The sequence below is a fragment of the Pseudomonas sp. 14A genome, from assembly GCF_018132745.1.
Lineage (GTDB): Bacteria > Pseudomonadota > Gammaproteobacteria > Pseudomonadales > Pseudomonadaceae > Aquipseudomonas > Aquipseudomonas mercuritolerans.
On the sequence record NZ_JAGRQJ010000018.1, the window covers coordinates 230,174 to 341,913 of the forward strand.

Here is a 111,740-nt window from a genome sequence, read left to right on the forward strand (position 1 = left end):
GCCCTCTCCCCCAAGGGGGCGAGGGGGAAGGGAGCAGATCGGGGAATGTTCAAAACTTGAGTTCGACTCGATATCTCAGGTCGGCGTATCTCGAACATCCAACGCGGTCAGTCCCCTCTCCCTCCGGGAGAGGGCTAGGGTGAGGGGCTTTTGGGGGTGACTAGCTAGCCCATCAACCCGCGCATCGCCAGAAACAACAGCGAAGGCCCCAGCAGACACCCAAGCGCGGTGTAGAACGCCGCCGTCAGGCAACCATATGGCACCAGCTTCGGATCGGTGGCCGCCAGGCCTCCGGCAACGCCGCTGGAGGTGCCCATCAAACCACCGAAAATCACCGCGCTGCGCGGGTTGTTCAGGCCGATCATCGGTGCCACGAACGGTGTCATCACCATCACCAGAATCGCCTTGATCAGCCCCGCCGCAATCGACAGCGCCATCACCTCGGAACTGGCACCAATCGCCGCGCCGGTCACCGGGCCGACAATGTAAGTCACGGCACCGGCGCCAATGGTGGTCAGGCTCACCGCATCGGTGTAGCCGAACGCCATCGCCACGCCGACTCCGGCGACGAACGAGGTGCCAACGCCGACAAACAGCGCCAACACACCGACGAATCCGGCGCGTTTGAGCTCATCGACACTCACGCCAAACGCCGTCGCCACAATCGCGAAATCCCGCAGCATCGCACCGCCGAGCAGGCCGATGCCGGACAGCAGGGGAATATCCACCACGCCTTTTTGCCCACCGGTGAGTGCGCCGCCGATATACGACAGCACCAGCCCGAGCAGAATCGCAATCGCCGAACCGTGCAGACGGCCCTTGGTGAAGGTGTTGGACATCCAGTAGGACACCCACATGGTCAGGCCGACAATCAAAAAGCCGCTGATCAGACCGTAGCCGGTGATCACTTTCATCATCGATTCGTACATGGCGATTACCCCGCAGTCTTGGCAGGAGCGATCGGTGTCTCTTGCTTGTTGCCCATGCGTGTCAGCACCGGCACCAAGGCAAAAGCGATCACTACGGCGAGGGTGCCGGCAAGAATCGCCATCGGCCCGCCTTTCAGCGCACCGTAGACATTCTGCTGCGCGGCCATGGCGACCACGATGGGAATGTAGATCGCGCTCCAGAACTCCACGCCCTGCTCGGTCTTGCCCTTGAGCCAGCCGCTCTTGTAGAGATAGCTGCCCAGGCCGATCAACAGCAGCATCGCAATGCCGACACCGCCGACGTTGGCCGGCACGCCGATCAGCTTGCCGAGCAGTTCACCGACCCAGATACCGACCAGCGTGCAAAAGGCGAGAAACGCCACACCGTAAATAATCATTGTTGTAGTCCTCAAAGTGCATCGTCGAATGTTGTTTTTGTTGTTCGAAGCTTGAGTCGCGGCGGTTTTAGAGTTGGCGGCCACCCTCCTCGCGCAACAGCGCTTGCAGGGTATCGAGGCGGGCACTGTCGAAGGCAGTGACGGTGCCCTGCTCGAACACCCGGCGCGCCAGCCCGGTCAGCACCGCACCGGGCGGCAGTTCGATCTGTAGACGCACGCCGCGCTCGTAGGCGCTTTGCACGGTGCCGCGCCAATCCACCACGCGGCACATGTTGAAAGCGAGGTCATCGCGCAGCGCTTCGACTTTGCTCACAGGCCGCGCGCGACTGCCGCTCAGATAAGCGATTTTCGGGTTCTTCAGTTCAACCTTGGCGAAGGCCTCGGCAAGCGCCTGCGCCGGTTTTTCCAGCAATGGGCAATGCGACGGCACGCTCACCGCCAGCCGCTTCGCCACTCCGGCGCCGCGACTGCGCGCCAGTTCGGCCACCGCGTGCATGGCCTTGTCGCTGCCGGCGATGACCACTTGGTTATCCGCGTTGATATTGGCCAGGTACACCGGCGCATCTTCGCTGTGCACTTGCGCCAGCAGGGTTTCGACGGTGGACAACTGCAAGCCGATGATCGCGGTCATGCCGTAGCCCTGTGGATAAGCCTGCTGCATCAGCTCACCGCGCAGGCTGACCAGATGCAGCGCATCGCTGAAACTCAAGGCTCCCGCCACCACTGCTGCCGGGTATGCGCCGATGGACAGGCCGGCGACGTAATCCGCGCTCAGTTCATCCTGCAATAACTGCCGCGAAGCAGCGACACCGGCGATCAGCAGGCACAGCTGCACCGCTCGTGTCGTGCGCAATGCCTCGGCTGAATCAAGCTGCAAAACATCCTCGCCGAGTACATCACTGGCCTCGGCCAGCGTTTCCCTTGGCAAACGCTGGAGCATGCCCGCTTGCTGCGCGCCCTGGCCGGGAAACACCAACAGGCTGCTCACGCTGCCTGCTCCTGCGGGTGCCACGGATTCGTCACCAGTGCAGCCTGATGCGCATTTTTCAGCAGCACTCGGGCCGAACCGCTGGCCCATTCCCGCAAGGCCACAGCGCCGAATGGGGTCTGCAATTGCATGTCGACCCGGCACACAGCCTGATCGAAAAGCTCCACGAGTTTGCAGGCCTGATTGCGCGTGATCATCTGCGGCGCACGCAGAATCAGATCGAGATCACTGCCCGCGTGCATCGCTGCAAAACCACTGGCCAATTCAAACCCGACACTGCCGCTGACACCCCAGACCCAACCGCAGTCATCGAGCATCGGCCGCAGTTGTTGGAGCCCCTGCATCACCGGCAGATCTCGCTCACACTCAACATGACAGAGGGCCTCCGGACTGACCCGACAAGCAATCGAATCGAGCGGCATAAACGCCGCCAGCCGCTGCTCGCGCAACACACCACGAACGCCGACCGCGACCAGACCTTCCTCGCTCAAGGCCCGGCGCACCACCACCGGTTGCCCGGCCGCCAGCGCGGCGATCGCCCACGCCGGCGCATACGCCGGCAACTGCGCTGGGGTCATGCCCCAGAGCAGATCGTGGGCCATGGGCAGGTTCACCACTGCGCCCTCAGCAATTCGCGTACTTTGCTGGAGGCGGCACGATTGCTCGCACCAAGGCGCCCTTTCAAATCAGTGCTGCTCACATCGTTGATCGCCTGCTTCAGGCACTCGCTCACCCGCGCCAGATCTTCCTGTGTCGGCTGCTCAATCTGCTGCACCGAGAGGGTTTCCCAGAGCAGGCCGAGGCTGGCGTAGCTGTCGATGTCGTAGGCCATCGGCGGCACGCTCGACGCCAGCGCCTCCAGCTCCTCGACACTGCGCAGGGTGACCCGCGCCGCCGAGGCTTTGCCCATTGCGTGTACCATCACGCCGGGATCGCGCAGCGCGATCAGGCGATTGGCCTGATAACCGTGGGCGAGAAATGCACCCGACATGGCCTTGCCCACCAGCAGCGCAATCACCGGATGCCCGGCCAGACGCGCACGGGCATAACTGTCCGCCGCGCCGGCCAGGGCCTGATGAATGCCGAGGGCTTCTTCGCGGCGGCCATACGCCTGGCTCGGCACATCGACGATGGCGATGATCGGGCGCTTCTGGGCGCTGTCGCGGTCGGCACTGATCGCGTCATCCACAGCCTTGGCCAGCCCCCAGCCTTCGAGCAGACCGACTTCGCCGTTTCTGGCGCGAGGGAAACGATTGTCCGGGTCGGCGACCACAGCAATGAATCGCCCCAGTTCACCGTCAGCAACTTTCAACGACGGCGGCAGGCCTTCGACGCTTTTAGCGCCAGCACTCAAGGCGTTGAACCAGTGCAAACCGCGCAGAGAATAGCCACTCATGAGCGCTCTCCTTGATACAGACCGCGAACCACTGAGGGTTCGATTTGCTGGTCATTGTTCAGACTGCCCAGACGCTGCAGGAACCATTCGGCGCTTTGGCTGCGCGGCTGAGCCGGCAGGCCTTGCTGGAGCAATTCACCAACCTGCTGACGAATCTGCGCTACATCATCGGCGACATAACGATCCACCAGACCACTGTGGAAACGCTGTTCGCCGCCGGTCAGGCTCCAGATGAAGGGCCGGTCGCGGGAGTCGTATTCCTCAATCCCGGCTTCCTGCTCGATTACCTGCGGGCCGTTCAGACCAAGACGTGCTTCCTGGGTCACCAGCAAATAACTGCACAGCGCAGCGGCGATCGACATGCCGCCGAAGCAACCGACGCTGCCGGCGACCACGCCGACCACCGGTTGGTATTGCTGCAAATCGACAATCGCCGCGTGAATATCGGCAATCGCCGCCAGACCGAGATTGGCTTCCTGCAAGCGCACGCCACCGGTTTCCAGCAGCAACACGGCGCGGGTGGGGATGCCGTTGCGGTTGTCTTCGGCGGCCAGTTCCAGCGCACCGGCAATCTTCGCCCCGCCGACTTCACCGAGGCTGCCGCCCTGAAACGCGCCTTCAATCGCCGCGATGACCACCGGCAAACCGTCGAGGCGGCCCTTGGCGATGATCACGCCGTCGTCGGCTTGCGGCACTACGCCCTGGCGCTCAAGCCATGGCGACATGACCCGTTGAAACGGATCGAGCAGTTCGCGGAAGGTCCCGGCGTCGAGCAAGGCTTTCGCCCGCTGCCGTGCGCCAAGTTCGACGAAGCTGTGTTTGTTGAGCAACGCTGCGCTGTCAGTCATGGCCGATCTCCTCGAAACCCTGTTCCAGACGCAAGCGCACCACCCCCGGCGTCGCGCCGAAATCGTGGATATCGATGGCCATCGCCGGTGGCGTGGTGCCGTCGAACATCCGCGCGAACAGGTGCTGCCAGCGCTGCTGCGCGCCGTTGACCGAGGTCTGCACGTTGATCGTCAGTTTGCCGGCCAGACCCGGTTCGATCAGCACTTCCAGATCACCCGAACCGACACAACCGACCAGCGCACGCCCGCGTGGCGGCTGCCCGGCGGGGAATTCAAACGATAGGTTTTCCATCAAAACGCTCCCTGAGAGATGCCGTCGCGCTCGATACGATCGAGCAGCAATGTGGCGGCGAGCAGGTCGGCGGCGCCACCGGGCGAGGCATTCAATGCGATGAGTTGTTGATCCAGTTCGTGCAGGCGGCGACGACCGCTGAGGCTGGCGCTGCCACCGGCATCGAGCACCGCTTGTGCGCCAGCCTGCATGGCCTGCAGACCGGGCTCGCCGGCGCGGTAAAGCACGCAGGTGTCGGCCAGCTCGGTCATGATCGCCAGCAACGCATCGAGCCGGGCGTTCTGTTCGCCGTGGCCGTTGGCGCGACTTTTGTGCAGTTGCGGCAAGCCGCGTTGCAGCACGGACGGGAAGCCGAGTTGCGCTTCTTCCCGAGCGCCACGTGCGCCGTAACGCTGGGCGACCTGTGCGCCATGGCTGAGCGGCGTCGGTGCGTAGCGGTCGTCGAGCAGTGCCAGGCGGGCTGCGCACAGGGCGATGGATTTCGGTTGCAGCGCGGCGGCTGTCACCAACAGTCCCAACGCCCAGATCGCGCCGCGATGGGTGTTGACGCCGTTGGTGGTCACGAGCATCGCTTGCTCGCCCTCGCGGCCGATGCGGCCGATCGCTTCGCGCAACGGCACACCGACTTCACCGATCTCCAGTGCGGCCTCGGCCATTTCCTTGAATGCCGGCCACAATGCCAGCGCCGACGCGTGCATCAGGCCCAGGTGCAGATCGGTGTGCGCGCCATTGCCACGACGGTCGACCAGCGCCGGTTTCGGCGACAGATCGGCTTCGTCGATCAACGCGTCCACTGCCAGATCGGCCAAGCGGTCAGCCAGGGACAGCGGTTTCGCTTGCAGGTTGAATGCGTGCATTACCAGCTCCTGAATTTGGCGGGCGGGTTGTACAGGCCGCCGGACCACTCGACCAGATCGGCGACGCTTTTCGCCGCGAGCAATTCGCGCGTGGCGTCGGTGCGGCGGATGCCGAGGTCTTCGGGCAAGGCGATCAGGCCTTCGCGGCGCATGCGTTCGGTGTCTTTCGGGTTGTGCCGCAGGCCGATGGCGGTAACCCCGGCGACTGCGGCGATCATCGCCTGGCGCTCTTCCAGCGAGCGCGCCTTGTACAGGTAGGCGATGCCTTCTTCGGTGAGCAGGTGGGTAACGTCGTCGCCGTAGATCATGATCGGCGCCAGCGGCATGCCGCTTTTCTTCGCCACCTCCACCGCGTCGAGGGTTTCGACGAAGGTCGGTTTGCCGCCCTCCTGGAAGGTCTCGACCATTTGCACCACGAGTTTCTTGCCGCGTTCGAGCATCGGTTGCGGCCCATCGGCGTGGCGCATGTCCAGCCACGCCGGGGTGCCGTGACGCCGGCCGCGCGGATCGTGACCCATGTTTGGCGCACCACCGAAACCGGCCAGACGGCCTCGGGTGACGGTCGAGGAATGGCCGTCGCCATCAACTTGCAGCGTCGCGCCGATGAACAGGTCCACCGCGTATTGCCCGGCGAGTTGGCAGACCATGCGGTTGGAGCGCAGCGAGCCGTCGCGGCCAGTGAAGAACACATCCGGCCGAGCGGCGATGTAGTTTTCCATGCCCAGTTCGGTACCGAAGCAATGCACGCTCTCGACCCAGCCGCTTTCAATCGCCGGGATCAGCGTCGGGTGCGGGTTGAGCGTCCAGTTGCGGCAGATCTTGCCTTTCAGGCCAAGGGATTCGCCGTAGGTCGGCAGGATCAGTTCGATGGCGGCAGTGTTGAAACCAATGCCGTGGTTGAGCGACTGCACGTTGTGTTTTTCGTAGATGCCGCGAATCGCCATCATCGCCATCAACACGTGCACAGGCTTGATGTGGCGTGGGTCGCGGGTGAACAGCGGTTCGATGTAGAACGGCTTGTCGGCGACCACGACGAAATCGACCCATGAAGCGGGAATGTCCACGCGGGGCAGTTCGCTGACGTCATCGACCAATTGGTTGACCTGAACGATAACGATGCCATCGCTGAACGCCGCCGGTTCGATCAGTGCGGGAGTGTCTTCGGTGCTCGGGCCGGTGTAGATATTGCCGGCGCGGTCGGCCATGAAACCGGCCGAGAGCACAACGTTGGGGATCAGGTCCACGACGAGGCGGGCGTAGAGTTCGATGTAGGTATGAATGGCGCCGACTTCGAGCAAGCCATCTTCGAGCAACTGGCTGATGCGCAGGCTCTGGGTGCCGGCGAAGGAGAAATCGAGCTTGCGGGCGATGCCGCGTTCGAACAGATCAAGGTGCTCGGAGCGGCCGACGCTGGGCATGATCATGTGCAGATCGTGGAGCTTGCCCGGGTCAGCCTTGGCCAGTGAACGCGAGAGGAAATCCGCCTGCTTCTGGTTGTTGCCCTCCAGCACCACACGGTCGCCGGGATGGATCAGCGCTTCGAGCGCGGCGACGATTTTGTCGCTGGGCAACACCACGCCATCGGCCAGCCCGCGCACCTTGTCGAGCCGGCGCTGCTTCTCGTCACGCCGCCGCGTCCAGCGCGAGTCGGGGGAAATTGTTGTTGTCATGCTCACTCCACGGGTTCGCTGTCGTGGAGCCAAGTTAGGCTTGTGTGATGAGGGCATCAATCAAGCTGGGTGGTGAATCATTACGCTGAGCGTAACGTTCAAAAGCTACCCTCACCCTAGCCCTCTCCCGGAGGGAGAGGGGACTGATTGGGGGATGCTTGGGAATGACTCTGACCTGAACCCGTTGTAGTGAATCCATAATCGACTCGGTCATTCAGGTCGATGTAGGACGCGAGACACCTCGGTCGGCTCCCTCTCCCTCTGGGAGAGGGCTGGGGTGAGGGGCTTTCAGTCGGTTGGCACCATTTTGTCCAGCACGCGGTTCACCGCCATCTCCGCCACCATGACAATCTGCGCGATGCCCTGCAGGGTCTTGCGCTGCGAACCTTCCACGGAAGCGGCGTGGTTGTGCAGCATCACCGTCGCCGAACCCAGGGTTTCACAGGCGTCGGCCAGCAAGGACTCGGTGTCGGCTTCGGGGTTGGCCATGTATAGCGTGTTGGGGGTGTACGGCGGGGCCATGAAGTCGGCGGCGGGCGGGCCGAGGTAATGGTCGAGGGCACGCTCGGCGGCTTCGTGGAATTTCCTGGAGTCGGGGGATTCGTAGGGGGATGCCGGGTCTTTGGTCGGCGGATTGGGCGTTACTTTGAACATGAGCTGTGTTCCCGTTGTTGAGCGCCAACCCCTTGGCTACTAAACGAAAGGGAGGCGACTGTACGCAGGTTAGTAGACCGGGGAACTCAGCTTAAGCCGGCGCGCCGAAGCGCCCTACGTACAGCCACCATCAAGCTCAGATGCGGAACACCTGTGATGAATGCACGACCAGCTGAATTACCACGGGCTACTAAACCCGATCACTGGAAATCAGTGACCCGATCCAAGTTACGCAGCATGCCCTGGGCGCACAAGCCGGCGGATTCTGGTGCATGCGTAGGCAGGGGCGCAAGGATTTGTAGGCTAGGAAGCCGTAACACCGGGTGTCTTTAAACAACGCGACTAGAAGTCATTTATTGCGCACAGAGATTGATGATTTGTCTGTCGGATTAAGGTGTGGCGACTGGCGCTTTCGCGAGCAGGCTCGCTCCCACAGGGGATCTGTGTCGTGTTCAAAATTTGTGTTCACTGAAGATCAACTGTGGGAGCGAGCCTGCTCGCGAAGAGGCCATCCAAAACAGCGAAAGCCTTGGATCAGCGGGCCAGGCCAGCCTCCACCAACAACCTCTCCAACCCCAAAAGATCCGGCACCTTCGCCACCTGCTCGCCCACCTGCACCGCCGCCTGCTCCAGCGCGCACAACGGCACATCCACGTAACTCAACTGACTGTCGAGCTTGTACGACCGAGGAATCCCCTGCACCAACAGGGCGATAAATCTCAGCTCGGGCAAGCCGCCCAGCGCATTCAGAATGACGATCCGCGCCCGTTCGCCGATGACGATTTTCTGCCCGCAGGCCGATTCGAAACTGATCAGCGGAATCTGCCGCTCACGCCACGTTACCCGGCCCAGGTACCACGGCGGCGTGTCGAGATCGAAGGCGCTGGCCTGGTAGTCGATCAGCTCGGCGATGGCGACATTGGGCAGGATCAGGTTGCGATCGGCCAGCGGCAGCAGCAGCCCGGTGAGCTGGCTGGTGCGCGGGTTGTGCCGGTGCTCATGCATGTTTCTTGCTCCACTGGGCGATGCTCTCCAGCAACACCGATTCCTGATACGGCTTGCCGAGGTAGTCGTTGACACCGATGGCCATGGCGCGGTCGCGGTGTTTCTGCCCGGTGCGCGAGGTGATCATGATGATCGGCAAGTGGCGCAGGCGTTCGTCGGCGCGCACCTGGGTGGCGACTTCGAAGCCGTCCATGCGCGGCATTTCGATGTCGAGCAGCATCAGGTCGGGCATGTGTTCTTCGAGGAGCAGCATCGCATCGACACCGTCCTTGGCGGTCAGCACGTTCATGCCGTGACGTTCGAGCAAACGGCTGGTGACCTTACGCACCGTCACCGAGTCATCGACGACCATAATCAGCAACGGCTTGTGCGGTTCGCTGTCGATCTCCGTGGCCTTCGGTTCCTGCGCCAGGCGCGCCTGCATCGCCCGGATCGGTGCGAGCAGATCCAGAATGAGCACCACCCGGCCATCGCCGAGAATCGTCGCCCCCGACACGCCCTGCACCGCCGCGAATTGCGGGCCGAGGCTCTTGACCACGATCTCGCGAGTGCCGGCCATGGCGTCGACCAGCACCGCAACATGGCGGTCGTTGCAATGCACCAGCAGCACCGGCAACGGCAGGTTCTGCCCGAGCAGTTTTGGCCGTGGCGCAGTCTTCAACAGCTCGCCCAGGTAGCACAGTTCATAACGCTGGCCGGCGTATTGATAACTCGGCGGATCCTGACGGAAGTGCCCTTCCAGATCATTCGGTAACACGCGCACGATGCCTTCGATGGTGTTCAGCGGGATCGCGTACTGATCCTCAGCGCACTGCACCATCAGCGCGCGGTTGACCGACACGGTGAACGGCAGGCGAATGCGGAAATGCACGCCCTGCCCCGGCACCGAATCGATGCTCATGCTGCCGCCGAGTTGGCGCACTTCTTCGTGGACCACGTCCATGCCGACGCCGCGCCCGGAAATCTGGGTGATCTTTTCCGCCGTGGAGAAACCCGGCTGAAGGATGAACTGCAACACGTCGCGGTCGCTGATCTCGGCGTCGGGGGCGAGCAAGCCGCGCTTGATCGCTTTGCGCCGCACGGCTTCCAGCGGCACCCCGGCGCCGTCATCGCGGATGTCGAAAACCATGTCGCCGCCCTCGCGCGACAGATCGAGGGTGATCTGCCCTTGCGCCGGTTTGCCCGCCGCCAACCGCACCTCGGCGGATTCGAGGCCATGGTCGACGGCGTTGCGCAGCATGTGTTCCAGCGGCGCGGCCATGCGCTCCAGCACGTTGCGATCCATCTCGCCATCGGCATTGCCGACGACGAACGCGACATCCTTGCCCAGCTCCTCGGCGACCTGACGCACGATGCGTTTGAGACGCGGCACCATGCGTTCGAACGGCACCATGCGCGTGCGCATCAGGCCTTCCTGCAATTCGGTGTTGATCCGCCCCTGTTGCTGCAACAGGTTTTCCGCGTCGTGGTTGCGGCGGTCGAGGGTTTCCTTGAGGTCGAGCAGGTCCGAGGCGGATTCGAACAGCGCCCGCGACAGTTGCTGGAGCTGTGAATGGCGATCCATTTCCAGCGGATCGAAATCTTCGTAACCGAGGCGTTCGCCATCGACTTGCTGACGGCTGAGAATGCGCCCCTGGGTTTCCGTGTCGAGGCGGCGCAACTGATCGCGCATACGCTCGATGGTGGTTTCCATCTCGTTGAGAGCAATCTGCGCATCGTTGACCTGCTGCTCGATCCGCCCGCGAAAGATCGAGGTTTCCCCGGCCAGGTTGACCAGTTCATCAAGCAGCTCGGACGAGACCTTGACCATGTCCGCGCCAGCATCGGCGCTCGGCGGCGCGGCCTCAGGCTTGATCACCGGAGCTGGCGCCAGCGGCGCTTCAACCTGCACCGGGTGACTGAAGTTCTGGATCGCGCTGATCAGCCGATCGGCCGGCGGGCACGGTTGCCCGGCGCGCACGCCATCGAGCATTTGCGCCAGTCGGTCATGCCCGCGTTGCACCAGCGCGAACAGTTCGGCGGACGGTTGCAGCGCACCGGTGGAAAGGCTTTCGTAGAGAAATTCCAGCTCATGGGCGAGGTCGCCGATCGGGCCGATTTCGACCATCCGCGCGCCACCCTTGAGGGTGTGCAGATCGCGCAGCAGGGTTTCAATTTCCTGACGGTTGCCCGGCTCGGCCTGCCAGCGCAACAACGCGGCGCCGGAGCTTTCGATGATGTCGAAACCTTCTTCGAGGAAGATCTCCAGCAACTCCGGATCATGCCCGGCGTTGTCGTGTTCGAGCGCTGCGGGGGCAGATTCGCTGGCGGCCTGGCCCTGACGCAACTGACGGATCGCGTCGATCAGATCTTGCGCCGGGGTCAGCGCTTGATGCGCTTGCAGTTGCTCCAGCATCAGCGCCAACCGCTCATGACTGCGCTGCAACAAACCTTCGAGCGCGGCGCTGTGGTTGTAGCGCCGATCGACCAGTCCTTCGTAGAGGTTTTCCAGTTCCTGGGCAAGGTCGCCGACGGCCTCGACCTCGGCCATGCGCGCGCCGCCCTTCAGCGTGTGCAAGTCGCGCTGCAATGACGACAGTGGCGCAGCGTTGTCCGGGTCCTTGAGCCAGCGCTGCAAGGCTTGCCCGGCGCTGTCGAGAATGTCCACCGCCTCTTCGAGGAAGATTTCGACAATTTCGTCGTCCGGCTCAAGGGCGGCAACCGATTGCTGCAATTGCGCGGTGGCGCTGCCCAGCTCGCGAATGTCCAGGGTGCGGCTGCCATCGCTGCGGATCAGGCCCATCGCCGCCGGGTCGAGGCCTTCGTCGAGCAGTTCCTGCAAGGCCCGAATCCGCTCCGGTTGCGCGGTGATTTCCTGGCCGGCAGCGAGTTCGTCGAGCATGTTGATCAGCGCTTCGTGGGCCAGTTGCGCTTCGTGGAAAAACCGCTCGCTGACCGCCAGGCTGCTTTCTTCCACCGCGCCATACAGGTCGAGCAAGGCTTCGCAGAGGCCATCGACCGCCTGCAGATCGGCCAGATGCGCGCCTTCGCCCAGAGTGGTCAGCTCATCGAGCAAGGCGCTGAGTTCCTGGCGCTCGCCGGGGTGCTGCTGCCAGCGCTGCAAAAGGTTTTCGGCGTCGAGGAGGATGTCCATGCCCTGGGCGAGGAAGTTGTTGATCAGTTGCGGATCGCGCTTGAGGCGCAGGCCGCTGTCAGCCCCATCGGAGCTGGCTTGCAGGCGCTCGGCGAGCAGCGCCTCGGTGCGTTTGATCAGCGACTGCGCACCTACAATCGGCGCCAGCGGATCGTGTTTGAGCTGGCGCAGGCCGACGCGGAACAGGCCCTCGGCTTCGAGCAGCAGTTCGACCTCGTCCAGATCCAGCGGCAACTGGTGCGCCTTGAACTCGCGAGCCAGTTGATCCAGTGAAGCCGCCAGTTCGGCCATCGGCAAGACACCGGCCATGGATGCACTGCCCTTGAGCGTGTGCAGCGCCCGTTGCAGTTCGTCGCTGGCCGGCAACGGCACCTGTTCGGCGGCCTGATCGAGGAAACGGTTGAGGCTGGCGAGGTGGGTCTCGGCTTCTTTGCGGAAGATTTCCAGCAGCAGCGGATCGAGCGCGGCGACGTCGTCGGTGTCTTCGGCAGCCAGCGGCTCATCGCCTTTGGCCAACGCGTGGGCGCGTGCGGCGAGTTGGTCGACATCGTTGCGCTGGCGCTGACGCTGGGTGGCGAATTCGTTGATCAGCTCGGGCAGCAGCAACACGGTGTCGCCGAGCAATTGGCGCAGCACTGCGCCGGGTTCGACGCTTTGTTCGAGCACGCGGTTGAGCAGGTTTTCCACCGCCCAGGCCAGTTCGCCGAGAACCAACGCGCGGACCATGCGCCCGCTGCCCTTCAAGGTGTGAAAGGCCCGGCGCAGTTCGGTCAGCGCGGCGCGGTCCTGGGGATTGGCGGTCCAGCGCGGCAGGTATTCGTGGAGGACCGCGAGGACTTCGTCGGTCTCTTCGAGGAACACTTCGCGCAGCTCATCGTCTACCGGTTCTTCATCGGCCGGCGGCGGCATCAGGCTGTCGGGGCTGTTGCGCGCCGGCGGGTTGAGCGCCGACACCGGGCTGGCGAGCACTTCGGCCAGCGACTGCACGACGTCAGGGTCGTCGAGCGCTTGCAGATCCTGCATCACCTGCGCTTCGCTGGGGCTGAGCACCTCATCGAGCACCGGCACCTGCGGTTCACCGGGCTGCTCGTTGGGGAAGAAGCCGAGGCTGGCGAGGCTGTTCTGCGCTACATCCAGCAAATGCTCGGCCGGTGCCTGCGGATCATCGCCCAGGCGTTCGAGGTAATACTCCAGGCTGCTGATCACGTCGGCCAGATGATCGAGTTGCTCCCATCCCGGTTCGTGGGCATCGAGCATCAAATGCTCGCGAATGAAACCGTTGCAGGCCTCGACCAGACTCGCTGCGCGGGCCAGCGGAATCATCGCCAGCGCGCCGCGCACCTGTGTCAGCAGCTCGGGCAGCGATTGCAGATGCTGGCGGTCCCAATCGGCGTCGATGTAATCGACGATCATGTCCTTGGCCTGTTGCAGGCAGATGCGCGCTTCCTTGATCACGATCTGATGGATCTGCGTCAGGTCGGTGGTCGGCAGGCGCGTGTCGTCGGCGCTTTGCGTCTCCACCGTGCCGACCATGCCGGCCAGCGTCGCTTCGACGTAGAGCAAGGCCCCGGCGACGTCCATGAGAATGGCGTCGTTCGGTTCGCGCTGGCCCTGAGCGAGGCTGAGCACCACCGCCAGTTGGTCGATGATGACCTTGCGCGGCTGGCCGAAACCCAGCACCGCGAGGGTGTCGGCAATCTGTCGCAGCGGCGCGAGCAGGCTGTCCAGATCCGAGGCGTGCTGGCGGTCGCTGCGCACGAACAGATCGAGGCGCTCCTTGACCCGCACCAGCTCTTCGCACAGCGCTGCCAGCACCGAGCGCATGGCATCGCGGTCGGGGCCGGCGAGGCGCGCGCGTTCTTCATCGACCATCGCGCTGTCGGGCAACGCGTCGTCCAGGGAGTAGCGATCTTTCATGGTCAGCATCTGCCCGGTGGGATGTTCGGCTTTGGCAATATAGAACAACAGACTTTTCAGCAGCTCGGCCGGCGCCGGCTGGTTGAGCCCGACGATGCCCTGCTCGAGCAGGCGCTTGAGCTCTTGGTCGGCGTCCTTGAACAGGCTGCGCAGCGCCGGACTGTTGGCGATGACGCCCTCGCGCATGCCCTCGACCAATGCTGAGGCGATTTGCCACAAAGGGCTCAACGGCGCATCGCCGCTCAGCGCTTCGAGACGGCTGAAGACTTTGGCCAGATAGCCAAGGTGCGTCTGGTCGTCCTGTTCGCGCAGCAGCCCGACCAGAGCCATTTGCAGCATCTGCCGCAGTTTGCGCAGCACGTTCGGCAGATCGGGCGGTTCCAGGGCGGCGAGTGCCGCGTCGCCGAGCGGCGCCAGCTCGGGCAGTGGCGGGCTGAACAGGCTGGTTTCCGCCAGCAGGCTTTCACCACGGGCGCTGCGCAGGTCGTTGATCAGTGGCAACACCACCAACGGCAAGTCACGGCGGGCGCTCTGCACGCGATCGAGGTAAAGCGGCAGTTGCCCCAGGGCTTGCAGCATCAGGTGCAGGGCTTCGTCGCGGTGCGGTACACGATCATGTTGCAGGGCTTCGACCAAGTGCTCCATTTCTTCGGCCAGTAACGCTGCGCCGTAGAACTCGACCATTTGCAGACTGCCGTGGACCTGATGAATGTAGGCGAGGCATTCGTCCAGCCCGGGGAAGGCCTGCGGATCGTCGAGCACGGCTTCGATCGCCTGATGCGCCAGCTTCAGCGTTTCGGCAATTTCGCCCTTGACCCATTCCAGGGCCACGTAGTCGTGCCGATCACCCATAACCACTCCACTCACGCTTTATCTGTCGCCGCCGGCAAGGTGAAACCGGACACCGAACGACGCAACTGACTGGCCATTTTCGCCAGGTTGCCGATGCTCTCGGCGGTGGCCGTGGACCCCGACGAGGTCTGCGAGGTGATCTGCTGGATCACATTCATCGTCAGCGAGATTTGCCCGGCCGAAGAGGTCTGCTGCTGCGCCGCGTTGGAAATGCTCTGGATCAGCGCCGCAAGGGTCTTGGAAACGCCTTCGATTTCTTCCAGGGCCACACCGGCATCCTGCGCCAGTCGCGCGCCGCGCACCACTTCGGTGGTGGTCTGCTCCATGGAAATCACCGCTTCGTTGGTGTCGGCCTGAATCGCCCGCACCAGGGTTTCGATCTGCCGGGTCGCGGCGGATGAACGTTCGGCCAGCCGCTGCACTTCGTCGGCGACCACGGCAAAACCGCGCCCGGCATCCCCGGCCATCGATGCCTGGATCGCTGCGTTGAGGGCGAGAATGTTGGTCTGGTCGGCGATGTCGTCGATCAGGCTGACGATGTCGCCGATTTCCTGGGACGACTCGCCGAGGCGCTTGATGCGCTTGGCGGTGTCCTGAATCTGTTCGCGGATGTTGTCCATGCCGTGGATGGTGTTGTGCACCACCTCGTTGCCCTTGTTGGCGATTTCCACGGAACGCTCGGCCACCGCCGACGATTCGGCAGCGTTGGCCGAGACCTGATCGATGGACTCGGCCATGTCGCTGATGGCTGTCGAGGCTTCGGAAATCTGCTGCGCCTGTTGCTCCGAGGCCTGGGCCAGGTGCATGGCGGTGGCCTGGGTTTCCTGCACCGCAGCGGCAACCTGGCCGGCGGTGAGGTTGATGGTGGCGACCAGATCGCGCAATTGGTCGACGGAATAGTTGATCGAGTCGGCGATGGTGCCGGTGAAGTCTTCGGTCACCGAGGCGGTCACGGTGAGGTCGCCATCGGCGAGGTCTTCGATTTCGTCGAGCAGGCGCATGATCGCGTTCTGGTTGCGCTCGTTCTTCTCGGCGGTCTCGCGCAATTGGCGATTGGTTTCGCGGACCATGACCAGACCGATGAGGATGATCGAGGCCAGCGCCAGCAAGCCCAGCACATAGCCGCCGATGGTGTCGGTGTTGCGCCCGCCGGCCAGATGCTCGAAACCTGTAGCAAGGTGCGAAGCTTCGTCGAGCAGGGTTTGCGACAGGGTGAAGATGTTGCTCGCCGATTCGCGGACCTTGAACAGCTCTGGCGAGGTTTCGAGGATTTCGTCCACCGAGCCGGAAACGAACTGGAACAGCTCGGAGATTTCGCTCAAACGCGCACGGGCGTCGCGGTCTTCGACCTGGCTGATTTTCAGCGCCGGGTTGCCCTGCAACATGCCGTTGAGCACCAGACCGAAACGCGCGGCATCACGCCCAAACGCGTCGGCGGCCTGCTGCGAGTTTTCGTCACCGGCGAGCACGGTGTTGACTGCGCCAAGAATGCGTTCAGCCAGTAGCGATTGCCGTTGCGCCATCGCTACCTGCGCCGCTGGGGCGCCGCGCTGGAGGAGGATTTCCACGACTTTTTCGTATTCGATCTGCAACTGCGGCACGGTTTCGGCCAGCGTCGCGGCGACCTGATGCAGCGACAGCACGGTCTGTTCACTGGTGAGGATCGCGTCGGTGTTTTTCAGCAGGCGTTCCCAGTCCATCTGCACCGCGCGCATTTCCGGGCGCACGGCGACGGGTGCCGGTGGCAGGCCGGTGTTCGGGTCACCCTTTTTCAGGTAACCCCAGCGCTGGGCAAAATCGTTGCGCGCATCACTGAGCAGTTTGAACGCGGCCGCCTTGCCCGCCGCCGCTTCGGTGGCGTTCTTGGCAATGCGTTGCGAAAGCACCCGCAGTTCACCGGCGTGGCCGATGTACTGCTTGTCGTAGTTCGCCTGGGTGTTGAGGTACGCGAAGTTGGCGAACAGCAGCATGATGAACACGATCAGTGCGATAAACAGCACGATGATCTGTGCGCGACTGCGCGATGCTTCCGCCGACTTGCCTGTTTTTGCTTTTGTCATCGGTCCTCGCCTATGAAACCTGCCATGGCCTCTTGTGGGAGCGAGCCTGCTCGCGAAGGCGGTGGGTCAGCCAGCATCAATGTAAAGGGCAGACCGCATTCGCGAGCAGGCTCGCTCCCACAGGGGACGGTGTTGAATCTGTTATATCGCCACACCCATGAACATCGGAGATTTGGCCAGTGCGAACAGGCTGAACACCCGCCAGTTCTGTTCGCGGCGGAAATAGCCTTTGACGAATTCGGCCTTGGAGCCCTGGCGCTTGCTGATCGACAGCGGCTCGAAACTGCCCTGTTCGAAATGCTGCAAGCCGATGACTTCATCGACCATCACCCCGGCGAACACGTCTTCATGTTCCACCACCAATACCCGCCGCTGTTTGCGCAACGGCGACAGCTCATGGCCGAAGAACCCGCACAGATCCATGATCGGCAGCAGCCGCCCGCGCAGATTGGCCACACCCTTGACCCACGGCTTGACCCCGGGCAACTGGGTGAAGCGCGGTTCATGCAAAACTTCGCTGACTTCGCCCATCGGCGCCACATACCAATGCTCGCCGAGGCGAAAGCCGATGCCGCTCCAGCGATCCGGGCGCGCCGCTTGCGACGGCAGGTCCGCTGCCAGCAGGCGGCAGCGCTGGTCGATCTGCCAGAGCAGTTCGAACGCGGTCAGCGATTCGTTCATGATCGCGCGATCAGCCTTTGAGGACGTTGTTCAGGGTCTTGATCAGGGTGTCTTCGTCGACCGGTTTGGTCAGGTAATCCTTGGCGCCCTGGCGGGTGCCCCAGACTTTGTCGGTCTCCTGATCCTTGGTGGTGATGATGATCACCGGGATGTGCGCGGTATCGGCATCCTTGGTCAACTGGCGGGTCGCCTGAAAACCGTTGAGGCCGGGCATGACGATGTCCATCAGCACCGCGTCGGGTTTTTCCTGACGGGCCAGGGCCACGCCGTCGGCGCCGTTCTCGGCCTTGAGCACTTCATGGCCGTGCTTTTCGAGCATGCCGGTGAGTTTGTACATTTCAGTCGGCGAATCATCGACGATCAGGATACGTGCCATGGTCTTCCCCATTTTTCTGGTCGACTGCCGGCCCGCTGGCCGAGCGTCACTGTGCGTGTCTTACTGCGGCAAAACGGCGGCGAAGCCCGGAACATGGGCCTGGATCGCGTTGAGCAGTTCTTCTTTGCTGAACGGTTTGGTCAGAAATTGATCAGAACCGACAATCCGCCCCTTGGCCTTGTCGAACAGACCGTCCCTGGACGACAGCATGATCACCGGCGTCGCCTTGAAGGCGCTGTTGTTCTTGATCAGGGCGCAGGTCTGATAACCGTCCAGACGCGGCATCATGATGTCGACAAAGATGATCCCGGGATGGTGGTCGGCAATCTTGGCCAGCGCATCGAAACCGTCGATGGCGGTGATCACTTCGCAACCGACATTCTTCAACAATGTTTCGGCGGTGCGGCGAATCGTTTTCGAGTCGTCGATCACCATGACCTTCAAGGCGCTGGACTGCTGTTCCATAAGAGGGTTCTACCGTCGCCTTTGCGAATCAAATTGTCCGTTTTGCTGTGAATAATGGCCTGAAACCCTTGAAACCCATGGGGCGGCGCGATCTGCCAGCCTTTTTAGCACAGTCTCCAGATGCAATCTATCGACGGGTTTTTCCTTGACCCGAAACCCGCCCGGCGCCACTCTGGCGGCACTTTTTCAATACCGATCCGGTAGCCAAATTTCGAGGAAAACCCAATGAGCGTTCGCGTCGGGATTGTCATGGACCCTATCGCCAGCATCTCCTATAAAAAGGATAGCTCGCTGGCCATGCTGCTGGCCGCGCAGAAGCGTGGCTGGGAACTGTTCTACATGGAACAGAAAGACCTGTATCAGGCCGAAGGCCAGGCGCGGGCGCGGATGAGCCCGCTGAAAGTCTTCGCCAACCCGGACAAATGGTTCGAACTGGACGCCGAGCAGGACAAGCTGCTGAGCGACCTGGACGTGATCCTGATGCGCAAGGATCCGCCGTTCGACATGGAATTCGTCTATTCCACTTATCTGCTGGAACAGGCCGAAGCCGCTGGCGTGCTGGTGGTGAACAAGCCGCAGAGCCTGCGCGACTGCAATGAAAAGCTGTTCGCTACGCTGTTTCCGCAGTGCACGCCGCCGACCATCGTCAGCCGCCGCCCGGACGTATTGCGTCAGTTCGCCGACCATCACGGTGACGTGATCCTCAAGCCGCTGGACGGCATGGGCGGTTCGTCGATCTTCCGCCATACCGCCGGCCACCCGAACCTCTCGGTGATCCTCGAGACCCTGACCCTGCACGGCAAGCAGCAGATCATGATTCAGGGCTACCTGCCGGCGATCGTCGACGGCGACAAGCGCATCCTGATGATCGATGGCGAGCCGGTGGATTACTGCCTGGCGCGGATCCCGGCCATGGGCGAAACCCGTGGCAACCTCGCCGCCGGTGGCCGTGGCGAAGCGCGTCCGCTGACCGAGAAGGATCGCTGGATCGCCGCCCAGGTCGGCCCGACCCTGCGCGAGAAAGGCCTGTTGTTCGTCGGCCTCGACGTGATCGGCGAGCACCTGACCGAAATCAATGTCACCAGCCCGACCTGCATCCGTGAAATCGACAATGCGTTCGGCACCGACATCGGCGGGATGCTCATGGATGCGATCGAAAAGCAGCTGCAAGCTTCGAGCCGCAAGCCTCAAGCTTGAAGCCGCCCGCGTCAGCTTGAAGCTTGAAGCTGCCCCTATGCAGCTTGTCGCTTGAAGCTCGTCGCTTGCAGCTAAAAACCAACATTGCGTTATCATGCCGAGCCCAAAAAATGCGATGTTGGTTTTTCTACGATGACTCTGCCGTCCGATCTGCCCGCTGAACTCGCCCATCGTGGCGTGCGCCCGGCCGATCGCCTCGGTTTTACCCTGTTTCTGGCGGCGCTGATTCATTTGGCGCTGCTGCTGGGCGTCGGCTTCACCATGGTCGAGCCGCAGCAGATCAGTAAAACCCTGGAAATAACCCTGGCCACCTTCAAGGCCGAGAAGAAGCCGGAAAAGGCGGATTTTCTCGCCCAGGAAAACCAGGAAGGCAGCGGCACGCTGGACAAGAAGGCCCTGCCCAAGACCACCGAAGTCGCGCCGTTCCAGGACAATCAGGTCAAAAAGGTCACCCCGCCGCCCGCAGCCAAGCCAGAGGTGCAGGAAGCCGCACCGAAGGCAGCGGTGACCACTGTCGCGCCGAAGCCGAAAAAGGCGCCGACCAAGAAAGAAGAAAGCAAAACCGAAGTCAAACCGACCGTCGACGCGCCGGTGTTCGACAGCTCGCAGTTGTCCAGCGACATCGCCAGCCTCGAAGCAGAGCTGGCCAAGGAACAACAGCTGTACGCCAAGCGCCCGCGCATCCACCGCTTGAGCGCGGCCTCGACCATGCGCGACAAGGGCGCCTGGTACAAGGACGACTGGCGCAAGAAGGTCGAACGCATCGGCAACCTCAACTACCCCGAAGAAGCACGGCGCAAGCAGATCTACGGCAATTTGCGCCTGATGGTCTCGATCAACCGCGACGGCTCGCTGTATGAAGTGCTGGTGCTCGAATCCTCCGGCCAGCCGCTGCTCGATCAGGCGGCGCAGCGCATCGTCCGCCTGGCCGCGCCGTTTGCACCGTTTACCGGCGATCTGTCGGACATCGACCGCCTGGAAATCATCCGCACTTGGAAATTTGCCCGGGGCGACAAGCTCTCCAGCAATTAAAGACCCTGCAAACCCTGTGGGAGCGAGCCTGCTCGCGAATGCGGTGTGTCATTCAATATTAATGTGACTGGTCCATCGCATTCGCGAGCAGGCTCGCTCCCACCTTGGATCGGTGTGTTGCTTACATCTCCAGCTTGTCAGTTCGCCCCTCGAACGCCACACTAGCGCTCATGAAAAACGTCAGCCCCAGCTACCTCAAGCATCACTTCCTGATCGCCATGCCACACATGGCCGACCCGAACTTTGCCCACACCTTGACCTACATCGTCGAGCACACGGCCAATGGCGCGATGGGGCTGGTGGTCAACAGGCCGCAAGATTTGAACCTGGCCGACATCCTCGAACAGCTGCGCCCGGACATCGAGCCGCCGGCGCGTTGCCAGGATGTGCCGATCTTCATCGGCGGGCCGGTGCAGACCGATCGCGGTTTCGTCCTGCACCCGGCGGGCCAGACGTTCCAGGCCACGGCGCAGCTGGACGGCGACCTGGCCCTGTCGACTTCGCAGGACGTGCTGTTCGCCATCGCTGACGGCGTCGGCCCCGCGCAGAGCCTGATCACCCTCGGTTACGCCGGTTGGGAAGCCGGGCAACTGGAAGCCGAACTGGCCGACAACGCGTGGCTGACCTGCCCGTTCAATGCCGACATCCTCTTCAACACTCGCAGCGAATTGCGTCTGGAAGCGGCAGCGCGGCACTTGGGCATCGACCTGAATCTGCTCACCAGCCAGGCGGGTCACGCCTGATGGCCCTGCGCCTGATTCTCGGCTTCGACTACGGCACCAAACAGATCGGCGTCGCGGTCGGCCAGGTCATCACCGGCCAGGCCCGCGAGCTGTGCACCCTCAAAGCGCAGAACGGCGTGCCGAACTGGGATCAGGTCGAAGCGCTGATAAAAGAATGGAAACCCGACGCCGTGGTGGTCGGCCTGCCGCTGAACATGGACGGCACGCCCAGTGAGATGTGCGTACGCGCGGAGAAATTCGCCCGCCGCCTCAACGGCCGCTACAACCTGCCCTTCTATACCCATGACGAACGCCTGACCACTTTCGAAGCCAAGGGCGAGCGACTGGTGCGTGGCGGGCAGAAAGGCAGTTACCGCGACAACCCGGTGGACGCCATCGCCGCTGCCCTGCTGCTGCAGGGCTGGCTCGATGAAAACACTGCATTGTTTGAATCCTGACAAGCGCTTCGGCGCTTTTCTTTTGGTTATAAACCGAGCTTCGTCCGGCAGGACGCAGCGCGGAATCACGAAGGAGCAACCATGAGCCTGCCCAATCCCGCCGATCTGATCAGCCAGATGGCGACCCGCCTCAAGGCGCACCTTGCCCAGCGTGACATCAGCGAACCGCGTTACATCGGTATCCGCACCGGCGGCATCTGGGTCGCGCAGGCGCTGCTCAAGGAGCTGGCCAGCGATGCGCCACTGGGTACGCTGGATGTGTCCTTCTACCGCGACGACTTCAGCCAGAACGGCCTGCACCCGCAAGTGCGCCCGTCCGCCCTGCCCTTCGAGATCGAAGGCCAGCATCTGGTGCTGATCGACGACGTGCTGATGAGCGGTCGGACCATCCGCGCCGCCATGAATGAACTGTTCGATTACGGCCGCCCGGCCAGCGTCACCCTGGTCTGCCTGCTGGACCTGGACGCCGGCGAGTTGCCGATCCGCCCGAACGTGGTCGGCGCCACCCTGACCCTGGCCGGCAACCAGCGGGTCAAGTTGTCCGGCCCCGAGCCGCTGACGCTCGAACTGCAAGACGTCACCCTTTAATCCGCCCTATTGAGAGTCCCCCTCGCGATGACGCCTCTAGATACCAAGCGCCCGCTGCAGCTCAATGATCAGGGCCAGCTGCGCCACTTCCTCTCGCTCGACGGTTTGCGCCGCGAGTTGCTTACGGAAATTCTCGACACTGCCGACTCGTTCCTTGAAGTCGGCGCCCGGGCGGTGAAGAAAGTCCCGTTGCTGCGCGGCAAGACCGTGTGCAATGTGTTCTTCGAGAACTCCACGCGCACCCGCACCACGTTTGAACTGGCGGCCCAACGGTTGTCGGCAGACGTGATCACCCTGAACGTGTCGACATCGTCGGCGAGCAAGGGCGAAACGCTGCTCGATACCCTGCGCAACCTTGAAGCGATGGCCGCCGACATGTTCGTCGTGCGCCACGGCGACTCGGGCGCGGCGCACTTCATCGCCGAGCATGTCTGCCCGCAGGTGGCGATCATCAACGGCGGCGACGGCCGGCATGCGCACCCGACCCAGGGCATGCTCGACATGCTCACCATCCGTCGGCACAAGGGCGGTTTCGAAAACCTTTCGGTCGCCATCGTCGGCGACATCCTGCATTCGCGGGTGGCGCGCTCGAACATGCTCGCGCTGAAAACCCTCGGCTGCCCGGACATCCGCGTGATCGCGCCGAAAACCCTGCTGCCGATCGGCATCGAGCAATACGGCGTCAAGGTCTACACCGACATGGCCGAAGGCCTGAAAGACGTCGACGTGGTGATCATGCTGCGTCTGCAACGTGAGCGCATGACCGGCGGCCTGCTGCCCAGCGAAGGCGAGTTCTATCGCCTGTTCGGCCTGACCACCGCACGTCTGGCCGGAGCCAAACCCGATTGCATCGTCATGCACCCGGGGCCGATCAACCGTGGCGTGGAGATCGAATCGGCGGTGGCCGACGGCCCGCACTCGGTGATCCTCAATCAAGTGACCTACGGCATCGCGATTCGTATGGCTGTGCTGTCCATGGCCATGAGCGGGCAGACTGCGCAACGTCAATTCGAGCAGGAGAACGCCCAGTGAAGCTCAGCATTCTCGGCGCACGCGTCATCGATCCCAGCAGCGGTCTGGATCAAATCACCGACATCCACGTTGAAGCCTGCAAGATCGTCGCCCTCGGCGCCGCACCGGCCGGTTTCAGCGCAGTAGAAACCATCGATGCCCAAGGTCTGGTCGCCGCGCCTGGCCTGGTCGACCTCAACGTTGCCCTGCGCGAGCCGGGCTACAGCCGCAAAGGCTCGATCGTCAGCGAAACCCGCGCCGCCGCTGCCGGTGGCGTGACCAGCCTGTGCTGCCCGCCGAAGACCAAACCGGTGCTCGACACATCCGCCGTGGCCGAACTGATCCTCGACCGCGCCCGCGAGGCGGGCAACACCAAAGTGTTCCCGATTGGCGCGCTGAGCAAAGGCCTCGACGGCGAACAACTGGCCGAACTGGTCGCGCTGCGCGACGCCGGTTGCGTGGCGTTCGGCAACGGTCTGGAGAGCTTCCGCAACAGCCGCACCCTGTGCCGGGCGCTGGAATACGCGGCGACTTTCGACCTGACGGTGATCTTCAACTCGCAGGATCACGATCTGGCCGAGGGCGGTCTCGCCCACGAAGGCGCGGTCGCCAGTTTCCTCGGCCTGCCGGGCATCCCGGAAACCGCCGAAACCGTGGCGCTGGCTCGCGATCTGCTGCTGGTCGAGCAGACCGGCGTGCGTGCGCATTTCAGCCAGCTGACCAGTGCACGGGGTGTGGCGCTGATTGCTCAGGCGCAGGCCCGTGGCTTGAAGGTAACGGCGGATGTTGCGTTGTATCAGCTGATCCTGACTGACGAAGCGCTGATCGACTTCAACAGCCTTTATCACGTGCAACCACCGCTGCGCACCCGTGCCGACCGCGATGGCCTGCGTGAAGCGGTGAAGTCCGGGGTGGTTTCGGCCATTTCCAGCCATCACCAGCCCCACGAGCGCGACGCCAAACTGGCACCGTTCGGCGCGACCGAGCCGGGCATCAGCAGTGTTGAACTGCTGCTGCCACTGGCGATGACGCTGGTCGAGGATGGTTTGCTCGACTTGCCGACGCTGCTGGCACGTCTGAGCGCAGGCCCGGCTGGAGCGCTGCGCCTGCCGGCGGGCAAACTGGCGGTGGGCGGTGCGGCGGATATCGTGCTGTTCGATCCGAAGTCTTCGACGGTGGCCGGTGAACACTGGCTGTCGAAGGGCGAGAACTGCCCGTTCATCGGGCACAGTCTGCCGGGTGTGGTGCGCTACACGCTGGTGGATGGGCGGATCACCCACCAGGCATGACTTGCTGCTGAGGGAGATTGTGGCGAGGGGATTTATCCCCGTTCGGCTGCGTAGCAGTCGCGAAGCCATTGCACGCGGTGGAACAAATCCACCGCGTTCTCGGATTCAGGACCGCTTCGCGGCCCAACGGGGATAAATCCCCTCGCCACTACTTACTGGAAGGCGCCGCGATTCTGCGCGTTGCGCACCGACACCTGATCGTTCAGGGTCCAGAAGTCATACAGCACGCCAATAAAGAACAACCCGCCGGTCAGCAGATACAGCAGGCCGCTGATCCATTTGCCCTGATACATCCGGTGCACGCCGAACACACCGAGGAAAGTCAGCAGAATCCACGCGACGTTGTACTCGATCGGCCCGGCGGCAAAGCGCAGGTCGGCCTCGCGATCCATCGCCGGGATCAGAAACAGGTCGATCAGCCAGCCAATCCCCAGCAAACCGAAGGTGAAGAACCAGATCGTCCCGGTCACCGGCTTGCCGTAATAAAAGCGGTGCGCGCCGGTGAATCCGAAAATCCACAGCAGGTAGCCGATGACTTTACTGTGAGTGTCTTTTTCTTTCACGCGGGGGAGCTGATAGCTGTTCATTAAGACCTCATTGCACTCGATAGATAAATATTCTTCATTTCTTTGTGACTTTTTTACAGGTGGCCGACGTATGGCAAATGTTACCGTTGCTAGCGCGAAACCCTTGTAAAACCTGACTTCTGTCGGACAATTGCGTACTTTTTGAGCGTTTTTGGTTCCATAGCCAGCCGAATGAATCGATGAACGGCCTCGGAACGGTAAAAAAAGCTGTTATAAAGTTGCGCGCTATCACTTATGAGCCACGCCTAATGCGACCATTTTTCAAGACATGGCTGACTATTTGCCTATTAATGCCACTGGCCGCCCACGCCACCAATCGTGAGCAACGTCTTCCCAACGTCAACGGCTTCACCCCTAAATCCCATGCTTCGGCTCCATCGAGCAAAAGCAGCAAGAGCAAGACCACCACGCTGAGCAGCAAGAGCCGCAGCAAGCTGGTGCCACCGATGGCGAGCAAGGAAAGCAGCAATGTGCTGAGCCGTGCGGTAAACGTCCTCGGTACACCTTATCGTTGGGGCGGCAGCAGCCCAAGTAAAGGCTTCGATTGCAGCGGTCTGGTGAAATATGCGTTCAACGACGCTACGTTCGACCTGCCACGCACCTCCAACGCCATGGCCAGCGGTCACGGCGAGAAAGTCGAGCGCAAGGATCTGAAGCCGGGCGATCTGATTTTCTTCAACATCAAGAGCCGTCGGGTCAACCACGTTGCCATCTACCTGGGCAACGACCGCTTCATCCACGCCCCGCGCCGTGGCAAAGCGGTGAGCATCGACACGCTGAACAAGCCGTACTGGGAAAAGCATTACGTCGTGGCCAAGCGCGTATTGCCGAAAGAGCAACAGCAGCTGCGTGTAGTGCAGCGTTAAATATCAAAAGATCGCAGCCTTCGGCAGCTCCTACATTGGGATCAGCGTTTCCCTGTAGGAGCTGCCGAAGGCTGCGATCTTTTGCTTTTGGTGGTTAAAAATTATCCGGCGTACGCGCTTTCTCGCGAGCATGCTCCCGGCTGATCAAGCCCTTGGTCACCAGATCCTTCAGGCACATATCGAGTGTCTGCATCCCCAACGACCCACCGGTCTGAATCGCTGAATACATCTGCGCCACCTTGTCCTCGCGAATGAGGTTACGAATCGCCGACGTCCCGAGCATGATTTCATGCGCCGCCACCCGCCCGCCGCCGATCTTCTTGATCAACGTCTGCGACACCACCGCCAGCAACGACTCCGACAGCATCGAACGGACCATCGACTTCTCGTCGCCGGGAAACACGTCGACCACGCGGTCGATGGTCTTCGCCGCCGAGGTCGTGTGCAGGGTGCCGAATACCAGATGCCCGGTCTCGGCGGCGGTCAGCGCCAGGCGAATGGTTTCCAGATCACGCATCTCGCCAACCAGAATCACGTCCGGGTCTTCACGCAGGGCCGAGCGCAGTGCGGTGGCGAAGCTGCGGGTATCGCGATGAACTTCGCGCTGATTGATCAGGCATTTGCGCGATTCATGGACGAACTCGATGGGGTCTTCGATGGTGAGAATGTGGTGATGGCGATGGGTGTTGAGGTAATCGATCATCGCCGCCAGCGTGGTCGACTTGCCGGAGCCGGTCGGCCCGGTGACCAGGACCAGCCCGCGCGGCGCATCGGTGATCTTGCGGAAAACATCGCCCATGGCGAGGTCTTCCATGCTCAGCACTTTCGACGGAATGGTGCGGAACACCGCGCCGGCACCACGATTCTGGTTAAAGGCGTTGACCCGAAAGCGCGCCACGCCGGGTACATCGAAGGAAAAATCCGTTTCCAGATTTTTCTCGAATTCGATGCGCTGGGTGTCGTTCATGATGTCGTAGATCAGATCGTGCACTTGCTTGTGATCCAGCGCCGGCAGATTGATCCGTCGCACGTCGCCATCGACGCGAATCATCGGCGGCAGGCCGGCCGACAGGTGCAGGTCGGAAGCGCCCTGTTTGGCGCTGAAGGCCAGCAGTTCAGTGATATCCATAGCGTCCCTCAATTCCAGTAGAATGCCGCGAACCTACAGACCGCCGGCGCCTCTTGATGTCCACGATAGCAGACAACATCGCCCTCGTTAGTTCACGCATTCAGGCCGCGACAGCCGCTGCCGGACGAACTGAAAACAGCGTCCAGCTACTCGCCGTGAGCAAAACCAAACCCGCCCAGGCCCTGCGGGAAGCCTATGCGGCGGGCCTGCGCGACTTCGGCGAAAACTACTTGCAGGAAGCCTTGGGCAAACAGCTGGAGCTGGCCGACCTGCCCTTGATCTGGCACTTCATCGGCCCCATTCAATCGAACAAGACTCGCGCGATTGCCGAGCATTTCGACTGGGTGCACTCCGTGGATCGCCTGAAAATTGCCCAACGCCTGTCCGAGCAGCGCCCGGCCGAACTGCCACCACTGAACATCTGCATCCAGGTCAATGTCAGCGGCGAAGCGAGCAAATCCGGTTGCACGCCAACCGATCTGCCAGCGCTGGCCAAGGCTATCAGCGCTTTGCCCCGGCTGAAATTGCGTGGCCTGATGGCGATTCCCGAGCCGACCGAGGAGCGCGCCGAACAGGACGCTGCCTTCGCCGCCGTACAGGCACTGCAGGCGAGCCTCGCTCTGCCGCTCGACACACTGTCCATGGGCATGAGCCACGACCTCGAGTCGGCCATCGCCCAAGGTGCCACCTGGGTGCGGATCGGTACCGCGCTGTTTGGCGCCAGAGATTATTCCCAGTCTTGAACGTTTCCAGATAAGGACCACACATGAGCAACACACGTATTGCGTTTATCGGTGCGGGCAACATGGCGGCCAGTCTGATTGGCGGCTTGCGCGCCAAAGGTCTGGAAGCGGCGCAGATCCGCGCCAGCGATCCGGGCGAAGACACCCGTGCCAAGGTCAGCGCCGAACACGGCATCGAAACATTCGCTGACAACGCCCAGGCCATCGACGGCGTCGATGTCATCGTCCTGGCGGTCAAGCCACAGGCGATGAAAGCCGTGTGCGAGGCAATCCGCCCGAGCCTCAAGCCTAATCAACTGGTGGTGTCGATCGCCGCTGGCATCACCTGCGCGAGCATGACCGCGTGGCTCGGCGAACAGCCGATCGTGCGCTGCATGCCCAATACTCCAGCGCTGCTGCGTCAGGGTGTCAGCGGTCTGTACGCGACCAGCGAAGTGAGCGCCGAGCAGCGCCAGCAAGCCGAAGAGCTGCTGTCCGCCGTCGGCATCGCCCTGTGGCTGGAAGAAGAACAGCAACTGGACGCAGTCACCGCAGTGTCCGGCTCCGGCCCGGCGTATTTTTTCCTGCTGATCGAAGCGATGACCGCCGCCGGCGTCAAACTGGGCCTGCCGAAAGCAATCGCGGAGCAACTGACCGTGCAGACCGCCTTGGGCGCCGCGCACATGGCAGTGTCTAGCGATGTCGACGCCGCCGAACTGCGTCGCCGCGTGACCTCGCCAAATGGCACCACGGAAGCGGCGATCAAATCATTCCAGGCTGGCGGCTTCGAAGCGCTGGTTGAAACCGCACTCGGCGCCGCCGCGCACCGCTCGGCCGAAATGGCCGAACAACTGGGCAAATAAGGAGCCTTACATGATCGGATTGAACACCGCAGCGGTTTACGTGCTGCAAACCCTCGGCAGCCTGTACCTGCTGATCGTGCTGCTGCGCTTCGTCCTGCAACTGGTGCGGGCGAACTTCTACAACCCGCTGTGCCAGTTCGTAGTCAAGGCCACCCAGCCGCTGCTCAAGCCTTTGCGCCGGATCATCCCGAGCCTGTTCGGCCTCGACATGTCGTCGCTGGTGCTGGCGATTCTGGTGCAACTGCTGCTGATGGCGCTGACCCTGCTGCTGACCTACGGCACCACCGGAAACCCGCTGCAACTGGTGATCTGGTCGCTGATCGGCGTCACCGCGCTGTTCCTGAAGATCTTCTTCTTCGCCCTGATCATCAGCGTGATCCTGTCGTGGGTTGCACCGGGTAGCCACAATCCGGGCGCCGAATTGGTCAACCAGATCTGTGAGCCGGCGCTGGCACCGTTCCGTCGTTTCCTGCCGAACCTCGGCGGCTTGGACCTGTCGCCGATCTTCGCCTTCCTTGCACTGAAATTGATCGACATGCTGGTGATCAACAATCTGGCGGCGATGACGATGATGCCGGAGATTCTGCGTTTGCTGATGTAACCGAGTGCGTTCGGTCTGACTGACCGAGTCGCCTTTTTCGCGAGCAGGCTCGCTCCCACATTGGAATGCATTTCAACTGTGGGAGCGAGCCTGCTCGCGAATGGCTGCACCTCGATTCGAAGCGAAAACGCCGGACCTGATCGTTGCTTGCCGCTAACCCCCCCGGTCTTTAGACTTACGCCTCATTTCAACGAGAGCAGGGTCGATGCCAACTGCCTTTCCCGCCGATTCTGTTGGTCTGGTAACGCCGCAAACCGCGCATTTCAGCGAACCGCTGGCGCTGGCCTGTGGGCGTTCGCTGGCCGCCTATGACCTCATCTACGAAACCTACGGCACGCTGAACGCCCAGGCGAGCAACGCCGTGCTGATCTGCCACGCCTTGTCCGGCCACCACCATGCTGCCGGCTATCACAGCGTCGACGACCGCAAGCCCGGTTGGTGGGACAGCTGCATCGGTCCCGGCAAGCCGATCGACACCAACAAGTTCTTCGTGGTCAGCCTGAACAACCTCGGCGGCTGCAACGGCTCCACCGGCCCGAGCAGTATCAACCCGGAGACCGGCAAGCCGTTCGGCGCCGACTTCCCGGTGCTCACCGTGGAAGACTGGGTGCACAGCCAGGCGCGTCTGGCTGACCTGCTCGGCATCCGCCAGTGGGCAGCGGTGATCGGCGGCAGCCTCGGCGGCATGCAGGCCCTGCAATGGACCATCACCTACCCGGATCGCGTACGTCACTGCCTGGCGATCGCCTCGGCGCCTAAATTGTCGGCGCAGAACATCGCCTTCAACGAAGTCGCGCGCCAGGCGATCCTCACCGATCCGGAATTCCACGGTGGTTCGTTCCAGGAAGCGGGCGTGATCCCCAAGCGCGGGCTGATGCTCGCGCGCATGGTCGGGCACATCACCTATCTGTCCGATGATTCAATGGGTGAGAAATTCGGCCGTGGCCTGAAGAGCGAAAAGCTCAACTACGACTTCCACAGTGTCGAGTTCCAGGTCGAAAGCTACCTGCGTTATCAGGGCGAAGAGTTCTCCGGGCGCTTCGATGCCAACACTTATCTGTTGATGACCAAAGCGCTGGACTACTTCGATCCGGCGGCGAACTTCGACGATGATCTGGCGAAAACCTTCGAAAACGCCACGGCCAAGTTCTGCGTGATGTCGTTCACCACCGACTGGCGCTTTTCTCCTGCGCGTTCGCGAGAACTGGTGGATGCGCTGATGGCCGCGCGCAAGGACGTCAGTTATCTGGAAATTGACGCACCGCAGGGCCACGACGCCTTTCTGATTCCGATCCCGCGTTACTTGCAGGCGTTCGGCAATTACATGAACCGCATTTCGTTGTGAGAAAGCCATGAGAGCTGATCTGGAAATCATCCAGGAATGGATCCCCGCCGGCAGCCGCGTCCTCGACCTCGGTTGCGGTGACGGCGAGCTGCTGACCTGGCTGCGCGACAACAAGAATGTCACCGGTTATGGCCTGGAAAACGACGCCGACAACATCGCCGAGTGCGTGGCCAAGGGCATCAACGTCATCGAGCAGGATCTGGACAAAGGCCTGGGCAATTTTGCCAGCAACAGTTTCGACATCGTCGTCATGACCCAGGCCCTGCAAGCGGTGCATTACCCGGACAAGATCCTCGACGAAATGCTCCGGGTCGGCCGGCAGTGCATCATCACCTTCCCCAACTTCGGCCACTGGCGCTGCCGCTGGTATCTGGCGAGCAAGGGCCGCATGCCGGTCTCGGAATTCCTGCCCTACACCTGGTACAACACGCCGAACATCCACTTCTGCACCTTCGAGGATTTCGAAGAACTGTGCCGCGAACGTTATGCGAAGGTCATTGATCGGCTTGCCGTGGATCAACAGCACCGGCACGGGTGGGCCAGTAAGCTATGGCCTAATCTGTTAGGTGAAATCGGTATCTACCGCGTCAGCAGTCCGCAGTTGGCGGACCACCGAGTCGCGGTCTGAGCCTGGGCATTCGAAGGAGCACGAACATGAGTCGTCTAGCGTTGCTGTTACTCACCGCCTGCCTGAGCGCCAGCGCCATGGCGGCGGACGTCATCAAAGGTGAACGCAAGGAAACCTTCGGCGACATCACGGTGCACTACAACACTTTCAACTCGACGTTCCTGCAACCGGACATCGCCAAGGCTGCCGAGCTGATCCGCAGCAAGAACCAGGGCGTGATCAACGTCTCGGTGGTCAAGGACGGCAAACCGGTGATCGCCAGCGTCACCGGCACGATCAAGGACCTGACCAGCAACAGCGTGGCGCTGAAATTCCGCCAGGTCACCGAACAGGGCGCGATCTACTACATCGCCCAGTACCCGGTGCCGCAGCAGGAAACCCGCACCTTTGAAATCAAGGTGCAGAACGGCGACAAGATCAACACCATCAATTTCAACCAAGAACTCTTTCCCGGCGAATGATGAACATCAAGCAGCTCGTACTGGCCAGCCATAACGCCGGCAAACTCAAAGAACTCCAGGCCATGCTCGGCGACTCGGTGCAACTGCGCTCGATTGGCGAATGGAGCAAGGTCGAGCCGGAAGAAACCGGCCTGTCGTTCGTCGAGAACGCGATCCTCAAGGCCCGCAATGCCGCGCGCATTTCCGGGCTGCCGGCACTGGCCGACGATTCCGGGCTGGCAGTGGACTTCCTCGGCGGCGCACCGGGCATCTATTCGGCGCGTTACGCCGACGGCCAGGGCGATGCGGCGAACAACGCCAAACTGCTCGATGCGCTGAAGGACGTGCCGCAAGCAGAGCGCGGCGCGCAGTTCGTCTGCGTGCTGGCACTGGTGCGCCACGCCGATGATCCGCTGCCGATCCTCTGCGAAGGCCTGTGGCACGGGCGCATCCTCACCGCTGCCAGCGGCGAGCACGGCTTCGGTTATGACCCACTGTTCTGGGTGCCGGAGCGCGACTGCTCCAGCGCCGAGCTGAGCCCGGCCGACAAGAACCAGATCAGCCACCGCGCCCGTGCAATGGATCTGCTGCGCCAGCGTCTGGGCTTGAAATGACCACTGATTCTTCCGCGTCGTCGCTGATCATCGGCGGCGCCGCGTCCTCGCCTCGGGCACCGCTGCCAACCCTGCCGCCCCTGGCGCTGTACATCCACATCCCGTGGTGTGTGCGCAAATGCCCCTATTGCGATTTCAACTCGCACACCGCCAGCCCGGTGCTGCCGGAGCAGGAATACGTCGACGCGCTGCTGGCCGATCTCGATCAGGATCTGCATGCGGTGTATGGCCGTGAGCTGACTTCGATTTTCTTCGGTGGCGGGACGCCGAGCCTGTTCAGCGCCGAAGCCCTCGGCCGTTTGTTGCAGGGCGTCGAACAACGCATCCCGTTCGCCGCCGACATCGAAATCACCCTTGAGGCCAATCCTGGCACTTTCGAGCAAGAGAAGTTTGTTGCTTATCGCAAGCTGGGGATCAATCGCCTGTCGATCGGTATCCAGAGTTTCCAGCAGGAAAAACTCGAAGCCCTCGGCCGCATTCACAACGGTGACGAAGCCGTGCGTGCCGCAGGCATGGCGCGGCAGGCCGGGTTCGATAACTTCAACCTCGACTTGATGCACGGTTTGCCCGATCAATCGCTGGACGATGCCCTGAGCGATCTGCGCCAGGCCATCGCGTTGAAGCCGACGCACATTTCCTGGTATCAACTGACGCTGGAGCCGAACACGGTGTTCTGGAATCAGCCGCCAGTGCTGCCGGAAGACGACACGCTGTGGGACATTCAGGAAGCCGGCCAGGCGCTGCTGGCCGAGCACGGTTACGCGCAATACGAAGTGTCGGCGTACGCCCAGGCCGGGCGACCAGCGCGGCACAACCTCAATTACTGGAGTTTTGGCGACTTCATCGGCATCGGCGCCGGCGCCCATGGCAAGCTGAGTCACCCGGACGGGCGCATCGTGCGCACATGGAAAACCCGCCTGCCGAAGGACTATTTGAACCCGGCGAAGAGCTTTCAGGCTGGCGAGAAATCGCTGAGCAATGACGAGATGCCCTTCGAGTTCCTGATGAACGCCCTGCGCCTGACTGCCGGGGTCGAATCGCGCCTATATCCGGAACGCACCGGCCTGTCGCTGGAGACCCTCGCCGAAGGCCGCCGCGAGGCCGAACAAAGCGGCCTGTTGCAGGTCGAACCGTCACGCCTGGCGGCGACCGAACGCGGCCAGCTGTTCCTCAACGACTTGCTGCAACAATTTCTGAACTGACTTCAGCTCAAAGGGAAAACGCATGGATTTGATACTCGACCTGCTGGCCACCGTCTCCCGCTGGAGCCGCAGCAATCTCTCGGAAATCGCCCTGGCGCTGGTCGGTTGCCTGCTGGTGCTGTTCGGCGCTGACTTCAAAGGCTGGGTCGAACAACGGCTGGGCAGCATCGCCGGCGCCCTGCGCGTGCCTTTGATGGCCCTGCTCTGCCTGATAGGCAGCGGCGCCGCGCTGATCTACGCCACGCCATGGGTGATCAAAGGCCTGAGCCAGTTCAACAACTACAGCCTGGCGCCGGTGCTGCTGGTGGTACTGGTGCTGATCGGCGTCGTCGCCGACCGCCGCTGACACCGCAAACACCCCGAAACGAAATGTGGGAGCGAGCCTGCTCGCGAAGGCGTCATGACATCCAACATCATCGTTGATTGTCAGACCGCTTTCGCGAGCAGGCTCGCTCCCACAGTTGATCGCAATGAAAGGGAAGTTCATGAGTAAAAAACTACTGGATGAGACGAGCAAATTTCTCAGCTTCGTGTTGCGTCACGAGCCTCAAGCGATCGGACTGAATCTGAATTCGGAAGGCTGGGCAAATATCGATGCACTGATCAGCGGCGCGGCGCGTGATGGCAGACATTTAAGTCGTGAGCTGATTGAAAACGTCGTGACCAGCAGTGACAAGAAGCGTTTTACGATTTCCGCTGATGGCCACTGTATACGCGCTGTTCAAGGCCACTCGGCGAAAAGCGTTGATCTGCAATTCGAGCAGAAACAGCCACCGCAAACGCTCTACCACGGAACAGCGACGCGTTTTCTCGACTCGATCCACGAACAAGGCTTGATTCCAGGACAACGCCATCAGGTGCATCTGTCCGATGAGATCGCCACCGCGTCGGCCGTGGGTCAACGCTACGGAACGCCAGTCGTTCTGAAGGTTGCCGCGAAGCAGATGGAAGAACAGGGCTTCAAGTTCTATCAGGCCGAAAATGGCGTCTGGTTGACAGAGCAGGTGCCCGCTCGATTTCTTGCCCCCCTGTAATCTCCTCATACACAAAACAATTGTGGGAGCGAGCCTGCTCGCGAAGGCGTCTTAACATCCAACATCATCGTTGATAGTCAGACCGCTTTCGCGAGTAGGCTCGCTCCCACAGTTTTTGTTGCGTGTTACTTAAGCGATCTTTTCGAACTTCAGATCCCACACGCCATGGCCAAGGCGTTCGCCGCGGCGTTCGAACTTGGTGATCGGGCGTTCGGCCGGGCGCGGGACGCATTTGCCGTCTTCGGCGAGGTTGCGGTAGCCCGGGGCGACGTTCATCACTTCCAGCATGTACTCGGCGTACGGTTCCCAGTCGGTGGCCATGTGCAGAATGCCGCCGACCTTCAACTTGCTGCGCACCAGTTCAGCGAACGAGGCCTGGACGATGCGGCGCTTGTGGTGGCGGCTCTTGTGCCACGGATCCGGGAAGAACAGCATCAGGCGATCGAGGCTGTTGTCGGCGATGCAGCGGTTGAGCACTTCGATCGCGTCGCAATCGTAGACCCGCAGGTTGGTCAGCCCTTGGGTCAGCACGCCATTGAGCAGCGCGCCGACACCCGGACGGTGCACTTCAACACCGATGAAATCCTGCTCTGGAGCAGCAGCGGCCATTTCCAGCAGCGAGTGGCCCATGCCGAAACCGATTTCCAGCGAGCGCGGTGCCGAGCGGCCGAACACCTGGTCGTAATCGACCGGCGCATCGGCCAGCGGCAGCACGTACAGCGGCGCGCCCTGGTCCAGTCCGCGTTGCTGGCCTTCGGTCATGCGCCCGGCGCGCATCACGAAACTCTTGATGCGGCGGTGTTGGCGCTCGTCGCCTTCGTCCGGCTGGACAGGCGTGTCGTTCGATTCAGTCATCAATGGCTCTTACTTGATCAGACCATCCAGCGGCGAAGAGGCGCTGGCATAGAGTTTTTTCGGCATGCGGCCGGCGAGGTACGCCAGGCGACCGGCGACGATGGCGTGCTGCATGGCTTGCGCCATCATGACCGGTTGCTGGGCGTGGGCGATGGCCGAGTTCATCAGTACGGCGTCGCAACCCAGCTCCATCGCGATGGTCGCGTCGGAAGCGGTACCGACACCGGCATCCACCAGCACCGGGATCTTGGCTTCTTCGAGGATGATCTGCAGGTTGTACGGATTGCAGATGCCCAGACCGGAGCCGATCAGACCGGCCAGCGGCATGACGGCGATGCAGCCGATTTCGGCCAACTGGCGAGCAATGATCGGGTCATCGCTGGTGTAAACCATCACGTCGAAGCCTTCCTTGACCAGCGTTTCGGCGGCCTTGAGGGTTTCGATCACGTTGGGGAACAGGGTTTTCTGGTCGGCCAGCACTTCCAGCTTCACCAAGTTGTGGCCGTCGAGCAGCTCACGCGCCAGGCGGCAGGTGCGCACGGCTTCGATGGCATCGTAGCAACCGGCAGTGTTCGGCAGGAAAGTGTAGCGATCCGGCGACAGCACTTCGAGCAGGTTCGGCTCGCCTTCGATCTGGCCCAGGTTGGTGCGGCGAACGGCGAAGGTGACGATCTCGGCACCCGAGGCTTCGATGGCCTGGCGGGTTTCTTCCATGTCACGGTACTTGCCGGTACCGACCAGCAAACGCGACTGGTAAGTACGACCGGCCAGCACAAAAGGCTTGTCGCTACGAACGATGCTCATGGGATATCCTCTTTAGGGGTGAGGGTCTTGCAGAATTCTGTGCCCTCGCGGGCCGGGCGATCAGCCGCCACCGATGGCGTGCACCACTTCGACGTTGTCGCCGTCGTTTAATGTGGTATCGGCATGCTGGCTGCGCGGGACGATGTCCAGATTGAGCTCTACCGCCACACGGCGCCCGGTCAGCTCCAGACGAGTGATCAGGCCCGCAACGGTTTCACCGTCGGGCAATTCAAAGGACTCACCGTTCAACTGAATGCGCATGCACAACGCCGCCATCATTTTTAGGGGCTGGCATTCTAGCCCGATCATGACCTAAAGGTCAGTACCAAGCGTCAAGCGGTTAGCTGCAAGCGCCAGGCAGCGAGGCCGAGGCAAACCCAACCGATGAGAAACGCGAGGCCACCAAACGGGGTAATGATGCCGAGCTTGCTGATGTCGGTCATGGTCAGCAGATACAGGCTGCCGGAGAACAACACAATGCCGACGGTGAAGGACAGGCCGGCGCAAGTAATCAGGCGCCCCTGAATCTGCGTGGCCAGCAGCGCAACGCCGAACAGCGCGAGTGTGTGCACCAGTTGGTAGGTGACGCCGGTGTGGAAAATCGTCAGGTATTCCGGCGTCAGACGGTTTTTCAGGCCGTGGGCGGCAAACGCACCGAGCGCAACACCGGTGAATCCGAAAAAAGCGGCCAGCATCAAAAAGCCACGCAGCATGGGGAACTCCAGTCAGACGCCATCGGCAGGGTCTGTATAATGGCCCGCTCCACGGGTTCGGCCAAGCCATCTCTATGCTGCGTTCAATTTTCCGTCGTCTCACGAAGGCTCTGCTCTGGTTCGCCGGCGGCAGCGTCTTGCTGGTGCTGGTGTTCCGCTTCGTGCCACCGCCGGGTACGGCGTTGATGGTCGAGCGCAAGGTCGAATCCTGGGTCGACGGCGAGCCGATTGATCTGCAGCGCACCTGGAAACCGTGGGACCAGATCTCCGATGACCTGAAAGTGGCGGTAATTGCTGGCGAAGACCAGAAATTCCCCGAGCACTGGGGCTTCGATCTGCGCGCGATTCAGGCCGCTCTGGCCCACAACGAACTGGGCGGTTCGATTCGCGGCGCCAGCACCTTGAGCCAGCAGGTGTCGAAAAACCTCTTTCTCTGGTCGGGCCGCAGTTATCTGCGCAAAGGTCTGGAAGCGTGGTTTACCGCACTGATCGAGGTGTTCTGGCCCAAGCAGCGGATTCTTGAGGTGTACCTGAACAGCGTCGAGTGGGATGACGGCGTGTTTGGCGCTGAAGCCGCGGCCCGCCACCACTTTGGCGTGAGTGCGAAGTCATTGTCGCGTCAGCAGGCGAGTTATCTGGCGGCGGTACTGCCCAATCCACGGGTGTGGAGCGCGAGTCATCCGACCGGTTATGTATCGCGCCGGGCTGGGTGGATTCGGCAGCAGATGAGTCAGTTGGGCGGGGACAGTTACTTGCTCGGGCTGAATGATTCGCGGCGGGCGCCTTGGGCTGAATAACACCGAAATACCAATGTGGGAGCGAGCCTGCTCGCGAAAGCGGTGTGTCAGCCTGTGTTGATGTCACTGATAAACCGCATTCGCGAGCAGGCTCGCTCCCACAGGGATTTGTGTTGAAACAGAAATGAAAACGCCCCGATCATCGCTGATCGGGGCTTTTTTTATTGCTGATGCGCCGGTTACGCGGCGATCGACAACTTGAGCTTGTTCATCGCGCTCTTTTCGAGCTGACGGATTCGCTCGGCCGACACGTTGTACTTCTGCGCCAGGTCGTGCAGCGTGGCTTTTTCTTCCGCCAGCCAGCGCTGGTAGAGGATGTCACGGCTGCGTTCGTCCAGCACTTCCAGTGCTTCGTGCAGGTTGGTGTTGGAGTTGTCGCTCCAGTCGGCATCTTCCAGTTGACGCGCCGGGTCGTACCGGTGGTCTTCCAGGTAGTTGGCCGGCGACTGGAAAGCACTGTCGTCGTCGGCTTCGGCAGCCGGGTCGAAGGCCATGTCATGGCCGGTCAGGCGACTTTCCATCTCGCGCACTTCACGTGGTTCGACGCCAAGGCTTTCCGCCACACGGTGGACTTCCTCGTTGTTCAGCCACGCCAGGCGCTTCTTCTGACTGCGCAGGTTGAAGAACAGCTTGCGCTGGGCCTTGGTGGTCGCGACTTTCACAATGCGCCAGTTGCGCAGGATGAACTCGTGAATTTCCGCCTTGATCCAGTGCACAGCGAACGACACCAGACGCACACCCATTTCCGGGTTGAAGCGCTTGACGGCCTTCATCAGGCCGACGTTGCCTTCCTGGATCAGGTCAGCCTGGGCCAGACCGTAGCCGGAATAGCTACGGGCAATGTGTACGACAAAACGCAGGTGGGCGAGCACCATCTGCCGAGCCGCCCCCAAATCCTGCTCATAGTAGAGACTCTCGGCCAGTTCACGCTCCTGCTCCGGCGTCAGCAATGGAATGCTGTTGACGGTGTGCACATAGGCTTCCAGGTTCGCACCCGGAACCAGCGCATACGCAGGTTGCAAAGAATTGGTCATACGAAAAAACCTCCCACTTACATACTCGTGCCTCTCGGCACTGCGAAAAATTGACCGGGAACTCAGGTACAAGTTCCCATAAAAACCGCAAGGTCAATCACGCGCAAAAAAAGATTCTACTTCGGCGCCAGCTCCCTGAGATGACGTGCGACTGCAATCCATGCACCGATATAACCCAACAGCACCGCGCCAAGCAAGAGCGACAGACCGTCGGCCACTGGCACACCGGCCAGGGCGAAATCACTGCCGTACAAGCCGGCCAATCCAACCACCGCATCGTTCAGCCAGTTCAGGCCGAACGCCAATACACCCCACGACAACAGCCCTGCACCGAAGCCATACAACGCGCCCATATAAAGGAAAGGACGACGCACATAACTGTCAGTGCCGCCGACGAGTTTAATCACTTCTATCTCGGTGCGGCGGTTTTCAATATGAAGACGAATGGTATTGCCTATCACCAAAAGTAATGCAGACACCAACAACACCGTCAGACCGAAGACAAAGCGATCGCCAAGCTTGAGGATGGCGGCCAGACGCTCGACCCAGACTAGATCAAGTTGCGCCTGTTGTACCTTGGGCAGCTCGGAAAGTTTTTGTCTTAATGCTTCGAGTGTCGGCTTGTCGACTTCGTTCGGTGTGACCAGCACCACACCCGGCAACGGGTTCTCGGGCAGCTCACGCAGGGCTTCGCCCAGGCCGGACTGCTGCTGGAACTCCTCCAGCGCCTGATCGCGGCCGACATATTCGGCATCAGCGACGCCGGGCATGCCTTTGATCTGCTCGCGCAGCGACTCGCCCTGTTCCGGGCTGGCATCGAGTTGCAGGTACAGGGAAATCTGCGCCGCGCGCTGCCAGGAACCGCCAAGACGCTCGACGTTGTTGAGCAACAGCGACAGCCCCATCGGCAGACTCAGCGCAACGGCCATGACCATGCAGGTGAAGAAGCTGCCGATCGGCTGTTTGCCGAGACGGCGCAGGCTGTCGAGCAGACTGGCGCGATGGCTTTCGATCCAGGCGCGAAACAGCGTGGCGAAGTCCGGGCCGTCGTCATCGTCGTGCTTTTTCTTTTTCTGCGGTTGCGGATCGGCGGCCTTCGGGGCCACGCGCTCGGATACCTTCGGACTGCGTGTCGCACTCATACCCCGGCCTCCCCGTCGCCGATCAAGCGGCCGCGTTGCAGGGTCAGCATGCGGTGACGCATGCGCGCGATCAGCGCCAGGTCGTGACTGGCAATCAGCACACTGGTGCCCAAACGGTTGATGTCTTCAAACACACCCATGATTTCAGCGGCCAGACGCGGGTCGAGGTTACCGGTCGGCTCGTCCGCCAGCAGCAAGGCCGGGCGATGGACGATGGCGCGGGCAATGCCGACGCGCTGTTGCTGACCGGTGGACAGGTCGCCCGGGTACAGATCGGATTTGTCCGACAGTGCCACGCGTTCCAGCGCCGAATCGACGCGCTTGGCGATCTCGACCTTGGACAGGCCGAGGATCTGCAGCGGCAAGGCGACGTTGTTGAACACCGTGCGATCGAACAGCAACTGGTGATTCTGGAACACCACGCCGATCTGTCGGCGCAGGAACGGAATCTGCGCATTGCTGATGGTGCTCAGGTCTTGCCCGGCAAGCAGCAGTTTGCCGCTGGTCGGCCGTTCCATCGCCAGCAACAGGCGCAACAGCGTGGATTTACCGGCACCGGAGTGTCCGGTGACAAACAAGAACTCGCCACGACGGACTCGAAAGCTCAGCTCATGCAAGCCGACGTGACCGTTCGGGTAGCGTTTACCGACCTGTTCGAAACGAATCATGAACGCTCCCGCTCGGCAAACAGTGCCTGGACAAAGGGTTCGGCTTCAAAGGTACGCAAATCGTCGATGCCTTCACCGACGCCGATGTAGCGGATCGGCAAGCCGAACTGCTTGGCCAGGGCGAAAATCACCCCGCCCTTGGCGGTGCCGTCGAGCTTGGTCAGGGCCAGGCCGGTCAGTTCGACGGTCTGGTTGAACTGTTTGGCCTGGTTGATGGCGTTCTGGCCAGTACCGGCGTCGAGCACCAGCAGCACTTCGTGCGGCGCGTCAGCGTCGAGCTTGCCGATCACCCGGCGAACCTTTTTCAGCTCTTCCATCAGGTTGTCTTTGGTGTGCAGGCGACCGGCGGTGTCAGCGATCAGCACGTCGATGCCACGGGCCTTGGCCGCTTGCACCGCGTCGAAGATCACCGAAGCCGAATCAGCGCCGGTGTGCTGAGCGATCACCGGAATCTTGTTGCGCTCGCCCCAGACCTGCAATTGTTCTACCGCCGCAGCACGGAAGGTATCGCCGGCGGCGAGCATGACTTTCTTGCCTTCCAGTTGCAGTTTCTTCGCCAGTTTGCCGATGGTGGTGGTTTTGCCGGCGCCGTTGACGCCGACCACCAGAATCACGAACGGCTTGTTCTGCGAGGCTATTTTCAGTGGCTGCTCAACCGGCTTGAGCATCGCAGCCAATTCGGCCTGCAGCGACTTGTACAGCGCATCGGCGTCAGCCAGCTCTTTGCGCGCGACCTTTTGGGTCAGGCGCTGGATGATCTGCGTGGTGGCTTCAACGCCGACGTCGGCGGTCAGCAGACGGGTTTCGAGGTCGTCGAGCAACTCATCGTCGATGGTCTTGCGCCCGAGGAACAGGCTGGCCATGCCTTCGCCGATGCTGGCGCTGGTCTTCGACAGGCCTTGCTTGAGGCGGGCGAAGAAACCGGCTTTGGCTTCCTCAGTGCGCGGGGTTTCGACGGGCGTTTCTACAGGCGCTTCGACCGGCACGATCGGAGCGATAACCGGCGCAGCGGCAAGCGGTGCGGGCTCAGGCTCGGACGGTGGAACAACCGGAGCGGCGGGTTCAGAAATGATCGGCGCTGGCTCGACAACCGGCTCAGGCACAGGCTGCGCAGCCACTTCGGCAACCGGCGCAGGAATCACTGGCGTCACATGCGGCGCCGCTTCTTCAACCAGCGCGACCGGCTCTTCTGCCACCGGCAAGGTCAGCCACGGCTCGGCGGCGGGCGTCAGCGGCAACTCGGGAGCGGCGGGCGCTTCCGGCTCGGCCTCAGCCTCCGGTTGCAGCACCGGCTCGGCGATCGGCAGCACAATCGGCGCCGGCTCTTCTTCTATTACAGGTGCTGGCGCGGGGGCCGGCTCAGGAATCGCGGGCGGCTGTTCGACGACGGGTTCCTGCGGTTTCTTCCGCAGCCATCCGAACAGGCTTTTCTTCTCGCCAGCCGCAGCTGGGCTCTTCTTGTCGTCGTTGGAACCAAACATGGAGGACGGCTATCTCACGGTAGCGACGCGCCAACAGGGCGCCTCGGCAAATAAATATTCGATGCAGAACAGACTGTGTTTCACCCAGCTTGTTCACGCGCAACATTTTGTCGAGGCACCGAAGGCACCTCAAACTTCAATTAACACGAAGGACTGGAGCGGCATCGTCGGCGAAAACGCGCAGTTCAGATGGAAAACTGCTGCTATCCGCGACAAACCCATACAGCCTGACCGGGTATCGAAACCTGATAGGCGTGGCCGCCAGTAAAACGGATCAGTATCCTAGCACCCTCTCGCCCGCCGACGCTAAGACCAAGCGGGCAGCCCAACAGGTTGAAAAACGAATGAATGCTCTAGCCCGCCGCGCTGCTGGCCTGCTGCTCAGCGCAGTCTGCCTGCCCCTTTCGGCCTTGGCGGCCGACCCGCAACCGACCCATGAATTCACCCTCGACAACGGCCTCAAGGTCGTCGTGCGCGAAGACCATCGTGCGCCGGTGGTCGTTTCGCAGATCTGGTACAAGGTCGGCTCCAGCTACGAGACTCCGGGCCAGACCGGTCTGTCCCACGCGCTCGAACACATGATGTTCAAGGGCAGCGAAAAGGTCGGCCCCGGCGAAGCTTCGCTGATCCTGCGCGACCTCGGCGCCGAAGAAAACGCCTTTACCAGCGACGACTTCACGGCTTATTACCAGGTGCTGGCCCGTGATCGTCTCGGCGTGGCCTTCGAGCTGGAAGCCGACCGCATGGCCAACCTGCGCCTGCCGGCCGACGAGTTCGCCAAGGAAATCGAAGTCATCAAGGAAGAGCGCCGCCTGCGCACCGATGACAAGCCGATGTCCAAGGCCTATGAGCGCTACAAGGCCATGGCCTACCCGGCCAGCGGTTATCACACGCCGACCATCGGCTGGATGGCTGACCTCGACCGCATGAAAGTCGAGGAACTGCGCCACTGGTACCAATCCTGGTACGCGCCGAACAACGCCACGCTGGTGGTGGTCGGTGACGTCACTCCAGACGAAGTGAAAACCCTCGCCCAGCGCTATTTCGGCCCGGTCGCCAAACGCGACGTGCCACCGGCGAAAAAACCGCTGGAACTGGCCGAGCCCGGCGAACGCCAGATCACCCTGCGCGTGCAGACCCAACTGCCGAGCCTGATGCTTGGCTTCAACGTGCCGAGCATTGCTACCGCTGAAGACAAACGCTCGGTCAACGCCTTGCGCTTGATCTCGGCGCTGCTCGACGGCGGCTATAGCGGACGCATCCCGACGCAACTGGAGCGCGGCGAAGAGCTGGTCTCCGGCGGCTCGTCGGACTACGACGCCTATACCCGTGGCGACAGCCTGTTCACCCTGTCGGCGACGCCGAACACACAGAAGAAAAAGACCATCGCCCAGGCCGAAGCCGGTTTGTGGAAACTGCTCGAGCAGCTGAAAACCACCGCGCCGTCTGCCGAAGAGCTGGAACGCGTCCGCGCTCAAGTCATCGCCGGCCTGGTCTACGAGCGCGACTCGATCACCAGCCAGGCCACCGCGATCGGTCAACTGGAAACGGTCGGCCTGTCGTGGAAGCTGATGGACACCGAACTGGCCGATCTGGAAAGCGTGACTCCGCAAGACATCCAGAACGCCGCGAAAAAGTATTTCACCCGCGAACGTCTCAGCGTCGCCCACGTCCTGCCAATGGAGACGACTCATGAGTGAGCGCAAAACCCCACGCCTGATGCTGCTTGGCCTGATTGCTGTCGCGGTGATCGGCTCGGCAGCGGTTTATCTGTCTCCAAGCGCTGACAGCCATGCCAGCGAAGCCCTGGATAACGCCAAAACCAGCCAAAAGTTGCAATCGCTGGCAGAACTCGACGGCAAGGCCCCGGCCAGCCGCAAGCTCGATGTGCAGACCTGGAACACCGCTGAAGGCGCGAAAGTGCTGTTCGTCGAAGCCCATGAACTGCCGATGTTCGACATGCGCCTGATCTTCGCCGCTGGCAGCAGCCAGGATGGCAACGCGCCCGGCCTCGCGGTGCTGACCAACGCCATGCTCAACGAAGGCATCGCCGGTAAAGACGTCGGTGCGATCGCGCAGGGGTTTGAAGGCCTCGGCGCCGACTTCGGCAACGGTGCGTTCAAGGACATGGCGCTGGCTTCGCTGCGCAGCCTCAGCGCACCTGAGCAGCGTGAACCGGCGTTGAAGCTGTTCGCCGATGTGGTCGGCAAACCGACCTTCCCCGCCGATTCCTTCGCGCGCATCAAGAACCAGCTGCTCGCCGGTTTCGAATACCAGAAACAGAACCCCGGCAAACTCGCCAGTCTGGAGCTGATGAAGCGCCTGTATGGTGATCATCCGTACGCGCATTCCAGCGACGGCAATCCGCAAAGCGTGCCGAAGATTACCGTCGCGCAATTGCGCGAGTTCCACGCTAAGGCCTACGCCGCCGGCAATGCGGTGATTGCACTGGTCGGTGATCTGTCGCGAGCCGAAGCCGAGGCGATCGCCAATCAGGTTTCCTCTGCCCTGCCGAAAGGTCCGGCACTGGCGAAAATCGCCGCACCTCAGGAACCGAAGGCCAGCGTCAACCACATCGAGTTTCCGTCGAAACAGACCAACCTGATGCTCGCGCAGCTGGGCATTGATCGCGACGATCCGGATTACGCCGCGCTGTCGCTGGGCAACCAGATCCTCGGCGGCGGTGGTTTCGGTACGCGCCTGATGAGCGAAGTGCGCGAGAAGCGCGGCCTGACCTACGGCGTGTATTCGGCGTTCAGCCCGATGCAGGCCCGTGGGCCGTTCATGATCAATCTGCAGACCCGCGCCGAGATGAGCGAAGGCACGCTGAAACTGGTGCAGGACGTGCTCGCCGACTTCTTGAAAAGCGGGCCGACACAGAAAGAACTCGACGATGCCAAGCGCGAACTGGCCGGCAGCTTCCCGCTGTCCACCGCGAGCAACGCCGACATCGTTGGCCAGCTCGGCGCGATGGGCTTCTATAATCTGCCGCTGAGCTATCTCGACGATTTCATGCGTCAGTCACAGAGCCTGACCGTAGAGCAAGTGCGCGATGCGCTGAACAAACACCTGAGCACGGAGAAAATGGTCATCGTCACCGCTGGCCCGACCGTGCCGCAAAAGCCGTTACCGGCCCCATCTGATAAACCTGCCGAGCAACCGCTCGGGGTTCCGGAGCATTAATGGCGACTCGAGCACCGAAAAAACCTGTGCAAAACGTGCACAACGGCGTCAATCAGCTGCGCATCATTGGCGGCCAGTGGCGCAGCCGCAAGCTGAGCTTTCCCGACGCACCGGGCCTGCGCCCGACCCCGGATCGCGTGCGCGAAACCCTGTTCAACTGGCTCGCGCCGTATGTCGAAGGGGCGAAAGTGCTCGACCCGTTCGCCGGCAGCGGCGCGCTGTTTCTCGAAGCGCTGTCCCGTGGCGCGGCCACGGCCCAGGCGCTGGACGCCAGCAACGTTGCGGTTTCCAGCCTGAAAGAACACCTCGGCACCCTGCGTTGCAGCAACGGCCAGGTGCAAACCGCCGATGCGCTGCGCTACCTGGAAACCCAGACCGCGACGCCGTTCGATCTGGTGTTTCTCGACCCACCGTTCAACCAGAACCTGTTGCCAGCGGTTTGTACTTTGCTGGAAGAGCGCCAATGGCTGGCGGCCGATTCGTGGATCTACACGGAAAGCGAAACAGCGCCATCGACGCTGGGCCTGCCGGGCAACTGGCGCCTGCACCGCGAACAGAAATCCGGTCGCGTGTATTACGCGTTGTGGCAACGCAGCGCCTGACCCTGCCTGCACTGGGTTGAGAGTGCGGTAAATAGTTACCGCACCCTGCCCCTCGCAAATCGCCACAGTGGTTGCCGCAATCTGCGTTAACCACTGAGGACATTTCGCGTATGGATACGCTCTGCAGCCGGATGCTGCTTTTTCTTGGCCTGGCGCCGTTCATGACGCTGGCCGCCACGCCCCCGCCGACTCATCAATTCACCCTGGAAAACGGTTTGCAGGTGTTGGTCCGTGAGGACCACCGCGCGCCGCTGGTTACTTCGCAGCTGTGGTTCAAGGTTGGCCCGGCTGACGAAGCGCCAGGGCAGACCGGGCTCTCCCACGTTCTGGAACATATGCTGTTCAAAGGCAGCAGCAAGACCTGCGCCGATGAAGCATCGCGGATTCTGGAATCCATTGGTGCCGAAGAAAGTGCTTTTACCTACGCGGATGCCACGAGCTACCAACAGACCCTGGCGCCGCGCTATCTGGGCGTCGTCTTCGAACTGATGGCCGACCTGATGTCGACCGCTCATCTGCATGCCGATGACCTGAACACCGAAATGGCGGTGATCCGCGAAGAGCGCCATCTGCGTACTGACGACAATGTCAATGCTGCCGTTCTTGAGCACTTCTCTGCCCTGGCCCACTTCGCCAACAGCTACCGCACTCCAGTTATTGGCTGGATGCATGACTTGCAGCAGGTAGACGCCGGCGAACTTCGTCACTGGTATGAAAGCCGTTATGCACCAGGCAATGCCGTACTGGTGATCGTCGGCGACGTCACCCTCGCACAGGTGCAGCCGCTGGCCGAGCGCTATTTTGGCGTCCTTGCAAAACGCTCCGTGCCTCGCCTGCCAAGTCCCGTGGAACTGAAAGTGCCGGGCGAGCGCCAATTGACCTTGCACCGCGAAGTCCCCGCCGCGCAGTTGCTGATGGCGTTCAATGTTCCCGGACTGGCCACTGCGAAAGATCCGCGCACCGTGCACGCCTTGCGTCTGATCAACGCGATACTGGGCGGCGCCAACGGCGCGCGGCTGCAACAGAAGCTGATGTTTACCGATCGCGTGTTCAATCGCATCGACACCGTTTACAACCAAATGACGCGCGGCGACAGCCTGTTGCTGTTGACCGCCGAATTGGCCGATCCACCGCTGACCGATCTGGCAGGTGCGCAAGCGCGGGTGTGGGCGCAGATCGATGCATTGCGCACCACGCCGCCGTCGCTGGAGGAGCTGGAGCGGGCACGTACGCAACTGATCGCGCAGCAGGTGTATGCCAGCGATTCGATACAGCAACAGGCCCGTCAGCTCGCCTCGTACCCGACCATCGGCTTGCCCTGGCGCCTGCTGGATGATGATGCCGAAACGTTGGCGAAAGTGACGCCGGAGCAGATTCGCGACGCGGCCGCCCTCTGGCTGACCCGCGAGCGTCTGGGTGTTGCCCACGTGCACAAGGCGGCCGCCAATGAATAGTCTTTCACTGCTCACAGGATTCGTGCTGATCTGCCTGACCGCAGCGGCTTGCGCTGATGGCCAGCCTGCGCAGAAGCGGACCTCACGCCTGCAATCGCTCGGTGAAGTCAAAGCGCTGGAAATCAAACCGCGTGCATTGAAGATCAGAGGCTGGAAAACCCGCAACGATACCAAGATGCTGTTCGTACGCACGACCGACCTGCCGATGTTCGATATTCACGTCAGCTTCGCGGCGGGCAGTGCTCGGGACGGTGATCGGTCGGGCCTGGCAGCCACGACATTTTCCCTGCTCAACGAGGGGGTACCGGGCAAGGACCTGTCCGCCGTCATGGCAACCTTCGACGGGCTGGGCGCGCAATGGGATATGGAAATCGATCATGACCGCGCCATGTTCTCCTTGCGCAGCCTCAGTGATCCGGCAAAACGCCTGCCGGCCATCAGCCTGCTGACACAAATTCTCAGCGAGCCACTGTTGAGCGAGGAGCGCCTGGCGCCGGTCAAGCACGAACTGCGCGCCGCGCTCTCCGCGGAGCAAGCCGAAGCCGGTTATCAGGCTTTGCAACGAGTCAAGACATTGCTGGCGCCGGACAGCCCTTACAGTCTCCCGGTCTACGGCACCGAGTCGGGGCTCAGTGCCGTGACGCGTGCTCACGTGGAGGATTTCCACCGCCGCTATTACGCTGCCCGCCATGCGCAAATCACTCTGGTCGGCGATCTCACTGTGGCGCAGGCGCAGGCGATCAGCCTGCAAATCAGCGATGCCCTGCCCACGCCACCCGACGCGTTTTTGGCTTCAGCGACTGCCAGCCCGAGCGCCTTACAGACCGGCCACCTCGAATTGGCGCAGCAGCAGCAGACACACATCGTTTTCGCCCAGACCAGCGTACCGCGTCGCCATGCCGATCATGCCGCCCTGTACGCCGCCGGTCAGATTCTCGGTGGTGGCAGCAACAACCGTCTGATGAACGAATTGCGGCACAAGCGCGGAAGGGTCTATGACGTCTACGGCGCCAACATCAATTGGGCCGGCGGCGCTGGATTAGTGACCTTCACCTTGCAGACCGGCAATTCAGTCAGCGCTGGCACCGCTGCGCTGGTGCGCGACATGCTCAATGAGTTTCTCCGGGATGGGCCGACCACGCTGGAGCTGGAGCATCTCAAGCGCAGGCTGGCCAACAGGAACGTGCTGGACAGCGCCAGTAATCGGCAGATTCTCGCCAGACTAGTGGAAATCAACCGCTACGACCTGCCGCTCGATCTCGATTACACAGTGCAGCAGGTGCTCAGACTGACAGTGGCCGATGTTAAAAACGCGATGGACCGGCATCTTTCGGCAGATCGCTGGGTGTCGGTCACCGCAGGTGCCACTGTCGAACAGCAGCCATTACCTGAGCCAGAGGCTGCACCGGTCAGCGAGGCTGATGAGAGCATGTGTCGCGCCGACACCGGCTTTGTGGCAAGTTAGGCGCTTCATTGAGAAGCGGCTGGCGCACCGGGCGCCTGCCGCTTTACGCAAGACCTGTCGAGATTTGCCGTGCAACCACCGTCCGCGCTTCCTGCCTCCCGCTTCGTTCCGGCTTTCGGCCTCGGCAATCCGCACCTGCAGACCTTGTGGGGGCCACTGTGGCGCAAGACCCTGCACATCGAGCGCGAGCGCGAACGCCTGTGGCTCGAGGACGGCGACTTCCTCGACCTCGACTGGCATGGCCCGCACAGTGCCGAGGCGCCGTTGGTGCTGGTACTGCACGGTTTGACCGGCTCATCCAATTCGCCCTATGTGGCGGGCATTCAGAAGACGTTGGCCGAGCAGGGCTGGGCCAGCGTCGCGCTGAACTGGCGCGGTTGTTCCGGCGAGCCGAATCTGTTGCCGCGCAGCTACCACTCCGGCGCCAGCGAAGACCTTGCCGAAGCCATCCAGCACCTGCGCGCGAAACGCCCGTTGGCACCTTTGTTTGCGGTCGGCTATTCACTGGGCGGCAACGTGCTGCTCAAACATCTGGGTGAAACTGGTAGCAATAGCGGCTTGCTCGGCGCGGTGGCAGTCTCGGTGCCGTTTCGCCTCGATCAATGCGCCGATCGCATCGGCCAGGGATTTTCGCGGGTTTATCAGGCGCATTTCATGCGTGAGATGGTTGCCTACATCAAGAACAAGCAGCGCCAGTTCCAGCATGACGGGCGCGAAGACGGCCTGGCGAAACTGGCCGCGCTGGGTTCGCTGGAGAACATGCGCACATTCTGGGATTTCGATGGCCGGGTCACCGCGCCGCTGCATGGCTTCAATGATGCCGAGGATTACTACCGCCGCGCCTCGAGCCGCTACTACCTCGGCGAAATCCGCACGCCGACGCTGATCATTCAGGCGGCGGACGATCCTTTCGTATTTCCCCACAGCTTGCCGCAGGCCGATGAGTTGTCAGCCTGCACCCAATTCGAATTGCAAACGCGTGGTGGTCATGTCGGTTTCGTCGACGGCTCGGTGCGCAGGCCCGGGTATTACCTGGAGCGGCGTATCCCGCAATGGCTGGCCGCCACCAGTGTGTGAACAGCGCATATCCCATGTAGGAGTGAGCCTGCTCGCGAATGCGTCCTGTCAGCTAATCAATTGTTAACTGACACACCGCTTTCGCGAGCAGGCTCGCTCCCACAAGGAATCTGCGCTTTGATCAAATTTTGCGCTGCGACAAAAGACTTTGTGGGAGCGAGCCTGCTCGCGAATGCGTCCTGTCAGCTAATGAACTGTTTAACTGACATACCGCTATCGCGAGCGGGCTCGCTCCCACATGGGATCAGCGATGTTATTCGCCGGTGGCAATGCCGCGCGACGGTTCGTTGATCCACTCGCTCCACGATCCGGCATACAGCGCCCCCAGCGGATAACCGGCCAGGCACAGTGCGAACAGGTTATGACACGCCGTCACTCCGGAGCCGCAGTAGGCGACCAGTTCCGACGGTGAGCGATCGCCCAGTTTCGCCGCAAAGCGCTGGTTGAGCTGCTCTGCCGGCAAAAACCGTCCATCACTGCCGAGGTTGTCGGTGAACGCCGCACACTGCGCGCCGGGAATATGCCCGGCCACCGGATCGATCGGTTCCACTTCGCCCTTGAAGCGCGGCAAGGCGCGGGCGTCGAGCAGGGTCAGGGTTGGCTGGCCGAGGCGCTGCTGCAATTGCTCGGCGCTGAGCAACAGGTTCATGTCCGGCTGACCACTGAAGTTACCCGGCGTCACGCTAGGCGGATCCAGACTCAGCGGCAGGCCAGCCGCGTGCCAGGCCTTGAGCCCGCCGTCGAGAATGAACACGCCGTCGCGCTTGCCCAGCCATGCCAGCAACCACCAAGCCCGCGCCGCATATGCACCCGGGCCGTCGTCATACAAAACCACATCGCTGTCGTTGCTGATGCCCCAGGCTTGCAGGCGTTCGATCAGCGCCGCCGGCTCGGGCAACGGATGACGCCCGGTCACGCCCTTCTCGACTTTACCGCTCAGATCCCGTTCCAGATCGGCGAAACTCGCCCCGGCAATGTGCCCTTCGGCATAGCTGCGCTGGCCGTAATCCGGATCTTCTAGGGCGAAACGACAATCGAGAATCACCAGCCCCGGCTGCTCTTTGCGAGCGTCCAAAGTTTGTGGGCTGATCAACTGCGCAATCGACATAACGGGCTCCTGTGGAATTCGGCTGAACGGTTTATTTCACGTCTTCAAGGGCCTGCGCCAGCGGCACGTAGAACTCGTCGAACAATGCGTTGACTTCATCCCGCGCCTGATCGGTAACAAACCCTGCTTCCAGCACCAGCACCTGATACACGCCACGCTTCACGGCCTGTTCGCTGAGGTGGTTGGAGTTTTCCCGCGTGGTGCACAGAAAACGCACCCACGAGGTCAGGATGATCCACGCATTGAGGGTCAGCGATTCGATCTGCACGCGATCCATTTTCAGAATGCCGGCGGCGACAAAACCTTCGTAGATTGCGGCCCCCTGGATCACGCAGCGCTGGGAAAAACGCCGATAACGCGCGGCCAGTTCCGCATCGCTGTCGAGCAGATGCTCGAGGTCGCGATGCAGAAAGCGGTAGCGCCACATGGCCGAAAGCAGTTCCTTGAGATAGAAACGCTTGTCCTCGACGGTCGCCGGGCGGCCCTGAGGCGGACGCAGAAAGCTGTCCACCAGGGCTTCGTACTCACTGAACAACACGGCGATGATCGCCTGCTTGTTGGGGAAGTGGTAGTACAGGTTGCCCGGAGAAATCTCCATGTGCGCGGCGATGTGATTGGTGCTGACGCTGCGCTCGCCCTGCTGATTGAACAGCTCCAGGCTGTTCTGAACGATGCGCTCGCTGGTTTTTATTCGTGGGGCCATGGCTTGAGCTTTAATTCAGAGTGCGTTGACGGCGCATCTTACGACCTAACCGGAAGTGGATAAAACACTGACGTGCGCGGAAGTCGTTTGACTTTCTAGAGCATAGACTCTAAAAAGTGCCCACTACAATAAAATCCGGAGCCTGCGATGACTGCCGACATTGCCTACCTGCAAACGCTGCAACAGCCTCTTGAAACCCTTGATCGGCAGTTCCAGGCACAACGGGCCGCGTACGCCGCCAACCCGATGCCACCGGCCGCGCAACGTCAGCAGTGGCTCAAGGCGCTGCGCGATCTGCTCAGCGCTGAGCGGCAGGCATTGATCGACGCGATCGGCGCCGATTTCAGTCACCGCAGCGCCGACGAAACCCTGCTCGCCGAGCTGATGCCGAGCCTGCACGGCATTCATTACGCCAGCCGTCACCTGAAAAACTGGATGAAGCCCTCGCGGCGCAAGGTCGGCGTGGCGTTCCAGCCGGCTTCGGCGAAGGTGGTTTATCAGCCATTGGGCGTGGTCGGTGTGATCGTGCCGTGGAACTACCCGTTGTATCTGGCCGTAGGGCCGATGGTCGGCGCCCTGGCTGCCGGCAATCGGGTGATGCTCAAGCTCAGCGAATCGACCCCGGCCACCGGGCTGCTGCTCAAAGAACTGCTGGCGCGGATCTTTCCCGAAGACCTGGTCTGTGTGGTGCTGGGTGAGGCGGATGTCGGCGTGGCCTTCTCGCGCCTGCCTTTCGATCATCTGCTGTTCACCGGCTCCACCAGCGTCGGCAAACACGTCATGCGCGCTGCCGCGGAAAACCTGACGCCAGTAACGCTGGAGCTGGGCGGCAAGTCCCCAGCCATTGTCTCCAGCGACGTGCCGCTCAAGGACGCCGCCGAACGCATCGCCTTCGGCAAAACCCTCAACGCCGGGCAGACCTGCGTCGCGCCCGACTATGTGCTGGTGCCGGAAGACCGCGTCGGCGCTTTCGTCGAGGCCTATCGTCAGGCTGTGAAAGGCTTCTACCCGACCCTGACCGACAACGCCGACTACACCGCGATTATCAATGAGCGCCAACTGGCCCGGCTCAACAGTTATGTCAGCGACGCGACCAGCAAGGGCGCGCTGCTGATCCCGCTGTTCGAGCAAGGCCAGGGCCGACGCATGCCACACAGCGTGCTGCTCAATGTCAGCGATGAGATGACCGTGATGCAGGACGAAATCTTCGGCCCGTTGCTGCCAATCGTGCCTTACCGCGATCTGGAGCAGGCATTCGCTTACATCAATCAGCGGCCTCGTCCTCTGGCTCTTTACTACTTTGGCTACGACAAACGCGAACAGCATCGCGTACTGCACGAGACCCATTCCGGCGGCGTATGCCTGAACGACACTTTGTTGCATGTCGCTCAGGACGACATGCCCTTCGGTGGCATCGGTCCCTCGGGCATGGGCCATTACCACGGCCACGAAGGTTTCCTGACGTTCAGCAAGGCCAAGGGCGTGCTGATCAAACAGCGCTTCAACGCGGCCCGGCTGATCTACCCGCCCTACGGCAGATCGATTCAGAAACTGATTCAGAAGCTGTTCATTCGCTAAACGTTCGTCGACGCCGGGTTATAAAAACAATGCACCCAAGCCTGACCGAAACACCTGCCCTGTCGCGCCGTGGCCTGCTGAAATTCAGCCTCGGCGCCAGCGCGTTTCTCGCCACCGCCGGCCTTGGCGCCAGCCTCACTGGCTGCTCGTCGGGCGTCAGCGCCAACGGCTTTGTCGTTTTGCGCGACGGCGATCTGCTGTTCCTGCGCGCGCTGATCCCGGTGATGCTCGACGGCGCCGTTGCCGCCGGGGAAATGCCCGCGGCGGTCGACGGCACGCTGAAGTCGCTGGACTACAGCCTTGATCACGTGTCGCCGGAAATGCTCAAGCTCACTCGGCAACTGTTCGACGTGCTGGGCATGGCCGTGACCCGTGGCCCGCTCACCGGCATCTGGGGCAGTTGGGAAAACGCCAGCCCTGAAGCGATGCGGCATTTCCTTGAACGCTGGGAGAACAGTTCATTGAGCTTGCTGCGCATGGGCCATAGCTCATTGCAGCAGATGGTGATGATGGCCTGGTACACCCGCGCCGAATCCTGGGCGCATTGCGGTTATCCCGGGCCGCCGAAGGTCTGAAACCGGGGCGCGGCCTTCGCGAGAAGGCTCGCTCGCACATTTGAAATGCATGTCCCTGTGGGAGCGAGCCTGCTCGCGAAGGGGCCTGCTGCATCACCTCAGCATCCAGAATAATAAAGAGAACCTGACCGATGCCCGTACCCGATCCCTTCCGCGAAGGCCTCGCCCGAGGCTGGAAAACCTACAACGGCGCGCAACTGAGCGACGACCTCACCCTCGAAGCCGACGTGGCGATCATCGGCAGTGGCGCCGGCGGCGGCACCACGGCGGAGATCCTCAGCGCGGCCGGCTATAAAGTCCTGCTGATCGAAGAAGGCCCGTTGAAGACCAGCTCGGATTTCAAACTGCTCGAAGACGAGGCCTACAGCAGCCTCTATCAGGAAGGCATCGGGCGCATGAGCAAGGACGGCGCGATCACGATCCTGCAGGGCCGTGCGGTCGGCGGCACGACACTGATCAACTGGACCTCGAGCTTCCGCACACCCGAGCCGACCCTCGAACACTGGGCCAGCGAGCACAACGTCACAGGCCATAGTCCGGCAGAGATGGCGCCGTGGTTCGAAAAAATGGAGCAGCGCCTCGGGGTCGCGCCGTGGATGGTGCCGCCCAATGCCAACAACGATGTGATCCGCAAAGGCTGCGAGCAACTCGGCTACAGCTGGCACGTGATCCCGCGCAACGTTCGCGGTTGCTGGAATCTCGGCTATTGCGGCATGGGCTGCCCGAGCAATGCCAAGCAATCGATGATGGTCACGACCATCCCGGCGACGCTGGAAAAGGGCGGCGAGCTGCTGTATCTGGCGCGGGTGGAGAAACTGCTGATCAGTGGCGACAAGGTGACCGGCCTGCATTGCGTGGCGATGGACCAACGCTGCGTCGAGCCGACCGGGCGCAGCATCACCGTCAAGGCGCGGCATTACGTGCTGGCCGGCGGCGGCATCAACAGCCCGGCGCTGTTGCTGCGCTCCGACGCGCCGGATCCGCATGAGCGCGTGGGCAAGCGCACCTTTCTGCACCCGGTGAACATGTCCGCCGCGCGTTTCGCCGAGGTGGTCAATCCGTTTTACGGCGCGCCGCAGTCGATTTATTCCGACCATTTTCAATGGAAGGACGGCACCACCGGGCCGATGGCGTTCAAGCTCGAAGTGCCACCGCTGCACCCGGCGCTGGCTGCCACACTGCTCGGTGGTTTCGGCAAGGAAAACGCCCAGCATATGGCCGACCTGCCGCACACCCACGCGATGCTGGCGCTGCTGCGCGATGGCTTTCACCCGGACAGCAGCGGTGGCTCGGTGGAGCTGCGCGGTGATGGCTCGCCCGTGCTCGACTATCAGGTTTCGCAGTACGCCTGGGACGGTTTGCGCCGGGCCTTTCACGTCATGGCCGAAATTCAGTTCGCCGGCGGCGCGCAATCGGTGATGCCGATGCACGCCGACGGCCGCTATGTGAAGACACTGGCCGAGGCGCGCTCAATGATCGATGGACTGAGCCTGGAGCTGTACCGCACGCGACTGGGCAGCGCTCACGTGATGGGTGGTTGTGCGATGGGTGAAGATCCGCAAAGCGCGGTTGCCGACAGTCTCGGTCGCCATCATCAACTGCGCAATCTGTCGATTCACGACGGCTCGCTGTTCCCCACCAGCATCGGCGCCAACCCGCAGTTGTCGGTGTATGGCCTGACCGCGCAACTGGCGACAGCCTTGGCTGATCGGCTGAAAAACCCATGAAAAAGCAGAATATTCCTATCGTCTATAGTGCTTTCTTATCCAACAGGCGACTTGGCCGACCGGGAAGGCTGCGATACCATCCGACTCCCCAACGGACTCCCGCCAGGACGACGCGATGAACCGAGTGTTGTACCCAGGTACCTTCGACCCTATTACCAAGGGCCATGGCGATCTGGTCGAACGCGCCTCGCGCCTGTTCGATCACGTGATCATTGCCGTCGCCGCCAGCCCGAAAAAGAACCCGCTGTTCCCGCTGGAACAACGGGTGGAACTGGCTCGCGAGGTCACCAAACACCTGCCGAACGTGGAAGTGGTCGGTTTCTCCACATTGCTTGCGCATTTCGCCAAAGAGCAGAACGCCAACGTGTTCCTGCGTGGTCTGCGCGCGGTGTCGGACTTCGAATACGAATTCCAGCTGGCCAACATGAACCGCCAACTGGCGCCGGATGTGGAGAGCCTGTTTCTCACGCCGTCGGAGCGTTATTCGTTCATTTCCTCGACGCTGGTGCGGGAGATTGCCGCGCTGGGCGGCGACATCAGCAAGTTCGTCCACCCGGCCGTGGCCGACGCGCTGACCCTGCGCTTCAAGAAGTAGGAGCTGCCGCAGGCTGCGATCTCTGTTTGTAGGAGCTGCCGAAGGCTGCGATCTCTGTTTTGCAGCCCTTGATCGCCCCCGCGTGCACTGCGCTCGCCAATGCGGCACAATTGCGCGCATTGATTTATAGCGCCCGGGCCTGCCGCCCCGGCTGGAGTTAGCATGTCCCTGATCATCACCGACGATTGCATCAACTGCGACGTCTGCGAACCCGAGTGCCCGAACGCCGCCATTTCCCAAGGCGAAGAGATCTACGTGATCGACCCGAACCTGTGCACCCAGTGCGTCGGCCACTACGACGAGCCGCAGTGCCAGCAGGTCTGCCCGGTGGATTGCATTCCACTGGACGAAGCCCATCCGGAGACTGAAGAACAGTTGATGGAGAAGTACCGCAAGATCACCGGCAAGGCCTGATCTCTTCAGCCCTGTACCGCCCTCTTCGCGAGCAAGCTCGCTCCCACATTTGCAATGCATTCCCCTGTGGGAGCGAGCCTGCTCGCGAATGGGCCATCAGCCACACCACTGAAACCCGATCAGCTCACTCGCGCTGCTCAAACCCCTCCCCTGTACACCCCAGACACCGCACAAACGCCGCTTTCGCCGGGTCGACCACCAGCGCCTGACCGGCATCGCCAACACCGCCGCCCAGTGCGGTAAACGGCAACGACACCACGAACGCCCCCGCACCGATCACCGTGGCCACCACCAGCAAGGGCCGGGCAATCAGCAGGTCGCCAAGCATGGCGTAGGCCGGGGGATTCTGGATGGTGTAACGCGGATCACCGCTGCCGGTTTCCGAGGCCTGAACGGCCAGGCTGGAACACAACAGCAGCGTGACGAAGAAGACTTGCAGGACTTTCATGGCACGATCCTTCGGGCTGAGCAGTGAGACTTCTCACTATAGACCGAAGGATTTCTTCAGGTCTGGCAGCGCGGGCAAAACACGCTGGCGCGCTGACCGAGCTTCACTTCGCGCAGGCCGGTGCCGCAGACCTTGCAATGCTGACCACCGCGGCCGTAGACAAACAGTTCCTGCTGGAAATAGCCCGGCTGTCCATCTCCGCCAATGAAATCGCGCAACGTCGTGCCGCCACGCTCGATGGCGGCAGCAAGGATGCGTTTGATCTCGATCGCCAGTTTCAAGTAACGCCCGCGGGAGATGCCCCCGGCTTCGCGGCGCGGATCGATGCCGGCGGCGAACAGCGCTTCGGTCGCGTAGATATTGCCGACCCCGACCACCACCGCGTTGTCCATGATGAACGGCTTGACCGCCATCGAGCGCCCACGTGACAGCTGGAACAGGCGCTCGCCATCGAACAGATCGGTCAGCGGCTCCGGCCCGAGGCGAATCAACAGTTCGTGATTGAGCGGGTCGTTGCTCCACAGCATCGCACCGAAGCGTCGCGGGTCGGTGTAGCGCAGGGCCAGTCCCGATTCCAGTTCAATGTCGACGTGTTCGTGCTTCAACGCCGGCAACCCGGCCTCGACCAGGCGCAGATTGCCGGACATGCCCAGATGGCTGATCAGCGTGCCGATCTCGGCGTTGATCAAAAGGTACTTGGCGCGGCGCTCGACCAGCACGATGCGCTGCCCGGACAAACGCACATCGAGGTCTTCGGGGATCGGCCAGCGCAGGCGCCGGTCGCGGACGATGACCCGGCTGACCCGCTGGCCTTCCAGGTGCGGGGCAATTCCGCGACGGGTGGTTTCGACTTCCGGCAGTTCAGGCATGGTGTCCTCGGATCAATGCGCGCCGAGGTCGCGAATCGTTTGTTTGAGTGTTTCGAAGTCGTAGTCCGACAGACCGACGTAATCGAGCACCAGCGGGCCAACCGCATTCCACTCGAAATCCTCGCTCTGGTTGCCCAGCACCCGGTAGGAGGCGCAGATGTGCTCGGCCATTTTCAGAATCGCCAGCAAGTTTTTCAGCTGGCTGTTTTTCGACGATTCGTCGCTGAAAATCGCCAGCGCGTTGTGGTGATTGGCGATGGCGGCGCTGACATGCTCCGGCAGGCGCCAGGACTTGGCGGTGTAGTAACCGACCACGGCGTGGTTGGTGTTGAACACACGGTTTTCCGTATCGACCACGCGGCATTCCGGGCTGGCGCTGGCGTAGGCCTCTTCCAGCACGGTCATGTAATTGGGGAAACGCTGCAGCATCAATGGCACGCCGCAATCGTGGAACAGGCCCAACGCATAGGCTTCGTCACCGGCCTGGGTGCCGATGCGCTTGGCCAGGGTCAGGCAGGTCATCGCCACATCCTGCGCGGTGTCCCAGAAACGGTTGAGGGTGACGATGGTGTCATCGTTCATCTCGCCCTTGATCGACTGCGCGTTGATCAGGTTGATGATCGAACGGCTGCCCAACAGGTTCACCGCACGCTGGATCGAGGTGATCTTGTTGCTCAGGCCGTAATACGGCGAGTTGACGATCTTCAAAAGCGCGCCGGACAGACCGGGATCCTGGGAGATCAGTTTGGCGATCACCTCCAGGTCCGGGTCGGGCATGTACTGCTCCATTTGCAGATCCACCATGATCTGCGGTTGCGCCGGCACACTGATGCCTTGCAGCGATTGTTGAATCTGTTCGGTGGTCAGCTCTTGGGACATAAGTACACACTCTGGGACAGGCGGCGATTCTAACCGCTGAAACGGCAGGGCGACACACCGATGGGCACATCGCCGGAACTTTCATCTGTGCACAGGCTTCGGACTCTGTAGGGCGCATCGGACCTCAACGGTTCGCTGCGAAGGCAAAATCTCCACAGACTCAGGAGCTTACCGATGGCAACTTCCCTCAATGGCAAACGCGTCGCTATTTTGGTTACCGATGGTTTCGAACAGGTCGAAATGACCGGCCCCAAGGATGCCCTCGAGCAGGCCGGCGTGCAGGTCGATATCCTCTCGGCCGAGGCCGGCACCGTCAAAGGCTGGAACCATGACAAACCGGCCGACGACTTCCCCGTCACCAACACCTTCCAGGCTGTGAGCGTCGATCAATACGATGCCGTGCTGCTGCCCGGCGGTGTGCAGAATTCCGACACCATCCGTATCGATCAGGATGCTCAGCATCTGGTCAAGACTGCCGCTTCGGCGGGCAAGCCGATTGCCGTGATCTGCCACGGCAGCTGGTTGCTGATCTCGGCGGGACTGGTCAACGGCAAGACCATGACCAGCTACAAGACGGTCAAAGACGATCTGGTCAATGCCGGGGTCAACTGGGTCGACCAGGAAGTGGTCAAGGACGGTAACCTGATCAGCAGCCGCCAGCCGGATGATGTGCCGGCGTTCAGTCAGGCCCTGATTGACGCACTGGCTGCGTAACCGCCGAAATCCTTTCGCGAGCAGGCTCGCTCCCACAGGTGAATGCATTCCAAGTGTGGGAGCGAGCCTGCTCGCGAAGGGGCCATCCGCTTTTCATCGCAGGCCAGACCGGAGCACGCCTCAACACGCTATACTCCCGCTCTTTTTTCCGGAGCGACGTCATGTCCCTGCCTAGCCTGCGCCTCAAAGCCAACGCCGACCGTCGCCTGCGCAACGGCCACTTGTGGGTCTACAGCAACGAAATCGACGTGGCCGCCACGCCTCTGCACGGCTTCAAGGCCGGCGATCAGGCGGTGCTCGAAGCCGCTGGCGGCAAGCCGTTGGGCATCGTCGCCATGAGCCCGAACAACCTGATCTGCGCGCGCCTGCTGTCGCGCGACATCAAACTGGCACTGGACAAGTCGCTGCTGGTGCATCGCCTGAATGTCGCACTTTCGTTGCGCGAGCGTCTGTTCGACAAGCCGTTCTATCGTCTGGTCTACGGCGACTCCGACCTGCTGCCGGGTCTGGTGGTCGATCGTTTCGGCGACATCATCGTGGTGCAGATCGCCTCGGCGACCATGGAAGCGCATAAAGACGACGTGATCGCCGCGTTGACCCAGGTGCTCAAGCCAAGCGGCATTCTGTTCAAGAACGACTCCGCCGCCCGCGACGCCGAAGGCCTCAACCGTTACGTCGAAACCGTGTTCGGTCTGGTGCCGGAATGGGTCGCGCTGGAAGAGAACGGCGTCAAGTTCGAAGCGCCGGTCATTCAAGGCCAGAAAACCGGCTGGTTCTACGACCACCGCATGAACCGCGCGCGCCTGGCACCTTACGCCAAAGGCAAACGCGTGCTCGACCTCTATAGCTACATCGGTGGCTGGGGCGTGCAGGCCGCTGCGTTCGGCGCCAGCGAAGTGTTCTGCGTCGACGCCTCTGCGTTCGCCCTTGACGGTGTCGAGCGCAACGCTGCACTGAACGGCTTCGCGGACAAGATGACCTGCATCGAAGGCGATGTCTTCGAAGCCTTGAAGGAACTCAAAGCCAGCGAAGAACGTTTCGACGTAATCGTTGCCGATCCGCCGGCCTTCATCAAACGCAAGAAAGACATGAAGAACGGCGAAGGCGCCTACCGTCGTCTGAACGAGCAAGCCATGCGCCTGCTGACCAAGGACGGCATTCTGGTCAGCGCTTCGTGCTCCATGCACCTGCCTGAAGACGATCTGCAGAACATCCTGCTGACCAGCGCCCGTCATCTGGACCGCAACATCCAGATGCTCGAACGTGGCGGCCAGGGTCCGGATCATCCGGTGCATCCGGCCATTGCTGAAACCCGCTATATCAAAAGCATCACCTGCCGTCTGCTGCCCAATAGCTGATTGCGGTTGAACACGGGGAGCCACAGGCTCCCCGTTTCATTTGCGACGCCCTTCCCTCGCTTATTCACACTCACCATGAGTGCTAGAAACTTTTCCTACAATAATTTCCGTCGGCTTTGCAGGACGTTTCTTTGTGTCCGCTATTTATGGAAAATTAACCTACACAATAAGTCATTAGCACAAGATCACTCCGACAAAATTACTGGAATATTCCTACTTAATATCCTCTTGCCAATATTCGATTACAAACTATTATGAAGTTGTCGCCATGAAGCGACTTCAACTTTCTATGAACAAGGAGTTCACATCATGAAAACCATTTATCTGGAAACAAATAAAATCGCCAACCTCGCCTTTCTGGTTGCAGCCAACGTACGTTAAGTAAGTCTGGACGCCGCAGAATGCCGGCACTGCGGCGTCCTTCAGACTACTCCTGAGTGACCTGAACAAATGTATATCAATCCTTTTCTATTTATATTGCCGCGCCCACCTGGCCAAGTTGTGTGGAATTACAAAAACCACACTCAACACGAGCTTGGCCTTGAATACTCCAATCGCCTCGCGAAACTTATAGACAACCCTGACCTTTTTGACCCAGGCAACATAATAGACAAACAACTTCTGGACGCAGACATTCTAACCATTGCAAAAATAGACAGCCCGGAATGGGGTTGGGATGAACTATCCAGGATCTATCACATCGGCACACAAAATATTCCTTGTGAGTATATTCCACAGAACATTCACGAGTGGTCGAGGCAATATCTGGCGCATTGCAGCGAAGTGCTGGCAAAGCCGGAACCTGCACACTCCAGGTCGCCGCAGCCTGTGGAGGCGCTCATCTCCCTGCCTGCGCCGGGCGCCGTCAACGATGACAGCCTGACTGGGGCATTGCTCAAGCGCAAAACCTGCCGTTCCTACACCGGTGCGGCGGTGACACTGGACGAGGTGGGCAAGCTGCTGTATTTCACCCTCGGCTATCTGCCACCGCGCGAAAATGCCCACGATGATCCTGTCGCGCCAGGACTCGAGGCCCGCCGAAGCTGCCCGTCCGGTGGCGGACTGAATGCCTGTGAGGGCTTTCTTCTGGCGCAGAATGTCAGCGGGCTGGAACCCGGCGTCTACGCTTACCACCCTGCCGAACACGCTCTGAGTCGGATCAATGCGCTGCCCGATCCGCAACTGGGTCAATTGCTCGGTGGCCAGCATTTCGTCAATAACCTGCCGCTGGGCGTCTTCATTACTGCAAGGTTTGATCGTCTCTGGTGGAAGTACGAGCACTCACGCGCCTACCGCATGGCATTCATCGAGGCCGGCCATCTCTCGCAGACATTTCAACTGGTCGCAACAACGCTGGGGCTCAATACCTGGCTGACCGGCGCGTTCGCCGACGCGCAGGTTGAAACCCTGCTCGGCATCGCGGGCAGCGCCGAGCAACCGTTGTTCTTCGTCGGCTGCGGAGAAAGCGATGGCCAGGCCATGTGCCAGGAAATGCGTGATCTGCTCAGCGGGGTAGCGTCATGATTTCCCCGACGATGGATGAGAGCGAAGCGCCGGTTTCATGGTCGCTCAAATTTACCCTTCCAGACTGGGACAACCGTGCATCGGTGCGCTGCAGTACCCATGACTATCGACTACCAGGCGATGTCGAGCAGCAACTGCAGACACGCTACTGGTTCCCCCCGGCGTTTCTGCCCTATCTGACGCACCCGGCCATTCAGGCCAAGGGTCGGGACACCCTGCATCGCCTGACGGCCAATCATCTGGTGTACTTCCTCGACTACACCACCCTGCTTGAACACCGCATCGTCAACCGCGCAGTGGAAGTCATCGTGCATCGCGAACTGCCCATCTACATTCCGCTGCCGATGAAACATGCAGCGCTGCAGCTGTATACCGACGAGGGCTATCACGCGTTGTTTTCCAACCAGATTGCCGAGCAGATCGCCGCGTTCTACAGCATCACCCGGCGCCCCGTCATTCCGAGGCGGATCACCCGCATGAACGCCTTGATCGCGCGCACGCCGGAGAAGAACCGCGCACTGGCCTGGTTCCTGCTTGGGTTCGTTTCGGAAACGATCATTGCCCGTGAGTTGCTGGAGGCCTGCCGCGATACTTTGGTCAGCAGCGTGAACGACATGTTGCGCGATCACCTGGCCGACGAAGCCAGGCACAGCCGCTATTTCGCCGAAGCTTTCCATTATTTCTGGATCGCGATGAACAGTCGCCAGCGGTTGTTCGCCAGCAAGACGCTGGTGGAGATCATTTCGATTTTCTTTGAAGCCGATGAAAGCTGGCTGCAACAAAGCCTGCGCTCGGCCGGTATTGCCGATAGCGACGCGCTCGAGATTGTCGCCGGCATGACCACGATGCAGGCCAGGCGCGCCCGCGCCCGTGCTGGCTCCAGGCCCACGCTTGAAGCCCTGCACAAAGCAGGTTTTTTTGCACTGCCTCATAACCGGACACTTTTCGCCAAGGCAGGATTGATCGATGGATAAACACAACCCTGTAGTTACCCGTCGACAACAGCGCGCAGCCGTCAGCCTGCTGCTGGCGATGACCCTGCTTGGCGTGTTTCCACTGGATGTGCTGCTGCCTTCCTTTCCGGCATTGGCAGCACATTTTGGCCGATCGCCAAACGACATCGCCCTGTCGATCAGTCTGTTTGCCGTGGGCATCGCATTTGCCCAGCTATTGATCGGCCCGTTGTCCGATGTGATCGGGCGCAAAGGTCTGCTGCTTGCCGGCATGAGCGTGTCGCTGCTCGGCGCGCTTGGCTGCGCGCTGAGCAATGACTACACGCTGTTCCTGATTTTCCGGGTGATGCAGGCACTGGGATGCGGTTGCTTCGTGCTGTCCCAGGCTCTGGTGCAGGATCTGTTCGAAGGCAACGAGCGCGATCGCCTGCGAATCCTGATGGTCACCGCAACAGGCATCTTCATTTCGGTATCGCCACTGGCGGGTACGTTTCTGCAAGCCACGCTCGGCTGGCGCGGCAGCTTCTGGGTCTTCATCGCCCTGGCCGCAGCAGTTCTGATCAAGACCTGGCGATTGCTCGATAACAGCCGTCCTCCTCATGATCCTAGCCGCCTTGGCTTCCTCCAGTCCTATCAGCGCGTCCTGAGCAATTTCGAATTTGTCGGCTGTTGGCTGATTTCCGCCTTCGCTTTCGCCTGCCACTTTTCCTTCATTGTCATTTCGCCGCTGATCTTCATGGAGCAGCTGCAGATGGCACCTTACGATTTCGCCTTGATCCTGCTGATCTACGGCGCCGCCTATGTGTTTGGCGGCCTGTTCGCCAGCGTGCTGAATCGGCATATCAATGCGCAACAGCAGATTCTCACCGGGCTGAGTCTGATCCTGCTCTCGGGGCTGGTGATGCTCTATCTGGCGGCCAATCATGATCTGTCAGCGGCGACGGTGCTGATTCCAATGCTGATCTGCACGGTAGGCACGACCATTTCAAGACCACCGGCCACCTCCCGCGCCATGAGCCTGTTCGCCGAAAATGCCGGCGCATCGGCGTCCGCCGGCAGCACCATCATCTTTATCTGTGGCGGGCTGGTCAGCGCCTTGATCAGCCTCGGCCCGGCCAACCTGCAGGCGACATTGGGTTACGGCTTCGTGGTGTTGAGCGGCGTATCGCTGTTGCTCAACAGCGTGATAGGCCGTCGCGTCAGCAACCTGCGCAGCAATCCGGTGATGCCGGGAGGCGACCACTGATCCTGCCAGTCGTCATCCCGCGTGCCTCTTCAGCGGGGGAACAACGCTTTGCGCCATTCCCTCGCGGCGTCAGCGGTGTAGAATCGCCTCATTCATCGCCATTCATCCCCGGCGGGTTTATGAGCTCAGGCTGAGACCAGCGGCGATCCCGCAACGTCATCGGCAGCTTCCGGACACACGGCCATTTTTCGGGTGTTTCAGAGGTCAACAGAAGCTCACTCCCCTTTAGTACGTGATTAGCCGCCCGGAGTGCTCCATGCCAGATTACCGCTCGAAAACATCCACCCACGGCCGCAACATGGCCGGCGCCCGCGCACTGTGGCGTGCCACCGGCATGAAAGATGACGACTTCAAGAAGCCGATCATCGCCATCGCCAACTCGTTCACCCAGTTCGTCCCGGGGCATGTGCACCTGAAGGACCTGGGTCAACTGGTCGCCCGCGAAATCGAACGCGCCGGTGGCGTGGCCAAGGAATTCAACACCATCGCCGTCGATGACGGCATCGCCATGGGCCACGACGGCATGCTGTATTCGCTGCCGAGCCGCGAGATCATCGCCGACTCCGTCGAATACATGGTCAATGCCCACTGCGCCGACGCCATCGTGTGCATTTCCAACTGCGACAAGATCACCCCGGGCATGCTGATGGCCGCGCTGCGCCTGAACATCCCGGTGATCTTCGTTTCCGGTGGCCCGATGGAAGCCGGCAAGACCAAACTCGCTTCCCACGGTCTCGACCTCGTCGACGCCATGGTCATCGCCGCCGACTCCAGCGCTTCTGACGAGAAAGTCGCCGAGTACGAGCGTAGCGCCTGTCCGACCTGCGGTTCGTGCTCCGGCATGTTCACCGCCAACTCGATGAACTGCCTGACCGAAGCACTGGGTCTGGCCTTGCCGGGCAACGGTTCGACTCTGGCCACCCACAGCGACCGCGAACAGCTGTTCCTCCAGGCCGGGCGCACCATCGTCGAGCTGTGCAAGCGTTACTACGGCGAGGACGATGACTCCGTTCTGCCGCGCAACATCGCCAACTTCAAGGCGTTCGAGAACGCGATGATGCTCGACATCGCCATGGGCGGTTCGACCAACACCATCCTGCACTTGCTCGCAGCCGCCCAGGAAGCCGAGATCGATTTCGACCTGCGCGACATCGACCGTCTCTCGCGCAGCGTGCCGCAGCTGTGCAAAGTCGCACCGAACATCCAGAAGTACCACATGGAAGACGTGCACCGCGCCGGCGGCATTTTCAGCATCCTCGGTTCGCTGGCCCGCGGCGGCCTGCTGCACACCGACTTGCCGACCGTGCACAGCCGCAGCATGGAAGAAGCCATCGCCAAGTGGGACATCACCCAGACCAGCGATGAAGCGGTGCATCACTTCTTCAAGGCAGGTCCTGCGGGCATTCCGACCCAGACCGCATTCAGCCAGTCGACCCGTTGGGAAACCCTCGACGACGACCGTGAAAACGGCTGCATCCGCAGCTTCGAGCACGCCTATTCGCAAGAAGGCGGCCTCGCCGTGCTGTACGGCAACATCGCGTTGGACGGTTGCGTGGTGAAAACCGCCGGGGTTGATGAGTCGATCCACGTCTTCGAAGGCAACGCGAAAATCTTCGAAAGCCAGGACAGCGCCGTGCGCGGCATCCTCGCCGACGAAGTGAAGGAAGGCGACATCGTCATCATTCGCTACGAAGGCCCGAAAGGCGGCCCGGGCATGCAGGAAATGCTCTACCCGACGTCCTACCTGAAATCCAAAGGTCTGGGCAAAGCCTGTGCGCTGCTCACCGACGGGCGTTTCTCCGGCGGTACTTCCGGCCTGTCGATCGGCCACGCTTCGCCAGAGGCTGCGGCCGGTGGCGCGATCGGTCTGGTGCAGGATGGCGACAAGGTGCTGATCGACATTCCGAACCGCTCGATCAACCTGTTGGTCAGCGACGAAGAACTGGCGGCACGCCGCGCCGAGCAGGACAAGAAAGGCTGGAAACCGGTCGAGGTGCGCCCACGCAAAGTGACCACCGCCCTCAAGGCCTACGCCCTGCTGGCGACCAGTGCCGACAAGGGTGCTGTGCGCAACAAGGCGATGCTCGACGGGCTGTAAGGCTTAACCGTCGTACAAAAAAATGCCCCGCCATGTGCGGGGCATTCTTTTGTCTGGCCAAAATCCGAAACTCACCGAAAATCAAACTGTGGGAGCGAGCCTGCTCGCGAATGCGGTATGTCAGAAACGGAGAGGGTGGCTGACATTACGCTTTCGCGAGCAGGCTCGCTCCCACCTTGAATCGGGGTGGCTTACTGGATTTCCTCAGGCTTGACGATCACCCAGTTCTTGTCCGCCGTCACCGGCAAGCCTTCCTTGGCCTGCGCCGCCGCGTGCTTGGCCATCATGCCGTTGATTTGCGTCAGGTACTTGACCTTGCGGTTGATCCACAAGTGAATGCCGCCCTTGGCCACGTCGACATCGTGGAACAGCATGTAGCCGTCGCTGGTCGGGGTATCGCCACCGACCAGTACCGGTTTTTTCCATTCATCGATATAGGTCAGGATCGCCGCGTGCTTGCCGGCCATCCACGTTGCCGGGGTCCACAGGTAAGGCGTCAGCTCCAGGCCGAGGTTGGCCTTCTCGTCATATTTGCCGGCAGTGATCTGTTTGCGCGCGGTGGTCAGCTCGCCGGTCTTCTGATCCTTGAGCAGCAGTGAAACGCCGATGACGTTCTGCGGTTTGACGTTGTAGCCGTACTTGGGATCCGCCGCGACCATGCGCACCAGTTCCTCTGAGGCGGCGGTCATTACGTAGACCTCGATGCCGTTCTCCATCAGCTTGTTATACAGCTCCTGCTGGCCGGTGAAGATCTTCGGCGGATTGACGTCGAGTTTCTTCACCACATCGCCTTCGTAATACGTCGCCGGCACCGGTTTGCCCGAAGCCATCAACTCGTCGACGTAGCCCTTGAGCTCCTTGAGGGTGAAGCCGGAGAACACCTGCGCCACCCATGGGTAGCAAACCATGTCGTCGACTTCGCAGAGCCGGTAGTAATAACTGAACAGGCTTTCCTTGTGCTCGGCGGTATCCTTGAAGGGCATCAGTTTCAGCGACGGATCGAGCTTGTCACGGGTGATCAGGCCCTTGTTTTCCATGAACGGCAGCAAGGATTCTTCGAGGTCGTAGCGGTAACTGGTGTTGTCCATGTCGAACACCGCGTAATTACCCTTGTTGGCGTTGGCGGCAATCATTGCGTCCAGCGCCTTGGCCTGATCTGCCGGCCAATGCTTGAGGTCCGTGGCAAATGCCTGGCCGGCGAGGCCAGCCGCCAGTGCAACAGCCAACAACGTGCGTGCAATTCTCATAGCGCTACTCCCCGATGCAAAGAGTTCGACGCTAACAAATCAGTGTGACAACCCTCACCTGTCAGCGACCGCCTGCGTCCCCTGCGCGCCAGTTGCATTGCCGACAACGACACGCTCTTATTCCAAAAACGACGGACGCCCTGCCATTTCGTTATTAAATCATTGCAAATCAAGCTGTTAGGCTTGCCTGTTCGCAGCAGCCCCGGATGGCTGTTGGCACAGTCTTTTCTGGAGTCCTCATGAATCTACCGCTGATTCTCAACCTGCTGGTGTTCCTCGCCCTGCTCTTCGGCCTGGCGCAAACCCGCCACACGACCTGGAGCCTGGCGAAAAAAGTCCTGCTTGCACTGATCCTCGGCGTGGCGTTCGGCGTAGCGCTGCACACGATTTACGGCGCCGGCAACCCGGTGCTGAAAGCCTCGATCGGCTGGTTCGATCTGGTCGGCAACGGTTACGTGCAGTTGCTGCAAATGATCGTGATCCCGCTGGTGTTTGCTTCGATCCTCAGCGCCGTGGCACGCCTGCACAACGCTTCGTCGCTGGGCAAAATCAGTTTCCTGACCATCGGCACGCTGCTGTTCACCACCGCCATCGCGGCGTTGATCGGCATCGGCCTGACCAACCTGTTCGGCCTCAGCGCTGAAGGTCTGGTCGCCGGCACTCAGGAAATGGCGCGCCTGCAAACCATTCAGAACGACTACGCCGGCAAGGTCGCAGACCTCAATGTGCCGCAACTGCTGCTGTCGTTCATTCCGCAGAACCCGTTCGCCGACCTGGCCCGGGCCAAGCCGACCTCGATCATCAGTGTGGTGATCTTCGCCGCGTTCCTCGGGGTCGCCGCACTGCAACTGCTCAAGGACGACGTCGAGAAAGGTCAGAAAGTGATCAACGCCATCGACACCCTGCAAGCCTGGGTGATGCGTCTGGTGCGTCTGGTGATGAAGCTGACCCCGTACGGTGTGCTGGCGCTGATGACCAAAGTGGTCGCCGGCTCCAACCTGCAAGACATCATCAAGCTCGGCAGTTTCGTCGTGGTGTCGTATATCGGCCTGGGGCTGATGTTCGTGGTGCACGGCGTGCTGGTTTCGGCCGCCGGGATCAACCCGCTGCGTTTCTTCCGCAAGATCTGGCCGGTGCTGACGTTTGCTTTCACCAGCCGCTCCAGCGCAGCGACCATTCCGTTGAGCATCGAAGCGCAGACCCGTCGTCTGGGCATTCCGTCGTCGGTCGCCAGTTTCGCTGCCTCGTTCGGCGCAACGATTGGCCAGAACGGTTGCGCCGGTCTCTATCCGGCAATGTTGGCAGTGATGGTGGCACCAACGGTCGGCATCAACCCGCTGGATCCGCTGTGGATCGCGACACTGGTAGCGATTGTCACGTTGAGCTCGGCCGGTGTCGCCGGAGTTGGCGGCGGCGCAACGTTCGCCGCCCTGATCGTGCTGCCGGCGATGGGCTTGCCGGTGTCACTGGTGGCACTGCTGATTTCGGTCGAGCCGCTGATCGATATGGGTCGCACCGCGTTGAACGTGAGTGGCTCGATTACCGCTGGGGCGATAACCAGTCAGGTCATGCAGCAGACGGATAAAGCGCTGCTGGATGCCGATGAACACGCGCAGCTAGTCAGCTGAAGCTGCAAGCTGCAAGCTGCAAGCTGCAAGCTGCAAGCTGCAAGCTGCAAGCCAAGAGCCAAGAGCCAATCAGCTTTTACTTGCAGCTTGCAGCTTGAGGCTTAAAGCTGCTTTTTCTCCCAGACTTCGAAGTTGTACGCGGGTTTATCTTCAACCGCCGGATTTTCAACATTCGACACCAGTTTCCACTGGTGCACATCAAACTCCGGAAACCACGCATCCCCTTGCGGGCTCAGCGCCACGCGGGTCAGGTACAGCCGATCGGCCTGCGCCAGCCCTTGCGCATACAACTGCGCGCCGCCAATCAGCATCAGTTCATCAACGTCCTGGGCTTCCGCCCACTCCTCGGCGCGGGCCACGGCGGCTTCCAGCGACGGATAGACCTCGGCGCCTTCGAGTTGCAGATCAGGCTGGCGGCTGACCACGATGTTCAAGCGCCCCGGCAGCGGCCGGCCGAGCGAATCCCAGGTCTTGCGGCCCATGATGATCGGCTTGCCGAGCGTGGTCGCCTTGAAGTATTTGAAGTCCCCCGGCAGGTGCCAGGGCATGCTGTTGTCGACGCCGATCACGCGGTTTTCACCGAGGGCTGCGATCAGGCTGAGGGGCAGTGATTTAGTCATGCCGGCGAGGATACCAGAGCCGCGCTTACCCCGATAAGCGCCACAGCGGTTATGCTCAGCGCTCGATTTAGCGACGGGACGCCGCGTGACTGAACTGACTCCACTGCAAAACCTCTGGCTCACCGAAACCATCCGCCTGCGCGAAGAACACGCGGGGCCGCTGGATGATCTGGAAGCCAATCGTCTGGCCCGCACCGCTGGCGGCGATCTGCCGAGCCGCATTGCGCGCCGGGCGCTATGGCTGGCCGAGCGCGACGGACTGACCGCCGCGCTCAGGCACTGGCTGCAAGGCGCGCGCCTGGCGCTGGTGCTGTTGATGATTTTCGCCGTGCTCAGCGGCGCCGGCCTGGCCTTCGCCGCGCTCGGGCAGACGCCGGTGAATGTGTTCTGGGCCTTGGGCAGTCTGCTCGGGATCAATTTGATTTTGCTACTGAGCTGGGCGCTGGGCTTGGTCTTCGCTGGCGAGCACGGCGCCAGCCTTGGGCGCTTGTGGCTGTGGCTCAGCGAAAAATTCGCCCGCGACGCCAAAGCCGCGCAACTGGCGCCGGCCCTGCTGTTGTTGCTGCAACGCAAGAAACTCAACCGCTGGGCACTCGGCGCGTTGGTCAATGGCTTGTGGCTGCTGGCAATGCTCAGCGCGCTGATCCTGCTGCTGACGCTGATGGCCACGCGGCGCTACGGCTTTGTCTGGGAAACCACGATCCTCGGCGCCGACACTTTCATCCACGTCACCCAGGCCCTTGGCTATCTGCCGTCGCTGCTCGGCTTCAACGTGCCGACCGAGGAAATGATCCGCGCCAGCGGCGACGGTGCCCTCGACATCGAAAGCGCACGACAGGCCTGGGCGACCTGGCTGGTCGGTGTGCTGGTGGTCTACGGCGTGCTGCCGCGCCTGCTGCTCGCGCTGTTGTGCCTGTGGCGCTGGAACAGCGGCAAAGCCGCGCTGCGCCTGGATCTGAATCTGCCCGGCTACGCGCAACTGCGCGAACGGTTGATGCCAACCAGCGAACGCCTCGGCGTCAACGACCCGGAGCCGGCGCAACTGCATCGCGTCGAAAGCAACGTCGGCGAACTCGCCAGTGAAGGCGCGCTGCTGGTGGCGATCGAGTTGGACGAACAGCGCCCATGGCCACCCGCGCTGCCGAAAAACGTCAGCAACGCAGGCATCCTCGACAGTCGCGAATCGCGGCACAAACTGCTCGAACAACTCAGTCGCTTCCCGCCGGCGCGGCTGGCCATCGCTTGCGATCCACGACGTTCGCCGGATCGCGGCAGCCTCGCATTGATCGCCGAACTCGCGCGCAACGCCGGCGCCACTCGGATCTGGCTGCTGCAAGCGCCGCCTGGCCAAGCGCTGGACGGGCAACGTCTGGGTGACTGGCACGCGGCGCTGCAACAGTTGGACTTGCCGTTTGCCGATTGCGCGCCGATGAACTGGCTGGAGAGCGGACATGACTGATGCACGCAAAGCCCCGCTGAAACTTGCGGTGGTAGGCCACACCAACGTCGGCAAGACCTCGCTGCTGCGCACGCTGACCCGCGATGTCGGCTTCGGCGAAGTCTCGCATCGGCCGAGTACCACCCGGCATGTCGAAGGCGCGCGGTTGTCGGTGGATGGCGAGCCGTTGCTCGATCTGTACGACACGCCGGGGCTGGAAGATGCGATCGCCCTGCTGGATTTTCTCGAGCGTCTGGAACGCCCCGGCGAACGTCTCGACGGCCCGGCGCGGCTGGCGCGGTTTCTCGACGGCAGCGAGGCGCGCCAGCGTTTCGAACAGGAAGCCAAGGTACTGCGGCAGTTGCTCGCCTCCGACGCCGGTCTGTATGTGATCGACGCCCGTGAACCGGTGCTGGCCAAGTACCGCGACGAACTGGAAGTGCTCGCCAGTTGCGGCAAGCCGCTGCTGCCGGTGCTGAATTTCGTCAGCAGCGCCAACCATCGCGAACCCGATTGGCGCGAGGCGCTGGCGCGGCTGGGGCTACATGCGCTGGTACGTTTCGACAGCGTCGCACCGCCCGAGGATGGCGAGCGGCGCTTGTACGAAAGCCTCGCCCTGCTATTGGAAAACGCCCGGCCGCAGCTGGAGCGGTTGATCGCCGACCAGCAGGCGCAGCGCCTCGCGCGCCAGCAAAGTGCCGCGCGCCTGATTGCCGAATTGCTGATCGATTGCGCCGCGTGCCGGCGCAGTGTGGTCAGCGAAGCCGAGCAGGAACAGCAGGCGATCAGCGAACTGCGCAAAGCTGTACGCCAGCGTGAGCAGAAGTGCGTTGAGGCGCTGCTCAAGCTCTACGCGTTTCGCCCGCAGGACGCGGCGGCCAGTGACTTGCCGTTGCTCGACGGGCGCTGGGGCGATGACCTGTTCAATCCGGAAACCCTGAAACAACTCGGCGTGCGCGTCGGCGGCGGCGTTGCTGCCGGTGCGGCGGCCGGGGCTGGCGTGGATTTACTGGTCGGCGGGATTACTCTCGGCGCAGCGGCACTGGCCGGCGCGATTGCCGGTGGCGCGCTGCAAACGGCGCGCAGTTATGGCAGTCGCCTGCTCGGCAAGATCAAAGGCCAGCGGGAATTGACCGTGGATGACGCCGTGCTGCGCCTGTTGGCGTTGCGCCAGCGCCAGTTGTTGCTGGCACTCGATCAGCGTGGGCATGCGGCGATGGACAGCATTCAGGTGGCCACGCCTGTGGATAAAACCTGGCGCGAAGGCAAGTTGCCCGAGGCCTTGGGCAAGGCCCGGGCGCATCCGCAGTGGTCGTCGCTCAATCCGCAGGCGAAGTTGAACCAGGCGCAAAGGCAGGAGCAGATTGTGGCGCTGGCGGAACAGATCTGATGCGGCGGATCATCAGCGCCATTTGAATTTTACGTAACTGGTACTCAGCTGCGAAACAAGCTTGCGATCCACGGCATCCTGATCACCATCGTTATCCACATCGAAACTGATGATCCAGTCCAGCGTTCCATCATTGTCGGTGTCGTAGTGGGAGGCGGTGTAGACGATGGTGTTGTCCTGAGGTTTGCCGGTGCCCTCGTGGAAATGCAGGCGCACCGTGTCCGGTGAACCGTCCTTGGCGAAATCCTCTGTGAAAATCTTCAGATACCGGTCCCAGGTATTACCACGATTGAACCAGTTGAGTTGCAGGTAGGTGTTGGCAAATGACTTGAGCAGGCGCTCGTCCTTGATATCTTCCTTGCCGTCGGAGTTTGCATCGCCGGCCTGGAAATCGACTTTTCCATCGGCGGTGATATCCAGTGCATAGGCGCGGTGCACGAGCGCGTCTTCAGCGCCGCTGCTTTCCTCGAAAAAATGCAGGAGCACGGTATCAGCTCTGTTGTTGGTACTCCGATCTTGGGCGGTTACTTTCAAATAACGCATACAGGTCAGTCTCGTGAGATGAGCGGACAATCAACCTAGCCCGTCCGTGCCGGATTATCTGCACGATTGTTCTTTTTATACCGTAGGACAATTCATCCGCACCGACCTTGCCTGTCTCTCAAGACAAAACGGCGCAGGCCTTGCGCTTCAGCACCGCAAGATCCATCACCGGCACTGCCTCCTTTTTGGCCAACTCATCCCAGCGCCGCATGCGCAAACTCAGCGCACACAACGGATCAGCCTCGAACGCATCCGCCTCAGCCGCGCTCATTACCCCGCCCTGATATTCCAGCGTGCGCCGACTCGCCTCACTCAACCGCGCGTAATAGCCCGGCTCGCGCAAGGTCAGATAGCGTTTGGCCTGAACGTGATATTCCACAAGTCGCGCCAGCCGTTCGCTGAAACCTGCCTCACGCAGATAATCCGCACCGAGCCGTTCATGGCTGACCACGCCATAACCGCCCATGTTTTCCGCGCCCTCGGCACACAAATGGCCGATGTCATGAAAGAACGTCGCCAGCACCACTTCATCGTCACAGCCTTCAGCCATGGCCAGTTCTGCGGCCTGGGACATGTGCTCGAGCTGCGACACCGGTTCGCCGATGTAATCGCTGGCGCCGAAGCGTTCATACAGGCCGAACACCCGGGCGATCACCTGTTCGTGATTCATGCCTCCTCCAGTAACTGCGCGATGTTGCGTTCCGCCAGCGCCGGGCCGACGCTCATGCCGACGCCGGTGTGCATCAGCGCCACGCTCAGGCCCGGTGCCGGACGCAGGAATGAAAACGGCGCCGGCCCGCGAGAACCATAGACGCCCTGCCAGCGTTCGACCACTTGCACCTGGCAGCCCAGGGTCTGCTCGGCGAGTTCGAGCATCCAGTTGTCGACCTGTTCGGCATTGAACGGTGACGCATCGCTGCCGTAATGATGCGAATCGCCGATGATCAACTCACCATACGGCGTCGGGCTGATCAGCAGGTGAATGCCGTTGGCGTGCAGGTGCGGTTGTTCACGGAGAATCTGCGCCTGCACCGCTGCGGCTTGCGGCAAATCGGCGAAGGCGCCGTAGTGCACGCAGCTCAGGCCGGTGAGCACGGCGTGTTGCAGGTTCAACTCGATGCTTGGTCTGGCGCGGAGCATTTGCAGACGACAGATCTGCGGATTGAGCGCAGCAATCGGCTCGGCCAGCAGGGTCTGATAATCGTGGCCGGAGCAGACGATGATCTGCTTGCCGGTAAAACTGCCAGCGGTGCTGTGCAGACGCCCCGGCTCGACGTCGCGCACCAGCGTGGAAAAGTGAAACTCGACGCCGAGGTCACGGCGCAAGTAGTCGATCAGCGCCGGAATCGCTTCGCGCGAGTACAACTGCTGATCATCGACACCGTGCAGCGCGGCGCGGTGATGGCTGAACTGGCCGCCATACAGATCACGCAACGCTGCGCCGCGCAGCAGCTCGACGTTGTAGCCATGCTCGACCGCGCGGCCGGCGCAGAAGGCTTCGAGCAGGTGTTCTTCGGCCTCGCTGCGGGCGAACAGGTAGGAGCCGTTGCGCTTGACCTGCAGGCCGGCAAGTTGCGCCCAGTCGCCCCATATCTCGCGGCTGGCCTTGGCCAGTTCGAGCATGATGCCGGGCGGCTGACCGGTCACCAGCGCCTGGCCGAAGTTGCGCACCGAAGCGCCGAGGGGCGTGGCGGTGCGTTCGAATACCGCGACTTTCAGGCCGCGTTTGGCGGCGGCATAGGCGTGGGACAGACCGAGGATGCCGGCGCCGATGATGAGCAGGTCTTTGGGTTGTGTCATGTAGAGGTGCTCTGAATGAGAAACCGCTTTCGCGAGCAGGCTCGCTCCCACAGGGGACAGCATTGCAACTGTGGGAGCGAGCCTGCTCGCGAAGGGGCCTTGTCTGTCGATAAAGATCTTACTTGGCGACAACTTTCTCGGACTTGCCGTCATACCGCTTGCGCCATTCAGCCAGGATCTCGTCGCGATTCTTCGAGGCCCAGGCAAAGTCGTTCTTGATCAGGCGCTGCTCATAGTCGGCTGGCAATTCGGTTTGCGGCTTGGCAATCCCCGGCTGCGCGAGCACGGCGAAGTTCTCCTTGTACAGATCCATCGCCTCGGCGCTGGCGGAGAAATCAGCGAGTTTCTTCGCCGCTTCTTCATGCGGTGTGCCTTTGATCACCGCTGTCGCTTCGATCTCCCAGCCCAGACCTTCCTTCGGCAGGATGATGTCCAGCGGCGCGCCCTGGCGTTTCAGCTGTACGGCTGGATATTCAAAGGAAATCCCGATCGGAAACTCCCCCGCCGCCGCCAATTTGCACGGCTTGGAACCAGAGTGGACGTACTGGCCGATGTTCTGGTGCAGGCCGTCCATATACGCCCAGCCCTGCTTCTCGCCGAAGGTTTGCAGCCAGGCGCTGACGTCAAGGAAACCGGTGCCGGACGACGCCGGGTTGGGCATGACGATCTTGCCCTTGTACTCAGGCTTGGTCAGGTCCTGCCAACTGATCGGTTTGCTCAGACCCTGCTTCTCAGCCTCAACGGTGTTGAAGCAAATGGTCGCGGCCCACACGTCCATGCCGACCCAGGCTGGCGGGTTGGCGGCGTCGCGGTAATTCGCGCCAATCTTGCCGAGATCCTTCGGTGCATAACTTTGGAGCATGCCTTGCTGGTCGAGAATTGCCAGGCTCGAAGCAGCCAGGCCCCACACCGCGTCAGCCTGCGGGCGCGCCTTTTCGGCGAGCAGTTTGGCGGTGATGATCCCGGTGGAATCGCGCACCCATTTGATCTCGACGTCCGGGTTGGCCTTTTCAAAAGCCTCCTTGTAGGACTTCAGTTGTTCGGCTTCGAGGGCGGTGTACACCGTCAACTCGGTTTTTGCCGCGAAGGCATTCAGGCTGAAAGTCGCGAGCACAGCAGCGGCCAGGGCCATAGGCTTGAACATGAGCGTTTTCCTGTAGGTGAGTTGAATCAGTGACCGGGCGCGTTTTGCCGCCAGGCTTGAGAACGGCGCAGCAAGCCGCGCGAAGCCCACGCCAGCAGCAGCGACACGCCGGCCGAAGTGAACAGAATCAGGGTCGACATTGCCGCCGCACCGCCAACGTTGCCGGCATCGTCCATGTTCAGCACCGCCACCGCCGCGAGAATGGTGTCGGGGCTGTAGAGGAAGATCGCGGCGGAAACCGTGGTCATCGCCGAGACGAACAGGTAGCGCACGATGTCCAGCAACGCCGGCAGGCAGATCGGCACGGTCACGCGCAGGTAATGCCGGTACAGCGGCGCCTTCAGCGACAGCGCGGCGGCTTCGAACTCGGCGTCGAGCTGGCGCAGCGCGGTGGTCGCGGTCATTTGTGCGGTGGTCAGATAGTGCGCGATGGTGCAGACGATCAGCAGCGTCATCGTCCCGTAGAGCACATGCAGCGGATTGCCGCTGAGGTTGAAGAAGAAGACATAGCCGAGACCCAGCACCAGCCCCGGCACTGCCATCGGCACGAAGCTGAGCATGCGCAAGGTCAGGTTCAAGCCGCGCTGGGTGCGGGTTTTCTCCATCAGATAGGCACCAGTGAAAATCAGTACGCTGCCAATCAGCGCGGTGCCCAGCGCCATCTTCAGACTGTTGCTGTAGGCGAGCCAGCCACCGCCGGCGGTTTCGTTGAACTGATAGTGGTTGAGCGACAGCGACAGGTTGTACGGCCAGAACTTCACCAGCGACGAAAACACCGCCATGCCGAACACCAGCAGCAGCGCGGCGCAAATCAGCAAAACGATCGCCAGATAGCAGCCGTCACGCAGCCTGGACGGCAGCGGCTTGAACACCTGCGCGCGTCCGCTCATCGAGTCACCATGGCGGCGACGCAACCACGCATCGACACCGAAACTGAACAGCGCCGGCAGTAACAGCACCATGCCGATCAACGCGCCGCGACCGAATTGCTGCTGACCGACCACGGCTTTATAGGCTTCCAGCGCCAACACCTGATAGTCGCCACCGACCACCACTGGCACACCGAAATCGGTGATGGTCAGGGTGAACACCAGACAGAACGCAGCGAATACCGCCTGACGGGTCGCCGGCCAGGTGATGCTGCGGAACGCCTTGGCCGGACTGGCACCCATGCTCGATGCGGCATCGAAAAGCCGCGCATCGGCCAGCGACAATGCCGAGAGCAAAATCATCAGGGCATGAGGAAAGGTGTAGATCACCTCGCCCAGCACAATGCCCCAGAACCCATAGATATTGTCCGAGAGCAGCCCACGCAGCATGCCTTGGTTGCCGAACAGATAGACCAGCGCAATTCCCGGCAGCATCGACGGCGCCATCAGCGGCAGCAGGGAGATCCCGCGCCAGATGCCTTTGCCAGGAATCAGCGTGCGTTGCAGCGCGTAGGCAAACAGGTAGGCCAGCGGTACAACAATGGCCGCAACGCTGAGGGACACTTTCAGGCTGTTGCCGAGCAGCCAATGGAAATTGGCACTGGTCACCAACTCCTTCGCCGCGAGCCAGCCACCGCCCTGCCCGGCGTCATTGCTGAAACCGCGCCAGAAGATCGCCAGCAACGGCAGCAGCACCGCGAGGCCGAGCAACACCAGCAGGAGGATTTTGCCGCCGAGCACGAACAGGCGATCGCCGATCTCGGCTTTCGAGGGCTGTCGCACCTGCTTGTGCGGTAGCGGCAGCGCGAGGTTGCTGTTCATCAGGCGAACACCTGCAAACTGCGCGGCGGCAAGGCGACCATGATTTGCTGGGCGCCGAGGCGCGGCATGGCTTCTGGTGCGAGTTCGGCGAGCAGCGCATGGCCCGGCAGTTGATCGAGTTCGAAGCTCATGCGGCAGCGGTTGCCGAGGAAAGTGATTTCGCGAACCTTGGCCGGGAACAGGTTCTCTTCGTGCACCAGCGGATTGACGTTGATCGCCTCCGGGCGGCAGAACAGTCGACCCGAAGCGCCGTGCACGCTGCCATCGGCCAGCCGCAGATTCATCCCGCCGACCTGGGCGTGACTGTCGCTGCTGCGCTGGAACGGCAGCCAGTTGCCCTGGCCGACAAACTCGGCCACGAACGGCGTGGCCGGGCGGTTGTAGATTTCCTGCGGCGTGGCGTACTGCTCGACGCGGCCGTTGTTCATCACCGCGATGCGATCGGCCCTCAACATCGCCTCGTCCTGATTGTGCGTGACCATCAGCGTGGTGATGCCGAGGTTGCGTTGCAGCTGACGCAGCTCGGTGCACAAGTGCTCGCGCACCCGCGCGTCGAGGGCCGACATCGGTTCGTCGAGCAACAGCAGCGACGGCGACGGCGCCAATGCGCGAGCGAGCGCTACACGCTGTTGCTGACCGCCGGACAATTGGCCTGGGTACTTTTTCTCACTGCCGGTGAGGCCCACCAGTTCCAGCATCTGACCGACACGCCGGCGCACTTCATCGCGCCCGCTGCCGGCGAGGCCGTAGGCAATGTTCGCCTCGACCGTCAGATTGGGAAACAGCGCGTAGGACTGGAACAGAATTCCGTAATCCCGCGCTTGCGGGGCAAGGTGCGAGACATCGCGATCGCCCAGGTACAACTCGCCGCTGTCCTGCCGCTCCAGACCGGCAATGCAGCGCAGCAGCGTGGTCTTGCCACAGCCCGACGGGCCGAGCAGGCACACCAGTTCGCCGGCGGCGACATCGAGGGAGACGTTGTCCAGCGCAGTGAACGCACCGAAACGCTTGTGCACGCCGCGCACTTTCATCGGCGCGCCGGGGTTGGTCAGGGCAGTTGCGATGGCAGGATTCATGGACGGACCTCAGCAAACGGATGAGGCCAATCCTAGAGTTGTAATGCGTCCGTCATGTGGCAGCGAGGCAAAAACGGCTGATAGTGGTATTCGGGGATTTTGGTTCAGATTGTGTTTTGCCTGGGCTGACGCCTTCGCGAGCAGGCTCGCTCCCACAGGGGATCGTGTTCACAACCCAAATCCAATGTGGGAGCGAGCCTGCTCGCGAAGAGGCCTTTTCAGACATTGAAGGTCTCATGCCGGAGACATCTCTTGTGCCAAGCCGAGAAACGCCGCCGGCAGACGCGCGCCCTTCCTCTCTTTGAGGCAATACAGATACTCCGGAATCTGCGGTGCATTCTCGATGGTCAGCACGCGCAGTTGTGGATCATGCGGCACTTCCTGCCGCGCGATGATGCTGATGCCGATATTGCGCAGCACCGCCTCGCGAATCGACTCTCGGCTGCCGATCTCCAGCAACGGCCCGAAGCTTACTCCGGCGCCGGCCAGCAACTCTTCGGTCAACCGCCGCGTGGTCGAACCCGGCTCGCGCATCAACAACGTATGCCCGGCCAGCGCATTCAACGTCACATGCTCAAGCGAGGCCAACGGATGATTGCGATGCACCGCCAGCACCAGCGGATCAGTGCCGAGCACCCGGCGAATCAACCGCGTATCGTCGAGCAGCTGCGACGACGCCGCGACATCCACGCGGTAATCCTCCAGCGCTTCCAGCACCTGCTGCGAGTTGCCGATTTCCACCGACACTTCCACCTGCGGCAAACGCTCGCGGAAGGTCTTCACCAGGTCGAGGATGTAATACGGCGCCGTCGCGGCAATGCGCAGCGTGCCCTGGACCTGCCCACTGTTGCGCAGGAAAAACTCGATGTCCGCCTCTTGCTGCAACAGGGTCTTGACCATCGGCAGCAGGCGCGCGCCTTCGTCGCTGACGCTCAGTCGGCGCCCGCCACGGTAGAACAACTCCACCGAATACTGGCTTTCCAGGTTACGAATCTGCGTGGTCACGGTCGGTTGGCTGAGGCCGAGTTTTTTCGCCGCCAGCGTGATGCTGCCCAGGCGGGCGACCATGTAAAACGCTTTCAGCTCGGCACTCAGCACACTCTTTCCTCATCTATTTGCGCAGCAAGCGCAAACCGTTGAACACCACCAGCAGGCTCACGCCCATATCGGCAAACACCGCCATCCACATGGTGGCAAACCCGGCAAAGGTTACCGCAAGAAAGATCGCCTTGATCACCAGCGCCAGCGCGATGTTCTGTTTCAGAATGCTGGCGGTGGTGCGCGACAAGCTGATGAACGCAGGGATCTTGCGCAGATCGTCGTCCATCAGGGCGACATCGGCGGTTTCGATCGCGGTGTCGGTGCCGGCGGCGGCCATGGCGAAACCGATCTCGGCACGGGCCAATGCCGGGGCATCGTTGATGCCATCGCCGACCATACCGACCCGGTGGCCCTGCTTGTACAGATCTTCAATGGCTTGCAGCTTGTCGGACGGCAGCAAGTCGCCGCGCGCCTCGTCGATGCCGACCTGGGCGGCAATCGCTTGCGCGGTGTGGACGTTGTCGCCGGTCAGCATCAGGGTTTTCACCCCAAGTTCATGCAACTGACGAATCGCTTCGCGGCTGGTTTCCTTGACCGTGTCGGCCACGGCGAACAGCGCCAGCGGGCCTGCGCTGTCGAGCAGCAGCACAACGGATTTGCCCTGTTTTTCCAGCGCGAACAGCTTTTCTTCCAGCTGCGGCGAGCACAGGCCCAAATCTTCGACCAGACGATGGTTGCCCAAGTGATAAGTCTTGCCGTTGATATCACCTTTGACGCCCCTCCCGCCTAGCGCGGCGAAGTTATCCACAGTCAGCGCGGCGAAGTTTTTATCCACAGCGGCACTGGCAATCGCCAGCGACACCGGGTGATCGGAGCGCCCGGCCAGCGCGGCGGCGATGGCCGGTGCCGTGGCGTCTGCGGTCGGCTCGAGCGACAGGTAATCGGTCTGCACCGGTTTGCCGTGGGTGATCGTGCCGGTCTTGTCCAGCGCCAGATAATCGAGCTTGAAGCCGCCTTCCAGATACACGCCGCCCTTGACCAGAATGCCCTTGCGCGCTGCCGCCGCGAGGCCGCTGACGATGGTCACCGGGGTGGAAATCACCAGTGCGCACGGACAGGCCACCACCAGCAGCACCAGCGCGCGGTAGATCCAGTCGAACCACGCCGCGCCCATGAACAACGGCGGGATGATCGCCACGGCCAAGGCGAAGACGAATACCGCCGGGGTGTAGATTTTCGAGAATTGGTCAACGAAACGCTGGGTCGGTGCCCGTGCGCCCTGGGCCTGTTCGACGGCGTGAATGATCCGCGCCAGCGTCGAGTTGTTCGCCGCAGCGGTCACCGTGTATTCCAGCGAGCCGGCCTGATTGATGGTGCCAGCGAAGACTTTATCGCCGACAGTTTTTTCCACCGGCAGGCTTTCACCGGTTATCGGCGCCTGGTCGATGGTCGAGCTGCCGCTGACCACCGCGCCATCCAGCGCGATGCGCTCGCCGGGTTTCACCCGCACGCGGGCGCCAAGATCGACGCTTTTAACCTCTTGTTCGCGCCAATTACCGTCGGCCTGCAATACCGTGGCCTGCTCCGGGGTCATTTGCATCAAGCCACTGATCGCATTGCGCGCGCGGTCCAGCGAGCGTGCTTCGATCAGCTCGGCGACGGTGAAGAGGAACATCACCATCGCCGCTTCCGGCCACTGACCGATGAGGATCGCGCCGGTTACGGCGATGCTCATCAGCGCATTGATGTTGAGGTTAAGGTTCTTCAGGGCAATCCAGCCCTTTTTATAGGTGCCGAGGCCGCCGCTGAGGATCGACACCAGCGCAACAATCGCCACCACCCAGTCGGGGGCAGCGCTGGTGAAGTGGATGACTTCGGCGCCCAGCGCGGTCACACCGGACAGCGCCAGTGGCCACCAGTGTTTTTTCACCGCAGCCGGGGCCGGAGCATCGACACCCGCCTCTAGCGGCTCGGCGTGCATGCCGAGGGATTTGATCGCCTCGGTGATCGGCTCGGTGCCCGGCAGATTATGGGTCACGCCAAGCACGCGATTGATCAGATTGAATTCCAGCTGCTGCACGCCGGCCAGCTTGCCGAGCTTGTTCTGGATCAGCGTCTGCTCGGTCGGGCAGTCCATCGCCTCGATGCGGAAGCTGCTCAGGCGCGCGTCTGCGCTGGTCTTTTCGCTCAATTGCACCAAGGCAGGCGCTGCGGCTTTCGACGAGCAGCAGGAATCTTCGTGCGCATGAACCGGGGCCGGCGCAGCTTTCGAAGCGCAGCAGGAATCGCCGCCATGCGCATGTTTATGCACCGGCTGCAATTCATGGCTGTGATCGTGGCCGTCGCCGGGCTTGTGGGTGTGCAGGGAATCGCTCATTGGTCGCGTCCATGAAGGTGCCTGTTGCCAAGTAAAGACCCTGTAGCCACTATAGGGTCAAGCACCCTTTTGGAGATGGCCGTCATGAAGATCGGCGAACTGGCGAAACTCACCGACTGTGCGGTTGAAACCATCCGCTACTACGAGCGCGAAAACCTCCTGCCGGAACCGGCGCGCAGCGATGGCAACTACCGCGTCTACACTCAAGCCCACGCCGAACGCCTGACCTTCATCCGCAACTGCCGCACCCTCGACATGACCCTCGAAGAAATCCGCAGCCTCCTCGCCCTGCGCGACAGCCCGCAGGATCAGTGCGAGAGCGTCAATGCGCTGATCGACGAACATATTCAGCACGTGAAGGCGCGAATTGATGGGTTATTGGCGTTGCAGACACAACTGCTCGACCTGCGCCAACGCTGTGGCGAAGGCCCGGAGGCGGATCAATGCGGGATCTTGCAGCGGCTGGAGGTGAGTGGCGGGGTTGTGGCGACCGAAGTCGAACACTCCCATGTAGGCCGTAGCCACGGCCATTGAGCCCAACACACAACCAAATGTGGGAGCGAGCCTGCTCGCGAAAGCGGTGTATCAGTCGACACATCTGCGACTGACACGCCCTCTTCGCGAGCAGGCTCGCTCCCACAGGGATATTGCGGTGTGGTTTAGACCGCCATCGGCGCGGTCATCGGTGGATGGTGCTCATAGCCTTCCAGCGAGAAGTCGCTCGGCTCGACCAATTCCAGCCACTCCGGCTGGTACACACCAGTTTTGGCAAACTCCGGCACGCGATCGGAAATCTTCAGTTTCGGCATGGCAAACGGCTCGCGCTTGAGCTGTTCGTTGAGCATGTCCAGGTGGTTTTCGTAGACGTGGGCATCACCGATGAAATAGGTGAACCAGCGCGGCGTGTAGCCGGTCAGGCGCCCGATCAGGCTCAGCAGCGCGGCGCCCTCGGTGAGGTTGAACGGCGTGCCCAGCCCCAGATCATTGGAGCGGATGTAGAGAGTCAGGGAGATTTCCTTGGTCTCGACGTTCGGGTGGAACTGGTACAGCAGATGGCATGGCGGCAGGGCCATTTCATCGAGCTGGGCGACGTTCCAGCCGTGGAACAGAATGCGCCGGCTGCCCGGATCCTTGATGATCGTGTCGACGCACTGGCGTACCTGATCGATCGCTTTGTACAGCACGACGTAGGCCTGGCCGTCTTCTTCGCCCTGAGCGATCTGCTTGTAGCCGTTGCTCAGGGTCTGTTCGATGGCAGCAGTGTTGCTCAGCGGGATCTGCTTGTACGCCGGCCACTTGCGCCATTGCACGCCGTAGATTTCACCGAGGTCGTCGTCGCCCTGACGGAACGGGTTGGCCAGCCATTGCGCGTTTTCGTTGGCGTTCTGGTCCCAGACCTTGCAGCCCAGCGCGCGGAATTCAGCGGCGTTGTTGACGCCACGCAGAAAGCCGCACATCTCGCCGATGGCCGATTTGAAAGCCATCTTGCGCGTAGTGATCGCCGGGAAACCTTCCTGCAGATCGAAACGCAGCATCGCTCCCGGAAAACTGATGGTGTTGATACCGGTGCGGTTGGCCTGCTTGGTGCCGTTCTGAATGACGTGCGAGACCAGTTCGAGATATTGCTTCATGAGTTACCTGTGTCCTTGGAGCCCCGGCGTCTCGCGCCGGGGTTCGTAGTTTAAGCCGTCGGCGCGAGCGGCGCTGCCGGGGCGCGACGATAGGCCAGCCAGATCAGCAACAGCCCGCCGACAATCATCGGCACGCAGAGCACCTGACCCATGGTCAGCCAGTTCCACGCCAGATAGCCCAACTGCGCGTCAGGCACACGGACGAACTCGACGATGAAACGGAAGATGCCGTAGAACAGCGCGAACATGCCGGAGACCGCCATGGTCGGGCGCGGTTTGCGCGAGAAGATCCACAGGATCAGGAACAGTGCCACGCCTTCGAGGGCGAACTGGTACAGCTGCGACGGGTGACGCGGCAACTGCGCCGGATCGCTGAAAGGCGGGAACACCATGGCCCATGGCACGTCGGTGGCCTTGCCCCACAGCTCGGCGTTGATGAAATTGCCGATGCGCCCGGCGCCCAGGCCGATCGGCACCATCGGTGCGACGAAGTCCATCAGCTGGAAGAACGACTTGCCATTGCGCTTGCCGAACCACAAGGCCGCGAGCATCACGCCGATGAATCCGCCATGGAACGACATGCCGCCCTTCCACACTTCGAAAATCAGTGTCGGGTTGGCCAGGTATGCGCTCAGATCATAGAACAGCACATAGCCCAGACGGCCGCCGACGATCACGCCCATCGATAGCCAGAACACCAGATCGGAGAGTTTCTCCTTGGTCCAGGTCGGGTCGAAGCGGTTGAGCCGGCGCGACGCCAACAGCCACGCGCCGCCGATGCCGATCAGGTACATCAGACCGTACCAGTGGATTTTCAGCGGACCGATGGCCAGGGCCACCGGGTCGATCTGCGGGTAAGGCAGCATTGCGACTCCTTGTTAGAGTTGAAAGCGAAATTCCCGGGCGACGCTGCCACCTCAGGATTAAGCCAGGATTGCCACGCGGTCAGAGCAAAAAGCTCAGACCCACGCAGAACAGCAAAGCGGCGAACAGCCTTTTCAGCAAGCGCGGCGACAATCTGTGCGCCAGACGCGCGCCGAGCCGGGCGAAGACCATGCTGGTCAGGGCGATGCCCAACAATGCCGGCAAATACACAAAACCGAGACTATGGGCCGGCAACAACGGATCGTGCCACCCCAGAATCATGAAACTTGCTGCACTGGCCAGAGCGATCGGCAAGCCACAGGCCGACGAGGTCGCCACGGCTTGCTGCATCGGCACGCTGCGCCAGGTCAGAAACGGTACGGTCAGCGAGCCGCCACCAATGCCGAAAATCGCCGAGGCCCAGCCAATCACCGTACCGGCAGCGGTCAGACCGAGTTTGCCCGGCACCGTGCGGCTGGCCTTGGGTTTGACATCCAGCGCCAACTGCACGGCGATCACCAGAGCGAACACGCCGATGATCTTTTGCAGGTTCGGCCCGGAGATGGCTTCTGCGGTCAGCGCCCCGAAACCGGCACCGAGCAGGATACCCACGGTCATCCAGCGAAAAATCGCCCAGCGCACCGCGCCCCGGCGGTGATGCTCACGCACGGCGTTGACCGAGGTGAATATGATCGTCGCCAGCGACGTGCCCACCGCCAGGTGCGTGAGGATCGACTGATCGAAGCCCTGCAGGGTGAAGCTGAACACCAGCACCGGGACGATGATGATCCCGCCGCCGACGCCAAACAGCCCGGCGAGCACGCCCGCACAGGCGCCGAGCGCCAGGTAGAGCAGAAATTCCATGACCGTCTCCAGCACGCATCGGCAAAACAGGAGCGGCATGTTAACGGATGCGCAGCCTTCTGCTCCACTGGCGATGGATGCACGGACGCCGGATGCGTAGAGTGGGCAAAAAACACACAAGGACCACCTTATGTGCCTGATCGTTTTCGCCTGGCGCCCGGGCCATGCCCAGCCGCTGATCGTCGCGGCCAACCGCGACGAGTTCTACGCCCGCCCCAGCCTGCCATTGGCGCCGTGGCCCGAGGCGCCGCATGTGCATGCCGGGCGTGATCTTGAAGCTGGCGGCACGTGGCTGGGGATCGGCACCAACGGACGCTTCGCCGCGCTGACCAATATTCGCGATCCACAGCAGCCACCGGCGACCAAATCCCGGGGCGAGCTGGTGGCGCGCTTTCTCACGGCAGATCTGTCGATTGATGATTATTTGAGCGATGTCGTTGATCGTGCGGCCGAGTTTGCCGGGTTCAATCTGCTGCTGGGCAATGCCCATGAGTTGTGGCGCTTCAATGCGCGGGCGTCAGAGCCGGTGATGTTGCAGCCTGGAGTTTATGGGTTATCCAACGCGGGGCTGGATACACCGTGGCCAAAACTGCTCAAGGCCAGGGCGGCATTGAGCGCGGTGCTGGACGATCCGCAGCCTGAGCGATTGCTGGCCTTGCTGAGCGATGCGCAGACCGCACCCGAGGCGGAGTTGCCGGATACCGGGGTAGGCATGGCGACGGAAGCGTTGTTGTCGAGTGTGTTTATTGCCAGCCAGAGTTATGGCACGCGGGCGAGTACGGCGTTGATAGTGCAAGCGGACGGGACGCGGCGGATGGTGGAGCGCAGTTTTGGGCCTTATGGGGGGCATCTAGGGGAAGTTGAGGTTTGTGTCTAACAGCAGCCCCTCACCCCAGCCCTCTCCCGGAGGGAGAGGGGGCCGACCGAGGTGTCTTGCGGTATACATCGACCTGAAAGATCGAGTCGATTATGGATTCAGCAAAGCACTTACAGGTCGACGGAGTTCTGCAGCATCCCCCAATCAGTCCCCTCTCCCTCTGGGAGAAGGGGCCGACCGAAGTGTCTTGCGGTATACATCGACCTGAAAGATCGAGTCGATTATGGATTCAGCAAAGCACTTACAGGTCGACGGAGTTCTGCAGCATCCCCCAATCAGTCCCCTCTCCCTCTGGGAGAGGGCTAGGGTGAGGGGCTTTTGATCTTTAGAGAGCCTTGGGCACCACCGGCGAATTCATCTTCGCCAACCCGAGATTCTTCAGCGCCAGTTGCAGCGAGCTGTGGATAACCTGCGGGTTATCAATCTTCATCAGTTCCGCCAGCATCTCCTGCGCCTTGCTCAGGTTCACTTGGCGCAACATCCACTTCACCTTCGGCAGGTTGGTGGCGTTCATCGACAGGCTGTCGAAGCCCATCGCCATCAACAGCACCGCCGCCGCCGGATCACCGGCCATTTCACCGCAGATGCTCACCGGTTTGCCTTCGGCGTGGGCGTCAGTGACGACGGTTTGCAGGGCTTGCAGCACCGCAGGGTGCAGATAGTCGTAGAGGTCGGCGACGCGCGGGTTGTTGCGGTCTACCGCCAGCAGGTACTGGGTCAGGTCGTTGGAGCCAACGGAGAGGAAGTCGACCATCCGCGCCAGTTCCTTGGTCTGGTACACCGCTGCCGGGATTTCGATCATCACGCCGATCGGCGGCATCGGCACATCGGTGCCTTCGTCGCGCACTTCGCCCCAGGCCCGGTGGATCAGGTGCAGGGCTTCTTCGAGTTCGTGGGTGCCGGAGATCATCGGCAGCAGAATCCGCAGGTTGTTCAAGCCTTCGCTGGCCTTGAGCATCGCACGCGTCTGCACGAGGAAGATTTCCGGGTGGTCGAGGGTGACGCGGATACCGCGCCAGCCGAGGAACGGGTTGTCTTCCTTGATCGGGAAGTACGACAGCGATTTGTCACCGCCGATGTCGAGGCTGCGCATGGTCACCGGTTGCGGGTGGAACGCGGCGAGCTGTTCGCGGTAAATCGCCAGCTGTTCCTTCTCGCTCGGGAAGCGCTGGTTGATCATGAACGGCACTTCGGTGCGGTACAGACCAACCCCTTCGGCGCCACGCTTCTGCGCCCGCGCCACATCGGCGAGCAGGCCGGTGTTGACCCACAGCGGCATGCGGTGACCATCGAGGGTCACGCACGGCAGGTCGCGCAGGGTGTCGAGGCCCAGCGCCAGTTGTTTCTCTTCTTCAACGACCTCGGCGAACTGCTTGCGCAGCACTTCGCTGGGGTTGGTGTAGACCTCGCCACGGGTGCCGTCGACGATCATTTCGATGCCGTCGACCTTGGCGTACGGCAGGTCGACCAGGCCCATCACCGTCGGAATGCCCATGGCCCGGGCCAGAATCGCGACGTGGGAGTTACCCGAACCGAGTACCGAGACCAGACCGACCAGCGTGCCTTCCGGCACCTCGCCGAGCATCGCCGGCGTCAGCTCTTCGCTGACCAGGATGGTTTTTTCCGGGTAGACCAGATTCTGCTGGCGCTCTTCCTGCAGATAGGCGAGCAAGCGGCGGCCAAGGTCTTTGACGTCCGAGGCGCGCTCGCGCAGGTAGGCGTCGTCCATCAGTTCGAAACGGTTGACGTGCTCAGTGACCACCTGACGCAGCGCGCCCTGAGCCCACTGCCCCGTCTTGATCACGGTGGTGATTTCGCTGCCCAGCGAGGCATCGTCGAGCATCATCAGGTAGACGTCGAATAACGCGCGCTCTTCCGGGCGCAGCTGGGTCGCGAGTTTGGCGGACAACGCGCGCATGTCGGCGCGCACGCCTTCGATGGCGGTCTTGAACAGCGCCAGCTCAGCGTTGATATCAGTGATGGTCTTGTCCGGCACCACGTCCAGATCCGCCGGCGGCAGCATGACCACGGCGGTACCGACCGCCGCACCGGGTGAACCCGGCACGCCGACGAACTTGGCTTCCTGAATGCCCTTGCCCTGCCGGCCCAGACCACGGATCGAACCGGTGGCCTCGGCGTGGGCGATCACGCCGGCAAGCTGCGCGCTCATGGTCACGAGGAAGGCTTCTTCACCTTCGTCGAACTGGCGGCGTTCTTTCTGCTGGATGACCAACACGCCGACGACGCGGCGGTGGTGGATGATCGGTGCACCGAGGAACGAGGCGTAACGCTCTTCACCGGTTTCGGCGAAGTACCGATAGCGCGGGTGAACCGAAGCGTTCTCGAGGTTCAGGGGTTCTTCACGCGTGCCGACCAGACCGACCAGACCCTCGTTGGGGGCCATGCTGACCTTGCCGATCGAGCGCTTGTTCAAGCCCTCGGTGGCCATCAGGACGAAGCGGTTGGTTTCCGGATCAAGCAGGTAGACCGAGCAGACCTGGCTGCCCATGGCCTCTTTGACGCGCAACACAATAATCCCCAACGCCGCCTTGAGATCCTTGGCGGAGTTAACTTCCTGGACGATCTTGCGCAGCGTATTGAGCATGGCTCGGGGTCGAACTCCGTCGTCAGTCGCGCGCTAAAAGGCGCGGGGCAAGCTCTTTGAGAGCGCGTCGATACACCTCGCGCTTGAATGTCACCACCTGGCCCAACGGATACCAATAGCTGACCCAGCGCCAGCCATCGAACTCCGGTTTACCGGTCAGATCCATCCGCACCCGCTGCTCGTTGGAGATCAGGCGCAGGAGAAACCATTTCTGCTTCTGGCCGATGCACAGCGGTTGGCTGTGGGTCCGCACCAGGCGTTGCGGCAAACGATAGCGCAACCAGCCCCGGGTACAGGCCAGTATTTCAACATCTTCACGTTCCAGGCCAACTTCTTCGTTCAGCTCGCGGTACAAGGCGTCTTCCGGCGTCTCCTCGGGGTTGATCCCCCCTTGCGGAAACTGCCAGGCGTCCTGATTGATACGGCGAGCCCATAGCACCTGGCCGGCGTCATTCGTCAGAATGATCCCGACATTGGGGCGGAAACCATCGGGGTCGATCACGGCAACAACCTCGCAAACGCATGTCGCCGCATTGTTCCACAAAGCTTGATGAGGCGGCAACGAAGGTTCCTACCTTATGTGCACTCTTGTGAAAAGACCGTATTCTTGTCGCCTTTTTACTGACTTTTCAGCGGGTAACTGCAATGCGCCTGGCTTTATTCGATTTGGACAACACCCTTCTGGGCGGCGACAGCGATCACGCCTGGGGCGATTATCTGTGCGAGCGCGGCTTCCTCGACCCGATCGCCTACAAGGCGCGCAACGACGAGTTCTATCAGGATTACCTGGCCGGCAAGCTCGACAACGCCGCCTACCTGAACTTCTGCCTGGAAATTCTCGGCCGCACCGAAATGGCCGTGCTCGACGCCTGGCACAGCGATTACATGCGCGACTGCATTGAGCCGATCGTGCTGCCCAAGGCACTGGAGCTGCTGAAAAAGCACCGCGATGCCGGCGACAAACTGGTGATCATCACCGCCACCAACCGCTTCGTCACGGCGCCGATCGCTGTGCGCCTGGGCGTGGAAACCCTGATTGCCACCGAATGCGAAATGGTCGACGGCCGCTACAGCGGGCGCAGCACCGACATTCCGTGTTTCCGTGAAGGCAAGGTCACGCGCCTCAATCGTTGGCTGGAAGAGACCGGGCATTCGCTTGAGGACAGCTATTTCTATAGTGATTCGATGAATGATCTACCGTTGCTGGAGCAGGTGGCGAATCCGGTGGCGGTGGATCCTGATCCGAATCTGCGGGCCGAAGCCGAGAAGCGTGGCTGGCCGGTGATTTCGTTGCGCGACTGATATCGCCTTCGCGAGCAGGCTCGCTCCCACATTGGATCTGTGTCATTGACAAATCTCCTGTGGGAGCGAGCTTGCTCGCGAATGGGATCGACTCGGTCTCCAGCCTTAGACCGGCTTGGCCCCCATCAACGCCGCTATGGCGACAAACCCGACGCCGCTGACAATCGCCAGGGCCAGATTGAACTTGCGATTGCCCACCCCGCTGGTCCACAGCCGATCCAGCCGGACCAGCAGCCAGACCGCACTGAACGTGGCCACGGCATAGATCACGCTGGACCCCAGAATCCACAATTGCCCCAATGGCCAGCCAACCAGATGCACCAGCCACCAGCCGGTGAAAGGCATGCTGAGCATGCCGATCAGCATCAGACACCAGATGAACAGCCACGGACGGCGCATCGTACTGGCCGGGCCTTCGCTGCGATTACGCCAGGTCAGGGCGGCGAGCCCCAGCCCGCTCACGAGGATGACCACGGTCGCCGCAACGTGGAGGACTTTCAGGGTGGTCAGGGTTTCCATGTCGTTCTCTTTCGTAGATCCATGCCCATCAGCGTAGCCGCTCAGCCAAGAAACAGCTGATAGGCCGGGTTGTCGCTTTCATCCCAATACGGGTAGCCGATTTCCGCCAGTGCCGCCGGCACCAGATGACGCTCGTCATGGGGCACTTGCAGGCCGGCGACCACGCGGCCGTCCGCTGCGCCGTGGTTGCGGTAGTGGAACATCGAGATATTCCAGCGCCCGCCGAGCTTGTTGAGGAAGTTGAACAGCGCGCCCGGGCGCTCCGGGAATTCGAAGCGCAGCACCACTTCATCGACCACCTGCGCCGCGCGGCCGCCGACCATGTGGCGGATGTGCAGCTTGGCCAGTTCGTTGTCGGTCAGGTCGATGACCGGGAAACCCTGCTCGGTCAGGCTTGCCAGCAAGGCGCTGCGCGGGTCGTTGTCCGGGTGGGTCTGCACGCCGACGAAGATGTGCGCTTCGCTGCCGGTGTTGTAGCGGTAATTGAATTCAGTGATCTGGCGCTTGCCGATGGCTTCGCAGAACGCCTTGAAGCTGCCGGCCTTTTCCGGGATGGTCACGGCGATGATCGCTTCGCGACCCTCGCCCAGCTCGGCGCGCTCGGCGACGTGGCGCAGGCGGTCGAAGTTGACGTTGGCACCGGAATCGATGGCGACAAAGGTCTGGCCGCTGACACCGCGTTGCTCAACGTACTTCTTGATCCCGGCCACGCCCAGCGCGCCGGCAGGCTCGGTGATCGAGCGGGTATCGTCGTAGATATCCTTGATTGCCGCGCAGATCTCGTCAGTGCTGACCGTTATCACTTCATCGACGTAATCCTTGCAGATCTCAAAGGTGTACTGGCCGATCTGCGCCACCGCCACGCCGTCGGCGAAGATACCTACGGTCGGCAGAACCACGCGCTCGCCCGCTGCCATCGCGGCTTGCAGGCAGTTGGAATCGTCCGGTTCGACGCCAATTACCTTGATGTCCGGACGCAGGTATTTCACGTACGCCGCGATACCGGCGATCAACCCACCGCCGCCGACCGGGACGAAAATTGCGTCCAGCGGCTGCGGGTGCTGACGAAGGATTTCCATGGCCACGGTGCCCTGCCCGGCAATGGTGTGCGGATCGTCGTACGGGTGGATGTAGACGTAGCCTTTTTCATCGACCAGTTTCAGCGAGTAGGCCAGCGCTTCCGGGAACGAGTCACCGTGCAGCACCACTTTGCCGCCGCGCGAGCGCACGCCTTCGACTTTGATTTCCGGGGTGGTCTTGGGCATGACGATGGTGGCTTTGACGCCCAACACTTTCGCCGCCAGAGCCAGGCCCTGCGCATGATTGCCCGCCGACGCGGTGACCACGCCACGGGCGCGCTCCTCGTCGCTGAGCTGGGTCAGCTTGTTGTAGGCGCCGCGAATCTTGAACGAGAACACCGGCTGCAAGTCTTCGCGCTTGAGCCAGATGTCATTGCCCAGCCGCTCGGAGAGCTGGCGGGCGTTCTGCAGCGGGGTTTCTACGGCAACGTCATAAACGCGCGAGGTGAGGATCTTTTTGACGTACTGTTCGAGCATCGGAAAGCATCACTGGGCGAGTTGGGCAGGGCCAAGGAGTCTAACCCGGCTTTTGCCCGGGCGACCACACGGATCCAGAGGTTTTATCGCGCCGAAAAGATCGCAGCCTTCGGCAGCTCCTACAGTGGGAATGCATTCCAAAGTGTAGGAGCTGCCGAAGGCTGCGATCTTTTGATCTGCCAACAGGACAATGACCTTCACCACCGCGAGGCCTATAATGCCGGCCTTTCTGCCCAACCCTTGCCCGCTTCCGGAGCCCGCATGACCCAGGATCAACTCAAACAGGCCGTGGCCCAGGCCGCCGTCGACTTCATCCTGCCGAAACTCGACGACAAGAGCATCGTCGGCGTCGGCACCGGCTCCACCGCCAACTGCTTCATCGATGCACTGGCCCAGCACAAGGGCGCGTTCGATGGCGCGGTCGCCAGCTCCGAAGCCACTGCCGCGCGCCTCAAGGGCCACGGGATTCCGGTGTACGAGCTGAACACCGTCAGCGATCTGGAGTTCTACGTCGACGGCGCCGATGAAAGCGATGCGCACCTGAACCTGATCAAGGGCGGCGGCGCGGCCCTGACCCGCGAAAAGATTGTCGCCGCCGTGGCCAAGACCTTCATCTGCATCGCCGATGCCAGCAAACTGGTGCCGGTGCTCGGTGAGTTCCCGCTGCCGGTGGAAGTGATCCCGATGGCCCGCAGCCACGTTGCCCGCCAACTGGTGAAACTCGGTGGCGACCCGGTCTACCGCGAAGGCGTATTGACCGACAACGGCAACATCATCCTCGACGTGTTCAACCTGCAAATCACCAACCCGGTGGAGCTGGAAGCGCAGATCAATGCCATCGTCGGCGTGGTCACCAACGGACTGTTCGCCGCGCGCCCGGCGGATTTGTTGTTGCTGGGTACCAGTGAAGGCGTGAAAACCCTGAAGGCTGAGTAACAGACTGCCCACTTGCCTTGGGCTGATAAATAAACCTGTGGGAGCGAGCCTGCTCGCGAAAGCGTCGGTTCAGTCAACATATTCAGAGACTGATCAACCGCCTTCACGAGCAGGCTCGCTCCCACAGTGTTTTGTGGTGTTGGTCAGTTTTGTGTGGGCTTCTTGAATACGTAAAACAGATTCGGCTCGCTCACCAGGTACAACGTGCCGTCATCATCCATCGCAATTCCCTCCGCCTGCGGCACGGTTTTCTGCAAACCCTGACGCCCGCCGCTGATCGACATGGTGCTCAAGGGGCGCCCGTCGACATCCAGCTCGATAATCAACCGCGACTCGTCCGACAGTGCCAGCAAGTGCCCGCTGCGTTCGTCGTACTGCAGACTCGACAGATCACGCACAAACATTCCGGCATCGCGCTTGGGGTTGTTGATCACGTGCACCGCGTAGGTCTTGTCCGGTTTGAAATGCGGAAAGCCGTGGACCTCGTAGATCAGCATCGGGTCGCGCTCTTTGGCCACGAACAACCGCTTGCCCACCGAGTCGTAAGCCAGGCCCTCGAAACCCTTGTTGCTGGACATATGCACGCCGAGGGTCATTTGCTCGGCGTCTTCGGCATCAAGAAACGTGGTGTCGGCGTCGAGGTGAATCTTGATCAGGCGTTGCTGGCGCTCGTCGGTGATTACGTAGGTGTCGGCGCTGATGTACTCGACGGCTTCCGGATCGCCAAAACCGACCAGGGCGATGCGGCGCAGGATCTTGCCTTCGAGCGACAGCTCGATCAGTTCGGAATTCTTGTTGGTCACGGTGAACAGGCTTTTGCGCACCGGATCGTAGGTCAGCGCCGAGACGTCATCGTTGAGCCCCTCGATCGGCCGCGCCTCGATGGTCACCCGATACTGGTCGAGGCCGATCGCCTCGCTGCTCACCGGTTGCCACAGCGTGTGCAGGTTGAACCAGGCGCGCTCGAACAGACGCAGGTATTGGCCGATCGCGATCAACGCGATCAGGGAAATCATCAACAGGACGAGAATCAGCGGTTTGGGGCGGGCAAGTCGACGCATTCAGGCAGGCTCGGATTCATGACAGGCCGATGAAATATCACGCCTGTCTGAACTGAAGCTTAATGGCCACTTGCCTCAGATCGCAAGCCAAGCCCCGCAGGAGCTGCCGAAGGCTCGGGCTGCGATCGGACGACCTTTTGATTTTGACTTTCACAAGCAAGATCAAAAGATCGCAGCCTGCGGCAGCTCCTACAGCGAAGGCATTACCGGTGTTTTTCGAATCGGTAGAACAGGTTCGGTTCGCTGACCATGTACAGCGTGCCTTCCTCATCCATGGTCATGCCTTCGGCGCGGGGGATGGTGTCTTTCAGACCGTTGAAATTGCCGAGCAACGTCATGAAGCTGACTTGCTTGCCGGCTTCGTCCAGTTCCAGCAACAGGTGCGAATCGGCGGACAGCACCAGCAGATGGCCAGTGCGCGGATCGACAGCCAGCGCCGACAGGTTGCGCAGATCCAACTGATCGCTGGCCAGTTTCTGCTTGTCGCCCTGCAGGGTCTGGCTGCCATCGCTTTTCCAGGTGAACAGCGCCGGGGGGCGTTCCTCCCCCAGAATAAGTCGCTGGTTGCGCGGATCCCACGTGATGGCTTCAAAAGCCTTGTTCTGGTCTTTCGACGGCCCGAGATCGTATTTCGGGAAGTCGGCAATGTTCAGCTCACGAGTCGCGGCGTCGATCTTGATGATCGACAAGGTATGCTCACGCTCATCGACAATGGCCAGCAAGCCGTTTTCCATGACCGTCAGGCCTTCAGGATTGCTCCAGCCCACCAGCGGCATTTTGCGCAACACGTCGCCCTGCAGCGTCAGCTCGACGAGGAAGGCATTCTTGCCCATCACCGCGAACAGGGTTTTGGTTTCTGGGCTGTAGGCCAGATCCGAAGCTTCGTCCTTTTCCATGCCCGGCAGCGGCTTGGCATCGATCACCACCTGATAATCCGGCAGCCAGACGCTCTCCTTCTGCTCGGCCTTGCTCTCGAAGCGCTCCAGCACCCACAGCACGCCGCGATCATCCCAATGCATGGCGAACGCCAGCCCATAGGCTGCGGCGATGACCAGCAACAGCCAGACATACCAGCGCAGGACGAAGCGGGATCGGAGGGTGGTTTTTTGCTGAGTTGGAGATGCCATCAAAGGATGCGTTCCGTTAATTCAGGCCAAGGGTAATAGCACAAAGAGGCCGGCTGAGACGCCAGAATCGCGGGAATTATCCAGAGAGGATGTGAAAAAAACGGCAAATGGCGGGATTGGCGTGTTCGTTTGCCAGAAACACACTTGTGGCGAGGGGACTTATCCCCGTTGGCGCGCGAAGCGCGCCCCTCTTGATCTTGAAGAGGGGCCTGCTGCGCAGTCCAACGGGGCGGTGCGACGTTTCGCTAAATCCCCCTCACCACAAAGCTCACCCCTACAAGGGGTTCTGCGGTTAGCGCACGCTGCTGCTGAAGCTGCTCGCCCCCGGCAGTTCGAGGACGATTTCATCGCCGACATTCAGCGGGCCTACGCCCACTGGCGTGCCGGTGAGGATCACGTCACCGGCCTGCAGCGAGAAGCAGCCGGCCATGTGCTGGATCATCGGCACGATAGGGTTGAGCATCGCGCTGCTGTTGCCGTCCTGGCGCACTTCGCCGTTGATGATCAGGCGGATGCCGATGTCGGTCAGGTCAGCGAAGGTGCTGCCGACCACGAACGGCGCGATCACCGCCGCGCCGTCGAACGACTTGGCGATTTCCCACGGCAGGCCCTTGGCTTTCAGCTCGGCCTGCTTGTCGCGCAGGGTCAGGTCCAGCGCCGGCGCGAAGCCGGAGATCGCATCGAGGACTTCTTCGCGGCTCGGCTTGGTCGACAGCGGTTTGCCGATCAACACGGCGATTTCCGCTTCGTAGTGCACTGAACCACGCTCGGTCGGAATGCTGAACCCGCCTTCCAGCGGCACCACGCAACTGCCCGGCTTGATGAACAGCAGCGGCTCGGTCGGCACCGGGTTGTCCAGTTCCTTGGCGTGCTCGGCGTAATTGCGGCCAATGCACACGACTTTCCCGATCGGGAAGTGAATGCGCGTGCCGTCGACGTACTGGTGCTGATAGCTCATTTACCGACTCCTGCCTTTATTGATTCAACAGAGATTACCGATCAAACCGGGAAAATCTTGCCCGGGTTCATGATGCCGTTCGGGTCGAACACTGCCTTGACCGCTTTCATGTACTCGATCTCGGCCGGCGAGCGGCTGTAGGTCAGGTAATCACGCTTGGTCATACCGACGCCGTGCTCGGCCGAGATCGAGCCGTTGTACTTTTCGACGGTTTCGAACACCCACTTGTTGACGGTGGCGCACTTGGCAAAGAACTCGTCCTTGCTCAGGTTTTCCGGTTTGAGAATGTTCAAGTGCAGATTGCCGTCGCCGATGTGGCCGAACCAGACAATTTCGAAATCCGGGTAGTGCTCGCCAACGATCGCGTCGATTTCGCGCAGGAACGCCGGCACTTTCGAGACGGTAACCGAGATGTCGTTCTTGTACGGCGTCCAGTGGGAAATGGTTTCGGAGATGTACTCGCGCAGCTTCCACAGATTCTGCAGCTGGGTTTCGCTCTGGCTCATCACGCCGTCGAGCACCCAGCCCTGCTCGACGCAGTGCTCGAAGGTTTCCAGGGCGCTGTTGGCCACTTCTTCAGTGGTCGCTTCAAACTCCAGCAATGCATAGAACGGGCAATCGGTTTCGAACGGCGCCGGCACATCGCCGCGGCCCATAACCTTGGCCAGGGCCTTGTCGGAGAAGAACTCGAACGCGGTCAGGTCGAGCTTGCCCTGGAAAGCGTGCAGCACCGGCATGATCGAATCGAAATCGGCGGTGCCGAGGACCATTGCCGTGAGGTTTTTCGGCGCGCGATCAAGGCGCATGGTCGCTTCGACGACGAAACCGAGGGTGCCTTCGGCGCCGATGAACAGCTGACGCAGGTCGTAACCGGTGGCGTTCTTGATCAGGTCCTTGTTCAGCTCCAGCACGTCGCCCTTGCCGGTGACGACCTTCATGCCGGCCACCCAGTTGCGGGTCATGCCGTAGCGAATCACTTTGATCCCGCCGGCATTGGTGCCGATATTGCCGCCAATCTGGCTGGAACCCGCCGAGGCGAAGTCGACCGGATAATAAAGGCCGTTTTCTTCAGCGACGTTCTGTAGATGCTCAGTGACCACGCCCGGCTGGCACACGGCGGTGCGGTCGGTGAGGTTGACGTCGAGAATCTGGTTCATGTAATCGAACGAAACCACCACTTCGCCATTGGCCGCCACCGCAGCGGCGGACAACCCGGTGCGCCCGCCGGACGGCACCAGCGCGACCTTGTGGGTGTTGGCCCAACGCACCACGGCCTGCACTTGCTCGATGGTCTTGGGAAACACGATGGCGCTCGGTGCCGGGGCGAAGTGTTTGGTCCAATCCTTGCCGTAAGTGTTCAGGGAGTCGGCGTCGGTAAGGACTTTGCCAGGCTCAACCAGGGTCTTCAGTTCATCAATCAGCGCAGGATTGGTCATCGACAGAACTCTCGAACAATTCATGGTCATCCTGAGAACGCTTCACGTCGCAGGAATGAGTGTTTAGCGGGGTGGCTATGCTAGCATACCGACCCCGCAGGACAGTGCCCAAGGCCAGATCCGCGGTGACGGCTTTGTTGCCGTGCGGGTCAGCTCCAGGCTGCTCCCTCCCTGCCATTTTTCTCCGGGATACAGGTTTACGCAGATGAGCAAGACTTCTCTCGATAAGAGCAAGATCAAGTTCCTTCTTCTCGAAGGCGTCCACCAATCGGCTGTCGACGTCCTCAAGGCGGCGGGCTACACCAGCATCGAATACCTGACTGGTTCCTTGCCGGAAGCCCAGCTCAAGGAAAAGATCGCTGACGCTCACTTCATCGGCATTCGTTCGCGCACGCAACTGACCGAAGAGATCTTCGATCACGCGAAGAAACTGGTCGCGGTCGGCTGTTTCTGCATCGGCACCAACCAGGTTGACCTCAGTGCGGCCCGCGAGCGCGGTATCGCCGTGTTCAACGCGCCGTACTCCAACACCCGTTCCGTAGCGGAGCTGGTACTGGCCGAAGCGATCCTGCTGCTGCGCGGCATCCCTGAGAAGAACGCATCCTGCCACCGTGGCGGCTGGATCAAGTCCGCCGCCAACTCGTTCGAGATCCGCGGCAAGAAGCTGGGCATTGTCGGCTACGGCTCGATCGGCACTCAGCTGTCGGTGCTGGCTGAAGGTCTGGGCATGCAGGTGTTCTTCTATGACACCGTGACCAAGTTGCCACTGGGCAACGCCACGCAGGTCAACAACCTGCACGAGCTGCTGGGCATGTCCGACATCGTCACCCTGCACGTGCCGGAAACCGCCGCCACTCAGTGGATGATCGGCGAGAAGGAAATCCGCGCCATCAAAAAGGGCGGCATCCTGATCAACGCTGCACGTGGCACCGTGGTCGAGCTCGACGCCCTGGCGGACGCGATCAAGGACAAGCACCTGATCGGCGCGGCCATCGACGTGTTCCCGGTGGAACCACGCTCCAACGACGAAGAGTTCGAAAGCCCGCTGCGTGGCCTCGACAACGTGATCCTGACCCCGCATATCGGTGGCTCGACCGCCGAAGCGCAAGCCAACATCGGTCTGGAAGTGGCAGAGAAACTGGTCAAGTACAGCGACAACGGTACTTCGGTGTCGTCGGTCAACTTCCCGGAAGTGGCACTGCCGGCTCACCCTGGCAAGCACCGCCTGCTGCACATCCACGAGAACATCCCGGGTGTGATGAGCGAGATCAACAAGGTCTTCGCCGAAAACGGCATCAACATCTCCGGTCAGTTCCTGCAGACCAACGAGAAGGTTGGCTACGTGGTAATCGACGTCGACGCCGAATACTCGGAGCTGGCGCAAGAGAAGCTGCAACACGTCAACGGTACTATCCGTAGTCGGGTGCTGTTCTAACAGCAGCTGCGAGCTTCAAGCTACAAGCGGCGAGTGAAAAGCGCTTTTGCCTTTACTTGCCGCTTGCAGCTAGCCACTTGAAGCTGAATAAAAAAAGGGAGCCCCGCAGGGCTCCCTTTTTTTATTTCACGTTGACGGTGATTTTTTCCGAAACGATCGATGGGTCGAACGGCATGTGGCCGCTGTCGCCGAGGATCAGTTGCAAGGTGTGCTTGCCGGGGGCCAGTTTGATCGTGGCTTCGGTCTGCGCCTTGCCGAAATGCATGTGATGGGCGTCAGTCGGGATCGGCGCGCCTTCGGCCGGCAGGTCGTCGACGTCGATCAGCAGGTGATGGTGGCCGGTGTTCTTGGTGGTGTCACCCGCCGGGGCCAGCGCGATGTTCTTGACGCCGAACTTGACCTTGAATTCCTGCGAGACGGTGGCGCCGTCCTCGGGAGAAACGATGAACACTTCAGCATCCTTCGGCGCCGGTGTCGCCGCACTGGCCAGCACCGAAACACCCATCAGCACACCGGCCAACGCTGCACGTGACATAAAGCTTTTCATTTTCTTCTCCAGTTTTTCCGTAAAATCCGCACGGTCATGACAACTTCATGACCATTCGTTGTCGAAGGCACTCGACAACCATAGCAAAGCGAGCCTGAATCAGAGCGTCGCGATAATGATTTCAAAGGAGTGACCATGCGCCTGCTGCCTGGCCTGATCTGCCTGCTACCCCTTCTGAGCCCGCTGGCTCACGCCGAACTGATTGATGACGTCAACGACCGTGGCGAGCTTCGTATAGCCCTTGAGGCTAATACACCGCCCTTCAATTACAAGGAAGGCGACACCCTTACAGGGTTCGAGGTCGAGCTTGGGCAACTTCTGGCCAAAGAGCTGGATGTACGCGCCGATTTCATCGTCACCGATGAGGGTGACCTGCTCCAGGGCGTTGAAAGCGGCAAGTACGACGTCGCGCTCAACCACATAGCACTGACACCCGAACTCAAGGATCGTTTCGACTTCAGCGAGCCGTACGGCCAGGTCGACGGGCAATTGCTGGCGAAGAAGGACGAGACGCCGCGGCCGATGGTGCTGGTGCAGGCGTTGACCGAAGAGAAACCGAAAGCGGCGGCGCCGGTCGAGTTGGCGATCCCGTTTCAGAAGGGCAACCCGGCGTTTCAGGCCAGCCTCAAGAGCGCGCTGGAACGGATCAAGGCGGATGGGCGGTTGGCGGCGCTGTCCGAGAAGTGGTTGAAACCGTAAGAGCCCCTCACCCTAACCCTCTCCCGGAGGGAGAGGGAACTGATCCGGGGATGCTTTAGAGGTACGCCGACTTGGGATTGCTATACCGAATCCGAAATCGACTGATCATGGCTTTGTCGAATCCCTGGTCGCCAAGGTCTTTCAGGTCGATCGACAGCGCCAGACACCTCGGTCGGCCCCCTCTCCCCCCGGGAGAGGGCTGGGGTGAGGGCAACGATGGCGAATCAGTCCAAAGCCGCCAGAGTCACCGCCGCCTCAGCCAGCTCAAGCTCACTGAAAACCCGAACCCCATGACGCTTGAGCAACGCCGCCGTCACCCCTTCGCCACTGACTTTGACCCCACTGAACGTGCCGTCATACGTCAACAGATTCCCGCACGAAGGACTGTTGGCCTTGAGCACCGCCACCCGAATGCCGTGCTTTTGCACCAGCTCCAGCGCTTGCCGCGCGCCCTCGAGAAACTGCGCGCTGACATCCTCGCCATCAGTGGTGATCACTGCGGCAATGCCATCCAGCACCTCACCGCCCTGCCCGCCAGGAATCTCCGCCGCCGCCCGCGGCGTCGGCAATCCACCGGCCACCTCCGGACACAAAGGCACTACCCGCCCTTCTTCGATCCACTGCTCAAGCAAATCAAACGGCCCGCTCGCGCCACCGTCGTAACGCACGCGATGGCCCAGCAGGCAGCGGCTGACCAGGATCTTTTCCATGCTCAGAACGGCTCGTTGCCACGGCGACGAAACCAGCCGGTCAGCGACAGGCGCTCGCGATGGGCCGGCAACACTTCGTGGGGCACTTCGCCGGAAAGAAACACCACCAGACAGCCGCCGGTAGGCTGCACGTCGTGCACGCGCTCATCGCCCAGGTACATGCGCAACTGGCCACCGTCCTCCGGCAGCCACGCATCGTTGAGGTAGATCACTGCAGAAACCATGCGCCGGTCATCATCGCGAAAGCGGTCGACGTGCTTGAGGTAAAACGCGCCGGGCGGGTACAGGGCGAAATGGCATTCGAAATCCTCAAGCCCCAGAAACAAGCCGCGATTGAGTGCCTCGCGCAGACTGTCCATCAGGCTCAGGTAACGGTCAGTGGCGTCGGCCTGACCCGGGTCGATCCACTGAATGTGATCGCCGCGAATACCTTCGCGAATCTCCGAAAACGGCCCGCGACCGACCGCTGCCGGCGCCAGCTCACCTTCGGCTTCACGTTTACGGCACTCGGCCGCCAGCGCCCGGGTCAGATCGGCGGGCAGGAAGATGTTCTGCTGCGACCAGCCGTGTTCGGCCAGGTCGTCGACTATGCGTAACAGCAGCGGGTGTTCAGAGGATATCGGCATGGCGCGCATAGTATGCCGACGGCGATAAATCCGACAGAGCCACGCAGCGGCTTGCTACGAATTCTCGACAAGTACCGGCACCGCACGGACAATAGTCCGCTGCTGACAGGAGTCCCTATGCGCCGTTTGCTTTTTTCACTGTTGATGTTCTGCGTATTGCCCGCCTGGGCGGACGGCTTTGATCAGTTGTACAAGGTCGCCGGCTGGCCAGAACAACGCGCGCATTTCAACGATGCCCTGAGCGCCGCCCAGCAGCGCTATCAGAACAGCCTGCCGCCTGCGGTGTTTCAGGCGCTGGTCAACAACAGCAATCAACGCTTCGCCGCGCAGGCCATGGATCAGCGTGCCGAAGCGCAACTGCGGCAGAAACTCGCCGACCCGAAACCGGCGCTGACCTTCTTCCAGTCACCGCTGGGCAAGAAAATCGTCGCCGCCGAATTGCTCGCAACCCGTCGCGATCAACTGGCGAAAAATGCCCAGGGCCTGCCAAAGATGCAGGCCAGCGACAGTCGTTTGCTGATCATCGGCCATCTCGCCCAGGCCCTGCCGGCCCGTGAGGCTGGTGCCGAGGTGAGTCTGGCGATCGCCGGCGTGGCGGCGGACAGTTTGAGTTCGATGATCCCGGGACTGCTCGGTGGCGGTCAGGCGCAGGGCATGTTGAACGGTCAGCGTCAGCGCCTGATGGATCAGATCGGCGCCGATCTGAACAACACGTTGCTCTACGTCTACCGCGACTTGTCGGATGAAGAGCTCGAAGAATTTGCGACGTTTGCCGAGTCGACTGAAGGCAAGGCTTACTACCAGGCGGCACTGGCGGCGATTCGGGCGGGGTTGGCGGTCGGCCATTGATGTTCGTTACCTGAAAGATCGCATTCGCGAGCAGGCTCGCTCCCACAGTTGTAACGCATTCCCCTGTGGGAACGAGCCTGCTCGCGAAGAGGCCCTCCCAGGCACTACAGATTCCTGCCCCTGATCCGCTTGCTCAAGAATTCGAAATACTCCTCACGCATCTCCGCCGTCTCATTGGCCAGGTGATGCCGTGCCTCGGCCAACAGCAGAATCTGCGGCCGGTCGAATTTCCATTTCAATACTTGCAGATTGTGCTGCCAGTCGACAGTCATGTCCGCCTGCCCCTGAACGATCAGCGGCCGCCGCGGGCTTTTTTTCGCGTGCTCGACGCGGATGATCCAGCGTGAAAGCGCGCCCACCCATTTCGTCGGCAGGCGCCTTGGCTGTAACGGATCGGCCTGCAGAAACGGCAGAAAATCCGGATCGTTGGAGTTCTCGCTGAAGCGTCGCGCGACCCCGCGTACAAACGGCCGCAGCAGGTAATAACTCAACTGCGACCAGCCCCACGCCCTCGGCCGCACCAACGGCGCCAGCAAAATCACTTGCCCCTGCGCCGGGCTGTTCTCGCCATGATTGAGCAGATGATCGACGACAATCGCGCCGCCGGTGCTCTGCCCGCACAAATGCCAAGGCTGCGGCAGCGCGATCGAGTTCGCTTCAGCAAACAGCGCCTGCAACATATCCTGGTATTCAGCGAAATCACGAATGCTCGCCCGTGGCCCGCTCGACAATCCGTGCCCCGGCAGGTCGCAGGCGATCACGGCAAAATCCTGATCCAGCGCCCACTCGATCACATGCCGGTACAGGCCGATGTGATCGTAGTAACCGTGCAGCAGAAACAGCGTCGCCTTGACCTTCTCCGGCCACCAGCAATGGCTGACCAGCTCGTAGCCATCGACCTCGAAACGACCCATGCCGCGCCAGACATCGCGCTCGGCAAAGTCGGTTTTGTAGAATCGCTGGTAAGCCTTCGCCTCATCCGATAACGGCTGCCACTCGGCCAATGGCTTGAGGCTCGCGCGTAAATGATCGGGGTCGAAAGTATCAGGCATGCGGGTATTCCAGAGCGGGAAACGGACTTTATCGGCCTGCGATATTCATCTGTAGAGGCAGACATGGCAAGCTAGCCGGCCTTTCGAGGATCGAAAACCATGCGTTCGCCCTACCGCACCGCACTGTTCGCCAGCCTGCTCGCGCTGATCTGCGCCGGGGTGCTGTGGGCGGCATATGACTGGTTTCAGGGCCGCTATCTGCGCGCGTTCAGCGAACATACGGCGGTATTTTCCGGTGACCCGCTGCGCCTGCCGGACAACCTCGCCGGGCCGGGCAATATCCGCCTCGTGCACTTCTGGGACCCGGCCTGCCCGTGCAACGTCGGCAATCAACAGCACCTGAGCGAGATGGTCGAACAGTTCGGCCCTCGCGGCGTGGAGTTCTTCGCCGTGCAAAAGCCCGGCAGCCACGGCCAGTTGCCCGCCACCCTCGCCAGCCTGAAAACCATCATCGTCCTGTCCGGCGCCGAACAGATCCCCGCCAGCCCCGCCGTGGCGATCTGGGATCGTAGCGGCAAATTGGCCTACTTCGGCCCGTACAGCGAAGGCCTGACCTGCAACTCCAGCAACAGCTTTATCGAACCGATCCTGCATGCCCTGACGGAAGATCGCCCGGTCAATGCCACGCATACGCTGGCGGTGGGGTGTTATTGCCCGTGGCCGGCGGACGCGAAGTAAGGCATTCCGGACTTTTCAAGGACAGCGCTGCACCACACAGATGCTCTGTGCTAAATGTTTGCAGCCCGACGGGCGGCCTTCCCGCCTGCACAAGGAGTCACCATGAAGCGTGCGTTGATCGTCGTTGCGTTGCTCATCGTTGTCCTGCTCGGCGCCGCCGGCGGCTATATCTACAGCAAGCAGCCGACGCGCCAGGGCCAGGTCGAGTTGCGCAACCTGCAAGGCTCAGTGACCGTGCGCTACGACGAGCGCGGTGTGCCGCATATCCGCGCCGAGAACGAAACCGACCTCTATCGCGCCCTCGGTTATGTGCACGCGCAGGACCGCCTGTTCCAGATGGAAGCCATGCGCCGCCTCGCCCGGGGCGAGCTGGCCGAAGTGCTCGGGCCGAAACTGCTCGACACCGACAAGCTGTTTCGCAGCCTGCGCATTCGCGAGCGTGCGGCCAGTTACGTCGCCAGCCTCGACAAGCAGTCGCCGGCGTGGAAGGGCCTGCAAGCCTATCTGGACGGCATCAACCAATATCAGAGCAGCCACGCCGCGCCGATCGAGTTCGACGTGCTGGGCATCCCCAAGCGGCCGTTCACGGCCGAGGACAGCATCAGCGTCGCCGGTTACATGGCCTACAGCTTTGCCGCCGCGTTTCGCACCGAGCCGCTGCTGACCTACGTACGCGATCAGCTCGGCGCCGATTACCTCGATGTGTTCGATCTCGACTGGCAGGCCAAAGGCGTTCTGGCCACCGATCACACCCGGCACGCACCGGCCCTCGCCGCCGGCGACTGGCAGGACCTCACCGCCCTCGCCCGCCTCAGCGAACAGGCGCTGCTCGACAACGGCCTGCCGCAGTTTGAAGGCAGCAACGCCTGGGTGATTGCCGGCAGCCGCAGCCAGAGTGGCAAGCCGTTGCTGGCCGGCGATCCGCACATTCGCTTCTCGGTGCCGTCGGTGTGGTACGAGGCGCAGCTCTCGGCGCCGGGTTTCGAGTTGTACGGCCACCATCAGGCGCTGGTGCCGTTCGCGTTTCTGGGACACAACCTCGACTTCGGCTGGAGCCTGACCATGTTCCAGAACGACGACCTCGATCTGATCGCCGAGAAGGTCAACCCGGACAATCCCAATCAAGTCTGGTATCGCGGCCAGTGGACCGACATGCTCGTCAGCGAGCAGCAGATCAATGTGAAAGGCCAGGCGCCGGTGACGATCACCTTGCGCCAGTCGCCCCATGGGCCGATCGTCAACGATGCGCTCGGCAGCGCTGCCGGCAAAACCCCGATTGCGATGTGGTGGGCGTTCCTCGAAACGCCGAACCCGATCCTCGAAGGTTTCTACCAGCTCAACCGCGCCGACACCTTGGCCAAGGCTCGCGCGGCGGCGGCCAAGGTACAGGCGCCGGGTCTGAATCTGGTGTACGCCAACGCCAAAGGCGATATCGCCTGGTGGGCCTCGGCCCTGCTGCCCAAACGTCCGGCCGGGGTGAAACCGGGCTTCATTCTCGACGGCAGCACGCCTGAGGCGGACAAGGACGGCTATTACCCGTTCAGCGCCAACCCGCAGGAAGAGAACCCGGCGCGCGGCTATATCGTCTCGGCCAACTTCCAGCCCGTGTCGCCGACCGGCATGGAGATTCCCGGTTATTACAATCTTGCCGATCGCGGTCAGCAGCTTGATCGTCAGCTCAGCGACAACCGGATGAAGTGGAGCAACGAGGCCAACCAGCAACTGCAACTGGGCACGGCGACCGGTTACGGCCCGCGTCTGTTGGCGCCGCTGTTGCCGGTGTTGCGTGAGGTGGTCAGTGATCCGGCGCAGCTGAAACTGGTCGAGCAACTGGCGCAGTGGCCCGGCGACTATCCGCTGAATTCGATCAGCGCGACGGTGTTCAACCAGTTCCTCTACGACCTTGCCGATGCGGCGATGCGCGATGAGTTGGGCAATGACTTCTTCGAGACACTGCTGTCGACGCGGGTAATCGATTCGGCGTTGCCACGCTTGGCGGCCAAGGCGGATTCACCGTGGTGGGACAATCGCAGCACGCCGGCCAAAGAAACCCGCGCCGATGTCGTGCGCACGGCGTGGGCGGCAAGCATGGCGCATCTGAAACTGACCCTCGGCGATAACGTGGCCGGTTGGCAGTGGGGCGCGGCGCACACCCTGACCCACGGCCATCCGCTGGGGCAGCAGAAGCCGCTGGATCGCCTGTTCAACGTCGGCCCGTTCGCAGCGCCGGGCAGCCACGAAGTGCCGAACAACCTCTCGGCGAAGATCGGCCCGGCGCCATGGCCGGTGACCTATGGACCGTCGACGCGACGCCTGGTGGACTTCGCCGATCCGGTACATGGCCTGACGATCAATCCGGTCGGCCAGAGTGGCGTGCCACTGGACAGGCACTATGACGATCAGGCCGAGGCGTATGTGGAGGGGATTTATGTGCAGGCGCATTTCAGCGAGGAAGAGGTGCAGGCGAATACGCGCAGGACGTTGAAGCTGTTGCCTGCGCGCAAGCCCTGAAGAGCCCCTCACCCTAGCCCTCTCCCAGAGGGAGAGGGGACCGATTGGGGGATATTCATGAGAAACGCCGACGTGAAAGATTGGCGCCGAATCCATAATCGATAAGGTCTTTCAGGTCGATGTAACACGCCAGACACTGCAATCGCCTCCCTCTCCCTCTGGGAGAGGGCTGGGGTGAGGGCTTTCGAGCTCAAGCCCGGATCAAACATTCAGCGCAAAATTCATCCGAAACTGCTGCGGCGTCACCCCAAGCCGCCGGTTGAACACACTGCGCATATGCTGCGCATCACAAAACCCGCACTGATACGCCACGGTTTTCAGGGGCGCCGTGGTGCTTTCCAGCATCACCCGCGCCGCATCCACCCGCGCCCGTTCGACAAACTCCGCCGGGGTCACTTTGGCTTCCCGCGCGAACACCCGCGAGAAATTGCGCGCACTCATGTTCGCCGCATTGGCCAGATCGGCAATCGTCAGGTCGCCGGTGAGATTGGCCAGCACATACAACTGCACCAGCGCCACCGCTGACGTCGGCTCGGCATGCGGCGTGAGGAACGGGCTGAACTGCGATTGCCCGCCCGAGCGCTGGGTGAACACCACCAGCCGTTTCGCCACACTCAGCGCGACCTCGGCACCGTGGTCGCGCGCCAGCAGGTACAGCGACAGATCGATCCCCGCCGTGACCCCGGCCGAGGTGTAGAGCGCGCCATCCTCGACGTACAGGCGGTCCGCCTCGACCCGCGTGGTCGGGCACAAATGCGCCAACGCCCCGGCATCGTTCCAGTGCGTGGTGACAGTGCGCCCTTCCAGCAAACCGGCGCGGGCGAGCATGAACGCGCCGTTGCAGATCGAGCCGAAACGCCGGGCGCGGCCACAGGCATCGCGCAGCCAGGCGTCGAACGTGGGGCCGAAATCCATGAATGGCAATTGCGGGCCGCCGGCGACCAGCAACAGGTCGGGGCTATCCGTTGCTTCGCCGAAGTGGCAGTGGGCGTTCAGGCTCATTCCGTTGGAACAGGCCATCGGCCCGTGCTCGACGCCGATCACTTGCAAGCGATAGTGATCCTGCGGCGCAAGAAAGCGGTTGGCTTCGGCGAACACGTCCATGGGGCCGCTGACGTCCAGTGACTGCACGCCGGGGAACACCACAATGGCGACGGATTTGTTCATGGCTCAAACGTCCTCAATACCTGTGACAAACACACAAACCTGTGGGAGCGAGCCTGCTCGCGAAGAGGCCATCACCCGCAACATAGCTGTCGAATGACACACTGCCTTCGCGAGCAGGCTCGCTCCCACATGGGCCGTGCCGGGCTTGTTGATCGAGCCACCCTTGCCGGTCCCACACCCGACAAGTGAGCTTGGCACGATTTGCAGGCGGATTGGCAAGGATCGCAGCCATGACTCGATTGTTCGCTTGGCGCGCGGGGAACAGACTTTTCCCAGCAGCGCCACGACGGCGTTTTCGACGAGGAAACCGTTATGACCAGCACCATCGCCGGCATCAAGATCCCTGACAGCGCCCTCGCCCGGGCCACCACCGAGTACATTCGCGACATCGAATCCGACCTGCTTTATCACCACTCGCGCCGGGTGTTTCTGTTCGGCGCCTTGAGCGGCGAGCGCCAGCAACTGGCCTATAACCGGGAGCTGCTGTACGTCGGCGCAATGTTCCACGACCTTGGTCTGGTCGCAGGCCATCGCAGCGATGACGAGCGCTTCGAAGTGGACGGCGCAAATGCCGCCGCAGCCTTTCTCAAGCCGTACGGGCTGAGCGACGACGACATCGAGCAAGTCTGGCTGTCGATCGCGTTGCACACCACGCCGGGCGTGCCCAGGCATCTGCGCCCGACCGTAGCACTGGTGACCGCCGGGGTGGAGATGGATGTGCTGGGCATCGATTACGCGGCGTTCAGCAGCGTGCAGCGCGAAGCCGTGGTGCATGCGCATCCGCGTGGGGAGGGTTTCAAGGAGTGCATCATCTGCGCGTTCGCCGACGGCTTGCGCCATCGCCCGCAGACGACGTTTGGCAATGTGAAGACTGATGTGCTGGTGGATCAGGAGCCGGGGTTTCGGCCGATGAACTTTGTTGAGGTCATCCGCAAGTCTCCCTGGACTGCTTAAAACCAGATTTGGAACTGGGCCCTGTGGCGAGGGGATTTATCCCCGTTGGGTTGCGAAGCGACCCCAAAAAAACAGGCATGCTGCGCAGTCCATCGGGGATAAATCCCCTCACCACAAAAGCCCGCTCCCACATTTTGATTTGGGTTGGCCTCGCAAATGAGACCAACCGGTCGGCTCACACAGTCTGCGGCGCAGGCGCGCGTCGCGCGTCCGGTTGCTTCCATGAATCGGCAGCGCTTTCTTCGATGGCCTGCTGGATGGCTTTCTTGCGGGCTTCTTCGGCGCGGCGGCTGAAGAACCAGACGAGGAAGGTCACCAGCGACACCGCCAGCAGAATCAGGCTGGCCACGGCGTTGATCTCGGGTTTCACACCAAGGCGCACCGCCGAGAACACTTCCATCGGCAGGGTCGTCGAACCCGGGCCGGAAACGAAGCTCGCCAGCACCAGGTCATCCAGCGACAGCGCGAACGACATCATCCCGCCCGCCGCCAGCGACGGCGCGATCATCGGGATGGTGATCAGGAAGAACACCTTCCACGGCCGCGCGCCCAAGTCCATCGCCGCCTCTTCGATCGACAGGTCCAGCTCACGCAAGCGCGCCGACACCACCACCGCCACATACGCCGCACAGAACGTGGTGTGGGCGATCCAGATGGTGACGATGCCGCGCTCCTGCGGCCAGCCGATCATCTGCGCCATGGCCACGAACAGCAGCAACAGCGACAGACCGGTGATCACTTCCGGCATCACCAACGGCGCAGTCACCAGGCCGCCAAACAGCGTGCGGCCCTTGAAGTGGGTGATGCGCGTCAGCACGAACGCCGCCAGCGTACCCAGTGCCACTGCAGCAACCGCGGTGTAGCAGGCGATTTCCAGCGAGCGCAGCACCGAACCCATCAGTTGCGAGTTGTCGAGCAGGCCGACGTACCACTTGATCGACCAGCCGCCCCACACCGTCACCAGTTTCGAGGCGTTGAACGAGTAGATCACCAGGATCAGCATCGGCAGATAGATGAAGATCAGACCCAGTACCAGCATCAGGCTGGAGAAACGGAAGCGCTTCATTCTTTACCCTCCATTTCCTTGGCCTGACTGCGGTTGAACAGAATGATCGGCACAATCAGGATCGCCAGCATCACCACCGCCAGCGCGGACGCCACCGGCCAGTCACGGTTGTTGAAGAATTCTTGCCAGAGCACCTTACCGATCATCAGGGTTTCCGGACCGCCAAGCAGCTCCGGAATCACGAACTCGCCGACCACCGGAATGAACACCAGCATGCAGCCGGCAATGATGCCGTTCTTGGACAGCGGAATGGTGATTTTCCAGAAGCTGTTGAAGGTGCTCGAACCCAGGTCCGACGCGGCTTCCAACAGGCTCTGGTCATGTTTGACCAGGTTGGCGTACAGCGGCAGGATCATGAACGGCAGATACGAATAGACCACGCCGATGTACACGGCGAGGTTGGTATTGAGGATCTGCAGCGGCTCGTCGATCAGGCCCATGCTCATCAGGAATCCGTTGAGCAGGCCGTTGTTGCTGAGAATGCCCATCCACGCGTAGACGCGGATCAGGATCGCCGTCCAGGTCGGCATCATGATCAGTAGCACCAGCACCGTTTGCAGCTCTTTGCGCGCACTGGCGATGGCATAGGCCATCGGGTAACCGATCAGCAGGCAGAGCACAGTGCTGATAAAAGCCATTTTCAGCGAGCCGAGATAGGCGGCGATGTACAGCTCGTCGTCGCCGAGCATCGCGTAGTTGCCCAGGTTCAGCAGCAGTTGCAGCTTCTGCTCGGCGTAGGTGT

General features: G+C 61.6%; 109 protein-coding genes (1 of these 109 cut by a window edge). 50 read left to right on the plus strand and 59 right to left on the minus strand.

From position 1 onward, the window contains the following. Window positions 1-164: 164 nt before the first annotated feature. The 16 genes from madM to pilG form a co-directional block, all read right to left on the minus strand. On the minus strand, window positions 165-929 hold the full coding sequence (madM, locus tag PS14A_RS23605; RefSeq protein ID WP_041476796.1) for a malonate transporter subunit MadM: 765 nt from the start codon (window positions 927-929) through the stop codon (window positions 165-167). A gap of 5 nt (window positions 930-934) precedes the next feature. Next, complete coding sequence (madL, locus tag PS14A_RS23610; RefSeq protein WP_016772756.1) at window positions 935-1,327, minus strand: malonate transporter subunit MadL; 393 nt, start codon at window positions 1,325-1,327, stop codon at window positions 935-937. 67 nt (window positions 1,328-1,394) lie between these two features. Beyond that, complete coding sequence (gene mdcH / locus PS14A_RS23615) at window positions 1,395-2,315, minus strand: malonate decarboxylase subunit epsilon (protein ID WP_130910573.1); 921 nt, start codon at window positions 2,313-2,315, stop codon at window positions 1,395-1,397. Next, window positions 2,312-2,932, minus strand: a complete 621-nt coding sequence (locus tag PS14A_RS23620) for a malonate decarboxylase holo-ACP synthase (protein WP_212617344.1) — start codon at window positions 2,930-2,932, stop codon at window positions 2,312-2,314. Before PS14A_RS23620 ends, mdcH begins: the two co-directional genes overlap by 4 nt. Then, entirely contained in the window at window positions 2,926-3,711 is a 786-nt protein-coding gene (mdcE, locus tag PS14A_RS23625) for a biotin-independent malonate decarboxylase subunit gamma (RefSeq protein ID WP_212617345.1), read from the minus strand. Before mdcE ends, PS14A_RS23620 begins: the two co-directional genes overlap by 7 nt. Then, window positions 3,708-4,559: a biotin-independent malonate decarboxylase subunit beta gene (locus PS14A_RS23630; protein WP_212617346.1), complete on the minus strand. Its 852-nt coding sequence runs from the start codon at window positions 4,557-4,559 to the stop codon at window positions 3,708-3,710. The genes mdcE and PS14A_RS23630 overlap by 4 nt, the downstream gene beginning before the upstream one ends. Then, window positions 4,552-4,851 (minus strand): malonate decarboxylase subunit delta, encoded by a 300-nt coding sequence (locus PS14A_RS23635; protein WP_039757560.1) that lies wholly within the window; start codon window positions 4,849-4,851, stop codon window positions 4,552-4,554. The genes PS14A_RS23630 and PS14A_RS23635 overlap by 8 nt, the downstream gene beginning before the upstream one ends. Continuing rightward, window positions 4,851-5,708 carry a triphosphoribosyl-dephospho-CoA synthase gene (locus PS14A_RS23640; RefSeq protein WP_133335920.1) on the minus strand — a complete coding sequence of 286 codons (858 nt, stop codon included), beginning with the start codon at window positions 5,706-5,708 and terminating at the stop codon, window positions 4,851-4,853. The genes PS14A_RS23635 and PS14A_RS23640 overlap by 1 nt, the downstream gene beginning before the upstream one ends. Further along, entirely contained in the window at window positions 5,708-7,378 is a 1,671-nt protein-coding gene (gene mdcA, locus PS14A_RS23645; RefSeq protein ID WP_212617347.1) for a malonate decarboxylase subunit alpha, read from the minus strand. The genes PS14A_RS23640 and mdcA overlap by 1 nt, the downstream gene beginning before the upstream one ends. 288 nt (window positions 7,379-7,666) lie before the next feature. Next, entirely contained in the window at window positions 7,667-8,032 is a 366-nt protein-coding gene (locus tag PS14A_RS23650; protein ID WP_212617348.1) for a hypothetical protein, read from the minus strand. A gap of 534 nt (window positions 8,033-8,566) precedes the next feature. Further along, entirely contained in the window at window positions 8,567-9,037 is a 471-nt protein-coding gene (locus PS14A_RS23655) for a chemotaxis protein CheW (RefSeq protein WP_212617349.1), read from the minus strand. Next, window positions 9,030-14,939 (minus strand): Hpt domain-containing protein, encoded by a 5,910-nt coding sequence (locus PS14A_RS23660; protein WP_212617350.1) that lies wholly within the window; start codon window positions 14,937-14,939, stop codon window positions 9,030-9,032. The genes PS14A_RS23655 and PS14A_RS23660 overlap by 8 nt, the downstream gene beginning before the upstream one ends. Window positions 14,940-14,950: 11 nt before the next feature. Then, a complete protein-coding gene (locus tag PS14A_RS23665) occupies window positions 14,951-16,999 on the minus strand; it encodes a methyl-accepting chemotaxis protein (RefSeq protein WP_016772746.1) in 2,049 nt (682 codons plus the stop codon). A gap of 141 nt (window positions 17,000-17,140) precedes the next feature. Beyond that, entirely contained in the window at window positions 17,141-17,680 is a 540-nt protein-coding gene (locus tag PS14A_RS23670; RefSeq protein WP_212617351.1) for a chemotaxis protein CheW, read from the minus strand. 10 nt (window positions 17,681-17,690) lie between these two features. Then, window positions 17,691-18,056, minus strand: a complete 366-nt coding sequence (pilH, locus tag PS14A_RS23675) for a twitching motility response regulator PilH (protein WP_039757553.1) — start codon at window positions 18,054-18,056, stop codon at window positions 17,691-17,693. 60 nt (window positions 18,057-18,116) lie between these two features. Further along, entirely contained in the window at window positions 18,117-18,521 is a 405-nt protein-coding gene (gene pilG, locus PS14A_RS23680; RefSeq protein WP_016772743.1) for a twitching motility response regulator PilG, read from the minus strand. Between the two features lie 225 nt (window positions 18,522-18,746). On the opposite strand from pilG, the gene gshB reads away from it, so the two are divergent. From gshB to PS14A_RS23715, 7 genes are all read left to right on the plus strand, one after another. Then, window positions 18,747-19,718, plus strand: coding sequence for a glutathione synthase (gene gshB, locus PS14A_RS23685; RefSeq protein WP_042606571.1), 972 nt, complete (start codon window positions 18,747-18,749; stop codon window positions 19,716-19,718). Window positions 19,719-19,850: 132 nt separating this feature from the next. After that, window positions 19,851-20,750: an energy transducer TonB gene (locus PS14A_RS23690; RefSeq protein WP_212617352.1), complete on the plus strand. Its 900-nt coding sequence runs from the start codon at window positions 19,851-19,853 to the stop codon at window positions 20,748-20,750. 170 nt (window positions 20,751-20,920) lie between these two features. Next, the gene (locus PS14A_RS23695) at window positions 20,921-21,493 is read left to right on the plus strand and encodes a YqgE/AlgH family protein (RefSeq protein ID WP_016772739.1); all 573 of its coding nucleotides are present in this window, start codon (window positions 20,921-20,923) and stop codon (window positions 21,491-21,493) included. Beyond that, a complete protein-coding gene (ruvX, locus tag PS14A_RS23700; RefSeq protein WP_016772738.1) occupies window positions 21,493-21,930 on the plus strand; it encodes a Holliday junction resolvase RuvX in 438 nt (145 codons plus the stop codon). Before PS14A_RS23695 ends, ruvX begins: the two co-directional genes overlap by 1 nt. A gap of 81 nt (window positions 21,931-22,011) precedes the next feature. Beyond that, the gene (pyrR, locus tag PS14A_RS23705) at window positions 22,012-22,518 is read left to right on the plus strand and encodes a bifunctional pyr operon transcriptional regulator/uracil phosphoribosyltransferase PyrR (protein WP_024014655.1); all 507 of its coding nucleotides are present in this window, start codon (window positions 22,012-22,014) and stop codon (window positions 22,516-22,518) included. 27 nt (window positions 22,519-22,545) lie between these two features. Further along, on the plus strand, window positions 22,546-23,550 hold the full coding sequence (locus PS14A_RS23710; protein ID WP_016772736.1) for an aspartate carbamoyltransferase catalytic subunit: 1,005 nt from the start codon (window positions 22,546-22,548) through the stop codon (window positions 23,548-23,550). Further along, on the plus strand, window positions 23,547-24,818 hold the full coding sequence (locus PS14A_RS23715; protein ID WP_130910560.1) for a dihydroorotase: 1,272 nt from the start codon (window positions 23,547-23,549) through the stop codon (window positions 24,816-24,818). Before PS14A_RS23710 ends, PS14A_RS23715 begins: the two co-directional genes overlap by 4 nt. Window positions 24,819-24,970: 152 nt before the next feature. Here the strand turns inward: PS14A_RS23715 and PS14A_RS23720 are convergent, their stop codons facing one another. Beyond that, window positions 24,971-25,405 carry a TM2 domain-containing protein gene (locus PS14A_RS23720; RefSeq protein WP_016772734.1) on the minus strand — a complete coding sequence of 145 codons (435 nt, stop codon included), beginning with the start codon at window positions 25,403-25,405 and terminating at the stop codon, window positions 24,971-24,973. Between the two features lie 248 nt (window positions 25,406-25,653). Here PS14A_RS23720 and PS14A_RS23725 point away from each other — a divergent pair, with 248 nt between their 5' ends. Continuing rightward, on the plus strand, window positions 25,654-26,271 hold the full coding sequence (locus tag PS14A_RS23725) for a C40 family peptidase (RefSeq protein WP_024014657.1): 618 nt from the start codon (window positions 25,654-25,656) through the stop codon (window positions 26,269-26,271). A 94-nt stretch (window positions 26,272-26,365) separates the two neighbouring features. Here the strand turns inward: PS14A_RS23725 and PS14A_RS23730 are convergent, their stop codons facing one another. Continuing rightward, window positions 26,366-27,400, minus strand: coding sequence for a type IV pilus twitching motility protein PilT (locus PS14A_RS23730; protein WP_016772732.1), 1,035 nt, complete (start codon window positions 27,398-27,400; stop codon window positions 26,366-26,368). 56 nt (window positions 27,401-27,456) lie between these two features. Between PS14A_RS23730 and PS14A_RS23735 the strand changes: the two genes are divergently transcribed. The 10 genes from PS14A_RS23735 (at window position 27,457) to PS14A_RS23780 (ending at window position 34,849) form a co-directional block, all read left to right on the plus strand. Next, window positions 27,457-28,143, plus strand: a complete 687-nt coding sequence (locus tag PS14A_RS23735) for a YggS family pyridoxal phosphate-dependent enzyme (RefSeq protein ID WP_212617353.1) — start codon at window positions 27,457-27,459, stop codon at window positions 28,141-28,143. A 23-nt stretch (window positions 28,144-28,166) separates the two neighbouring features. Next, window positions 28,167-28,985, plus strand: a complete 819-nt coding sequence (proC, locus tag PS14A_RS23740) for a pyrroline-5-carboxylate reductase (RefSeq protein ID WP_212617354.1) — start codon at window positions 28,167-28,169, stop codon at window positions 28,983-28,985. Between the two features lie 10 nt (window positions 28,986-28,995). Further along, the gene (locus PS14A_RS23745; protein ID WP_016772729.1) at window positions 28,996-29,586 is read left to right on the plus strand and encodes a YggT family protein; all 591 of its coding nucleotides are present in this window, start codon (window positions 28,996-28,998) and stop codon (window positions 29,584-29,586) included. A gap of 205 nt (window positions 29,587-29,791) precedes the next feature. Continuing rightward, window positions 29,792-30,931: a homoserine O-acetyltransferase gene (locus PS14A_RS23750; RefSeq protein ID WP_212617355.1), complete on the plus strand. Its 1,140-nt coding sequence runs from the start codon at window positions 29,792-29,794 to the stop codon at window positions 30,929-30,931. Between the two features lie 7 nt (window positions 30,932-30,938). Further along, the gene (metW, locus tag PS14A_RS23755) at window positions 30,939-31,559 is read left to right on the plus strand and encodes a methionine biosynthesis protein MetW (RefSeq protein WP_212617356.1); all 621 of its coding nucleotides are present in this window, start codon (window positions 30,939-30,941) and stop codon (window positions 31,557-31,559) included. A 26-nt stretch (window positions 31,560-31,585) separates the two neighbouring features. Then, the gene (locus PS14A_RS23760) at window positions 31,586-32,020 is read left to right on the plus strand and encodes a DUF4426 domain-containing protein (RefSeq protein WP_016772726.1); all 435 of its coding nucleotides are present in this window, start codon (window positions 31,586-31,588) and stop codon (window positions 32,018-32,020) included. Then, the gene (gene rdgB / locus PS14A_RS23765) at window positions 32,017-32,613 is read left to right on the plus strand and encodes an RdgB/HAM1 family non-canonical purine NTP pyrophosphatase (protein WP_024014661.1); all 597 of its coding nucleotides are present in this window, start codon (window positions 32,017-32,019) and stop codon (window positions 32,611-32,613) included. The genes PS14A_RS23760 and rdgB overlap by 4 nt, the downstream gene beginning before the upstream one ends. Next, window positions 32,610-33,815 carry a radical SAM family heme chaperone HemW gene (gene hemW / locus PS14A_RS23770; RefSeq protein ID WP_136493113.1) on the plus strand — a complete coding sequence of 402 codons (1,206 nt, stop codon included), beginning with the start codon at window positions 32,610-32,612 and terminating at the stop codon, window positions 33,813-33,815. Before rdgB ends, hemW begins: the two co-directional genes overlap by 4 nt. 22 nt (window positions 33,816-33,837) lie before the next feature. Then, complete coding sequence (locus PS14A_RS23775) at window positions 33,838-34,161, plus strand: DUF3392 domain-containing protein (protein WP_008083808.1); 324 nt, start codon at window positions 33,838-33,840, stop codon at window positions 34,159-34,161. A gap of 139 nt (window positions 34,162-34,300) precedes the next feature. Further along, window positions 34,301-34,849 (plus strand): RNA 2'-phosphotransferase, encoded by a 549-nt coding sequence (locus PS14A_RS23780; protein WP_212617357.1) that lies wholly within the window; start codon window positions 34,301-34,303, stop codon window positions 34,847-34,849. 129 nt (window positions 34,850-34,978) lie between these two features. On the opposite strand, the gene trmB is transcribed toward PS14A_RS23780, so the two are convergent. The 4 genes from trmB to PS14A_RS23800 form a co-directional block, all read right to left on the minus strand. Next, window positions 34,979-35,704 carry a tRNA (guanosine(46)-N7)-methyltransferase TrmB gene (gene trmB, locus PS14A_RS23785; RefSeq protein WP_024014663.1) on the minus strand — a complete coding sequence of 242 codons (726 nt, stop codon included), beginning with the start codon at window positions 35,702-35,704 and terminating at the stop codon, window positions 34,979-34,981. Window positions 35,705-35,713: 9 nt separating this feature from the next. Continuing rightward, a complete protein-coding gene (locus PS14A_RS23790) occupies window positions 35,714-36,508 on the minus strand; it encodes a thiazole synthase (RefSeq protein WP_007964131.1) in 795 nt (264 codons plus the stop codon). 60 nt (window positions 36,509-36,568) lie between these two features. Then, the gene (thiS, locus tag PS14A_RS23795) at window positions 36,569-36,769 is read right to left on the minus strand and encodes a sulfur carrier protein ThiS (protein WP_161984075.1); all 201 of its coding nucleotides are present in this window, start codon (window positions 36,767-36,769) and stop codon (window positions 36,569-36,571) included. 71 nt (window positions 36,770-36,840) lie between these two features. After that, entirely contained in the window at window positions 36,841-37,221 is a 381-nt protein-coding gene (locus PS14A_RS23800; protein ID WP_212617358.1) for a DUF423 domain-containing protein, read from the minus strand. A 74-nt stretch (window positions 37,222-37,295) separates the two neighbouring features. On the opposite strand from PS14A_RS23800, the gene mtgA reads away from it, so the two are divergent. Further along, a complete protein-coding gene (gene mtgA, locus PS14A_RS23805; protein WP_024014666.1) occupies window positions 37,296-38,018 on the plus strand; it encodes a monofunctional biosynthetic peptidoglycan transglycosylase in 723 nt (240 codons plus the stop codon). 179 nt (window positions 38,019-38,197) lie between these two features. Here the strand turns inward: mtgA and rpoH are convergent, their stop codons facing one another. The 4 genes from rpoH to ftsY all read right to left on the minus strand — a co-directional run bounded on the left by rpoH (window position 38,198) and on the right by ftsY (window position 42,343). Next, the gene (rpoH, locus tag PS14A_RS23810) at window positions 38,198-39,052 is read right to left on the minus strand and encodes an RNA polymerase sigma factor RpoH (protein WP_016772717.1); all 855 of its coding nucleotides are present in this window, start codon (window positions 39,050-39,052) and stop codon (window positions 38,198-38,200) included. Between the two features lie 116 nt (window positions 39,053-39,168). Continuing rightward, complete coding sequence (ftsX, locus tag PS14A_RS23815; protein WP_053124717.1) at window positions 39,169-40,194, minus strand: permease-like cell division protein FtsX; 1,026 nt, start codon at window positions 40,192-40,194, stop codon at window positions 39,169-39,171. Continuing rightward, window positions 40,191-40,862, minus strand: a complete 672-nt coding sequence (gene ftsE, locus PS14A_RS23820) for a cell division ATP-binding protein FtsE (RefSeq protein WP_016772715.1) — start codon at window positions 40,860-40,862, stop codon at window positions 40,191-40,193. Before ftsE ends, ftsX begins: the two co-directional genes overlap by 4 nt. Then, window positions 40,859-42,343, minus strand: coding sequence for a signal recognition particle-docking protein FtsY (gene ftsY, locus PS14A_RS23825; RefSeq protein WP_212617359.1), 1,485 nt, complete (start codon window positions 42,341-42,343; stop codon window positions 40,859-40,861). The genes ftsE and ftsY overlap by 4 nt, the downstream gene beginning before the upstream one ends. Here ftsY and PS14A_RS23830 point away from each other — a divergent pair. The 7 genes from PS14A_RS23830 to PS14A_RS23860 all read left to right on the plus strand — a co-directional run bounded on the left by PS14A_RS23830 (window position 42,342) and on the right by PS14A_RS23860 (window position 50,124). After that, a complete protein-coding gene (locus PS14A_RS23830) occupies window positions 42,342-42,611 on the plus strand; it encodes a hypothetical protein (RefSeq protein ID WP_212617360.1) in 270 nt (89 codons plus the stop codon). The genes ftsY and PS14A_RS23830 overlap by 2 nt on opposite strands. 76 nt (window positions 42,612-42,687) lie before the next feature. Continuing rightward, window positions 42,688-44,043 carry a pitrilysin family protein gene (locus PS14A_RS23835; RefSeq protein ID WP_125916683.1) on the plus strand — a complete coding sequence of 452 codons (1,356 nt, stop codon included), beginning with the start codon at window positions 42,688-42,690 and terminating at the stop codon, window positions 44,041-44,043. Next, the gene (locus PS14A_RS23840; protein WP_212617361.1) at window positions 44,036-45,526 is read left to right on the plus strand and encodes a pitrilysin family protein; all 1,491 of its coding nucleotides are present in this window, start codon (window positions 44,036-44,038) and stop codon (window positions 45,524-45,526) included. Before PS14A_RS23835 ends, PS14A_RS23840 begins: the two co-directional genes overlap by 8 nt. Beyond that, window positions 45,526-46,128, plus strand: coding sequence for a 16S rRNA (guanine(966)-N(2))-methyltransferase RsmD (gene rsmD / locus PS14A_RS23845; RefSeq protein ID WP_212617362.1), 603 nt, complete (start codon window positions 45,526-45,528; stop codon window positions 46,126-46,128). The genes PS14A_RS23840 and rsmD overlap by 1 nt, the downstream gene beginning before the upstream one ends. A 110-nt stretch (window positions 46,129-46,238) precedes the next feature. Continuing rightward, window positions 46,239-47,582, plus strand: coding sequence for a pitrilysin family protein (locus PS14A_RS23850; RefSeq protein ID WP_212617363.1), 1,344 nt, complete (start codon window positions 46,239-46,241; stop codon window positions 47,580-47,582). Further along, entirely contained in the window at window positions 47,575-49,047 is a 1,473-nt protein-coding gene (locus PS14A_RS23855; protein WP_212617364.1) for a pitrilysin family protein, read from the plus strand. Before PS14A_RS23850 ends, PS14A_RS23855 begins: the two co-directional genes overlap by 8 nt. Window positions 49,048-49,116: 69 nt before the next feature. Beyond that, on the plus strand, window positions 49,117-50,124 hold the full coding sequence (locus tag PS14A_RS23860) for a hydrolase (RefSeq protein ID WP_212617365.1): 1,008 nt from the start codon (window positions 49,117-49,119) through the stop codon (window positions 50,122-50,124). Between the two features lie 253 nt (window positions 50,125-50,377). On the opposite strand, the gene PS14A_RS23865 is transcribed toward PS14A_RS23860, so the two are convergent. Both PS14A_RS23865 and PS14A_RS23870 read right to left on the minus strand, forming a co-directional pair. Then, entirely contained in the window at window positions 50,378-51,232 is an 855-nt protein-coding gene (locus PS14A_RS23865) for a sulfurtransferase (protein WP_212617366.1), read from the minus strand. A gap of 31 nt (window positions 51,233-51,263) precedes the next feature. After that, window positions 51,264-51,935: a TetR/AcrR family transcriptional regulator gene (locus PS14A_RS23870; protein ID WP_016772708.1), complete on the minus strand. Its 672-nt coding sequence runs from the start codon at window positions 51,933-51,935 to the stop codon at window positions 51,264-51,266. Between the two features lie 147 nt (window positions 51,936-52,082). Between PS14A_RS23870 and PS14A_RS23875 the strand changes: the two genes are divergently transcribed. The 5 genes from PS14A_RS23875 to PS14A_RS23895 all read left to right on the plus strand — a co-directional run bounded on the left by PS14A_RS23875 (window position 52,083) and on the right by PS14A_RS23895 (window position 56,824). After that, entirely contained in the window at window positions 52,083-53,513 is a 1,431-nt protein-coding gene (locus tag PS14A_RS23875) for a coniferyl aldehyde dehydrogenase (RefSeq protein WP_212617367.1), read from the plus strand. 29 nt (window positions 53,514-53,542) lie between these two features. Then, complete coding sequence (locus tag PS14A_RS23880) at window positions 53,543-54,088, plus strand: twin-arginine translocation pathway signal protein (RefSeq protein WP_212617368.1); 546 nt, start codon at window positions 53,543-53,545, stop codon at window positions 54,086-54,088. Window positions 54,089-54,219: 131 nt separating this feature from the next. Beyond that, entirely contained in the window at window positions 54,220-55,815 is a 1,596-nt protein-coding gene (locus PS14A_RS23885; protein ID WP_212617369.1) for a GMC family oxidoreductase, read from the plus strand. A gap of 115 nt (window positions 55,816-55,930) precedes the next feature. Then, window positions 55,931-56,410: a pantetheine-phosphate adenylyltransferase gene (gene coaD, locus PS14A_RS23890; RefSeq protein WP_003229157.1), complete on the plus strand. Its 480-nt coding sequence runs from the start codon at window positions 55,931-55,933 to the stop codon at window positions 56,408-56,410. Between the two features lie 162 nt (window positions 56,411-56,572). Beyond that, the gene (locus PS14A_RS23895; RefSeq protein WP_003195146.1) at window positions 56,573-56,824 is read left to right on the plus strand and encodes a YfhL family 4Fe-4S dicluster ferredoxin; all 252 of its coding nucleotides are present in this window, start codon (window positions 56,573-56,575) and stop codon (window positions 56,822-56,824) included. A 124-nt stretch (window positions 56,825-56,948) separates the two neighbouring features. Here the strand turns inward: PS14A_RS23895 and PS14A_RS23900 are convergent, their stop codons facing one another. From PS14A_RS23900 to PS14A_RS23910, 3 genes are read right to left on the minus strand one after another with little or no spacing between them, the layout of a single operon-like run. Beyond that, window positions 56,949-57,272 (minus strand): multidrug transporter, encoded by a 324-nt coding sequence (locus PS14A_RS23900; protein WP_076564452.1) that lies wholly within the window; start codon window positions 57,270-57,272, stop codon window positions 56,949-56,951. A 56-nt stretch (window positions 57,273-57,328) separates the two neighbouring features. Beyond that, window positions 57,329-58,141, minus strand: a complete 813-nt coding sequence (gene mutM, locus PS14A_RS23905) for a bifunctional DNA-formamidopyrimidine glycosylase/DNA-(apurinic or apyrimidinic site) lyase (RefSeq protein ID WP_016772703.1) — start codon at window positions 58,139-58,141, stop codon at window positions 57,329-57,331. Between the two features lie 12 nt (window positions 58,142-58,153). Next, complete coding sequence (locus tag PS14A_RS23910) at window positions 58,154-58,966, minus strand: HDOD domain-containing protein (protein ID WP_161984078.1); 813 nt, start codon at window positions 58,964-58,966, stop codon at window positions 58,154-58,156. A gap of 228 nt (window positions 58,967-59,194) precedes the next feature. Here PS14A_RS23910 and PS14A_RS23915 point away from each other — a divergent pair, with 228 nt between their 5' ends. From PS14A_RS23915 to ilvD, 6 genes are all read left to right on the plus strand, one after another. Beyond that, window positions 59,195-59,734, plus strand: a complete 540-nt coding sequence (locus PS14A_RS23915; RefSeq protein ID WP_071172203.1) for a type 1 glutamine amidotransferase domain-containing protein — start codon at window positions 59,195-59,197, stop codon at window positions 59,732-59,734. A 161-nt stretch (window positions 59,735-59,895) separates the two neighbouring features. Beyond that, window positions 59,896-61,092 (plus strand): class I SAM-dependent rRNA methyltransferase, encoded by a 1,197-nt coding sequence (locus PS14A_RS23920; protein WP_137214323.1) that lies wholly within the window; start codon window positions 59,896-59,898, stop codon window positions 61,090-61,092. A 450-nt stretch (window positions 61,093-61,542) separates the two neighbouring features. Then, complete coding sequence (locus PS14A_RS23925; RefSeq protein ID WP_212617370.1) at window positions 61,543-62,616, plus strand: SagB family peptide dehydrogenase; 1,074 nt, start codon at window positions 61,543-61,545, stop codon at window positions 62,614-62,616. Then, window positions 62,613-63,590 (plus strand): diiron oxygenase, encoded by a 978-nt coding sequence (locus PS14A_RS23930; protein ID WP_130911245.1) that lies wholly within the window; start codon window positions 62,613-62,615, stop codon window positions 63,588-63,590. Before PS14A_RS23925 ends, PS14A_RS23930 begins: the two co-directional genes overlap by 4 nt. Next, window positions 63,583-64,815 (plus strand): multidrug effflux MFS transporter, encoded by a 1,233-nt coding sequence (locus PS14A_RS23935; protein ID WP_212617371.1) that lies wholly within the window; start codon window positions 63,583-63,585, stop codon window positions 64,813-64,815. Before PS14A_RS23930 ends, PS14A_RS23935 begins: the two co-directional genes overlap by 8 nt. A gap of 256 nt (window positions 64,816-65,071) precedes the next feature. Then, window positions 65,072-66,913: a dihydroxy-acid dehydratase gene (gene ilvD / locus PS14A_RS23940; protein WP_137214326.1), complete on the plus strand. Its 1,842-nt coding sequence runs from the start codon at window positions 65,072-65,074 to the stop codon at window positions 66,911-66,913. A 191-nt stretch (window positions 66,914-67,104) separates the two neighbouring features. Here ilvD and PS14A_RS23945 read toward each other — a convergent pair whose 3' ends face one another. Further along, window positions 67,105-68,160, minus strand: a complete 1,056-nt coding sequence (locus PS14A_RS23945) for a haloacid dehalogenase-like hydrolase (protein WP_212617372.1) — start codon at window positions 68,158-68,160, stop codon at window positions 67,105-67,107. 239 nt (window positions 68,161-68,399) lie between these two features. On the opposite strand from PS14A_RS23945, the gene PS14A_RS23950 reads away from it, so the two are divergent. After that, window positions 68,400-69,788 carry an L-cystine transporter gene (locus PS14A_RS23950; RefSeq protein ID WP_130911249.1) on the plus strand — a complete coding sequence of 463 codons (1,389 nt, stop codon included), beginning with the start codon at window positions 68,400-68,402 and terminating at the stop codon, window positions 69,786-69,788. Window positions 69,789-69,889: 101 nt separating this feature from the next. On the opposite strand, the gene PS14A_RS23955 is transcribed toward PS14A_RS23950, so the two are convergent. Further along, on the minus strand, window positions 69,890-70,408 hold the full coding sequence (locus PS14A_RS23955) for a dihydrofolate reductase (protein WP_212617373.1): 519 nt from the start codon (window positions 70,406-70,408) through the stop codon (window positions 69,890-69,892). 85 nt (window positions 70,409-70,493) lie between these two features. Between PS14A_RS23955 and PS14A_RS23960 the strand changes: the two genes are divergently transcribed. Together PS14A_RS23960 and PS14A_RS23965 are read left to right on the plus strand one after the other, a co-directional pair. Continuing rightward, a complete protein-coding gene (locus PS14A_RS23960) occupies window positions 70,494-71,867 on the plus strand; it encodes a DUF2868 domain-containing protein (RefSeq protein ID WP_212617374.1) in 1,374 nt (457 codons plus the stop codon). Further along, complete coding sequence (locus tag PS14A_RS23965; protein ID WP_212617375.1) at window positions 71,860-73,236, plus strand: GTPase/DUF3482 domain-containing protein; 1,377 nt, start codon at window positions 71,860-71,862, stop codon at window positions 73,234-73,236. Before PS14A_RS23960 ends, PS14A_RS23965 begins: the two co-directional genes overlap by 8 nt. A 12-nt stretch (window positions 73,237-73,248) precedes the next feature. On the opposite strand, the gene PS14A_RS23970 is transcribed toward PS14A_RS23965, so the two are convergent. From PS14A_RS23970 to PS14A_RS24005, 8 genes are all read right to left on the minus strand, one after another. Then, window positions 73,249-73,779, minus strand: a complete 531-nt coding sequence (locus tag PS14A_RS23970) for a hypothetical protein (protein WP_212617376.1) — start codon at window positions 73,777-73,779, stop codon at window positions 73,249-73,251. Window positions 73,780-73,897: 118 nt separating this feature from the next. After that, complete coding sequence (locus PS14A_RS23975; protein WP_212617377.1) at window positions 73,898-74,449, minus strand: phosphonate degradation HD-domain oxygenase; 552 nt, start codon at window positions 74,447-74,449, stop codon at window positions 73,898-73,900. Then, complete coding sequence (locus tag PS14A_RS23980; RefSeq protein WP_212617378.1) at window positions 74,446-75,579, minus strand: TIGR03364 family FAD-dependent oxidoreductase; 1,134 nt, start codon at window positions 75,577-75,579, stop codon at window positions 74,446-74,448. Before PS14A_RS23980 ends, PS14A_RS23975 begins: the two co-directional genes overlap by 4 nt. A gap of 118 nt (window positions 75,580-75,697) precedes the next feature. Next, window positions 75,698-76,723 carry a putative 2-aminoethylphosphonate ABC transporter substrate-binding protein gene (locus tag PS14A_RS23985; protein WP_056786284.1) on the minus strand — a complete coding sequence of 342 codons (1,026 nt, stop codon included), beginning with the start codon at window positions 76,721-76,723 and terminating at the stop codon, window positions 75,698-75,700. 26 nt (window positions 76,724-76,749) lie between these two features. Next, on the minus strand, window positions 76,750-78,474 hold the full coding sequence (locus PS14A_RS23990) for a putative 2-aminoethylphosphonate ABC transporter permease subunit (protein WP_212617379.1): 1,725 nt from the start codon (window positions 78,472-78,474) through the stop codon (window positions 76,750-76,752). Further along, the gene (locus PS14A_RS23995; RefSeq protein WP_212617380.1) at window positions 78,474-79,550 is read right to left on the minus strand and encodes a putative 2-aminoethylphosphonate ABC transporter ATP-binding protein; all 1,077 of its coding nucleotides are present in this window, start codon (window positions 79,548-79,550) and stop codon (window positions 78,474-78,476) included. Before PS14A_RS23995 ends, PS14A_RS23990 begins: the two co-directional genes overlap by 1 nt. 234 nt (window positions 79,551-79,784) lie before the next feature. After that, window positions 79,785-80,648 (minus strand): LysR family transcriptional regulator, encoded by an 864-nt coding sequence (locus PS14A_RS24000; RefSeq protein WP_212617381.1) that lies wholly within the window; start codon window positions 80,646-80,648, stop codon window positions 79,785-79,787. A gap of 13 nt (window positions 80,649-80,661) precedes the next feature. Next, window positions 80,662-82,968 carry a heavy metal translocating P-type ATPase gene (locus PS14A_RS24005; RefSeq protein ID WP_212617382.1) on the minus strand — a complete coding sequence of 769 codons (2,307 nt, stop codon included), beginning with the start codon at window positions 82,966-82,968 and terminating at the stop codon, window positions 80,662-80,664. A gap of 84 nt (window positions 82,969-83,052) precedes the next feature. Here PS14A_RS24005 and cadR point away from each other — a divergent pair, with 84 nt between their 5' ends. After that, window positions 83,053-83,502, plus strand: a complete 450-nt coding sequence (gene cadR, locus PS14A_RS24010) for a Cd(II)/Pb(II)-responsive transcriptional regulator (RefSeq protein WP_016772685.1) — start codon at window positions 83,053-83,055, stop codon at window positions 83,500-83,502. 125 nt (window positions 83,503-83,627) lie between these two features. Here the strand turns inward: cadR and PS14A_RS24015 are convergent, their stop codons facing one another. From PS14A_RS24015 to PS14A_RS24025, 3 genes are all read right to left on the minus strand, one after another. After that, window positions 83,628-84,599, minus strand: a complete 972-nt coding sequence (locus PS14A_RS24015; protein WP_076564469.1) for a thymidylate synthase — start codon at window positions 84,597-84,599, stop codon at window positions 83,628-83,630. A gap of 50 nt (window positions 84,600-84,649) precedes the next feature. Further along, the gene (gene lgt, locus PS14A_RS24020) at window positions 84,650-85,465 is read right to left on the minus strand and encodes a prolipoprotein diacylglyceryl transferase (protein ID WP_016772683.1); all 816 of its coding nucleotides are present in this window, start codon (window positions 85,463-85,465) and stop codon (window positions 84,650-84,652) included. A 79-nt stretch (window positions 85,466-85,544) separates the two neighbouring features. Further along, window positions 85,545-86,327, minus strand: coding sequence for a sulfite exporter TauE/SafE family protein (locus tag PS14A_RS24025; protein WP_016772682.1), 783 nt, complete (start codon window positions 86,325-86,327; stop codon window positions 85,545-85,547). 130 nt (window positions 86,328-86,457) lie between these two features. On the opposite strand from PS14A_RS24025, the gene PS14A_RS24030 reads away from it, so the two are divergent. Next, complete coding sequence (locus PS14A_RS24030; protein ID WP_212617383.1) at window positions 86,458-87,204, plus strand: NRDE family protein; 747 nt, start codon at window positions 86,458-86,460, stop codon at window positions 87,202-87,204. Window positions 87,205-87,529: 325 nt separating this feature from the next. Here the strand turns inward: PS14A_RS24030 and ptsP are convergent, their stop codons facing one another. Next, window positions 87,530-89,809: a phosphoenolpyruvate--protein phosphotransferase gene (gene ptsP, locus PS14A_RS24035; protein WP_212617384.1), complete on the minus strand. Its 2,280-nt coding sequence runs from the start codon at window positions 89,807-89,809 to the stop codon at window positions 87,530-87,532. Window positions 89,810-89,831: 22 nt separating this feature from the next. Then, window positions 89,832-90,311, minus strand: coding sequence for an RNA pyrophosphohydrolase (locus PS14A_RS24040; RefSeq protein ID WP_003229203.1), 480 nt, complete (start codon window positions 90,309-90,311; stop codon window positions 89,832-89,834). A gap of 143 nt (window positions 90,312-90,454) precedes the next feature. Here PS14A_RS24040 and PS14A_RS24045 point away from each other — a divergent pair, with 143 nt between their 5' ends. Then, complete coding sequence (locus PS14A_RS24045; protein ID WP_212617385.1) at window positions 90,455-91,111, plus strand: HAD family hydrolase; 657 nt, start codon at window positions 90,455-90,457, stop codon at window positions 91,109-91,111. 105 nt (window positions 91,112-91,216) lie between these two features. Here the strand turns inward: PS14A_RS24045 and PS14A_RS24050 are convergent, their stop codons facing one another. Both PS14A_RS24050 and ilvA read right to left on the minus strand, forming a co-directional pair. Then, window positions 91,217-91,630: a DUF2269 family protein gene (locus PS14A_RS24050; protein ID WP_212617386.1), complete on the minus strand. Its 414-nt coding sequence runs from the start codon at window positions 91,628-91,630 to the stop codon at window positions 91,217-91,219. Between the two features lie 41 nt (window positions 91,631-91,671). Continuing rightward, complete coding sequence (ilvA, locus tag PS14A_RS24055) at window positions 91,672-93,186, minus strand: threonine ammonia-lyase, biosynthetic (protein ID WP_071172186.1); 1,515 nt, start codon at window positions 93,184-93,186, stop codon at window positions 91,672-91,674. Window positions 93,187-93,447: 261 nt separating this feature from the next. Here ilvA and rpiA point away from each other — a divergent pair, with 261 nt between their 5' ends. Next, on the plus strand, window positions 93,448-94,122 hold the full coding sequence (gene rpiA / locus PS14A_RS24060) for a ribose-5-phosphate isomerase RpiA (protein WP_007913886.1): 675 nt from the start codon (window positions 93,448-93,450) through the stop codon (window positions 94,120-94,122). Window positions 94,123-94,265: 143 nt separating this feature from the next. Here the strand turns inward: rpiA and PS14A_RS24065 are convergent, their stop codons facing one another. The 4 genes from PS14A_RS24065 to PS14A_RS24080 form a co-directional block, all read right to left on the minus strand. Then, on the minus strand, window positions 94,266-95,183 hold the full coding sequence (locus PS14A_RS24065) for an SdiA-regulated domain-containing protein (protein ID WP_212617387.1): 918 nt from the start codon (window positions 95,181-95,183) through the stop codon (window positions 94,266-94,268). Window positions 95,184-95,386: 203 nt separating this feature from the next. Beyond that, complete coding sequence (locus PS14A_RS24070; RefSeq protein ID WP_212617388.1) at window positions 95,387-96,310, minus strand: SdiA-regulated domain-containing protein; 924 nt, start codon at window positions 96,308-96,310, stop codon at window positions 95,387-95,389. A gap of 292 nt (window positions 96,311-96,602) precedes the next feature. Continuing rightward, on the minus strand, window positions 96,603-97,268 hold the full coding sequence (locus tag PS14A_RS24075; RefSeq protein WP_212617389.1) for a fumarylacetoacetate hydrolase family protein: 666 nt from the start codon (window positions 97,266-97,268) through the stop codon (window positions 96,603-96,605). Window positions 97,269-97,309: 41 nt separating this feature from the next. Next, window positions 97,310-98,704 (minus strand): FAD-binding oxidoreductase, encoded by a 1,395-nt coding sequence (locus PS14A_RS24080; protein ID WP_212617390.1) that lies wholly within the window; start codon window positions 98,702-98,704, stop codon window positions 97,310-97,312. A gap of 205 nt (window positions 98,705-98,909) precedes the next feature. Between PS14A_RS24080 and serA the strand changes: the two genes are divergently transcribed. After that, entirely contained in the window at window positions 98,910-100,139 is a 1,230-nt protein-coding gene (serA, locus tag PS14A_RS24085; protein ID WP_024014707.1) for a phosphoglycerate dehydrogenase, read from the plus strand. 121 nt (window positions 100,140-100,260) lie between these two features. Here the strand turns inward: serA and PS14A_RS24090 are convergent, their stop codons facing one another. Further along, window positions 100,261-100,686 (minus strand): DUF4399 domain-containing protein, encoded by a 426-nt coding sequence (locus PS14A_RS24090; RefSeq protein ID WP_039757489.1) that lies wholly within the window; start codon window positions 100,684-100,686, stop codon window positions 100,261-100,263. Window positions 100,687-100,821: 135 nt separating this feature from the next. Here PS14A_RS24090 and PS14A_RS24095 point away from each other — a divergent pair, with 135 nt between their 5' ends. Continuing rightward, on the plus strand, window positions 100,822-101,385 hold the full coding sequence (locus PS14A_RS24095) for a transporter substrate-binding domain-containing protein (protein ID WP_137214343.1): 564 nt from the start codon (window positions 100,822-100,824) through the stop codon (window positions 101,383-101,385). Window positions 101,386-101,609: 224 nt separating this feature from the next. Here the strand turns inward: PS14A_RS24095 and PS14A_RS24100 are convergent, their stop codons facing one another. Both PS14A_RS24100 and PS14A_RS24105 read right to left on the minus strand, forming a co-directional pair. Then, a complete protein-coding gene (locus tag PS14A_RS24100; protein ID WP_137214344.1) occupies window positions 101,610-102,095 on the minus strand; it encodes a DUF523 domain-containing protein in 486 nt (161 codons plus the stop codon). Window positions 102,096-102,097: 2 nt separating this feature from the next. Further along, a complete protein-coding gene (locus PS14A_RS24105) occupies window positions 102,098-102,730 on the minus strand; it encodes a 2OG-Fe(II) oxygenase (protein ID WP_133335828.1) in 633 nt (210 codons plus the stop codon). A 108-nt stretch (window positions 102,731-102,838) separates the two neighbouring features. On the opposite strand from PS14A_RS24105, the gene PS14A_RS24110 reads away from it, so the two are divergent. Then, on the plus strand, window positions 102,839-103,570 hold the full coding sequence (locus PS14A_RS24110) for a DUF2059 domain-containing protein (RefSeq protein ID WP_212617391.1): 732 nt from the start codon (window positions 102,839-102,841) through the stop codon (window positions 103,568-103,570). Between the two features lie 104 nt (window positions 103,571-103,674). Here PS14A_RS24110 and PS14A_RS24115 read toward each other — a convergent pair whose 3' ends face one another. Beyond that, entirely contained in the window at window positions 103,675-104,622 is a 948-nt protein-coding gene (locus PS14A_RS24115; RefSeq protein WP_212617392.1) for an alpha/beta hydrolase, read from the minus strand. Between the two features lie 99 nt (window positions 104,623-104,721). Between PS14A_RS24115 and PS14A_RS24120 the strand changes: the two genes are divergently transcribed. Further along, complete coding sequence (locus tag PS14A_RS24120; protein WP_212617393.1) at window positions 104,722-105,300, plus strand: DUF6436 domain-containing protein; 579 nt, start codon at window positions 104,722-104,724, stop codon at window positions 105,298-105,300. 102 nt (window positions 105,301-105,402) lie between these two features. Beyond that, on the plus strand, window positions 105,403-107,811 hold the full coding sequence (locus PS14A_RS24125; RefSeq protein ID WP_212617394.1) for a penicillin acylase family protein: 2,409 nt from the start codon (window positions 105,403-105,405) through the stop codon (window positions 107,809-107,811). A gap of 201 nt (window positions 107,812-108,012) precedes the next feature. On the opposite strand, the gene PS14A_RS24130 is transcribed toward PS14A_RS24125, so the two are convergent. Continuing rightward, window positions 108,013-108,978 (minus strand): GlxA family transcriptional regulator, encoded by a 966-nt coding sequence (locus PS14A_RS24130; protein WP_212617395.1) that lies wholly within the window; start codon window positions 108,976-108,978, stop codon window positions 108,013-108,015. A 312-nt stretch (window positions 108,979-109,290) separates the two neighbouring features. Between PS14A_RS24130 and PS14A_RS24135 the strand changes: the two genes are divergently transcribed. Then, window positions 109,291-109,932, plus strand: coding sequence for an HD domain-containing protein (locus PS14A_RS24135; RefSeq protein ID WP_212617396.1), 642 nt, complete (start codon window positions 109,291-109,293; stop codon window positions 109,930-109,932). A 175-nt stretch (window positions 109,933-110,107) separates the two neighbouring features. Here PS14A_RS24135 and PS14A_RS24140 read toward each other — a convergent pair whose 3' ends face one another. Together PS14A_RS24140 and PS14A_RS24145 are read right to left on the minus strand one after the other, a co-directional pair. Continuing rightward, window positions 110,108-110,998: an ABC transporter permease subunit gene (locus PS14A_RS24140; protein WP_122748323.1), complete on the minus strand. Its 891-nt coding sequence runs from the start codon at window positions 110,996-110,998 to the stop codon at window positions 110,108-110,110. Continuing rightward, window positions 110,995-111,740: the 3' portion of an ABC transporter permease subunit gene (locus PS14A_RS24145; RefSeq protein WP_178083722.1), read on the minus strand. 136 nt of this gene lie beyond the right edge of the window; the window shows 746 of its 882 coding nt (coding positions 137-882); its start codon lies off the right edge, out of view; its stop codon occupies window positions 110,995-110,997. Before PS14A_RS24145 ends, PS14A_RS24140 begins: the two co-directional genes overlap by 4 nt.

What these genes read in the sequence shown, in the direction of transcription:
- madM (WP_041476796.1), bottom strand. Translation starts at nt 929, where the DNA reads ATGTACGAATCGATGATGAAAGTGATCACCGGCTACGGTCTGATCAGC.
- madL (WP_016772756.1), bottom strand. Translation starts at nt 1,327, where the DNA reads ATGATTATTTACGGTGTGGCGTTTCTCGCCTTTTGCACGCTGGTCGGT.
- mdcE (WP_212617345.1), bottom strand. Translation starts at nt 3,711, where the DNA reads ATGAGTGGCTATTCTCTGCGCGGTTTGCACTGGTTCAACGCCTTGAGT.
- PS14A_RS23630 (WP_212617346.1), bottom strand. Translation starts at nt 4,559, where the DNA reads ATGACTGACAGCGCAGCGTTGCTCAACAAACACAGCTTCGTCGAACTT.
- PS14A_RS23635 (WP_039757560.1), bottom strand. Translation starts at nt 4,851, where the DNA reads ATGGAAAACCTATCGTTTGAATTCCCCGCCGGGCAGCCGCCACGCGGG.
- PS14A_RS23640 (WP_133335920.1), bottom strand. Translation starts at nt 5,708, where the DNA reads ATGCACGCATTCAACCTGCAAGCGAAACCGCTGTCCCTGGCTGACCGC.
- mdcA (WP_212617347.1), bottom strand. Translation starts at nt 7,378, where the DNA reads ATGACAACAACAATTTCCCCCGACTCGCGCTGGACGCGGCGGCGTGAC.
- PS14A_RS23650 (WP_212617348.1), bottom strand. Translation starts at nt 8,032, where the DNA reads ATGTTCAAAGTAACGCCCAATCCGCCGACCAAAGACCCGGCATCCCCC.
- PS14A_RS23655 (WP_212617349.1), bottom strand. Translation starts at nt 9,037, where the DNA reads ATGCATGAGCACCGGCACAACCCGCGCACCAGCCAGCTCACCGGGCTG.
- PS14A_RS23660 (WP_212617350.1), bottom strand. Translation starts at nt 14,939, where the DNA reads ATGGGTGATCGGCACGACTACGTGGCCCTGGAATGGGTCAAGGGCGAA.
- PS14A_RS23665 (WP_016772746.1), bottom strand. Translation starts at nt 16,999, where the DNA reads ATGACAAAAGCAAAAACAGGCAAGTCGGCGGAAGCATCGCGCAGTCGC.
- PS14A_RS23670 (WP_212617351.1), bottom strand. Translation starts at nt 17,680, where the DNA reads ATGAACGAATCGCTGACCGCGTTCGAACTGCTCTGGCAGATCGACCAG.
- pilH (WP_039757553.1), bottom strand. Translation starts at nt 18,056, where the DNA reads ATGGCACGTATCCTGATCGTCGATGATTCGCCGACTGAAATGTACAAA.
- pilG (WP_016772743.1), bottom strand. Translation starts at nt 18,521, where the DNA reads ATGGAACAGCAGTCCAGCGCCTTGAAGGTCATGGTGATCGACGACTCG.
- gshB (WP_042606571.1), top strand. Translation starts at nt 18,747, where the DNA reads ATGAGCGTTCGCGTCGGGATTGTCATGGACCCTATCGCCAGCATCTCC.
- PS14A_RS23690 (WP_212617352.1), top strand. Translation starts at nt 19,851, where the DNA reads ATGACTCTGCCGTCCGATCTGCCCGCTGAACTCGCCCATCGTGGCGTG.
- PS14A_RS23695 (WP_016772739.1), top strand. Translation starts at nt 20,921, where the DNA reads ATGAAAAACGTCAGCCCCAGCTACCTCAAGCATCACTTCCTGATCGCC.
- ruvX (WP_016772738.1), top strand. Translation starts at nt 21,493, where the DNA reads ATGGCCCTGCGCCTGATTCTCGGCTTCGACTACGGCACCAAACAGATC.
- pyrR (WP_024014655.1), top strand. Translation starts at nt 22,012, where the DNA reads ATGAGCCTGCCCAATCCCGCCGATCTGATCAGCCAGATGGCGACCCGC.
- PS14A_RS23710 (WP_016772736.1), top strand. Translation starts at nt 22,546, where the DNA reads ATGACGCCTCTAGATACCAAGCGCCCGCTGCAGCTCAATGATCAGGGC.
- PS14A_RS23720 (WP_016772734.1), bottom strand. Translation starts at nt 25,405, where the DNA reads ATGAACAGCTATCAGCTCCCCCGCGTGAAAGAAAAAGACACTCACAGT.
- PS14A_RS23725 (WP_024014657.1), top strand. Translation starts at nt 25,654, where the DNA reads ATGCGACCATTTTTCAAGACATGGCTGACTATTTGCCTATTAATGCCA.
- PS14A_RS23730 (WP_016772732.1), bottom strand. Translation starts at nt 27,400, where the DNA reads ATGGATATCACTGAACTGCTGGCCTTCAGCGCCAAACAGGGCGCTTCC.
- PS14A_RS23735 (WP_212617353.1), top strand. Translation starts at nt 27,457, where the DNA reads ATGTCCACGATAGCAGACAACATCGCCCTCGTTAGTTCACGCATTCAG.
- proC (WP_212617354.1), top strand. Translation starts at nt 28,167, where the DNA reads ATGAGCAACACACGTATTGCGTTTATCGGTGCGGGCAACATGGCGGCC.
- PS14A_RS23745 (WP_016772729.1), top strand. Translation starts at nt 28,996, where the DNA reads ATGATCGGATTGAACACCGCAGCGGTTTACGTGCTGCAAACCCTCGGC.
- PS14A_RS23750 (WP_212617355.1), top strand. Translation starts at nt 29,792, where the DNA reads ATGCCAACTGCCTTTCCCGCCGATTCTGTTGGTCTGGTAACGCCGCAA.
- metW (WP_212617356.1), top strand. Translation starts at nt 30,939, where the DNA reads ATGAGAGCTGATCTGGAAATCATCCAGGAATGGATCCCCGCCGGCAGC.
- PS14A_RS23760 (WP_016772726.1), top strand. Translation starts at nt 31,586, where the DNA reads ATGAGTCGTCTAGCGTTGCTGTTACTCACCGCCTGCCTGAGCGCCAGC.
- rdgB (WP_024014661.1), top strand. Translation starts at nt 32,017, where the DNA reads ATGATGAACATCAAGCAGCTCGTACTGGCCAGCCATAACGCCGGCAAA.
- hemW (WP_136493113.1), top strand. Translation starts at nt 32,610, where the DNA reads ATGACCACTGATTCTTCCGCGTCGTCGCTGATCATCGGCGGCGCCGCG.
- PS14A_RS23775 (WP_008083808.1), top strand. Translation starts at nt 33,838, where the DNA reads ATGGATTTGATACTCGACCTGCTGGCCACCGTCTCCCGCTGGAGCCGC.
- PS14A_RS23780 (WP_212617357.1), top strand. Translation starts at nt 34,301, where the DNA reads ATGAGTAAAAAACTACTGGATGAGACGAGCAAATTTCTCAGCTTCGTG.
- trmB (WP_024014663.1), bottom strand. Translation starts at nt 35,704, where the DNA reads ATGACTGAATCGAACGACACGCCTGTCCAGCCGGACGAAGGCGACGAG.
- PS14A_RS23790 (WP_007964131.1), bottom strand. Translation starts at nt 36,508, where the DNA reads ATGAGCATCGTTCGTAGCGACAAGCCTTTTGTGCTGGCCGGTCGTACT.
- thiS (WP_161984075.1), bottom strand. Translation starts at nt 36,769, where the DNA reads ATGCGCATTCAGTTGAACGGTGAGTCCTTTGAATTGCCCGACGGTGAA.
- PS14A_RS23800 (WP_212617358.1), bottom strand. Translation starts at nt 37,221, where the DNA reads ATGCTGCGTGGCTTTTTGATGCTGGCCGCTTTTTTCGGATTCACCGGT.
- mtgA (WP_024014666.1), top strand. Translation starts at nt 37,296, where the DNA reads ATGCTGCGTTCAATTTTCCGTCGTCTCACGAAGGCTCTGCTCTGGTTC.
- rpoH (WP_016772717.1), bottom strand. Translation starts at nt 39,052, where the DNA reads ATGACCAATTCTTTGCAACCTGCGTATGCGCTGGTTCCGGGTGCGAAC.
- ftsX (WP_053124717.1), bottom strand. Translation starts at nt 40,194, where the DNA reads ATGAGTGCGACACGCAGTCCGAAGGTATCCGAGCGCGTGGCCCCGAAG.
- ftsE (WP_016772715.1), bottom strand. Translation starts at nt 40,862, where the DNA reads ATGATTCGTTTCGAACAGGTCGGTAAACGCTACCCGAACGGTCACGTC.
- PS14A_RS23830 (WP_212617360.1), top strand. Translation starts at nt 42,342, where the DNA reads ATGGAGGACGGCTATCTCACGGTAGCGACGCGCCAACAGGGCGCCTCG.
- ftsY (WP_212617359.1), bottom strand. Translation starts at nt 42,343, where the DNA reads ATGTTTGGTTCCAACGACGACAAGAAGAGCCCAGCTGCGGCTGGCGAG.
- PS14A_RS23835 (WP_125916683.1), top strand. Translation starts at nt 42,688, where the DNA reads ATGAATGCTCTAGCCCGCCGCGCTGCTGGCCTGCTGCTCAGCGCAGTC.
- PS14A_RS23840 (WP_212617361.1), top strand. Translation starts at nt 44,036, where the DNA reads ATGAGTGAGCGCAAAACCCCACGCCTGATGCTGCTTGGCCTGATTGCT.
- rsmD (WP_212617362.1), top strand. Translation starts at nt 45,526, where the DNA reads ATGGCGACTCGAGCACCGAAAAAACCTGTGCAAAACGTGCACAACGGC.
- PS14A_RS23850 (WP_212617363.1), top strand. Translation starts at nt 46,239, where the DNA reads ATGGATACGCTCTGCAGCCGGATGCTGCTTTTTCTTGGCCTGGCGCCG.
- PS14A_RS23855 (WP_212617364.1), top strand. Translation starts at nt 47,575, where the DNA reads ATGAATAGTCTTTCACTGCTCACAGGATTCGTGCTGATCTGCCTGACC.
- PS14A_RS23865 (WP_212617366.1), bottom strand. Translation starts at nt 51,232, where the DNA reads ATGTCGATTGCGCAGTTGATCAGCCCACAAACTTTGGACGCTCGCAAA.
- PS14A_RS23870 (WP_016772708.1), bottom strand. Translation starts at nt 51,935, where the DNA reads ATGGCCCCACGAATAAAAACCAGCGAGCGCATCGTTCAGAACAGCCTG.
- PS14A_RS23875 (WP_212617367.1), top strand. Translation starts at nt 52,083, where the DNA reads ATGACTGCCGACATTGCCTACCTGCAAACGCTGCAACAGCCTCTTGAA.
- PS14A_RS23880 (WP_212617368.1), top strand. Translation starts at nt 53,543, where the DNA reads ATGCACCCAAGCCTGACCGAAACACCTGCCCTGTCGCGCCGTGGCCTG.
- PS14A_RS23885 (WP_212617369.1), top strand. Translation starts at nt 54,220, where the DNA reads ATGCCCGTACCCGATCCCTTCCGCGAAGGCCTCGCCCGAGGCTGGAAA.
- coaD (WP_003229157.1), top strand. Translation starts at nt 55,931, where the DNA reads ATGAACCGAGTGTTGTACCCAGGTACCTTCGACCCTATTACCAAGGGC.
- PS14A_RS23895 (WP_003195146.1), top strand. Translation starts at nt 56,573, where the DNA reads ATGTCCCTGATCATCACCGACGATTGCATCAACTGCGACGTCTGCGAA.
- PS14A_RS23900 (WP_076564452.1), bottom strand. Translation starts at nt 57,272, where the DNA reads ATGAAAGTCCTGCAAGTCTTCTTCGTCACGCTGCTGTTGTGTTCCAGC.
- mutM (WP_016772703.1), bottom strand. Translation starts at nt 58,141, where the DNA reads ATGCCTGAACTGCCGGAAGTCGAAACCACCCGTCGCGGAATTGCCCCG.
- PS14A_RS23915 (WP_071172203.1), top strand. Translation starts at nt 59,195, where the DNA reads ATGGCAACTTCCCTCAATGGCAAACGCGTCGCTATTTTGGTTACCGAT.
- PS14A_RS23920 (WP_137214323.1), top strand. Translation starts at nt 59,896, where the DNA reads ATGTCCCTGCCTAGCCTGCGCCTCAAAGCCAACGCCGACCGTCGCCTG.
- PS14A_RS23925 (WP_212617370.1), top strand. Translation starts at nt 61,543, where the DNA reads ATGTATATCAATCCTTTTCTATTTATATTGCCGCGCCCACCTGGCCAA.
- PS14A_RS23930 (WP_130911245.1), top strand. Translation starts at nt 62,613, where the DNA reads ATGATTTCCCCGACGATGGATGAGAGCGAAGCGCCGGTTTCATGGTCG.
- PS14A_RS23935 (WP_212617371.1), top strand. Translation starts at nt 63,583, where the DNA reads ATGGATAAACACAACCCTGTAGTTACCCGTCGACAACAGCGCGCAGCC.
- ilvD (WP_137214326.1), top strand. Translation starts at nt 65,072, where the DNA reads ATGCCAGATTACCGCTCGAAAACATCCACCCACGGCCGCAACATGGCC.
- PS14A_RS23945 (WP_212617372.1), bottom strand. Translation starts at nt 68,160, where the DNA reads ATGAGAATTGCACGCACGTTGTTGGCTGTTGCACTGGCGGCTGGCCTC.
- PS14A_RS23950 (WP_130911249.1), top strand. Translation starts at nt 68,400, where the DNA reads ATGAATCTACCGCTGATTCTCAACCTGCTGGTGTTCCTCGCCCTGCTC.
- PS14A_RS23955 (WP_212617373.1), bottom strand. Translation starts at nt 70,408, where the DNA reads ATGACTAAATCACTGCCCCTCAGCCTGATCGCAGCCCTCGGTGAAAAC.
- PS14A_RS23965 (WP_212617375.1), top strand. Translation starts at nt 71,860, where the DNA reads ATGACTGATGCACGCAAAGCCCCGCTGAAACTTGCGGTGGTAGGCCAC.
- PS14A_RS23970 (WP_212617376.1), bottom strand. Translation starts at nt 73,779, where the DNA reads ATGCGTTATTTGAAAGTAACCGCCCAAGATCGGAGTACCAACAACAGA.
- PS14A_RS23975 (WP_212617377.1), bottom strand. Translation starts at nt 74,449, where the DNA reads ATGAATCACGAACAGGTGATCGCCCGGGTGTTCGGCCTGTATGAACGC.
- PS14A_RS23980 (WP_212617378.1), bottom strand. Translation starts at nt 75,579, where the DNA reads ATGACACAACCCAAAGACCTGCTCATCATCGGCGCCGGCATCCTCGGT.
- PS14A_RS23985 (WP_056786284.1), bottom strand. Translation starts at nt 76,723, where the DNA reads ATGTTCAAGCCTATGGCCCTGGCCGCTGCTGTGCTCGCGACTTTCAGC.
- PS14A_RS23990 (WP_212617379.1), bottom strand. Translation starts at nt 78,474, where the DNA reads ATGAACAGCAACCTCGCGCTGCCGCTACCGCACAAGCAGGTGCGACAG.
- PS14A_RS23995 (WP_212617380.1), bottom strand. Translation starts at nt 79,550, where the DNA reads ATGAATCCTGCCATCGCAACTGCCCTGACCAACCCCGGCGCGCCGATG.
- PS14A_RS24005 (WP_212617382.1), bottom strand. Translation starts at nt 82,968, where the DNA reads ATGAGCGATTCCCTGCACACCCACAAGCCCGGCGACGGCCACGATCAC.
- cadR (WP_016772685.1), top strand. Translation starts at nt 83,053, where the DNA reads ATGAAGATCGGCGAACTGGCGAAACTCACCGACTGTGCGGTTGAAACC.
- PS14A_RS24015 (WP_076564469.1), bottom strand. Translation starts at nt 84,599, where the DNA reads ATGAAGCAATATCTCGAACTGGTCTCGCACGTCATTCAGAACGGCACC.
- lgt (WP_016772683.1), bottom strand. Translation starts at nt 85,465, where the DNA reads ATGCTGCCTTACCCGCAGATCGACCCGGTGGCCCTGGCCATCGGTCCG.
- PS14A_RS24025 (WP_016772682.1), bottom strand. Translation starts at nt 86,327, where the DNA reads ATGGAATTTCTGCTCTACCTGGCGCTCGGCGCCTGTGCGGGCGTGCTC.
- PS14A_RS24030 (WP_212617383.1), top strand. Translation starts at nt 86,458, where the DNA reads ATGTGCCTGATCGTTTTCGCCTGGCGCCCGGGCCATGCCCAGCCGCTG.
- ptsP (WP_212617384.1), bottom strand. Translation starts at nt 89,809, where the DNA reads ATGCTCAATACGCTGCGCAAGATCGTCCAGGAAGTTAACTCCGCCAAG.
- PS14A_RS24045 (WP_212617385.1), top strand. Translation starts at nt 90,455, where the DNA reads ATGCGCCTGGCTTTATTCGATTTGGACAACACCCTTCTGGGCGGCGAC.
- PS14A_RS24050 (WP_212617386.1), bottom strand. Translation starts at nt 91,630, where the DNA reads ATGGAAACCCTGACCACCCTGAAAGTCCTCCACGTTGCGGCGACCGTG.
- ilvA (WP_071172186.1), bottom strand. Translation starts at nt 93,186, where the DNA reads ATGCTCGAACAGTACGTCAAAAAGATCCTCACCTCGCGCGTTTATGAC.
- rpiA (WP_007913886.1), top strand. Translation starts at nt 93,448, where the DNA reads ATGACCCAGGATCAACTCAAACAGGCCGTGGCCCAGGCCGCCGTCGAC.
- PS14A_RS24065 (WP_212617387.1), bottom strand. Translation starts at nt 95,183, where the DNA reads ATGCGTCGACTTGCCCGCCCCAAACCGCTGATTCTCGTCCTGTTGATG.
- PS14A_RS24070 (WP_212617388.1), bottom strand. Translation starts at nt 96,310, where the DNA reads ATGGCATCTCCAACTCAGCAAAAAACCACCCTCCGATCCCGCTTCGTC.
- PS14A_RS24075 (WP_212617389.1), bottom strand. Translation starts at nt 97,268, where the DNA reads ATGAGCTATCAGCACCAGTACGTCGACGGCACGCGCATTCACTTCCCG.
- PS14A_RS24080 (WP_212617390.1), bottom strand. Translation starts at nt 98,704, where the DNA reads ATGACCAATCCTGCGCTGATTGATGAACTGAAGACCCTGGTTGAGCCT.
- serA (WP_024014707.1), top strand. Translation starts at nt 98,910, where the DNA reads ATGAGCAAGACTTCTCTCGATAAGAGCAAGATCAAGTTCCTTCTTCTC.
- PS14A_RS24090 (WP_039757489.1), bottom strand. Translation starts at nt 100,686, where the DNA reads ATGAAAAGCTTTATGTCACGTGCAGCGTTGGCCGGTGTGCTGATGGGT.
- PS14A_RS24095 (WP_137214343.1), top strand. Translation starts at nt 100,822, where the DNA reads ATGCGCCTGCTGCCTGGCCTGATCTGCCTGCTACCCCTTCTGAGCCCG.
- PS14A_RS24100 (WP_137214344.1), bottom strand. Translation starts at nt 102,095, where the DNA reads ATGGAAAAGATCCTGGTCAGCCGCTGCCTGCTGGGCCATCGCGTGCGT.
- PS14A_RS24105 (WP_133335828.1), bottom strand. Translation starts at nt 102,730, where the DNA reads ATGCGCGCCATGCCGATATCCTCTGAACACCCGCTGCTGTTACGCATA.
- PS14A_RS24110 (WP_212617391.1), top strand. Translation starts at nt 102,839, where the DNA reads ATGCGCCGTTTGCTTTTTTCACTGTTGATGTTCTGCGTATTGCCCGCC.
- PS14A_RS24115 (WP_212617392.1), bottom strand. Translation starts at nt 104,622, where the DNA reads ATGCCTGATACTTTCGACCCCGATCATTTACGCGCGAGCCTCAAGCCA.
- PS14A_RS24120 (WP_212617393.1), top strand. Translation starts at nt 104,722, where the DNA reads ATGCGTTCGCCCTACCGCACCGCACTGTTCGCCAGCCTGCTCGCGCTG.
- PS14A_RS24125 (WP_212617394.1), top strand. Translation starts at nt 105,403, where the DNA reads ATGAAGCGTGCGTTGATCGTCGTTGCGTTGCTCATCGTTGTCCTGCTC.
- PS14A_RS24130 (WP_212617395.1), bottom strand. Translation starts at nt 108,978, where the DNA reads ATGAACAAATCCGTCGCCATTGTGGTGTTCCCCGGCGTGCAGTCACTG.
- PS14A_RS24135 (WP_212617396.1), top strand. Translation starts at nt 109,291, where the DNA reads ATGACCAGCACCATCGCCGGCATCAAGATCCCTGACAGCGCCCTCGCC.
- PS14A_RS24140 (WP_122748323.1), bottom strand. Translation starts at nt 110,998, where the DNA reads ATGAAGCGCTTCCGTTTCTCCAGCCTGATGCTGGTACTGGGTCTGATC.